The organism is Bifidobacterium cebidarum, from assembly GCF_009193305.1.
Classification (GTDB): domain Bacteria; phylum Actinomycetota; class Actinomycetes; order Actinomycetales; family Bifidobacteriaceae; genus Bifidobacterium; species Bifidobacterium cebidarum.
In genome coordinates this window covers 57,672-138,610 of record NZ_WBVS01000007.1, presented here as the reverse complement: position 1 = coordinate 138,610, position 80,939 = coordinate 57,672, and the positions used below count along the sequence as shown (strand labels likewise).

Here is an 80,939-nt window from a genome sequence, read left to right as displayed (position 1 = left end):
TCAGCCTGCCATTGCTCGCCCCGGGCATCGTGACGACCGCCCTGTTCACGATCGTGGCCACGTGGAACAACTACTTCCTGCCGTTGATCATGCTGAAGGACGCCGACTGGTACCCGTTGACCATCGGTTTGAACCAGTGGAAGGACCAAGCCAGCACCGCCGGCGGCCAGGCCATCCAGAACCTGGTGATCACGGGCTCCCTGATCACGATCATCCCCTTGGTCATCGCCTTCCTGTGCCTGCAGAAGTACTGGCAATCCGGCCTCGCCGCAGGCGCCGTCAAAGAATAACCGATTCCATGATGTTCTCTATCCATAAGAACATCGTCCAAGTGCCGCCCGATTCCCTCGCCTAAACCAAGGTCGATGAATCGATATGTCGACGATTCATCGACCTTGATTCATCAATGTCGATAGAGGCAAACCATCATTAGGAACTTAAGGACGTAATAATAATGAGTGAACACAGAGCGTTCAACTGGCCGCAGCCTCTTGCCGGCAACAGCCCGCGCATCTGGTACGGCGGCGACTATAACCCCGACCAGTGGCCCGAAGAAGTCTGGGATGAAGACATCGAGCTGATGAAAAAAGCCGGTGTGAACCTGGTCTCCGTAGCCATCTTTTCCTGGGCCAAGCTTGAGCCGGAAGAAGGCGTCTACGACTTCGATTGGCTCGACCGAGTCATCGACAAGCTCGGCAAAGCCGGCATCGCCGTCGATCTTGCCACCGGCACTGCATCCCCGCCGATGTGGCTTACCCAGGCTCATCCGGAAATTCTGTGGGTCGACTACCGCGGCGATGTCTGCCAGCCTGGCGCCCGTCAGCATTGGCGTGCCACCAGTCCGGTCTTCCTGGAGTACGCGCTGAACCTGTGTCGCAAAATGGCCGAGCACTACAAAGACAATCCTTACGTAGTTTCTTGGCATGTGAGCAATGAATATGGTTGCCATAACCGCTTCGACTATTCCGAAGACGCCGAGCGCGCCTTCCGCAAGTGGTGCGAGAAGCGCTACGGTACCATCGATGCCGTCAATGACGCGTGGGGCACCGCTTTCTGGGCGCAGCGCATGAACAACTTCTCCGAGATCATTCCGCCGCGCTTCATCGGCGACGGCAACTTCATGAACCCGGGCAAGCTGCTCGACTGGAAGCGTTTCAGCAATGACGCGCTCCTCGACTTCTACCGCGCCGAACGTGATGCTTTGCTCGAAATCACCCCTGGCAAGCCGCAGACCACCAACTTCATGGTGTCCGCCGGCGGCACCGGCTTGGATTATGACAAGTGGGGCTATGACGTCGATTTCGTCTCCAACGACCACTACTTCACTCCGGGCGAGGCGCACTTCGACGAGCTGGCCTACTCGGCCTCCCTGTGCGACGGCATCGCCCGCAAGAAGCCATGGTTCCTGATGGAGCACTCCACCTCGGCCGTGAACTGGCGTCCTATCAACTACCGTGTGGAGCCCGGCGAACTGGTGCGCGACTCCCTGGCTCATCTGGCCATGGGTGCCGACGCCATCTGCTACTTCCAGTGGCGCCAATCCAAGGCCGGTGCCGAGAAGTGGCACTCCTCGATGGTGCCGCATGCGGGCCCGGATTCGCAGATCTTCCGTGATGTATGCGAACTGGGCGCCGATTTGAACAAGCTCGCCGACGAGGGTCTGCTCGATACCACGTTGGTCAAGTCGAAGGTCGCTGTGGTCTTCGATTATGAGTCCCAGTGGGCTACGGAACATACCGCCACGCCTACTCAGGAGGTACGCCATTGGACCGAGCCGCTCGCGTGGTTCCGCGCGTTGGCGGACAACGGTCTCACCGCTGACGTGGTGCCGGTTCGTGGCCCCTGGGATGAGTATGAGGCTGTGGTGTTGCCGAGCCTGGCCATCCTTTCCGAGGAAACCTCTCGCCGCGTGCGCGAGTATGTGGCGAACGGCGGCAAACTGTTCGTCACCTACTACACCGGCCTGGTCGACGAAAAGGATCACGTCTGGCTAGGCGGATACCCCGGCTCCATTCGAGACGTTGTGGGTGTGCGCGTGGAGGAATTCGCCGCCATGGGAAGCGACTTCCCCGGCACCATGGACCATCTGGATCTGACCAACGGCACGGTGGCGCACGATTTCGCCGATGTGATCACCTCCGTCGCTCCGACCGCTCATGTCGTGGCCTCCTTCAAGGCTGACAAATGGACCGGCTTTGAAGGTGCTCCCGCCATCACCGTCAATGAATACGGCGACGGCAAGGCCGCATACATCGGTGCTCGACTGGGGCGCGAAGGCTTGGCCAAGTCCTTGCCGGCGTTGCTTGAGGAATTCGGCATCGATACACCCGCCGAAGACGATCGTGGCGAAGTGCTGCGCGTCGAACGCGCTGACGCCGCCGACGAGAACCACTTCGTGTTCCTGTTCAACCGCACGCATGATGTTGCCGTGGTGGATGTGGAAGGCGAACCGCTGGTCGCGTCACTGGCTCAGGTCAACGAATCCGAGCATACGGCCGCCATTCAGCCAAACGGTGTGCTGGTGGTGAAACTGTAAACCCATCTTCTGGGGTAAAGGCTGGGACGGTCGGAATTTTCCGATGATCCCAGCCTTTTCCGTACGGTCCTGTATTCGCTTGAGCGGATGCTATGCAAGTGCCGTAATGGCGCAATATACCTGCAATGGGCCAGTACGGAAATAGTTGCTTGGAATGATTGTAATGTTTACGATAACACGCCGAGCGTAATCGTTTGCCAATACGCGATGCGTGTGTATACTAATAAATGTTATCGCAATCATAGTTTTTGGAAATGGCGAGAGGAGCCACTTCTCGAGGTTGAGGAGAATTCCAAGGAATTTGAGTCAATCGCAAGCAATGATTGCGAACGACATACATATTTGAATCGTTCTGGACGATTCGAGGAAGGAGAACAGAACGATGAAGTTCACTACCGCCAAGAAGGCCATCGCTCTTACCGGTGCGGTTGCCATGCTGGTGTCCGTCGCTGCTTGCGGTTCCGACAGCGCTGGCTCTCAGCCGGAACAGGAAAAGGACGTTCAGGAAATCACCGTGTGGGCTTGGGAGCCTACGCTGACCCAGGTTGCCAAGGACTTCACCAAGAAGACCGGCATCAAGGTCGACCTGAAGAACGTCGGTACCAACACCAAGGAATACACTCAGCTCGATAACGCCATCGAGGCCGGCAACGGCGCTCCGGACGTGGCTCAGGTCGAGTACTACGCCATCCCGCAGTACGCCATCAAGGGCAACTTGCTGGACATCACCGACAAGACCTCCGGCTTCAAGGACTTCTACACCCCTGGCCCGTGGGCTTCCGTGCAGTTCGCCGGCAAGGTCTACGGCCTGCCGATGGATTCCGGCCCAATGGCCTTCTTCTACAACAAGGAAGTCTTCGACAAGGCCGGCGTGGACGCCGAGCAGATCAAGACCTGGGACGACTACTACGAGGCCGCCAAGAAGATTCACGCTCTCGGCGACAACTACTACATCACTTCCGATACCGGTGACGCCGGCTTCTACGACTCCATGACTTGGCTCGCTGGCGGTCAGCCGTTCAAGACCTCCTCCGACGGCTCCGAAGTCACCATCAACCTGACTGGTGATGAGAACGTACAGAAGTTCAACGAGTTCTGGCAGAAGATGCTGGACGAAGGCCTGCTTGACACCAAGACCGCCGGCTGGTCCGAGGATTGGTTCAAGGGCATGGTCGACGGCACCATCGCCTCCCTGCTCACCGGTGCTTGGATGCCTGCCAACCTTGCTAACTCCGCTGCCGGTGGCGCTGGCAAGTGGCGTGTGACCCAGATGCCGACCGCTGACGGTTCCGCAACCAACTCCGAGAACGGTGGTTCTTCGCTGGCTGTGCTGTCCAGCTCCAAGAAGGCCGACGCTGCCTACAAGTTCATCGAGTACGCCAACCACGGCGATGGCGTGGCCACCCGTGTGGCCGGCGGCGCATTCCCGGCTGACAAGGCTTCCATGGAATCCGACTCCTTCAAGAACGCCACCACGGTGAAGAACTCCGATGGCCAGGATGTCGACTACTTCGGTGGTCAGAAGTACAACGAGGTCCTTGCTCAGGCTGCTGAGAACGTCTCCTCCGACTACCAGTTCCTGCCGTTCGAGGTCAAGGCTCGTACCATCTTCGGTGATTACGTCGGCAAGTCCTACACCGGCGACCAGAAGCTGTCCGACGGTGTGGCCGCTTGGCAGAAGGCCCTGCAGGATTACGGCAAGGATCAGGGCTTCACTGTGAAGTAAGCTCCGCATCTGAGCCTTAGATAACTGACTGCAAAAGCTCCGGGTGCATTATGCACCCGGGGCTTTATTCGTTCATACGCTGTTGCGCACTCCTGCCGGGGAATGCGATGCGGCACGATTCGCGCGCAGACATGCTAGTAGACTCGGCACTATGAGTTTGATCGACCGGCGAATCAGAAGAATGGCAACCGCAGCGGTGGCAGCTGTTCTATCCGTATCTCTGGCCTCATGCGGGCAAGCCACTCAAGATAATCGCACCCAGATCACGGTGTGGAGCTGGGAACCCAGCATGGGCAAGGTCATCAGCCGATTCGAGAAGGCCAACCCGGACATCAAAGTCAACTGGACGAATATCTCCGGCTACAACAACCTCAACACCGCCATCCAGGACGGCTACGGCACTCCGGACGTGGCACAGATCGAATACTATGCACTGCCGCAGTATGAGGTTTCCGGCCAGTTGCTGGACCTGACCGACCGCATCGGTTCCGATTATGCGAACTTCTTTACCCTCGGCACATGGTCATCCGTGCAATTGGCCGGCCGTACATACGGTTTGCCGATGGATTCCGGTCCGATGGGCTTTTTCTATAACCAGGATGTGTTCGAACAGGCCGGTGTGGATGCCACGCAGATCAAAACCTGGAATGACTATTATGAGGCCGCCAAGAAGCTGAAATCCATAGGCGCCTATATCGCCGCGGACTCCGGCGACGGCAGCTTCTATGACGCGATGGTTTGGCTTGCCGGCGGCCAGCCGTTCCATACGTCGGCGGACGGCAGAACCGTGACCATCGACCTCGATCATGATGAAGGCACGCAGCGATTCACCGAATTCTGGCAGAAGATGATTGATGAAGGATTGGTGGACACCACATCGGCCACATGGTCCGGACGATGGAAGAACCGTGTAGGCAACGGCACCATAGCCTCGGTGTTCATGGGCGCATGGATGCCATCCTTATTGCTCGCCAATGTGCCGGGGGCGGCCGGTTTGTGGCGTGTGACCACGATGCCCACCTATGACGGCAATCCTGCCAATGCGGAAAGCGGCGGATCCGCGCTCGCGGTACTGCAGCTCACCCGCAAACCCGATGCCGCATATCGATTCGTGGACTTCGTCACCCATGACGCGCAAGGCATCAGTGCGCGTGTGGCCGGTGGCGCCTTCCCCGCCGACTACACCACGCTCAATTCCAAGGAATTCCTGGATAAGACCACCATCACCAACGAAAGCGGCATTGAAATCCCGTATTTCGGTGGTCAGAAGTTCAACCGAGTGCTTTCCGAAGCGGCGGAGGACGTATCCGTGGGATACCAGTACCTGCCATTCGAGGTGTATGCGCGCAGTGATTTTGAGTCGACGGTGGGCAAAGCCTACAGTTGGGCCAGTAGCTTCCAGGCCTATCAGCGCAGGCAATCCGCCATCGACATGGGCGAGAAGGACGAGAACGGCAACCCGCTGCAACCGCTGGAAGATCCGGGTAAAAAAGTCAGTCTGACCAATGGGCTGACCCAATGGCAGAAGGATCTGAAGGAATACGGCTCTAATCAGGGCTTCACCATCAAATAGCGAGAGCTAACGCACGTTGCGCGCGTAGATGTGAGCCATGCCCTTGAAAATCAGATCAGGATCATACACGTCGATCAGATCGGTGTCATCGGAGAACACCCGGCCCAGTCCGCCGGTGGCGATGACCTGGAAGTCCTCACCTCCGAGCTCTTTGCGGAACTGATTGATGGTGCGCTCCACGCCACCCAGGAAGGTGTAATACAAACCGGCCTGCATGCACGTCTTGGTATTGGTGCCCAAAATTGTGGACGGTCGGGTGATCTCCACCTCCGGCAGCTGCGCGGTATCGCCCCACAATGCCGCAGCGCCGGTGCGAATGCCGGTGGTGATTACGCCGGAATCAATCACACCATGCGCATCCACATGGGTGAATGTGGTGGCCGTGCCGAAATCGGCTACCAATACCGGGCCGCCGTACTCGTTGTATGCGCCCGCGCAATCGGCCAGAATGTCCGCGCCAAGCGACTTCGGATCGTCCACGCGCACATTCATACCGGTTTTGATGCCCGGTCCAATCACCATCGGTTCGATATCAAGGAATTTGATGATCGAGGAACGGAAGGAATGCATCACCTTCGGCACCACTGAGCAGATCACCACATCATCCACATCACGCGGTGTGAAACCGCTCATCCTCAGGAATTCGGTCAGGAACAGGCCATATTCGTCAGACGTATGGTTCGCCTTGGACGTGATGCGGTACGTGCCCACATTGGTGCGGCCCGTCTCGCCATCCAAAAAACCGATGACAATATTCGTATTGCCGATATCAACGGCGACCAGCATGATAACCCTCCAGCGTTGAGATGGATTTCATCGCATAATTCTACGCACCTTCTACGCACCCGCGCCTATGATTGAGCATCGGTGGTCGACCCGGTTTGGGCGGCCAACCGATTTCAGCGAATAATTGCATAAGGATTACAGAGGAAGAACTATGTCTCAAGACAATGGTGTGCACGCAGGAAGCGGCGCAACCACGGACGCGAGCCTGGCTTCGCGCGCCAAGAATCCCAAGAAGAACGGCCCGAAGTGGTGGCTGATTTCCCTGATTGCCGTGATTGTGGCATGTGCTGTGGTCATCGGCGTCACGGTTGCCTATGGCAAGAAGAACGACTCCGCAGACGCATCCGCCAAGAATATGGTTGCTGACACCGTGACCATCGGTCTGAAGCTCGCTCCCACAAACCTTGACATCCGCAATACCGCCGGTTCCGCCCTGGACCAGGTGCTCATCGGCAATGTGTACGAAGGCATCGTGGCCCGCGATTCCAAGAATCAGGTGGCCCCGGGCCTCGCCTCCAGCTGGGAGGAATCCAAGGACGGCCTGACCTACACCTTCCATCTCAACAAGAACATGACCTTCTCCAACGGCGACAAGCTGGACGCCGAGGACGTGGCATGGTCCATCAACGAACTCATCGCCAAGCAGTACCATGACGCCGACGCGATCACCGCGGTGAGCAAGGTGGAGGCCAAGGATGCCGATACGGTGGCCATGACGCTCAAGACCCCGAACTCGAACCTCCTGTGGACGCTGACCGGCCGCGCCGGCCTGGTATTCGACAAGGACGCCAAGTACGACCTGAAGACCCAGGCTGTGGGCTCCGGTCCGTACACCGTGGCCAAGTTCGTCGAAAACACGTCGATCACGCTGAAGGCCAACAGCGAATACTGGGGCAAGAACAAGGCCAAGACCCCAACCATCGTGATCAAGTATCTGGCCGACGACAATGCTGCGGTGAACGCGCTGAAGTCCGGTGACGTGCAGGTGCTCGCCCCGATCACCGAAAGCCTGGCGGGTCCGTTCAAGTCCGACTCGGATAAGTACACGGTGAAGGCCGGCAACGGCACGGATAAGTATGTGCTCGGTTTCAACAACGCCTCCGGCTCCAAACTTGCCGACAAGCGCATCCGCCAAGCTATCCGCTACGCCATCAACCATAAGGAGATCATCGCTTCCCGCGGCGGTGCGGATAAGGCCCTTGGTGGCCCGATCCCATCCCTCGACCCCGGTTATGAGGATCTGACCAAGCTCTATCCGTATGATCAGGCCAAGGCCAAGTTGCTGATGGCCGAGGCCGGCTATTCCGAAAGCAATCCGCTGGAGCTGAGCCTCACCTACGCCAACATCTACGGCACTGAGCTTGGCGACCAGCTGCGCTCGCAGCTGAAGCCGATCGGCATCGATCTGAAGGTCAATGTGGTGGAATTCTCCACATGGCTGCAGGACGTGTACACCAACCATGACTTCGACATCTCGCTGGTGGACCACAACGAAAGCCACGACTTCTACTCCTGGGCCGACCCGACCTATTACTTCGGCTACGACAACGCCGAGGTGCAGAAGCTCTACAACGAAGGCGTGGCCGCCACCACGGACAAGGAACGTGACGCCAAGTTCGCCGAAGCCGCCAAGCTCATCTCCGAGGACGCGCCGGCCGACTGGCTGTTCAACTACCGCATCACCACGGTGACGGCCAAGGGCGTGAAGGGCTTCCCGTTCGATTTGAACCAGACGGTTCTGCCGCTCTACAACGTGACCTATTCGCTCGCCGAATTCAGCCAGCAGTAATGTCTAACTATGTGGTCGGACCGTGTGGTTGAAAGATGTTCTATTTCCGACACGCTCCGGGCCGCCGAGCCGTGAAATGGGCAACCCTGTGGGTTGCCCATAGGCGAGGGGAGCAGCTGGACTGCGACAGCTACGCGGCAGCGTAGCAGCCAAGTCTTTACGGTCTGAAATAGAACATCTTTCAACCACACTCTGTTTCAGGAAACGTGACATGTATGAGTCGGCCTCTTTGGGCTGAACGAGTGCTTGTCCTTTACATGAAGGAGCCGCACATGCGATTTGTGATTCGCCGACTATTGCTGTTCATAGCGGCGTTGTTCGGCATCTCGGTAGTGGTGTTTGCGGCTTTGCGCATTCTGCCTGGCGATGTGGCCTCCATCATGGCCGGCATCAATGCGCCCGCCAGCCGCGTGGCACAGCTGCGTGAGCAGCTCGGATTGAATCGGCCGCTGATTGCGCAGTATTTTGATTGGATGGGCGCACTGATCACCGGCGATTTCGGCACCTCGATTCTGACCGGACGCTCGGTGACCGCGTTGATCGGTACGCGTGCATCCATTACTTTTCCTTTGATTATTCTGGGACTGCTGATTGCGATGGCCATTGGCTTGCCTTTAGGTTGCGCTGCGGTATTGGCCCGCTCGCCTCGTGTGCGCGCGGCATTTCATGTGCTCGCCATCATCGGCGGTTCTGTGCCCGCATTGTGGGGCGGACTGCTGCTGATTCTGCTGTTCGGCAAAGGTGTGGGGCTCATCGGTGTTCTTCCCTCGCAGGGCTTCCCTCTCGACGGCTGGGGCAAGCCGGGCAGCGCAGTATTGTCGCTGATTCTTCCGGCGTTGACAGTCGGCATCATCGTCGGCGCCTCACTGATGCGCTACACGCGCGCGGCACTCGGCGATTTGGCCGGTTCCGGATACATCGACATGGCACGCTCCTGCGGTATGACCCGCACCCAAGCAGTACTCTACGTTGGTCTGCGTCTTGCTATGCCGCAACTGGTTTCGGTGATCGGCCTGACCTTCGCCTCGATGATTACCGGCGTGATGGTCATCGAAAACCTCTTCGCCTTGCCGGGCATCGGCAACGGACTCGTCATCGATGTAGGCAATCGCGACCTCATCGCCGTGCAAAGCGAGCTGTTCCTGCTTGCTGCATTCTTCCTGGGCGTTGGCCTCGTGGTGGATGTCTTGCATCGTATGCTTGACCCGCGTTTGAAAAGCGTCAGCGCTGTTATGGAGGTGGACGCATGAGTGGCAACAGTAACAATCATCGCGGCACGGCGGATCGCTTGGCGTTTGCGTCAGCGGCATTGCGCTCCATGTGGCGTCGCGCGGAAGGCAAGTTCGCGCTGATCGTGCTCGCGCTCTGGCTGGCCATAGCATTGGTTTCCCTGATCTGGACACCACAATCGCTGTGGGCCACGGACGGCTACCATGTGTGGGCTGCACCATCCGCCGCGCACTGGCTTGGCACGGATGGTACGGGTGCCGATGTCTTCAGCTGGCTGATGGCCGGCTCTCGCACCAATCTGCTCATCGTGCTGCTGACGGTCATCGTTTCCGCCGTATGGGGATTGCTGCTCATCGCCGCGATGGTGACACGTAATTCCGCGCTCGCCAATACATCTGTTGTGGTGATTGATGCGCTGATTTCCATACCAACGGTGCTGATTGCGTTGATTCTCGCCGTGCCGCTGGGTGCATCCGTTGCCGTGATCGTGATCGCCTGCGGTTTCGGCTATGGCCTCAACCTCGCCCGTGTGGCTCGGCCGGCCGCGTTGTTGGCCTCTCGCTCAGCCTATGTGGAATCAGCTCTGGCCAATGGAGCAAGCGGCTGGCAGGTGCTCGTCAGTCACATCATTCCTAATATCGTGCCGGTACTGGCTGTGCAGCTTTCTCTGTCTGCGGGCACTGCGGTATTGGCCGAATCCGGACTCACCTACCTTGGCATCGGCGTGCCTTCCGGCGTACCCAGCTGGGGGCATTCGCTGGCCACCTCGGTCAAGCTCATCAATGTGTTCCCGCTGACCGTGCTGTGGCCAGGTTTGATGGTTACGGTGGTGGTTGTGGCATTGAATGTGTTCGGGGACGTGTTACGCGACGCCATCGACCCGGTGGCCAACCCGGCATTGCGGCAAACGGTTGTCGCTGCAGAGAAAGAAGACGAGCGATGAGCGTTACCGTAGAAGGTCTGAGCGTTGTCATCGCCGACAAGCCGATTGTTTCCGGTATAGATCTGAACATTGCGGACGGTGAGCGAGTCGGGCTCATCGGCTCCTCCGGCTCTGGAAAATCGATGATTTCCAAAGCGATGCTGGGACTCTTGCCGCTGAACGCTTCCGTTTCCGGATCGGTTGCCTTAGGCGAGACACAAGTGATCGGTGCGCCCGAACGTGAGCTTGCGGCATTGCGAGGCAGCTATGTGGGCACGGTGTTCCAGAATCCGGCCGCCTCGCTGAACCCGGTGATGACGGTCGCCCAGCAGATCGGATTGCCGCTCAAGCTGCACTATGACCTCACCACAACCGAACGCGCCGAGCGTGTGGCAGCAATGTTAGGCAAAGTCGGTCTTGCCGAAGAGACGGCCAACAAGTATCCGCATGAGCTTTCCGGAGGCCAACAGCAGCGCGTGGGCATCGCCACGGCATTGATCACCTCGCCGCGATTCATCATCGCCGACGAGCCGACCACCGCACTCGATTCGATTACGCAGCGCCAGATCGTGGATCTGCTGACTGCTCTGGTGGATGATGCCGGTGCCTCGATGCTGTTCATCACCCATGATTTCTCGGTGCTCGCGCGCGCCACCACGCGCTGCTATGTGCTGGAATCCGGGCGTATCGTGGATTCCGGGGCGACTGCCGAAGTGTTGGCGGACCCGAAGACGTCTGAATCCAAGCGCCTGGTGTCCGCCGCCCGCATCCTCACCCTCCACAGTGCTGACCTCCGCAATATCAAGGAGGATTCCCATGAGTGATGAACTCCTGCTCGCCGCGCGCAATATCAACGCATCCTTCGCCGACCGTGCCATGCATCGCGGACTGTTCGACTTCGGCCGCGCCCCGCGCCGCCAAGTGCTGTTCGACGTGTCCACGGAAGTCAAAGCGGGGGAGTGCCTGGCCGTCATCGGCGCATCCGGCTCTGGCAAAACCACGCTGACCCGCATCATGTTGGGGCTTGCCGCCGCCGATTCGGGCAGCATCGAATACCGTAGTGCGGAAGTCCGGCATGGGTCGGAAGGCATGCGCACGTTGCGTGCCGAATCCTCCATCGTGTTCCAAGACCCGTTCTCCTCGCTCGACCCGCGTTGGACGATCGAACGTTCGGTCTCCGAACCATTATGGTTGCGTCGTCGCACGCTGGGATTCGCGGCGGATGAGGTCGAAGGCAAAACCGCACAGGCACTGGCCCGAGTCGGCCTCGAACCAAGAATCTTCATGGGCCGTTACCCCTGCGACCTGTCCGGTGGCCAGGCCCAGCGTGTAGCCATCGCCAGGGCCATTGTCAACGAGCCGTGCCTGATTCTGGCCGACGAGCCGATGAGCGCCATCGATGTGGCCGCCCGCGTGCAGATTCTCGAGACTTTCCAATCGATTCTCTCCGGCGAAGGCTCGCGGGCCATTGATCCAGCCACCGGCCAGCCCATCAAACCGGCCATTATCATGGTTTCTCACGACCTTGGCGTGGTGCAGCATATCGCCGACCGCATTCTCGTACTGCATGAAGGCGCAGTAGTCGAATCCGGCACTACCGAAGCCGTGCTCGGCCATCCCCAGTCCGACTATACGCGCCAGCTCATCGCCGCCGCCTCGCTCTAGTCAGTGCTGTAGTTTGTAGGAAGCAACGCCAGCGAACGGCAAGGGTAATAGGGGAGTGTGCGGATGAGTGAACAGTCGGCTGCCCAAACAGATGCCCAGAAAGATCTGGCGAGCAAGCCGATTATTCCCTTGGTGTTCTCACTAGCTGGCCCGGCGATTGTGGCCCAAGCCGCGAACGCGCTGTATACGATTATCGACCGCCTGTTCATCGCGCATATTCCCGAAGTCGGTGATCTGGCCATCGCAGGCATCGGCATCTGCTTCCCGGTGACTATCGCGGTGGCTGCCTTCGCGCTGTTGATTGGCTCGGGTGGCGCGCCGCTGGCCTCCATAGCGCTCGGCAAAGGCGATGTGCGTGGCGCCGAACGAATCCTCGGCGCCAGCACCGCCATGCTGATCGCCATATCGCTCACGCTGACCGTACTGCTGGAACTTACCAAAGAGCCGGTGTTGCGAGCGTTCGGCGCCAGTGATCATACGTTGCCGTATGCCTCGGATTTCCTGAGCGTCTACCTGCTGGGAACATTGTTCGTGCAAGTGACGCTTGGCCTCAATGCTTTCATCTCCGCACAGGGCAAGGCGATAGTGGCAATGGTGTCGGTGCTGATCGGTGCCGGAGCCAGTGTGATTCTTGACCCGATGTTCATTTTCTGGCTTGACATGGGCGTGCGTGGCGCCGCCATGGCCAATGTGATATCGCAATTCCTATCCGCAGCGTGGATCATTGCATTCCTGGCTTCGCCTCGCAGCGCCATACGGTATCGGTCAGCGCGGCTGAGGATTGACCGGACCGTACTGCCGGTACTGGCACTGGGCGCCTCGCCATTTGTGATGCAGCTGACCGAATGCGCGATCAACGTGGTGTTCAACAGTCAGCTTTCCCGACTTGGCGGCGATGAGTACGTGGCGGCCATGACCATCATCACCAGCACCATGCAGCTGATCTACGTGGTGAACAACGGGTTGCAACAAGGTCTGCAGCCCATTATCAGCTGCAACTATGGGGCGCGAAACTATGCTCGCGTGCGGTACGCGTATCGGCTGGGAATCGGATTGCTGCTGGTCGTGATGTCCGCCATGGTGACGGTGATTGCGATAGTTCCCGAATCGTTCGCACGGCTGTTCACCGCCGATGCCGGCATCATCGCCATTGTCGGCTCCATGATGCCACTGTTCGTCTGCGGTTGGGGCATCTTCGGCATCCAATGCGGCGTGCAATGCACGTTGGTCGGATTGGGATTGGCGAAACCATCGCTGTTCCTGGCTATTCTGCGCAAAATCATTCTCTTGATTCCTTTGGCATTCATCCTGCCGCAATTCATCGGCGTGGTGGGCGTGTTCGCCGCCGAGCCCATCTCGGACATCGCTTCAGCGCTGGTGTCGGTGTTTGTGTTCCGGCATGCGGTGTCGCAGGTGGTGCCGCGTGCTGAGGCTCCTGCTCAAGCCGCATAGATGGCAAAGTATTGCGGATTGGACAGGAGCCTCAGCTTGGCTGCATGTGGGGTTGAACTGTGGCCGATTGCCGATTTGACTGCTGCCTGATTAGGTTATATGGTTAGTTACATGAGTAACTAACCAATGAAGTGGCTGGTTATGCTGCTCCTCTACTTGCATAAGGCCGTCCGAGCCATATCGGTCAGGCTGTCCCAACCATCGTTGATTCCAATGTCGCACCACAGCCGCAGGAGGTGAACCAAACCTTGCGTTTCGATGATTCCAGTGGCGAACCACTGTTCCGGCAGGTGGCCGACCAGCTGAACGAGGCTATTGTGCTGGGGCTCTACAAGGAAGGTGACCAAGTGCCGAGCACCACCGAGATATCCACCACCTACCGCATCAACCCTGCCACCGTGCTCAAAGGCATGAACCTGCTGGTGGAACGCGGGCTGCTGGAAAAGCGCCGCGGTCTGGGTATGTTCGTTGCTCCCGGCGCGGTGAATCGCGCTCGCAACGCCAAGCGCGAGGAGTTCCTTTCCAGCCAACTGCCTCAATTCATCGCCGAGGCACAGCGCCTGGGCTTCGGCCTCAAAGAACTGACCGAGCTGATTGAGAAGGAGTATGCATCATGAGCGCAACGGATTATGTTGCAGCTGCTGAGGATGCGGCAACCGATGCGACGCTCACCATTACCGATTTGCGCAAACGCTACGGTTCAACCGTGGCGTTGAACGGCGTGAACCTTACGCTGCGGCCGGCCATCTACGGTCTGTTCGGGCGCAACGGGGCCGGCAAATCCACGCTGATGGGCGTGATTGCCAATCGTCTGCTGCCGAGCAGCGGCTCAATTGAACTTGATGGCACGAGCGTGTTCGAGAACGAAGCCGCACAATCACGCATCTGTCTGCTCAACGAAACCGTGCCATTCATGGTCGGCGTTCGACTCAACACGATCTTCAAGCGCGAAGAACGCTATTACGGCGGCTTCGACTGGGCGTTCAGTGCTCGCATGCTCGCTGAATTCGGCATTATACCAGGCAGTTTGTATGGTCAGCTCTCGCTCGGCCAACGCATGATCGTGCGATTGGTGGCGGCCCTGTGCGTACCGGTGGACGTGCTGCTGTTGGACGAGCCGGTACTTGGCCTCGATGCCACCAATCGTGAATCGTTCTACAGGTTCCTGCTCGAATCGTTCAGCGAACATCCGCGCATCATCGTGCTCTCGACCCATATCATCAATGAAATCGCGCATGTGGTGGAACGGGTGGCCATTCTCGACCAAGGCAGAATCATCGACGAATTCGATGCCGAATCGGCGAGCTCGCGAGCAACCGTTTTGGTCGGTGAGGCTGATCGGGTAACCACATTCGCTGCCAGTAGCCAGCTGCAAATCATTTCCCGCGAGGAGATGGGAAAGCTGCTTTCCGTGGTAGTGCGCGGGCAGATTGACCCTTCTGAATTGCCGGTGGGAGTATCCGCTAACCGGCTTGGGCTGCAGGAGTATGTCATATGTGCCACGTCATCTCCGGAAACATCGCAATCCGTCAACGTTGCAAACATTGCAGATGCAATGCTGCCATCCCAGAAAGGCCAATGACATGACTGGCAAAACCTACGGATTGAGCAGGCAATTCCTCCTGACGTTGCGCCGCTGCCTCACGGTGTATGGCGTGGTGCTTGCGGTAGGGCTGCTGCTGTTCGTGCCGCTGTGCTATCAGTCGGTAATGCTCGGATACACCGGTTCAAGCGCGATAGTGTTTCCCGGAATCAACGATGTTGAGTATTACTTTCGAATCCTACTAATATTCACGGCGATGGCATGGCAATGGTTTTTCTTCGGCACAGCGCTCTGCCATGGGGTTTCGCGCAAGTCATACATGAAGGCCACCGCGATAAGCGCTGCGGTGGTGCCACTGGCGATGTCGGTGTTGTATCTGGCGGCACGATTCATCGTCATCGCCACGGGAACGGCGATGTGCTATGAGAAATCGGATGGATGCAGGCTCTCCGGTCCGTTCTATGCGCATCTATCCGAGCAGTTCCTGTATGCGTGGGAGCGATTGCCCTCGGATGCCTTCTCGGCGTGGGGTGCGACCTATTCGAAGGCGCTCGCAGCCGGTCCGCTGTTTGTGGGGTTGAAGTTCTTCTCGCTGATGCTCGCGTATGCGGCGATTGGTACGCTGGTTGGTGCCGTGTTGGCTTGGCTGGCGAACAAAGGAATCTGGGCGGCTGCAATTGCCATTGTTGCGTTCTGGTATGCGGCTCAGCAGCTGAGCTCCTCGATGTCGATGTTGCTGTATGTGCCCAAGATGCAGATGGTAGGCGCGTTCTTTAAACGTGGAACCGCGCAGAATCGATTGGTGCAGGCCATGTCTGGGCGAGTGGTCAGCTACACCGCAGATGGCGTGGAAATTGGCACCTATGTGGTGTGGATTCCACTGGCTGAATCGCTGGTGCTGTTCGCGCTATGTATGTGGATTGTCTGGATGCTTACCAAACGCCGAGAAATCCACCCAGCCCGCCAGCGCGGTTGATGAGAAAGTAAGGCTTTCCTCTTGGCGACGAGGAGAGCCTTATTTCGTAATATGAACGCCCGCGACACACACATGTCTCAACCTGTGCTATGGTGTGAGGCATGCGGATTTTCTCATGTTGTTGTCGCTAACCGACGCCCCCGGGCGCACGGTCAGTGACGCATAACTTGAGAACGAGCATTCATATCGCAGCAAGTTGGCTGCGAATCTTTCCATGAATAACAACCGCGGAAGTTGGCGCGGTGTGATGGGTCGCATCACATCATCGGAAAACAGAGGATCGCAGCAGAACTCTTCACGTGAGCGAAGGGGTGTGGATGCTCCAATCAACATGAAGTCAATGTCCGCTCGTCCGGGAACGTCGGTTCACGAAAGCAACAGAACCGAATCGCTTACACCACAAACCCAGAGCAAAACCCAACAACCCCGGACCAAAGGACTTCACATGACCATCCACAACAGCCTCGCGGAACTCATCGGCAACACCCCGCTCGTCAAGCTGAACCACATTCCCCAGGCGGCCGGAGTCAAGGCCACCATCGCCGTCAAAGTCGAATATTTCAACCCCGGCGGTTCCTCCAAGGACCGCATCGCCGAGCGCATCATCGATGCCGCCGAGCGTTCCGGCCAGTTGAAGCCCGGCGGCGTCATCGTGGAACCCACCTCCGGCAACACCGGCGTCGGCCTGGCCCTTGTGGCCCAGCAGCGTGGCTACCGCACCATCTTCACCCTGCCGGACAAGGTCTCCGAATCCAAGCGTGCGGTGCTGCGCGCCTACGGTGCCGAAGTCATCGTGACCCCCACCGATGCCGGCCCGGACGACCCGCGTTCCTACTACCAAGTGGCCGAACGCCTCGCCAACGAAATCCCCGGTGGCTTCCGCCCGAACCAGTACGACAACCCGAACGGCCCGGAAAGCCATTACTACACCACCGGACCTGAAATCTGGGAGGCCACCGACCATAAAATCACCCACTTCGTTGCCGGCATCGGCACCGGTGGCACCATTTCCGGCACCGGCAAGTACCTGAAGGAAGCCTCGAACGGAGCGGTCAAGGTCATCGGCTCCGACCCGGAAGGCTCCATCTACTCCGCCGACTCGCTCGCCGACGTGCACCAGTACGACATCGAGGGCGTGGGAGAGGACTTCTACCCCAAGGCCTTCGACCGCAACATCACCGACGACATCGTCAAGGTGGGTGACGCCGAAGCCTTCGAAATGACCCGCCGCCTAGCCGGCGAAGAAGCGCTGCTCGTGGGCGGCTCCTCCGGCATGGCCGTGGCCAGCGCCATCAAGTACGCACTCGCCAACGATCTGGACGAAAACCAGCTCGTCGTGGTGCTCGCCCCGGATTCCGGCCGCAGCTATATGGAGAAGATCTTCAACGACGATTGGATGCGCGCCAACGGCTATGGCGATGTGGTGGACCGCACCACCAAGCCCTCCCTCGCCGAGCAATACCTCTGAATGATGCTGCAATAACCCGATATCAATAACACCAATACCAACACGCGCCGCACATGTCGGCAGCTGCCGTACTCTCGAAGGCAGCGCATAGGAAAGGAACACAACATATGTCCGCTGAATACAACGCAAAGTTCGCCCAGAACGCTCTCGCCACCCGCGCCATCCACGCCGGCCAGGAGCCCGACCCCACCACCGGTGCCGTGGTGACCCCGATCTTCGCCACCTCCACCTTCAAGCAGGATGGTGTGCTGGGCTTGCGCGGCGGCCATGACTACTCCCGCTCCATCAACCCCACCCGCACCAGCTTCGACGAGCAGCTGGCTTCCGTGGAAGGCGCCAAGTACGCGCTGAGCTTCTCCTCCGGCCTCGCCTCCATCGACGTGCTGCTGCGCTCCACCATCAAGCCCGGCGACAACATCCTGCTTGGCAACGACGTATATGGCGGCACCTACCGTCTGCTTGCCAAGGTGTTCGTGCCGTGGGGCGTGGGTCTCGACGTGATGGACATCACCGATCTGAAGGCCGTGGAAGCCGCCCTGTCCTCCAAGCATTATGAGTACGTGTGGGTTGAAACCCCATCCAACCCGTTGCTCAACATCACCGACATCGCCGCCACCGTTGAGGTTGCACACAAGTACGGCACCAAGGTAGCCGTGGATAACACCTTCGCGTCCCCGGCCCTGCAGCATCCGCTGGATGAGGGCGCCGACGTGGTGGTCTACTCCACCACCAAGTACATTGGCGGCCACTCCGATGTGGTCGGCGGCGCCGTGGTGCTGAACGACGAAGAGACCCGCGAAAAGGTGGCGTTCCTGCAGAATGCCGCCGGCGCCGTGCCTTCCCCGTTCGATTCCTGGCTGGATATTCGCGGCCTGAAGACCCTGGACCTGCGCGTCAAGCGCCACAGCGCCAACGCGCTGAAGGTGGCCGAATGGCTGGAATCCCAGCCGGCCGATGTGATTGAGCGCGTCTGGTACCCGGGCCTGGAATCCCACCCGGGCCACGAAATCGCCGCACACCAGATGCATGGCGGCTTCGGTGGCATCGTCTCCGTGCAGCTTGCCGCCGGTGCCGAAGCGGCCAAGCGTTTTGTGGACCACACGCAGATCTTCACGCTGGCCGAGTCCCTGGGCGGCGTGGAAAGCCTCATCGAGGTTCCGGCCGCCATGACCCACGCTTCCGTGGCCGGTACCACCCTGCAGGTGCCCGCCAACTTGGTGCGTATCTCCGTGGGCATCGAAAACGCGGACGACCTCATCGCCGACCTCAAGCAGGCCCTCGAGCGTCTGTAAATGTGCTAACTGCTTTGCAAGGGGTACATTCCGCTGACTTAAAACGTCTATCTGGGTTGTGAGGGGTACCGATTCACTGAAATGGCATCTATCATCACCGCCATTGCGCCGATGATAGATGCCATTTTGCGTGAAAGATACCCCTTACAGAGCAGATAGATGTCAGAATATACGGGAATGTACCCCTTGTAAGCGAGATAGTGTTTTTATAGCACTGTCCAAACGCTTCTTGACAGCATCGATGCGCTATGGTGGGAGCCATGACGGCACAGAATGCGGCACTTGCTGCGCTTAGGCAGTATTACGGTTATGACTCATTCCGGCCCGGCCAGCAGGGTATTGTTGAGGCCCTGCTCGCCGGCCGTGATGTTTTGGGCGTCATGCCTACGGGCGCCGGCAAATCCGTGTGTTATCAGATTCCAGCTGCACTGCTGCCAGGCGTTACGCTCGTGATTTCTCCCTTGATTTCCTTGATGCGCGATCAGGTCGATGCAGTGAACGATATTGGTCTGCCGGCCGCATTCGTCAACACCACGCAAGACATGGATGAGCAGGCCATGGTGCTTGCCCAGGCTGCCGCCGGGCAAATCAAACTGTTGTATGTGGCTCCGGAACGTCTGGAAACCAGCCGATTCCGCGATTTCGCCGCCCGAACGCCGATTTCTTTGATTGCAGTGGACGAAGCCCACTGCGTCTCCCAATGGGGGCAGGATTTCCGCTCCTCATATCTTGGCATCGGCGAATTCATCGCCGGTCTGCCGCAGCGCCCACCAATCGGAGCATTCACCGCCACCGCCACCGAACGGGTGCGGCAGGATATCATAGGGTTGCTTGGCCTTTGCGATCCAGCCATTACCGTGACCGGTTTCGATCGGCCGAACCTGTATTTCGATGTGGTCAAGCTTGAAACCAAATACAAGGTGGCATGGGTGGCCTCCTATATTGCCGAGCATGCGGATGAATCCGGCATTGTGTACTGCGCCACTCGAAAAAATACGGAAGATATTGCGGCAACGCTGAATGATATGGGCCATACCGCGGTCGCCTACCACGGCGGTATGAACGCAGATGTGCGAGAAAAAGCGCAACGTGATTTCATCACCGATAAAGTGCCGGTGGTGGTGGCTACCAACGCATTCGGCATGGGCATCGATAAATCCGATGTGCGCTTCGTGATCCACTACAACATGCCGGAATCCATCGAGGCTTACTATCAGGAGGCCGGTCGCGCCGGGCGAGACGGCGAACCGAGTCGTTGCACGCTGCTGTGGAATGAGTCGGATATTGTGACCCGACGCCGTTTACTTGACAGCGATTACGAAAACGACCGCATGACACCCGAGCAGCAGGAGATCGTGCGCCAATCCAAACGCCGCCTGCTCGATGGCATGATCGGCTACTGCCGTACCACGGACTGCCTGCATCGGTACATGACGCGGTATTTCGGCCAGGAACTGGCGGCCGCGGCTGGCGGAACCGATACGGCTGGCGAAGTCAACGGTAAATGCGGTGCATGCTCCAATTGCGAAAGCACGTTCGCCACCACTGACGTGACTCAGGTGGCGCGTGCCATCAGCCGTTGCGTGCACGATGTGAACCAGCGTGTCGGCTCAGGCAAGATCGTCAAGATTCTGCGCGGCTCCCAAGCTCAGGATCTGGCATGGCTGAATCCCGAGCAGTTGCCCACATTCGGCATGCTCAAAGATGTGAACACCGCATTGATTCGCGATGTGCTGAATCAGATGGCCACTGATGGGTACCTTTCCATCGCTGAAGGGCGGTTGCCCATCGTGCAGTTCGGCGTGCGTGCCGCGGAAACCGTTGCGCCTGGTTTCCATTACGAAATCAAGAAGGTGGAACGTAAGTCGGCATCTCGTGCGGTGCAGCGTGATATGCGTGCCGGGGGAGCGACTGGCGCAGAAGCTGCAGGTTCTGGTGCGCCGTTCAGCTCCTATGTGCCAGATGATGATGCCGAAGCCTTGTTCCAAAAGCTACGTGAGCTCCGTCGAACGATTGCACAGGAGATCGGCAAGCCGCCATACATCGTGTTCTCGGATAAAACACTGCGCGATATGGCAGTGATTCGGCCGGTCACTAACGCACAGTTCCTCGCCGTCAACGGTGTGGGTGAGCACAAGCTCGAGCTCTATGGCAAGTGTTTCATGGAAGCCGTGGCTGCCTTCAATGCAGGCAAGACGCAATAAGTCCGTGATAAGCCCCGATAACAAACGTCTATAGCGGGCATGCCCGTTGTGTGCACATGAACCAATATCGCTGACTACGATGGTTCTATAGAACAAGTCGTGCCTTTGTAACACACAAGAGAAAGGGAATCATGGCAGAAGAAACTCAGGAAAAGCCTGTTGTCGAATCGTTCCAGCTTGATCACACCAAGGTTAAGGCCCCATATGTGCGCTATATCGATATCGAAAAAGGCCCGCATGGCGATGTGATCTCCAATTACGATCTGCGCCTGACCCAGCCGAACAAGCAGGCCATTCCGACTGGTGGCCTGCACACCATCGAGCACACCATCGCCGTGCTGCTGCGCGAACGCATTCCGGGCTACATTGACTGCTCGCCGTTCGGTTGCCGTACCGGCTTCCATCTGTTGACCTGGGGCGAACACCCGACCGAAGAGGTGGCCAAGGCGCTGAAGGAATCCCTGGAATTCATCGCCTACAAGGCCACGTGGGATGATGTGCCGGCCACCACGGAGAAGAGTTGCGGCAACTATCGTGATCACAGCCTGTTCACCGCCAAGGAATGGGCAAAGCAGATTCTTGAAGAGGGCATCAGCTCCGATCCGTTCGAACGCAAGGTCGTTTGATTCCTGGCTGCGTTGAGATAACCCCGTCCACGCTATGACGTGGGCGGGGTTTCTTATGCGCGTGGCATGGTAGGTTTACCGTCAGTTCATACTTCGCATTGCGTTATGGCATTGCGCTGTCGTCGAGGGAAAGAGCACGGAAAGAGGTAAGAGGTGACTCAGCCGGACGCCACGGATAAAACGACGGGACGTTGTTTTCGCCATGCTACGATGCATGATTTGCCGCAGATGCAGAAGATTTATGCTCGTGCTCGTGCCCTGATGGCAGCCAATGGCAACCCGACTCAGTGGGGGACCGAATTCCCGCGTGAATCTGTGATTATCGACGACATCGCGAATCAACGCATGATGCTGCTGGTGGATGTAAAGGACGACCGAGAGAGGATTCTGGCTCAGTTTGCGCTGTGCCCGGGGGAGGATCCGACCTATGCCTCCATCGATGGCGCTTGGTTGGATAACGATGCTTATGTGACTATTCATCGTATCGCCTCATCCGGTTTGGTGCGTCATGCTGCCCGTGACTGCATTGCCTGGGCGTTGAAGCATTATGGCAATGTGCGTGCCGACACGCATCCGAATAACAAAGCCATGCAGCATGTGTTTGAAAGCGTTGGTTTCGCCCGTTGCGGACTGATCCAGCTGTTGGATAGGCCCACTGACACTACTCGTATTGCCTATCAGCGTCATGAGTGGTGAGATTTTTCCTCTGGCTCCCCATCGCTGATGGGAGCTGTCAGCGAATAAGTTATAGGCGTTGCAGGTATAGGAAAGGTCCGCTCAATCGAGTGGACCTTTCCAATGGTCAACGACCTGATCAGGCTTCAGTCTGCTTGACCTCAGCGGTTTCGGCCTTGGCCGCTTCAAGCTTGGAACGCTTGCGGCTGTAGCCGAAGTACACAATCAGGCCCAAGCCGAACCAGATGGCGAATCGCACCCAAGTCTCCCAATTCAGGCCCGCGATCAGCACGAAGCAGAACACGATGGAGACAATCGGAGTGAACGGCACCAGCGGAGCCTTGAAACCGCGATGCGCATCCGGCTGCGTCTTGCGCATCCACAGAATACCTGCGGACACGATGATGAATGCGGACAGCGTACCGATGTTCACCAGCTCGAACAGCACGTTGATGTTGATGAAACCACCGGCGATGGCGGTCAGGATGCCGAAGAACCAGGTGCCCTTGAACGGGGTGCGGTACTTCTCATGCACATGGCCGAAGAACTCCGGGAACAGACCGTCGCGGCTCATCGCATAGCAGATGCGGGACTGGCCGTAGAGCTGCACGAGCATCACCGTGGTCATACCGATCAGAGCGCCGAGGTTCACAATCACTGCCAGCCAGTTGAGACCGGTGGCCAGGATCACGCCGGCGACCGGGGCGTCGATGAAGTTGGCGAACTCCTTGTATGGCACCACGCCGGTCATGATGAACGTCATCACGATGTAGAGCACTGTGGAGATGGCCAGGGAGAGCAGGATGCCCTTCGGCAGTGTCTTGTTCGGATTCACGGTCTCCTCGGCGGAGGAGGAGACGGCGTCGAAGCCGATGAAGCTGAAGAACACAATGGAGGCGGCCGGCACAATGCCATACGGTTGCGTGGAGCCGGGCTGGAAGGTGTAGATGCCGTACGGGGAGAACGGATGCCAGTTGGCCGGGTTCACGAACCACACCGTGCAGACGATGAACAGCACGATGATAATGAGCTTGATCATCACCATGATGTCGTTGGTGCGCTTGGTCTGGTTGATGCCGATGGACAGCACCCAAGTGATCAGCAGCACAATCACGAAGCCGGGCAGGTTGAAATAGGTGGTGACGCCAGGAGTCGTGCCATAAGCGGCGGTCAATTCAACCGGCAGATGCAGGCCGAAGCCCTCGAGCAGTTTGTTGAAATAGCCTGACCAGCCGGCGGACACGGTGGCCGCCTGCAGCGCGTACTCCAGAATAAGGTCCCAGCCGATGATGAAGGCAATCAACTCACCGAATGCCAGATAGGCGTAGGAATAGGCGGAACCGGAAACCGGTGCCATGGAAGCGAATTCGGCGTAGCACAGGCCTGCGAAACCACAGCAGATGGCGGCGAGCAGGAACGAGACGGACAGTGCCGGGCCGGCGGTAAGCGCACCCTTGCCGGTAAGCACGAAGATACCGGTACCGATGATCGCGCCGATGCCGAGCATCGTCAGATCGAACGTGTGCATGGTGCGCTTTAGAGGGGTGGATTCAGATACAAGCTGATCCACGCTTTTCTTTCGGAAGAGATCCATGTTCTTCTCTCATGAACTTGGTTTATGGGGCTAAACCGGACGGATTTCCGGGATCCCGGCACGCCTCAACGCCGGGAATCAACAACGGTTCGCGTAATTGTTGTGAATCATGCGGAGAACCGTATAGTTTGCACAGTGTACGCCGTCCGCGCGGACAATAGTGTTACGCGTTCGTGATAACGGTCCCTCATGTGTAACTTTTGGGTTACTTTTCGTTCAAAGTTTGATGAAACGTGGTTTCAACGCCCGCACGTCATATTGTCGCGCAAGAATAGGGACTCATGAGCATGAATGCAGCACCTGACATTGATTTTTCCGGCGAGCAGGGCAAGGCCAACTATGCGGCCGCCCGTCGCCAATACCCCGCACAGGCCATCGTGGATCTGAAGGCCTTGCGGGACAATATGGCCCACTTGGTCTCCGTGGTGGGCGGCCCGAACTCAGGCACTGCCGTGATGGGCGTGGTAAAGGCCGACGCATACGGCCACGGTCTGTTGCCGGCCGCTTTGGCCGCTTTGGCAGGTGGCGCCACCTGGCTCGGCACCGCGCAATCGCATGAGGCGTTGCTGCTGCGCAAGCTCGGCATCGGCCCCGACCGCTGCCATATTCTGACTTGGGTGTACAACGGCACCGAAGTTCCGTTCGACGAGCTGATTGCCGCCGATATCGATGTGTCCGTTGGCTCGCTGCCCGGTATCGATGCCGTGGCCGCAGCCGCGCGCAAGCTCGGCAAGCCGGCTCGCGTGCATGTGAAGGTTGACTCCGGATTTGGCCGCAATGGTTTTACCCCGGCTGGTTTTGGTGCGGCGCTCGCCAAACTGGTGCCGCTCGCGCACGAAGGCGTGATCGAAATTATCGGCCAGTGGAGCCATTTGGCTGTGGCCGATTCTCCGGATGTGCCGGAATTCGTGGCCTCCACCGACCGTCAGATCGAAACGTTCAAGGACTTCACTCGCCGTATGGAAGCCGCTGGCATTCCGCCTCGGATTCGCCATCTGGCCAACACCGCGGCCACGCTGGATCGGCCGGAGATTCATTTCGAGCTGACCCGCCCGGGTATCGGCCTGTACGGTTACGAGCCTGACCCGGCCATGGGCACCCCACGCGACTGGCATCTGACCCCGGCCATGCGCCTGCAGGCCCAGCTCGGCACGGTAAAGGATGTGGAGGCCGGCCACGGCATCTCCTACGGCCGCACCTATCTGACTCCGGACAACACATCCACCGCCATTGTGCCGCTCGGCTACGCGGACGGCATTCACCGCTCCGCTTCCGGCTTCGATATGCAAGGCGCCAAGCACGTGGAGAAGGAAGGCGGCCCGGTGCGCATCATGACCACACAAGGTCCGCGTTTGCTGCGCGTGTGCGGCCGTGTGTGCATGGACCAGTTCATCGTGGACCTGCACGGTTCGGCAGCCGAGCTCGGCGTGCACGAGGGCGACACGGTGGAGCTGTTCGGCCCCGGTCGCGGCGAGGACTTCGCCGAGCCGACCGCCGATGATTGGGCTCGTGCCGCCGACACCATCAGCTACGAGATTTTCACCTGCCTGAGGAACCGCATTCCGCGCCTTTACGAGCACGCCGCCGAAGTGCTGCCGCCGGAGGATCTGGCTAAGCTCGATGCCTCGACGCTGTTGTAAATCATATTTCGTACCATGAAGCTATGGAAACAACGAGGGATGGGGAAACGGTACTGGTGAATGAGGGCTACAGCGCCTTTGATGAGGAGCGCTGGGCCCCCGAGCCACCGAAATCCAAATCGCGCACGGCTTTTGAACGTGATCGCGCGCGACTGATCCATTCCTCGGCGCTTCGCCGCCTTGGTGCCAAGAGTCAGATTCTGATTGCCGGAACTGATGATTTCGCCAGAACCCGTTTGACGCACACGTTGGAAGTAGCCCAGATCGGCCGTCAAATCGGTGCTCTTCTTGGATGCGACCCGGATGTGGTCGATTGCGCATGTCTCGCTCATGATCTTGGGCATCCGCCATTTGGGCACAACGGTGAGCGTGCGCTTGCCGATATTGCCAAAAACATCGGTGGATTCGAGGGCAATGCCCAAACCTTGCGTATTTTGACCCGTTTGGAACCCAAAGTGTTCCATCCTGACGGGCGCTCCGCTGGCGTGAATCTGACCCGTGCGGCTCTGGACGCCGCCGTCAAATACCCCTGGACGCTGGCGGAAGCCGACCAGCATCCGAAAGGGGAGCGGTCCAAGAAATTCTGCGTCTACCCGGACGATGAGCCCGTATTCCGTTGGTTGAAGCAACACGCTCCTGAAGCCACCAAGCCAATGGAATGCCAGATCATGGATCTTTCCGATGACATCGCCTATTCAGTGCATGATGTGGAGGATTCCATCGCCACCGGGGCGTTCGATCCGATCGTGCTGGCCGACCCGCAGATCTTGGACCACATCATCGAACAGACGCGTGCATGGTATGGCGCGAAGTGGGATGCCGACAAGCTGCTCGCCGCATTCATGAGATTCCGCCGTGAGCATGTATTCCCCGCGCATTTCAACGGATCCCGACAGGCGTTGGCACAGCTGAAAAACATCACGTCCGATCTGATCGGGCGGTTCTGCTGGTCGGTGGAAACCGCCACCAGAGATACCTATGGCGAAGGGCCTTTGACCCGGTACTCCGCCAACATCGTGATTCCCGAGGAAACCAACTACGAGATCGTGGCGCTCAAGGGCATTGCCGTGTACTTCGTCATGGCGCCGCGTGAACGTGAACCATTCCATCAGGAAGAGCTGAAGATCGTCGAGGATCTGATTGATGTGCTGATGGCTGATTCTCCGGCTCCTTCGGATGCATTGGAAAGCCAATTCCTGGCTGACTGGAATGAATGCACCAACGATGATGAGCGCTTGCGCGTGGCCATCGATCAGGTGGCATCCCTGACCGATGGCTCCGCACTGGCATTGCACTCGATTCTGTGCTGAGCCGCGTTCTTTTCGCCGGGGCTGAAAGGGGAGGGCAAAAATTTACCCTGTCCGCAATCAGGCGGTAGTCTAGAGAACTATGGTCGGGATGATTAAGAAAGAAGACGTTGAGAAGGTGCGCGCTGCCGCGGACCTGTATGACATCGTATCCGCGACCGTAACGTTAAAGCCTTCCGGCACCGGTACCTATGTGGGCCTGTGCCCCTTCCATGACGAGAAAACCGGCAGCTTCAACGTGCGTCCGTCGCTCGGCGTCTGGCATTGCTTCGGTTGTGGTCTGGGCGGCGACGTGTTCAAATACGTGGAGCAGTCGGAGAACATCGACTTCCGCGAGGCCGTGGAGCTGCTTGCGGACAAGTACCACATCGAACTGCATTACGAGAACAGCGGCAATGGTGCAGGTCGTCCGGACGGTACGGGCTCCAAGCGTACGCGGCTGCTGGAGGCCTGTGAGGAAGCGCAGCGATTCTTCGTTTCGCAGATTCTGACCCAGGAAGCACTGCCCGCGCGCAAACTGCTGGGAGGCCGCAACTTCTCGCAAGCCGACTGCGAACGCTTCGGCTGTGGATACGCACCACAGGGTTGGGATAATCTCGTACGCCATCTGGCGTCCAAAGGCTTTACGCAACAGGAGATTCTTGACGCCGGCTTGGCCCGTCAAGGCCAGCGCGGCATCTACGATTATTTCCGTGGCCGTGTGACTTGGCCCATCCGCGATTCGACCGGTCGCACGCTTGGCTTTGGCGCTCGCAAGCTGTATGAGGACGATCAGATTGCGGCGAAATACATCAATACGCCGGATACGCAGCTCTATCGCAAGACCCAAGTGCTCTATGGCATCGATTTGGCCAAGTCCGCCATTGTTAAGAAACGTCAAGTGGTGATCGTCGAAGGTTATACCGATGTGATGGCCATGCATTTGGCCGGCATCGATACCGCCATCGCCACCTGCGGCACCGCATTCGGTGCCGAGCATGCGAAAATCGTACGCAGGCTTATCGCCGACGATTCGCTGGGGGCTGTGCAATTGGTCGGCCCGCTTAAGGTCAAGGATCAGCCGTTGAGCTCGCGCATCGTGTTCACGTTTGACGGTGATGCGGCCGGTCAGAAAGCCGCGTTGCATGCGTTCGGGCTGGATTCGGCCTTCCTCTCCCAGACCTTCGTAGCCGTGGCGGAGAACAATCTCGACCCCTGTGACTTGAGAATCGAGCGAGGTAATGAGGCGGTACGATCGTTGATCGCCCATGCCAAGCCACTTTATGATTTTGTCATTGATACCGCCATCGCGCGTTTCGACCTGACCTACACACCAGGCCAGGTGGGGGCCATGAAAGCCGTGGCACCGCTCGTGGCGCAAATTCGAGACCGCTCCCTGTGGGATGCCTACGCGCGTAAGGCGGCAGGGCGCATCGGCGTGGATTTGGAGGTGATGCGCCGCGAAGTGATGAGCGCACGCCGTCAGTTGCATGTGCGTGATGAAGATGCATACGCCGCTAAACGTCGCTTCCAGAATGAATCGCCGCGTGTGGAGCCAGGCACCAATCCATACGACAACCCGGCTGCGCGCAAAGCGTTGGAACGCCAGGACGCCAAGGAACAGGCGTACTTCAAAATCGACGATGCCGTATTCATCGCCGAGCAGCAGTTCATGGCCACATTGATACAGGTGCCGCGTGCCATTGATCGTACGATGTTCAGTCAGTTGACGCTTGACCATTTCATGAGCCCAGTGTTCCGCACGTTGTTCCAGGCAATCGCTGCGGCTGGTGGATTGCCGAACGATGATACGCCGCAAGGCCTGTGGATGCATAACCTCACCAAGGCCGGCGGGCCTATGCTCAATCAGGTCATTAACGAGCTTGCCGTTATGCCGTTGCCGTTGCCGGGAGACGATACCGGCAACGGGGCGCAACCTCCACAGCCTATTGTTCCGGGCAATGCAGCTGCTGTGCAGTTACGTCCCGCCACCAAGGAAGAGCAGCGGTATGCCTCCGAACTGCTCACCAGGTTGTTGGATATGGGTTTCATGCGTCAGATCGGCTTGGCCAAACGCCGTATGGCACAATTGCCGGATGGTGAGGAGAAGATCGCGCTCCTCGGTCAGATCACCCGAATGGAAACCGCGCGCAAGGATCTGCAGGCACAGGTCTACGGCAATACGATTGGCTAGCCAACTGCGTTTGCTGTCCATGGCATTGCCCGCGCCGTGGTGCCATCAAGGATGTGATGCCACGGAGCATGCGCTCGCAGCTGGTAGGGGGTGTTGAGTCCAGTCCATCAGTGCTAAGCTCATGTTCAAACGTGAGATGAGTCACGTTGCGGATGCCAATGAAGGGGTCTCCGAACGTATGGTTTCGGAGTGATGAGAAGGGCGAGTCATCGTGGAATCGCAGCAGCCAGGCAACGACAATAACCAACATGCCCAGCCGCAATCAGAGCAATGGCAGCAGGGAAACGGGCAGAACACTGGTGCGAGCCCATGGCCGTCACAAGGCCAATACGGTCAGTACGGTCAATACAACCAGTATGGTCAGCAGTCGCCTCAGTCTGTGCAACCGCAGTATCAGCCGGGCCAATACGCCCAGCCGCAAGGGCAATGGCCGCAGCCTGGCCAATACCCCCAGCAGCCCCAATACGCACAAGGCCAGCCACAGTTCCAGCCGCAATACGCCCAGCCGTATCCGCAATCCAACCAGCCTTATCAACCAGCGGCATCGGCACAACAGCCTGGCTACCCTGTACAGCAGCCCTATCAACCGCAGAACCAGCAGCAGATTTACCCAGGTCAGCCGCAGCCCAATGGTCAAAACACATCGCACAAGGCCAAACGAGGCAAGCAGCCCAAGGTCAAAGGCCAGAAGCGCAAGCCAAAATGGTGGATCATTCTCATAGCCATCGTGGCGGTACTGGCACTGGTGTTCGGTGCCGTGAGCATTGGCGGCTATTACATGATGAAAGCGGACGGTGCCATCGACGGCATCATGGCCGACTCCACCATGCCCACCAAAGAGCAGGCCTATGCCGGCATGCCGAGCGACAAATACCAGTTCAAAGACCCCATTGCCGTGGATACCTATTATGAGTTCGAACTCATCATGAAGGATCCGGTCAAGATCAAAGACAGTGTCAAGTGGGGCGAGGCCCAGATGACGGGTGTTGACTTGAGCCTTGACGATTGCGTGCGCGTCTACCAGGATTCCTCATTCGGCGTACCGGTGCCCACAACGACGATCGCCACCGAACCATTCGACGACAAAGAAGGCACCGGCACCATCACCCTGTCCGGCAGCATGGATTTGCCGAAAGATATGCAGCACGGCGACTCCATCGGCAAGGAGCGCGGTTTCCTGCCGTCGGACGGTTATTACTACGTGCAATACGTGGGCGCGAACGGCAAGAAACTCGCCAAGCCCATCGTGCAATTCTTCCGCGTCAAGGAACATACGGACATCACCCGTCTGCCGCAGGTGAACAACGTGACGCCCGTTGTCAACAAGGATGGCGGTGTCGACATCTCATGGGACAAGGTCGATGGTGCGAAGTCGTACAACGTGTACGTGTACATCACACGTAAGGCAATCGGCAAAGATGGCGACGAAAATTACATGCCAGCAACGCGATCCATCAAGAAAATCGGATCCAGTACCAAGACCGAACTCCTTTCCGCCGACTATGACAAGCCGAAGGAATACAAGGACGATACGCTCGGCACCAGTGTGCTGAAGCAGAACATGGCATTCCAGTCGCTAGCCGTGGAGAGCCAGGACACCATCGAGCAGTGCCAGAAATCCACGCAGGAATACTGTGCTGAAATCCTGCAGGATGCCGGCGGTTCGTGGGATGCCGATTCGGCGGGCAAACTGTACATCGTGGTGACCGCCGTCGATAAGGACGGTCATGAAGGCCGCTGGCATGCGGTCGATGCCAATAGTTTGGTGCCCACCATTCCCATCGGTCAGGCAACGCAGGCGCAGACCAATCAGTGGAGTTACGGCTTGAAGGGCGTCTTCGGTGAAGGCAACACCACCGAAGAAGATATGCAGGCCTACGTGTACACGTTCGTGGAAATGGCGAATGGCGCCACGGTGGCAGTGCCCAGCGAATTCAGCGATCTGACCAGCAACGGCAGGAATGGTTGGAAATTCACTTACAGTGCGCCTGGAACCAAGATCAAAAACACCGGAAGCGTGTATTACGAAGGTGATTTGACCCAGACCTTCGGCCAAATCACCAAGGCCGCCACCGATGCACTGCCCAAGGCTGGCGGTGTGCTTGACCGACTCAATTCGGTTGGTAAGGCGGACTGGACCGGATACGACAAGAAGAAGATTGATTCCGACACCAAGGAATCCCCGCTCTTCAACTTCGCATCCACTGATTTCGGCAAGTACCTGGCCAACAACATCCTCAACGGCCACGAGGTGATTGACATCACCAAGTATGCGAACGATCAGTACCAGACCAGTACGCAGGATGTAATGGCCGAGGTGACATATCAGAACCCGTATATTGCCATGGTGTCCGATCGCGTGAACTACACGGTTCGTAAGAACGGCAACAAGACGGTGATGTGGGTCAAGTATCCGGATGACTACCAGCAACGCCAGCAGGAAGTCGAGAATCTGGTGAACTCCGCCAAGGGGCAATTCCAGGGATCCGACAGCGATAAGGCCATTGCCATCGACCAATTCCTTGCCGGCAAGATGGAATACGACTTTGATGCGTCCAATGCCGTAGGTGGCCGAGACAACAGCAGTAATGCGTTCGAAAGCGATAGTGCCATGAAGCAGTATCCGGATGCATGGAGCGTGTATGGCATGGTCAGCGGCAAGGGCGTGTGCCTGTCGTACGCCTACGCATATCAGGCTCTGGCCAAGGCCGCAGGTTTGGATTCGCGTGTGGTGGTCGGTTCCGTGTCCGGTACGAGTGTTCCTCACGCATGGAACTACGTGCACATCAACGGCGAATGGTTGCTCATGGATTCCACATGGGACGATGATGGCAGCACGGCGATTGACAAGTACCAGCTCAAGAAGCCGGCTGAAGTAACCGATCACTTCGCCTTCGACCAAGAATGGACTCTGGCCTCCGAAGCTGGTGACTACAAGTAAACAGGCAAGCAATAGACGGCCATGACGTAGTTATGCCGTCATAATCTCGGCCAATGTGCCTCCTTTGTGCTTTACGCGTACAGAGGAGGCACATTTGTTTTTGAGAAAATGTTCAGACCTGAAACATTTCCGCAATTATCATGTGCCCGAATGTTTTGTGCATCGATGGTGCACAACGAATCGCTAAGAGTCGCACATGAGAGGGAAGACATGACAACATTGCGCAATGCTGCTGCATGCGGCATAAGCATCGCACTTGCAGCCGGCTTATGCCTAGCCGGTGTGTCAAGCGCACAAGCAGACACAGCCTCCACCGTCGTATCACCGGCTGCCCAAGAGGATGGTGTGCGCAATTATGTGCTGAACTTGCCGGAAAGCACTTCGGCAACCCAGCTTGACGCGGTTGTTAACGCGGCTGAACAGCTGGGCGCCAAACCATTGATGAAGTATCCGCAGCTGCATGCCGTATTTGTGCAGGCACAGGCCAAGGATTTCGCGCAGCAGGTTGCCGTTGCCTCGCAGAAGGCCGGCGTCACCTTGGATTCCGTTGGTGCCACACGTACCGCTGTGGTCACCGGTCAAGAGGATCTGTTCAGTGGCGATGGTAGCGATGCCGATTCGAGCGCGGACAGTGAGGCCAGCAAGCCGGCGGAGGCAAAGTTGGAAAGCGAAGAATCGCAATCCTATAAGACCTCCAAGGATTCCGCACAAGCTGCTGCTGATGCTACTGATGCTGACAGCACGAATGCTGCCGGTCCTACGGCTTCAAGCGAATCCGATCCGGATGTGACCGAAGACAAGGCATGGGGTATTATCGCCACCGGCGCCAGCCAGGCGTTGCCGGTCATCGAACATAACGTGAAGCTCGCCAAAACTGTGGTCGGCATCCTCGACTCCGGCGTGGACGACACCCACCCGGATATCGCTCCGAACTTCGATGCAGCCGATTCCGCCAACTGCAATGTGAACGGTATTCCGGACAACTCATTCGGTGCATGGCGCCCAACTTCGAACGCGCACGGTACGCACACCGCGGGTACGGTGGCCGCCGCGCACAACGGCATCGGTGTGGACGGCGTCGACCCGCAGGCCACCATCGCTGCAGTCAAGACCGGCAACGACGATGGTTTGCTGTACCCCGAATACGTGACCTGTGCCATGGTCTGGGCCGCCGATCATCATTTTGCTGCCACCAACAACAGCTACAGCGTTGACCCGTGGCTGTACTGGGTGCCGAGCGACCCGACGCAGACCGCCGGTTACGAGATTATCCGCCGTGCCGTGGCATACGCCACCTCGCAGAACGTGGTGACCGTGGTGGCCGCAGGCAACGAAGACTCCGATCTGGACCATCCGACCACCGATTCCGAAAGCCCGTATGATGGCACGGCAATCCCGAACCGTGATGTGAGCAACGGCGTTCAGCTGCCCTCCATGCTGCCTGGAACGGTAATCGTTTCCTCCAGCCGCAAGGCTTCCGTGACCAATCCAGGAGCCGGCATATTCCCGCTGACCCGACCGGATGACCCATACGGTTCCAACTATGGCGAGAAGACCATTACCGTGAACGCTCCTGGCGACCGCATTTACTCCACTACGCCGGTCACACCAGTGGATTGGAACAAGGCCGAGTACGACACCTTCAGCGGCACCTCAATGGCCACGCCACATGCCACCGGTGTGGTGGCGTTGATTCGCGGCATCCACCCGGACTTTACCGCCGCGCAGACCGTTGCATTGCTCAAGAAGCAGGCCGGATACGATTACGATCTCATCGCTGCTCCTACGGATGGCGCCGAATTCCGCGGCGCTGGTCTGGCCAACGCGTATGCTGCCGTAACCAAGGACCAGCCGCAGCCCAAGGTGCAAAGCGTGGAATACTCCACGGATGGCAATACATGGGCTCCGCTCGCGGATGGCGCTCGCCTGACCGGTGCCGTTGAGATTCGTGCCACGGTGGGTGGTTCGGTCTCCGCCGTTACGCTCAGCAGCGGTGATGCCAAGGCGCGAGGCGCTGCGGATGCCGGCAAGCCGGTTACCGTGACGCTGAAGCTCGACTATTCGAAGTTGGCGAAGGATACTGACAGCGAGCTCTCCATCGCCGCTGACGGTCTGAATTCCGCGCCGGATGCGGATGATGACATCAGCCAGTCCGTGCATTTCGTGGCTGCGGCTGCTGATAAGGGCAACAGCGAGAACAAGCCGGGTACTGGCACTGGAGACGCGAATAAGGATCATGCCAATGCGGCGAAGCCCTCCACTAAGAAGCCGGGTATGCCGCTAACTGGTAGCGATATCGCCGCCATTGCCGCGGTGATCGCCGTGCTGCTGGTTGCCGGTGGCGTGGTGCTGTTTGTTCGCCGGCGTGCGTGATATGTCTGAGCGAATGCTGATGCCCGACTGCTTCTGCTAGTGGTTGGTGATCGCAATACGCGGGGATGTGCTGAGAGATTGGCGCATCCCCGCTTTTGCGTGTGCTGGTTCATCCAATTGGATGGGTGAAGAGCTTGCCGATTGGCCCCATCCAAATTGGACTGTCTTGGTGGTATGCGAGTCCGTGCGTTTGATAATGAGCGGGACAACAACGTTCGCTATCAAACGAAGGGGATAATCAATGGCAGGTAATCGCGCGGAACTGAATCGTAATCTGGCCCAAATGCTCAAGGGTGGCGTGATCATGGACGTTACCACGCCTGAGCAGGCGAAGATCGCCCAGGATGCTGGTGCTTGCGCGGTGATGGCGTTGGAGCGCATTCCCGCCGATATTCGTGCGGCTGGCGGTGTCTCCCGTATGAGCGACCCAGCCATGATCAAGGGCATCCAGGAAGCCGTATCCATTCCGGTCATGGCCAAGGTGCGTATCGGTCACATTGCCGAAGCCCGTATTCTGCAGGCCATCGACATCGACTACATCGACGAATCCGAAGTGCTGTCTCCAGCTGATGATGTCTACCATATCGACAAGAACCAGTTCGATGTGCCGTTCGTGTGCGGCGCGAAGAACCTGGGCGAGGCGCTGCGCCGCATTGCCGAAGGTGCGGCAATGATTCGTACCAAGGGCGAGCCCGGCACCGGTGATGTGATTCAGGCCGTGCGCCATATGCGCACGATGAACAAGCAGATTCACGAGCTCGTCTCCCTGCGCGACGATGAGGTGTACGAGGCTGCCAAGCAGCTGGCTGTGCCTTACGATCTGGCCAAGTACGTACATGACAACGGCCGTCTGCCCGTCGTGAACTTCGCCGCTGGCGGTGTGGCCACCCCAGCTGATGCCGCGCTGATGATGGAACTCGGTGCCGAAGGCGTGTTCGTTGGCTCCGGCATCTTCAAGTCCGGCGATCCGGCCAAGCGTGCCGCCGCCATCGTCAAGGCCACCGCCAACTGGCAGGATGCTGATCTGCTCGCCAAGCTGTCCGAGAACCTCGGCGAGGCCATGGTCGGCATCAACGAAGACGAGATTCAGACCATCATGGCCGCCCGCGGAGAGTGACATGGTTGTAGCTGTCGAATACATCTCCAAAGAGGAATCAGATGACGCCGAATCCGCGGTCCATGGCGTAACCGGCATTCTGGCCGTGCAGGGCGCGTTCGCCGAGCATGCCGCCGTGCTGGATAAGCTGGGGGCTCCGTGGAAGCTGCTGCGTGCGGCCGAGGATTTCGACGATTCGATTGATCGTGTGATTCTGCCTGGCGGCGAATCCACCACGCAAGGCAAGCTCCTGCACTCGACTGGCCTGTTCGAGAAGATCGACGCGCATGTCAAAGCCGGCAAGCCGGTATTCGGTACATGCGCCGGCATGATTCTTTTGGCCAAGAAACTTGATAACGACCCGAATGTGTATTTCGGCGCATTGGATGCCGTAGTGCGCCGCAATGCGTATGGCCGCCAGCTGGGCAGCTTCGCCGTCACCGCCAATTTCGGGCGGCCGGGTTTTCCTGACTATATTGCCGATTTCCCGCTGGTGTTCATTCGTGGACCATATGTGGCGTCGGTGGGCCCGGAGGCCACCGTGGAGACCGAAGTGGATGGTCATGCCGTGGCATTGCGCCAAGGCAAGATTCTGGCCACCGCGTTCCACCCCGAACTGACGGACGATGCGCGCATCCACGAGTTGTTCCTGACGCTGTAATCTCCCATGATGGGATAATTACAGCACGGCAGGGAAGGGGAGACGATTATGCAGTTGCAACTCAAGCGGCGCAGCAGCGTGCCGTTGTACCGGCAGCTGGCCGGTGAGTTGCGCGAGCAGATCGTCTCCGGCGCGCTCGCCGAGGGGTACCGGCTTCCTCCCGAACGCGAGCTCGCCAAACGGTTGGAAGTCAATCGCACTACGGTATTGCAGGCATACCAGCAGCTCAAGGATGAAGGACTGATTGCGTCCAAAGTCGGCAAAGGCACCTTTGTGTTGCCGCAGCCTGCGCCCGTGGTCGCTCAGACAATCGCGAGCCAGGCATCGCAGCAACCTGTGCCCGCGGATGTGGATTTTGGGCAGGAGCGGTCGCGCTCGTCGGTGCAGGTTATACGGCGCATGCCGCCCTCGAATACTGCTGAGCCGACGGTCGTTCGCCCGCCGTGGTCCGTACTGTTCAGCGATTATTCCAACCGTTTTACGTACCATGACATCGCCGCCGCCAATCGTGCGCAAAATGGCAAGGCGGTTATCGATTTCGCCACCGGTTCGCCGAACCCGGCTGATATTCCCGATGATCTGTTGCGCGCGGTGAGTCTGGAAGCCTTCGCCTCGCATGAATTCGATGGTCAACCCGAGTCGCCTATTGAAGGATTCCCGGAACTGCGCGAATTATTGGCCGAACATATGCGGGCCCGTGGTGCACATTGCAACGCGCGCGATGTGATGGTGCTGTCTGGCTCGGAGCAGGGCATTGATCTATGTGTTCGCGCGTTCATCAACCCAGGAGACTGCGTGCTCGTGGAACAATCCACATTCTTCCCGGCATTGCAGGCCTTTCGGTCCGCTGATGCTCGCATTGTGGGCGTGCCCATGGATGAATACGGCATGCGAACCGACTTGCTGGAAGGGTACTGCGCCCGATTCCATCCAAAATTTATCTATACGATTCCGACTTTCCAGAATCCAACCGGCTCGACGATGCCTGCCGAACGCCGTAGCGAGCTTATTGACGTGGCGCGCAAGTATCAGTGCCTCGTCATTGAGGATGATGCCTATGGCGAGCTATGGTATGGACCGGCAAATCGCAAGGCGGATGATAATGAACGGCCCATTCCGCTGAAAGGCATGGAGAATGGAGGCTACGTCATATATCTCTCCACGTTTTCCAAGACCGTGACTTCGGGATTGAGAACCGGTTGGATTGTGGCTGACCCGCATGTGATCGGGCGGCTGGCCGCTTTGCGTCGCATGGTCGATCAGCATACGAGCACATCATCGCAGCGTATTTGCTTGGAATTGCTCAAGGAAGGGCGTATTGCCGAGCATGTACGAACATTGACCGATACGTACCGCAAACGCAGGGATTTGACGGATAGAGCCTTGCGGCGTCATGCTCCACAAGGCATGCACTGGAATGTGCCGGAAGGCGGCTATTACATCTGGGCGACGCTGCCTGAAGGCGTGCGCTCGCTCGATGTGCTCGACCGCTGCCGTGCCCAAGGTGTTACGTTCATGCCGGGCAGTGTGTTTGATGTCGATGAAACGGATGATTCGCATATTCGTCTGAATATAGTGCATCCGGATACCGCCGACATTGAACGCGGCATCCGGATGATTTGCGAGTCGATAGCTCAGGCGAGTTGAGCAAGCAGCGTAGGCAGCTCGGCCATCGTGTCGATGACGGCATCGGCGCCGGCATTCACGAATGCTTCGCGAGCCGCAGCACGAGCCTTGGCCTTATCGGCATCAGACAGGGCGTTGAACTCATCTTCGGAAAGCGCCATCTGAGAGCTGCCTTCCGTGACGCCAATCGTAAAGACGCCGGCGTTCTTGCCTTCGCGAATATCGGAAAGCGTGTCTCCCACCTTGGCGGCCTTACGCACATCGGTGACGCCCAGCTTCTCAAGGTTTCTGAACACCATGTATGGGTAGGGGCGGCCGAATCCGTTGGTACCGTCCGGGCTGATCCAGAAGTCCGGCGCATAGCCGTTTTCGGCGGCCTTCGGCACCACGATCTCCATCATCTTATCCGTGTAGCCGGTGGTGGAACCGATCTTGATGCCCGCTTCGCGCAGTGCGGCGACTGCATCCACTACGCCCGGCTTCGGATCGGCGAAACCATCGAGAATGGAAAGCAGCTTCGGTTCAAAGTGGCTGTAAACGGCATCCACATCAGCGTCGGTAGGAGCGGCACCATGCTTATCCTCCCAAGCGCGGGCGATGCGGTTCATGTGCAGCATCGTATTGATGTGGTCATGCTTGAGCATGCCCATCGGCTTGCGGGTCTCGGCCATCGTAGGCTCGATGCCGAACTCCTTAAACGCCTCCTGGAAGGCGCGGACCGGTGCGAAGCAGCCATAATCCACAGTAGTGCCGGCCCAATCAAAAATAACAGCTTCAAAACGGTTGGTCATAGTGTTTGTACTTTCATTGCGTGCTGTTGGCAGGAAGTCTGGCATATGTTGTTCGACACACTCAAGGCCGTTTGGCCTCGCTCCGGTGTGCGCTCGCGGAGCTTAGCACACACCTGCGCTGCTTATAGTCTCTCAACACATGCCAGACTTCCTGCCAACCGTATTGTCAAAATATGTACTGATGGCAGTCTGGCTTATTGAGATCAGGCGGTGAGCTTGACGTTGGCGGGGGCGGCGGCCTTGATCGGTTCGCCGGCCTTATCCATGGCGGCGATGGCTTCCGGCACAGAGTCGGTGCCGATCGCGGCTTCGAGCAGACCGCGCTCGCCCATGTACAGGGCCAGCAGCTCGGTCACCTTTTCAATGTCGTCGGTGTAGATCTCGCCGATGTTGCCCAGGCGGAAGGTGTCTTCGTTGGTGAGCTTGCCCGGGTAGATGGCGTAGCCGCGTTCCTTGATGAACTCGTACATGTCATGGAAGTCGAACTGGGTGCCTTCCGGGTAGAGGAAGGTGGTGATGATCGGGCCCTGGTGGTCCTTGAGGAACACATGGAAGCCGAGCGCCTTCATGCGGGCGATGAGCAGGTGGTTGTTCAGGGCGTAACGGGCTGAGCGGGCCGGAATGCCACCTTCGGCGAACATCTCATCGAGCGCCTTGGAGAAGGCGAGCACCACATGGGTGGGGGAGGTGTAACGCCACTTGCCGTTGGCCTTCTCGAGGGTGTTCCACTGATCCCACAGGTCGAGGGAGAGGGAGCGGGCCTTGCCCTTGGAGGCTTCCAGCTTGGCCTTGTTGCAGATGATGAAGCTGAAGCCCGGCACGCCCTGAATGCACTTGTTGGCGGAGGAGACGAGGAAGTCGATGCCCCAGTCGGCAACCGGGATGTCCACGCCGCCGAAGGAGCTCATGGCGTCCACCATGAAGGTGCAGCCGTGCTTCTTGGCCACGGCGGCCACGGCCTGAATGTCGTTGAGCAGGCCGGAGGTGGTCTCGGAGTGGATCATCGAAACGTGGGTGATGGACGGGTCGGCGGCGAGGTATTCCTCGACCTTGGCGGCATCCGGGATGCGGTCGTACGGCTCGGCGTACTGGGTGTAGGCGATGCCGGCGTGGTCGCAGATCTTGGCCTGGCGGTCGCCGTAGGCGCCGTTGGTGCACAGCAGCACCTTCTCGTCCTTGCCGATCACGGAGGTCAGCACGCTTTCCACGCCGAAGGTGCCGGAGCCCTGCATCAGCACGGCGGTGTAGTCGTCGGCGTTCACGTGGGCGAGCTCAAGCAGCTGGCGGCGAATCTTCTGGGTGATCTGCTGATAATCCTCGTCCCAAGTGCAGTGGTCGAAGAGCATCTCTTCCTTGACCGTGCGGGTGGTGGTCAGCGGGCCAGGGGTCAGCAGCTTGTATTCGTTTGCCATTGGTGGATTTCCTTTCTTGGATTCTGCGGCTGAGTCTAATCAGCCGCGTAGTATCTGTAATCTTCTACGTAGTTTGTAAGGCACAATCGGAGTGTCGTATGTAGTTCTGTATGTGATAAGTGTTGACGCGTTTGGTCGGCATGTGTGATGCCCGACACGCTCAAGGCCGCTCGGCCTCGCTCCGGTGTGCGCTCGCGGAGCGTAGCGCACACCTTCGCTGCTTACGGTCGGGCATCACACATGCCGACCAAACGCTGCGGTGAATAACTCAGGCAGAGAGGACTGTCTTATTCGCCTTGGGCGGCAATTATGGACTCGCCTACGGCGAGGCTCAGTATTACCTTCGTTCGGCTTTCGCCTCGCTCAGGCCTCGCCGATGAACAGTCCGCTGGACTGTTCATTCTTCGGCTCGGCGCTTGCATTCGGACGAGAAGTCCTGATGCTCCTGAAGCAGATCCACGGTCAGGGGCTTCGGGAAGGTTTTGGAACGCTTGGATGCGTTGGCGGGAGCCTTCTCGCCCTGATAGAGCGGCGTCGGATAGGTCTGCAGAAGTTCCTTGCGGCCCTTGTCGATGATCACGCCGGCCATCTGCTGTGCCTTCGGGTTGGTCTTGGCGCCCTTGTCGAGCACGGCCACCGACTCGGTCAGCGAATAATTGCCTTCCTCCGGGTCCACGTAATCAATCGGCAGACCCTTCTTCTTATCCGCCACGGCCTGGTGACGCAGGCCGAAGCCGATTGCCACTTCGCCGGAACGCACGGCCTTCAACGGGCCGGAACCGGACTGCTCAAGGTGCGGGCCAGCATTGCGGTAGATGGCGGTCAAGATTTGCTTGCCTTCATCGCCCGTGCCATAGGCGTCGGCGATGGCCTGAATCATCAGCCAGCCAGTCGAGGAGCCTTCCATATCCGGCACGGAAATCAGACCCTTGTATTGCGGGTCGGCCAGATCCTTGAAGCTCTTCGGTTCAGGTACGCCGGCTTCCTTCAACGCGGTGGTGTTCACGATGATTGCACCTTCCTGCGCGGTGGTGGGGGAGCGGTATGCGGGTGCCTTGGAGTTCTCGGAGGTGCCGAGCAGCTTGGAGTGCACGTCGGTCAGATCGGCGAACATGTGGTTGCGTTCCTGGGCGGAATCCACATAGTAGGAGCTCATCGTGAGCATATCCGCCTCCAGAGCCTTGCCTTCGGCGAGCATTTTGCCGCCGAGCTCGGAGGTACCGAAGCTTTGGATGATGTACTGGTTCTTGAACCCGTTGTTATCCAAAGCGTGCTGGAAAGCTACCACGGCTTCGTCATCGGCGTTCGTATAGATCACCACCTGACCATTAGTGCTCGCGGTGGCCGTGGAGCCGAATCCGAAACCGACCAAGAGCACGGCGAGTACGGCGGAAAGCCCTGCAGTGAAGGCGTTGCGAGCCTTGAGGTTGCCGGAAGTCGGCAGCGGAAAGTCCGGCGTGCCGTTGTGTGCGGCCTGCGCGGCGGCAGTCAGTCGCGCATCAGCGGCGACCGTGGAACGAGCAGCGGCCAGCTGCGGGGTCTTCACCGTGGCGCGGGCGGCGGCGCGAGCGCGCTCAGCCGAGCGGTCGCGCGTAGCGAAGGCAATCACGCCCTTGACCACGAGGTTCGTGACCAGAATCAGCAGCGAGAGCACGAACACGTCATCGAACTTGGCGATATGCTGCAGCGCGGAGATCTTCGTGGTGATCACCTGCGTGCGGGCTCCGGTCAGGAAGACCACCGCGGAAATGGTCACCATCGCGTTGACGAAGTAGTAGCCGAAGACCTGCAGGATCGTAGGCCATGCGTTTGGCGTCACCACGCGCACGATCGTCTTGATCCAGTTATCGCCCATGAGCTTGGCCGTGGTTTCCCAACCGGCGTTCATCTTGGACAGGGAATCCTTGATCATCTGGTATGGGGTGGCGAAGTAGTGGATGATGTTCGCAATGATCAGAATCCAGAACGTATTCTGCAACGAGGAGCCGGAGAAAGCGAACAGGAAGGCGATGCCGAGCACCATGCCAGGTACGGTGTTGATGATTGCAGAGATGGCGTCCACCGAGCGCTTCGCCCAGTTCGGCAGCTTGGAGCGGGAGGTCACGAGGCCCGCGGCGTAGGCGAACAGGCAGCCCACGATGGCGGTCATCACGGCCACATACAGCGAGTTGGTGAACACCTGCGTCAGTTCGGAGTCAGTGAACATGTTCGCGATGTGCGAGAAGGTCGGTGTCACGTTGAATGGCCATTCGGTGACGAACGGAATCAGGAGAATCACGGCGAACACCGACAGCGTGCACACCAGCACCACCACGGACGCGATGCCGCAGAACCAGTCGCGGCGTTTGCCTTTCGGCAGTTCGACCTGGCTGATCTGCTTGTAGCGGATGGCGAAACGTTCCAGCACGGTCATCAGAATGATGGAGATGATCGAGGGGATGAGCATGAACACTGCGATTACGGCACCACGGTTGAAGTTCGGGATGGAGCCGAGCATCTGGTTGAACAGGGTCATGGCCAGCACGTCGTATTCGCCACCCACCGAAGTCGGAATGCCGTAGTCGGTGAACGCGAGGAAGAACGACTGGATGAACGCCACCGCCATTGTACCGATGAGCGGGCGCAGCACGGTGTTCAAGAATGTGGTCAGAGGTTTGTCTCCCATGATGTGCGAGACAATGATGAACTTCTTGTCCACGAACTGGAAGCTGTTGTTGATCAGCAGGAAGCAGGTGGGCAGCGTGTAGATCACGTAGCCCATCAGCAGGCCGTTGAAGCCGTAGATGTCGAACAGCTGATGGCCGAACAGGCGGGTGATGAGACCTTGCTTGCCGAAGGAATAGATGATGGCGAAGCCGTAGGTGATGGTTGGCAGCAGCATCGGCAGCTGGGCGAGCAGCGCCACGGCCTTCTTGAATCCGGCCGGCACATTCGTGCAGTTGATGGTGTAGGCCAGCAGGAATGCCAGCAGTACGGCCACGAGTGCGGAGGTGGCGGACACGGCCAGCGAGTTGGTGATCGAGCGTGTGAACTCCGGGCGGGAGAGCACGGCCGCATAGTTGGAGAGCGTTGCCGAGCCGGAGGCAGTGGTGAAAGAGCGGATGATGACCAGCACCATCGGCACCACGAGGAACGCGGCGAAGCAGACGGCTACGATGGCCAACAGCGTCCACAGCTCGGTCTGCTTCGGCGCGCGCGGGCGACGCTCATAGTTGACGATTTCGGGACGGATGTTGGGCAGTTGCTTGCCCGCCTGGATGGATTCGACGGACATGACTCAGGCCTCCTGCCCGGCGAGAGCGTGTGCCTTTTCGTCGGCTTCGGCCTCATTGAACAGCGAGTAGATGTTATTGCGCTTCACCTCAAGCTGATGCAGGATGAACTTCTTGACGAAGTCGCTTGCCGGGTGCTCGATGATGTTCTCCGGCGTATCGAACTGGGCAATTTTGCCATGGTTGATAATGAGCACCTTGTCGCTCATCGTGCAGGCTTCCTCAGGGTCGTGGGTGACCATGATGGTGGTGAGCTTGTACTGGTCCACAATCTGCTTGATCTTGGCCTTGATGGATTCCTTGATCACACCATCCAATGCGGAAAGCGGCTCATCAAGCAACAGCAGCTTCGGCTTCATCACCAGCGTGCGGGCCAACGCCACGCGTTGCTTCTGGCCGCCGGAAAGCTCGTCGATGTGCTTGTTCAGGTGTTCTTCCAAGCCGAGCAGCTTGATGAGTTCCTTGATTTCCGCTTCGGAGGAGATGCCGGGGTTATTGCGAAGACCATAGGTGATGTTCTCGTAGGCGGTGAGGTTCGGGAACAGGGCGTAATCCTGGAACACGATGTTGAAGCCGCGCTTCTCCATCGGTACCTGGGTCAAATCCTCGCCATTGTACAAGATCTGACCGCTGGTGGCATCGGTGATGCCAAGGATGATGTTGAGCAGTGTGGTCTTACCGCCGCCGGAGGGGCCGAGGATGGACATGATTTGGCCGTCGCCCAGCGTGAGGCTAATACCGTTCAACACATGAGTGTCACCGAACGATTTGGTGATGTTTTTCAGTTCGAGCATATTTCCCAACTTGCCTTCCGCGCATATTGCATGCGCGAAATATCATTGCGGACATTCATCATTCAGTTATCGCGGCTATAACCGCAGGCCGTAATTCCATAGTCCAGCAAGTGCGGGTGGCGTGAATCTTACATTGGGGAAAGCTCAAGGAAGCAATGGTGAACAGTAAGTAAAACTACCTGCTTAACGCGTAGTCGGCGTAGTTTTGCCGATGAAAACCACAGAGGATGTCGAATGATAGGGGAGTAACAGAGTGTTCCGGCTATGCTGTTCTCTTGCCAAGCAACGCGCGCATATTTGCAATTTACTGTCTATTAACTATGTCGTAAATAACAATTACATAAAAAAGTCGGGAGCGTAGCCCAATAACCAGTAAGGATTACAGCCAATTACCGTAGAAAAAGTCGGAAAACAGCACGCCGAAACTACGTACTCGGCAAGGCGTTCCGATACTATGGTCCACGTCAGAATGGCTTGAACACGGAGGATTCATGCGGCGTTGGCTGATCAACCTGCTGAAGAATGAGACGATTCTGGTGGTCGCCGCACTCCTCGCACTGATATCCTGTTTCATCGTCCCGCCGGATGCCGATTACAAAGGCTATATTCACGCCAGTACCATCAGCCAGCTCATCTGCCTGATGATTGTGGTTTGCGGGTTCCAGCGCATCGGCGTCTTCCGCATCATCGGTTCGCGCCTGTTGGAGAAAACCAGTACGATGCGCGGCCTTGTCATCACACTGGTCTCGCTCACCTTCTTCTCCGCGATGCTCATCACCAATGATGTGGCACTGGTCACGTTCGTACCGTTCGCGGTGGCCGTGCTCATCATGGCCGGCCAGCAGGAGAAGACGATTCTGGTGGCCACACTGATGACCATCGGCGCGAACGTGGGTAGCATGCTCACCCCTATCGGCAACGCGCATAACCTGTATCTGAAAGCGCTCACTGGCATGCCGACGATGGAATTCATCGGCATTATGGCGCCGTATTCCATCACCGCCGCCGTACTGTTGGTCATCGTGGCCTGCGTGGTATTCGGCAAACAGCCGGTCGGCAACCTCGGCAATCTCGAAACCGGCGTGCTGGCCCCCGAGCGCAACAAACACCAGCCCGATGAGATTCGTATCACCGGTTATGGTGCCGGCTACGGCGGCTGGCGAACCGTGGTCTACTCGCTGCTGTTCGTAGTCTGTCTGCTCGCGGTCTCCGACGTGATTCCACTGTGGGCCATGTGTGTGATCGTTGTGGTTGTATTTCTGTTCACCGATCGCCGTGTCTTCCGCTACGTGGATTGGGGCCTGCCGCTCACCTTCTGCATGTTCTTCATCTTCATCGGCAACATGAAGCGTGTGCCGGAGTTTTATGAACTCGCGCGCTCGCTGGTCGGCGGTCATCCGCTCGAAGTGGCCGTGGCCTCCAGTCAGGTGATCAGCAACGTGCCGACTACCATCCTGCTGTCCGGCTTCTCCGACCAGTGGCGTGAGCTCATCATCGGCACCAATTTGGGCGGCATGGGCACGCTGATCGCTTCGATGGCCTCGCTCATCTCCTATAAGAACGTGGTACGCCAGTACCCGCATCAGAAGGGCCGTTATCTAGCCATCTACTCGGCGGTCAACGTACTATTCCTCGTTGTGCTCGTAGGCCTGAGCTGGATCATTGAGTAGTACCCGCATGCCTGCGACTTGTTACCAGCGTGCGGTGACCAGAGTCAAGCTGTACGGTTTGATTTTCATCGCCAATAGTGAGTTCTGCGCAGGCAATGATACTGTTCGACGTTCGGGAATAATGGCACCTTGCGCCTCACCGCGATAGCCGATGATGGTCTTCGCCTCAGGCGCGGCGCACAGCGTCTCGATTTCCAATCGGATGGTGCGATGGCGAATCATGGCATTGTTGGCTGCATTGTTGCCCGTATTGATGCCTGTATCGCCTGTGCCTTTGCCCAGGGCAGCCAGCCCACGCTCGATTTCCAACGTCACATCCACAGCACTGCCACCGGTATTGACGATTTTGATGATACGGCATGCCTGTTTTCCGCTGTTGACGCCGCTGCTGTCGTCGGGCGTGCTGCCGGCGCTGCTATCGGTTCCGGTGGCGCTCACATACACATGCCGTGCTGCCGTGGATTGCTCCACATCCACCTGATAAGTCCACTCGCCTACATGGGCGGAAAACAGGAGCTCCGCCTCATAATTCAATGTGGGATTCACCTGTGCCGGATTGAACTCGATAAGATTCTGCGCCCAACCCTTTGCCGGGATATGAGCCAGCAATGGGGCATAGGAGGTCATCCTCACCACATCGGAATTGCGCTCGCAGCCGGTCAAAAACGCCGCCTCGCCAAGCGCGGACTTCCATGTGTTCGCGCCCTGCTCGGTTTGTGGCTGGCCGGCGAAATAGCCGTTCGCCGAATATTCACCGAAATAGACACCGGCACCACAGCGCGGGTAATCATCGAACCGGGTGGCCTGCGATTCGAACCATGCCGCCGAATGATAGGAATGTTCGTCCACGATGATTGCATCGCCAGTAGCGGAATCCTTGGCTCCGGTGCCGGTGTTCGCGGCATTGCGCGCATAGTCCCATGTGCGCTTCATCGGCAGTCGGAACGGGAACAGTCCCGCGCTCATGATGCAGAGCATCTGCGGGTATCGCTCATGAATCGCATCGCTGATACGCGTGAACTTCGCTACATAGTCGGCGCCGAAATTCTCATTGCCCACGCCGATCATGTCGAGTCCAAACGGCTCCGGATGCCCCATGTCACGTCGAACCGCAGCCCAAGGGCTCGTTTCCGGATCTCCATTGGCGAACTCAATCAAATCCAAATAATCCTGTACCACATTGCGTTGGAACGCATCGGAATCAATATCCATATGCCGTGGGTCTCGGCCGGGAGACTGACAGGCGATGCCGGCGAACAAGGTCGGCAGCGGCTTGGCACCGAGGTCTTCGCATAAGCAGAAGTACTCATAGAAGCCAATCTGATAGCTCTGGCAATAGCTGGAACCGTCCGGCATCTTAAACGACCAGATGGAATATTGCGGTCGGCGGGCGGCCAACGAGCCGATTGTATCCTTCCAGCGATATTCGTTGCCGGGTGTCACGCCTTCCACAATGCAGCCGCCGGGGAATCGCATGAACGTAGGATGCAGGGCTTTGATGGTTTCCACCAAATCGCGACGAAGCTTGCCATAGCGCCATTTCGGGTCACCGGCACCCCAATAATCGGCATCCATGAACTGCACGAGGTCCAGGTCGAACATAATATCGGTGCGGGCTGCCTTACCGGTGGACGCCGTCGTATCTGAATCGGATGTTGCTGGCTCAATGGCGATGTGCAATTTGCCGTAATCGGTTGCCAATCCGCGTACCTGCGCCGTGCAGTGCCGCCAACCATTATCGCGGTCGGCAGACGACTTGGCCTCTAAAGCGGTGGCGGAACAATCGAATCGTGCGGTTTCGGTCAGTGGATCGCCATTGGCACCAATCACACTGATGGCGAGCGTCGCATTGCCGTTTACCGGTCGCATCTCGAAGTTCAAGTCATAATCATGCCCAGCAACAATGGAAAATGCAGGCTCGTCGGCGTTATCGCCACCGCCGTTGTACCCGAGGTTTTCGATGAACACCGGGCTATCGGACAGATGAGATTCAGCGGGTGCAGCATCTGCGGAAACCGTGCTGTAGCTAGGCATCGAAGCGGTGATACGCGCGTATCTGCTGTGCGCGTGAACCGGTGCGGCAGGGCAGTCGGTGGCGATGATCTGTCCATGTTCGCCGCGGATTTCAGTGCCGCAGCTTTCGGCCGAGCAGTTGATGAACCGCCAGAATCGTAGAGGGTCGGCTTCGGTGCTCCAACGGTCGGCGCCGGAAATTCTCCAAGTGTGGTGGTTGAGATAGACGCCGTCAAAACTGTAGTTGTTCACCATATTGGCGTTCAGGCCACCGTCGGCACTGTGATTGATGTCTTCGAAAAAGACGCCGTACAGCCGCTCACTCGTTCGATGAGTAGGGTCTGAGATCGTAATCCGCACCATAATGCCAATTGTAGGTGTCTGCCGCTGGATTGTGCAGCGAAAGTGAACGGAAGAGTTCTCTCACAGTTCATATTGTTGTTAATGCATTGTGCTTATTTTCCGATTTCAAGCCGGTACGCTCGGTAATCAGAAAGTAAATGTTGAAGGCGATGAGCAGGAGCGTGTCTGTGCAATCCTCGGTGGGAATACGAGAGCGTATCGACCACGTATATCCAACATTACGTCCGGCCGAGCGGGCTGTGGCGCAGTATATTCGCGATCACACGGAAGAGGCAGCTGAGCTTACGGTTGGTCAGCTTGCGGATGTGGCACATGTCAGCCAGCCCACTGTGATTCGTTTCTCGCGCAAGCTTGGTTTCGGCGGGTACCGCGAACTGCGCTATGTGCTGCGGCACCCGGCCGCCGCGCACAAGGTGACGTTCGACCCGCTGTCCGGATTCGATCTGAATCCTTGGGATAGCGTGGATGAGATCCCTGCGAAGGCCGCCGATGGCGCCAAGGCCCTGATCGACGAGATGCGTGGGGCCTTGGACGCCAAGGCCTATCGCAAGGCGATTGATATCATCGCCGAAGCTGGATTGATTGATATTTTCGGCGTGGAGAATTCGCTGACGCCGGCCATGGATCTGTTCACGAAGTTCGAGTATCTGGGGCTCACATGCCGTCTCAATACGGATGCTTACCTGCAGCAGATCGGTGCCGGGCACCTGACTCATGGCGATGTTGCCATCGCGTTCTCCCACTCCGGAAGCTCGGCTGATACGGTCAAGGCGCTGAGGCTGGCAAAGTCGCGTGGGGCGAGAACCATCGCGATCACCAATGCCATTGGCGCTCCCTTGGCTAGCTGGGCTGATGTAGTGCTTGTGACCGGGCGCGACTCGCATGCCATCTACGGCAATGCGATTTTCTCGCGCGTGGCCGATACCGCCCTCGTGGACATGATCTACATGGGTGTGATTCTCTCCGACTACGGCCGCTTCTCCACCGCGCTCGACGAATCCGGCCGCATGATTCGCGATCGCGTGTTCGAGGGATGATTGCTGCGTCTCGGCTGGATAGTATGTTTATCCGCTGATGCCCCTGTAGCTCAATGGATAGAGCCACGGCCTTCTAATCCGTCGGTTGCCCGTTCGAGTCGGGTCGGGGGCACGTCTGAAGACTGTCTTCCCGTTGACTGGCTGCAATGGGGAGGCGGTCTTCTTCGTATGTGCGGCCTATCCGGGAACACCCCTAGGGGGTGCGGGGTCGGCGTTGCCGCTATAGACTTGCTGAAAGTCATCTGAAAAAGAAAAGTCTGACAACAGTGGTTCAGCAGCCCGCTCGCCAATGGCGACGAACGAGAGAAGAAGGTGCCTATGGCACAGTCCGATGCACGCCCCATCATCGAAGTGCGCAACCTGCGTAAGGAATATCCGGTGGAAGATGAGACGGTGGTGGCTCTTGAGCGGGTGGATCTCTCCATTCCTCAAGGGCAGATCTGTTGTATCTTCGGTGAATCAGGTTCCGGCAAATCCACATTATTGAACCAGCTCGCTGGTATGGAAAAGCCCACCAGAGGTGGCGTCAGGATTGGTGGTGTGCCGGTCAGCAGACTCGACGAACGCGAACTGGCCGCCTTCCGGCAGAAGCATATCGGCTTCGTGTTCCAGTCCTACAACCTGCTGCCGAACCTCACCGCCCTCGAGAACGTGGCCATGCCATTGATGTTCCGCGGTGTTCCCAAAGACCAACGCGAACGCACGGCGCGTGCCGTGCTCAAACGCGTCGGCCTCGGGCACCGCCTTACGCATTACCCGCGGCAGATGTCTGGCGGCCAACAGCAGCGCGTCGGCATCGCCCGCGCGTTCGTCACCAAACCGGAGGTGGTGTTCGCCGACGAGCCAACCGGCAACCTCGACTCCAAAACCAAGGCTGAGGTCATGGCAATGATCTGCTCATTCGCACGCGATTTCAACCAAACCATCGTGCTCGTCACCCATGACCCGCAGATGGCCTCCTACGCCGATCGCATCGTCACGTTACTGGATGGCCGCATCGTCAGCGATCGGATAAACCAGGCGGAGGCAAACCGGCCAGCCGCTTCGTCTCAGGTCTCTTGCGATGAATCGACGATTCCCATATCGTCGCCGAATCTCATGCCCGGCACACAATCATCCATTCAATCGATCGTACCGACCCATTTCGCCAGCCAAGGAGCCTCGCGATGAACATCCACACCAACCAATCCGGCACCCACGCAGGCCACCTTGCCGCACAATCCATGACGGAATCAGCTATGGTATCGGCCGTACGCCGCATGTGCACGGCCGCGCTCGCCATGCTAGTGCCTATCGCGTTCCTATGCTCATTCGCTTTCGTTCCAACCCATGCATTCGCCGTTGAAGGCGACGATCCCTCAAGCAGCAGCGCGGTAGCCGCTCCCATCGCCGGCCCGGTGCCGAACATCATCGTCACCAACTTCACCTATGGCGGCGATTCCGTGGCCGCCGGCGCCAAATTCGATCTGGCATTCACCTTCCAAAACAAAGGCCAGGTGGCGGTGACCAACATGGTGGTCACCGTGGACGGCGGCGAAAGCTTCGCCATCGCAGGCGGCACGAACACCTTCTACGTGGATGCGTTGTGGGCCGGCTATTCACTGACCCAAACCGTGCCGATGCAGGCGCTCTCCTCCGCGAAAAGCGGTGCGCAGCCGGTGAGCATCAGCTTCAAGTACGAGTACCTTGACTCCGGTTCTCGTTCCTCCACACAATCCGACATCAAGATCTCCGTTCCGATCAGCCAGCCCGACCGATTCGAGGTAAGCAATCCGGTGCTTCCCGACCAGTCCATCGCCGGGCAGGAAACCACCATCACGATGGAATACGTGAACAAAGGCAAGGGCGATATCTCCAACGTGGAAGCCACTATGGAGGGCGAAGGCTTCGACGCCACGATGAAGAACCAATACGTCGGCAATGTGGCATCCGGTGCCACCGGCTCCATCGGCTACGCATTCACGCCGCAGGCCGCCGGAGAGCTCAGCGCCACCGTCAAGGTCACCTATGAGGATTCCGATGGGCAAAGTAAAACCAAGGAATTCCCGGTCAAAGTCAACGTGGAAGATGCTCCGGTGATGGACGGCACTGCTACGGATGACATGGTTGTGGAGCCGGCTGGCCCGGTAGTTCCTGTGTGGGCATGGGTGGCAGGTGGCGTGGCCGTGGTTGTGCTCATCGTAGTGATTGTGCTGCTCGTGCGCCGCCATCGCAGGAAAAAGGCGAAGAGCAAGATCGACGAGGAATGGGACGACTGGGCGGAAGGCGCAGCGAATAAGGGTGATGCCGCCGCTGCATCGCCAAATGATTCCTCTCCGACCACCGTACTCGGGCCAATCGCCGCGGCCGATTCGCCGGCTCCGACTGCCGCTGATTCCGCGTCTCACCACAAGTAGGGGAGCCGATCATGCGATTCGGCGACATCTTAAGACTCTGCCGCCAGAACCTATGGCGGCGCAAATCCCGCACAATCTTGACCGTACTCGGTGTGATTGTGGGCTGCTGCTCCATCGTGCTCATGATCTCCCTCGGCCAAGGCATCAACGAGCAGAACGAGAAAATGCTCAAATCCATGGGCGACCTGTCCATCGTGACCGTATACACCAGCGGTGGCTACGGTGGCATGATGATGGGCAGCGGCGCGTCATCCTCGTCTGCTTCCTCTGATGTGAAGCTTACTGACGAATCAGTGGAATCATTCCGCGCTATGCCGGGCGTCTCCGGCGTGACCCCGGTGATGAACTACAACTACAATTCCAGCGTCAGAACCGGTGCCGGCGGACGATACCTGTACGACTATGTGCAGATTATGGGCATCGATATGTCGCAGTTCGACCAGATGGGTTTCAAACTCAAAGACGGTGCGCTGCCGATGCGCGAAGGCGAGGTGCTCGCCGGCGAATGGTTGGCCTACGATTTCATGGATACGTTGAAAAACGGTGAGATGCGTAGCTCTTCGCGTGGCGACGGCTGCGTGTGGAACGATGACACCGCCCAATGCGAGCCGGACGAGGACTCATACTTCAGGCCTGTTGGCGCGCAGCTCACCTTGACCACTGGTGCGAACTATCAAGGCGACCCGTATACGCAGAACCTGTACGGTACTGGCTCTGGCGGCGGTTCGGTGGGCGGTGCCGGCGAATCGCAGAACGTCACCGCCGATATGCGCATCACGGGCGTGACAGTCTCCGACTACAACAAGGGCTTCGCCACCTCAGACGGCATCGTCATGGATTTGAAATCGCTGAAGGAACTCATCGCCAAAGTTGATCCGTCTGCGGCGAAGCAACGAACCACGAATTACGATCAGGTGCTGGTCAAGGCGCAAGACATGGCCTCGGTGCCGGAAGTCGAATCGCAGATCAAGGCGCTCGGTTATGAAACCTCGTCCTATGAGGACATGCGCAAGTCGCTGGAAGAGCAATCCCGTGCGATCCAGCTGATTCTGGGCGGCATTGGTGCAGTGTCGCTTTTGGTGGCGGCTATCGGCATCGCCAATACGATGGTGATGTCCGTAACCGAGCGCACGCGCGAAATCGGCATTATGAAGGCGCTCGGCTGCTACGTGCGTGATATTCGCGTGATGTTCCTGACCGAAGCCGGGGCGATTGGTTTCCTGGGCGGACTGATCGGCTGCGCGATCAGCGCGATGCTTTCGCTGGGCATCAACATAGCTGGCATGTCATATCTTGGCGGCAGTATGTCATCCGGTTCAGGCGGTGATGGTTCTGGTTCCGGTGACTCCGTATGGACGATGTTGTGGCATGCAATAGCCGGTGGCGATGATGTGACGCGCTACTCGGTGATTCCGTGGTGGTTGTATTTGTTTGCCATCCTGTTCGCCACGCTGATCGGTCTGTTGTTCGGCTTCGGGCCGGCCAACAAGGCCGTGAAGATTCCGGCGCTCGACGCCATTAAAAACAGCGAGTGACCGCAGCCATAATGCTGTTTACCGTCAAGCCGTAACGGTCGTTCAGCTCGGCCAGTGGCACGCGGTCGGTGAACTCCTTGGTGGCGCCGAAGTTCAGCACACGTGGATTGCGGGCGGTGGGCTTATCCTGTGCGCTGCGCTGCCAATGATTCGCGTAATAAGCGGTGATTTTCTCACCCCAGCCGCCCTCAAGCTGGCCATCTTCCAGGGTGATGATCAAGGGGTGTCGTTTACGCAAAGATTCGAGCGCCTCAGTATCCAACGACGTGCACTGCTTCGGATCAATCACTGTTGCGGTAATGCCATGACGTTCGGCCAACGCTGCCGCGGCACGTTCCGCCAGCGGATACGTATTGCCCAAGCCGAGCAGCGCCACCTGCGAGCCCTGTTGGTTCACTCGCCAAGCCAGCATGCCGTCAAGTGTGCAATCGGAGCGAACCGTGCCATGCTTGCCGGTAATCGGCAACAGGCTCGAATCACGCTCGGCAGCCAAAATGCCCTCGCCGGGTACGCGAATCACCACAGCGCCATCGGGCGCGCCGGCAGCTCCGGCCGGCAACGTGGCCCATGCCAAATCATCCAAGAAATCACGGCCGGATGTCGGCGCCAGCATCGTCACCTGAGGAATATTGGCGAACATCGCCAAATCGTAAGCGCCGGAATGGGTGTTATCCGAACCGGAAAGCCCGCCCAGGAAATCCAGCACCGTTACACGCGAACGGTTGAGGCTCATCTCCTGGAAGAACTGGTCATAGGCGCGCTGGAAGAACGAAGCGGTGGTCGCAACCACCGGAGTGCCACCCGCACGTGCAATGCCTGCCGCAAACGCCACGGCATGCGATTCGGTAATGCCGGTATCCACATAGTGCGCGCCCGCGCGTTCGCGGAACTCATGCGTGATGCCATTGGAGCCGGGAGTGGCCGGAGAAATCACCACCAAACCAGGCTCTGATGCAAAGCGTGGCTCAAGCGCAGCCATAGCCATCTTGCCGTAATACTTACGTGGATCTTCCGGCCTGCCGAGCGAAGCATCCGGATTCTGCCAATGGGAAGCCTCACACTGACCCTCATGCGGCTCATGGTCGGATAGGTTGCAATGATCGGAATGCCACGGTTCACTGTGCAGCACATTGTTGGTGGAGACAATGCCTTCGGCCTCGTCCGTGGTGGAAGTGTGCTGGAACGGCCGCGAGGCATTGCCGTTGACGGGTTCGCCTTCGTATCCAGCGCCCTTCAAGGTATGGATGTGCACCACCACAGGATGGTTGATGTCGCGCACTTCCTCGAATGCGGCGATCAAAGCATCCACATCATTGCCGGCCTCGACGTAGCGGTAATCCAGACCGAACGCGTTGAAGATATTCGGCTGGGCAGTGCCGCCGGATGCGCGCAGTTTGGCGAGCGGCCCATACATACCGCCAAAGTCGCCGGCAATGGACATCTCATTGTCGTTGAAGATGATGATGAGGTTGCCGCCTTGTTCCGCGGCATTGTTGAGACCTTCGAAGGCCACGCCGGAGCTGAGCGACCCATCGCCGATTACGGCCACCACATTGCCGATGCCGCTGGTGCCGTTACTTGCCGTTTCGGCGTTACGAGTTTTCGCGATGCCACAGGCCAATGAGATCGAAGTGCCGGTATGACCAAGCACGAACTGATCATGTTCGCTTTCGTCCGGATTGGTGAATCCGGTCACCTCATTGAAATGTTCCGGTTCTAGGTAGGCAAGCGCGCGTCCGGTCAGCATCTTATGCACATAACTCTGATGAGAGACGTCGAACACGATACGGTCATGCGGGGAATCAAACACACGATGCAAAGCCACCGTGGCCTCCACCATGCCGAGATTGGAACCAATATGGCCGCCATGTTCGTGGCCATACTTGAGCAGTGTGATGCGAATCTCGCGGCATAGTTCCTTGAGCTGAGAGGAGGGCAGTGTCTTGACATCGGCGGGGGAGGTGATACTGCGCAGGAGCGGAGTGCTGTTCATAGCGTTGGAATCGACGATATCAAGCTCTTTACCCAGCGCGTCGCTCATACTTTCGTTGCTCCCCTTCTCATAATCTTTCCGAATTCGACATGCTAGTGCCATGTGTAGCCGGACAAGCGAGCCACGCTGCAATACCCCCAACATCTCCGTATATTCATCAAATGAGCGGCTATCTGCGTTACGAGGGGTTGATTTCATGATTCTGAAAGGTCTATCTGCTGTACAAGGGGTTGCCTGCCGAGTGGACCATGCTCCACAATGGCGGAATATCGTAGGCTCGATGCCGTTTATGGATGCGATTCGACGGGTGAGGAACCCCTTGTACAGCAGATAGATGTTCCGAACTTCGTCAATCAACCCCTTGTAACGCAGATATCGTGCGAGTGCTTCCATACAAACCGTTGCGGTATGGAAGAATGAGAGCTAGCTGTTGTCATATATCACGCATATACAAAGGAGCGAAGCCAATGAAGGCCGTATACGCATCCACCATTAATAATGACGATCCACTTGCTGAGCTCGCGGTCGGAGACCAGCTCGAACCGGTATCTCGGCCCTATTGGTCCACGATTTCGGTGCGCGCTGTGAGCGTGAATCATCATGATCTGTGGTCTTTGCGAGGTGTGGGACTCGCTGCCGAACAAACGCCAATGATTTTGGGCACCGATGCCGTTGGCATCCTTGATGAAGACATTCCTGGTAAGCATGGGCTTCAAGCAGGCAGCGAGGTGGTGCTGTATACCTTTGTCGGCACGGATGGCAACGGTGTGGCACCGGGGGAGCGCCGGTCGATTCTTTCCGAACGCTACCCGGGCACCATGGCGAGTAAGACGTCGGTGCCTTCGGTCAACGTGTTCGCCAAACCGTCCAACCTGAGTGTTGTGGAAACTGCCGCATTGGGAACCAGCTGGCTGACCGCCTATTCGATGCTGTTCAACGCAGCCGGAGTCAAGCCCGGCGATACGGTGCTGGTCCAGGGTGCTGGCGGTGGCGTTTCCACTGCGGCCATTCAGCTTGCCCACGCGGCGGGACTTGAGGTGTTCGTGACTTCGCGCTCGGAGGAGAAGCGTGCCAAGGCGATGGAGTTGGGCGCGGATGCCGCATTCGAGGCCGGAGCGCGTTTGCCTCGCAAGGTGGATGCGGTCATCGAATCCGTGGGGGCGGCCACGTGGAGCCATTCGGTCAAATCCGTACGCCCCGGCGGCACAATCGCCATCTGCGGTGCCACCACCGGCGACCAACCAGGTGCCGAACTGACGCGCATTTTCTTCCAAGACATTCGTGTGCAAGGCAATACCATGGGTTCGCGCGAAGACTTCGCCCGCCTGTTGCGCTTTGTGGAGCATGCCGATATTCATCCGGTAGTCGATAGCGTCTTCGCTGGGCTTGACGCCGCGCCCGAGGCGTTTGCCAAGCTCAACAGTGGCGACGTATTCGGCAAAGTGGTGATAGAGCTGTAGGCGCATTGAGTGACGGGAGACCTTAGCTGAGTGGCTGTGCGGTGCGGCTATTTGTCGAAGTCAGGAGGGCGATCACGAGAACTAGCCGCCCTCGACAGATGCGGCGACGGATTGCGTGGCCGAACAGGATGCCGGTCGGTAATGTTAGACCGTTTACCGTCTTTCGCTCGCATGCGCCTACCATCTAGCGCAAGAAATTCAGGTAGAAAGTCGCATCATCCTGAAATCTTTGCACTGACAACTCCTGAGTGCAAAGATTTCGGGCAGCCGGCCCTAATATCCCGAAATCTTGGTGCTGAGCGTACCTCAGTGCAAGAAATTCTGGAGGTATGGGTTTTCTGCCGGAATTTCTTGCGCAAGGATGGGCGTCGACTCATTGGAATGGGCGTTCGGTCATGACGGATGGGCGCCAACGGGATGGCCGCCAGCTGTTAGCAGGCATGCCGCTAACTGGACGATAGCGAATATCGGCTCATCGAATTTGAGGTACTTTGGCTTCCCGAAGAAGAATATTCAAACGTTGGAGATCGGCGACGTCCTCATAAAATAGATGATTGATGCTGGTCACTCCTGCTTCCTTGAGGTGCTGGTCGCGTCGCCTTTCATATTCGAGTTTTGCTTTGAGACTGGCTCTATGGGGATTACTGGCGTCTTTGTATTTGGCGACGCCATCGTATTCGACAACGATGATTTGTCCATCGTGGAGCTTCCAACAGAAATCGACACGATAAGGGATGCCAGGATTGTCTGGATTATCGAAATTGACTTGGAATAAGGGCTCGGCATACCCCAGTTGCATCATGTGGACATACGTCCATGACTCTCCGCCGTTTTCGCGTAAGGGATTTGCATGTTGAAGGAGAGCCGTTACTGCTTGTTCGTTGCAAACGGTCTGAATCATCATGGTTTCGACCTCAAGCTTAGTGGTGTGGTTACGGCGCAACGCTGAATCATAGATGGACAAAGCTTTATCGAATGGCAGAGAGGCGCAATTAATGAGCGTATGAGCCGGAGAGGTTACTGGCACGCCGCGATACCGGTATCGTTTCGTACTTGGATGTGCATATATACGGTGCAAGTTTTTGTTGTCGTGTTTATTGGATTCTTTGGTTGAAGCGATGCTTACAGTTCCGTTATGCAAGGCGTGGGAGTGCTCATACTGATAGATGCAGGCGGCACTGAGGCCTGTGAATGTCCATTGGGGATGAAGCTTCGACAGCGCACGAATCATATGCATGGATTGTTGTTCAGGATTGAGCATTGCCTAATACGAAGCCGAGGCAAATATGTTCGGATATGGTGAGACGACTTCGTCGCATTGGACTCGTCTTCTTAAGGCATGGTACAGTTTTCCGCCGTCGCCGATGGCGCATCGTTGCTCCTGCTCGGCGGTTCGCAGTAGCTCATTCACTTCTTTGTGCGTTTTCATATCTTGACGCTAAAACGGTTTTCTTGGTTTGGGCAAGCTGAATCGACGTATGTGGTTCGAGCTTGCCGAGTTATCCACACTGATAGTTGGGCCGGACCGAAAAATCTGGTGAATTATGTATTGGATGTTTTTTCTGACGTTTGCAAAACGGACTTTGAAGGAACAACTAATTGGATGCGTCTATGGCGATGGCAATCCGCGCAAGAAATTCGGGTACAGAATCCATATCTCCCGAATTCCTTGCACTGACGATGTCGCAGTGCAAGGAATTCGGGAAGTTAGCCTTTATTTCCTGAATAACTGGCGCTGAGAGGTGCTCATTGCAAGGATTTCAGGAGATAGGGGGACTCTTCCGGAATTTCTTGCGCTGAGGAGGACACTCGACGGGGTGAAGAAGGACGATTGGTGGTGTGAGGAAGAATCCTCGATGAAGGAAGCAGGGGTGAAAGGGAAGGAGGAAAGAACGTCAACGGAGCAGGAAGGAGGAAGGAAGGTGAGGAAAGAGCGTCAACGGAGTGAGGAAGGAGGGGTGAGGGGATCGGAAGGAAGGAGAAGTGGCGGGATCGTATAAGTTCGCAACAGGGGAGTACAGTGAGGGCATATTCTCAATAACTAGGGAGTAAATGATAATGGCAAATGAAACCAAGCCCCAGGTCGCCGTGGTGATGGGCTCCTCCAGCGACTGGGAAACCATGAAGCGCGCCTGCGACATCCTCGACCAGTTCGGTGTGGCCTACCACAAGCAGGTCATCTCAGCGCACCGCACGCCGGAACTCATGGCGGACTTCGCCCACAACGCTCGCAAGAATGGTCTCAAGGTCATCATCGCTGGCGCTGGCGGCGCCGCCCATCTGCCAGGCATGATTGCCGCGCAGACCACGCTGCCTGTGATCGGTGTGCCGGTACGCTCCCATGCCCTTTCCGGCTGGGACTCCCTGCTCTCCATCGTGCAGATGCCAGGCGGCATCCCGGTGGCCACCACCGCCGTCGGCAACTCCGGTGCGACGAACGCCGGCCTGCTCGCCGTGCAGATGCTCTCCGCATTCGACGAGACGCTGGCGCAAAAGCTCGAAGACTACCGCAACGAATTGAAGGAAAAGGTGGCCGAATCCAATGCCCAGCTTGTCTGAGGAAACCAACGGTCGCGTCTCCATGCTGATGCCGGGCTCGACCATCGGCATCATCGGCGGCGGGCAGCTTGGCCGCATGATGGCCTTGTCCGCACGCTACATGGGTTTCCGCGTCGGTGTGCTTGATCCCACGCCGAACTGCCCGACCGCTCAGGTGGCCGATTTCCAGATCACCGCCGAGTACGACGACAAAACCGCCATCCATGATCTCGCCGTCCAGTCCGACGTGCTCACCTACGAGTTCGAGAACGTGGACGCCGACGCCATCGATGAGGTTCGCGGCATCGCAGCGGCTCCGCAAGGCACCGATCTGTTGCGCGTTACCCAGCATCGCGTGCATGAGAAGCAGTTCATCAACGATCATGGCACCGCCACCGCTCCGTGGCGTGCGGTCAACAACTTCGACGAGCTCGATGCCGCATTGGATGAGATTCACTACCCGGCAGTGCTGAAGACCGTCTCCGGTGGCTACGACGGCCACGGCCAGATGGTATTGCGCTCCGACGCTGATTTGGAGAAGATTCGCGCCCGCGGCGATCGTGGCGGCGGCTTCCCGCCGAGCATCCTGGAAGGCTTCGTGGACTTCGCGTTCGAGGCCTCGATTCTGGTTTCCGGCAACGGTAAGGACTTCGTGACCTTCCCGATCGTGCGCAACGAACACCGCAACAATATTCTGCACATGACCATCGCCCCAGCCAAGGTGAGCGAACATGTGGCCCGCGAGGCCCACGAACTGGCCATCCGTCTGGCCAAGGGCTTCGAACTCGCCGGCACGCTCGCCATCGAGCTGTTCATCACCAAGGACGATCAGGTCATCGTCAACGAGCTCGCCCCGCGCCCGCACAATTCCGGTCACTACACCATCGAGGCCTGCTCGATGGATCAGTTCGACGCGCATATCCGCGGCATCGCCGGCTGGCCCATGCCCGAGCCCAAGCTGCTCAGCCCGGCCGTCATGGTCAATGTGCTTGGCCAGCATGTGGAGCCGACGCGCGCGTTGATCAAGGATCATCCGGAGTGGAACGTGCACGATTACGGCAAGGCCGAGGTGCGTCACGACCGCAAGATGGGCCATATCACCGTGCTCACCGACGATCCGGAGCGCACGGTCGCCGATCTTGAAGCCACCGGCTGCTGGGATGACCTGAAGAAGAAGGCGTGACCTTATCGCATGGTTGAACATATCGAACGTCAGACCAAGCAGAAGGACGCCATTCGCGCGGCGTTGGCCGATTGCGAGGAGTTCATTTCCGCTCAGGACCTGCACCGCAGGCTTGAGGATGAGGGCTCACGCATCGGGCTGGCGACTGTATACCGCCAGTTGAACGCATTGGCGGATGCGGGCGCGGCGGACACCATCAGGCTCGACGGTCAGCAGCTGTTCCGTTTGTGCGGCGATGATGGGCATCACCACCATCTGGTGTGCAAGCGGTGCGGCAAAACTGTGGAAATCGATCCGCCCAGCGAATCATGGCTGCGCAAAGTAGCCGAGGGGCACGGGTTCACCGTGGAATCCCATACGCTGGAAGTCTTCGGCCTATGCCCGGATTGCCAAAAGCATTGATTCAATGATTGCTTGATTCAAACCGGACTCTGTATATGCAGGGTCCGGTTTGTTGTATCGACACGCCAAAAGAACTGAAAATGATAATGGTTCTCAATAGATGCTATAGTGCAGTATGTCAACCGCAGTAATCACAAGGTAGAAGAGGAAACAACGGTATGACTGCATGGAAGAAGATCACGGCTTTGGCGGCTACGGCATTGATGATGGTCGGGCTCGCTGCGTGCGGTTCGGGCGAGGGCGGTGCAAACGTCGCCGATTCCGGCAATGCCGGCGGCAAGCTCGAGGTCGTGGCGTCCATCAACCAGTGGGGTTCTCTGGCCGAAGATCTTGGTGGCGAACATGTTGAAGTCACCAATATCATGAACAAAACCAACGTGGAGGCTCACGACTATGAGCCCACAAGCCAGGATGTGGCCCGATTCCATTCGGCCGAAGTCGCCATCGTGAACGGTGCCGATTATGATTCCTGGGCCGCCAAGGCCGTGCAAGGCACCAAGGCCACATTGGTCACTGCCGCCGAAACCGCTGGAATCAAGGACGGCGATAATCCACATGTCTGGTTCTCCGCCAAGGTGCGTTCCAGCACTGCGGATGCCATCACCGCCGCCTATCAGAGGGCTGACCCCGAGCATAAGGGCGATTACGCCAAACTCAATAAGGACTGGCATGCCAAGGCAGACAAATTGGAATCGAAAATCAAGGAAACGGTGGCATTGACCAAGAACCTGCCTTATGCGGCCACCGAATCCGTAGCCGCATATCTGGCTGAGGACCTCGAAATGAAGGACAGCACACCCAAGGGGTATGCGCAAGCCTCCGCCAACGAGAGTGAGCCGACGCCAACCGATATCAAGAAATTCCAGGACGCGCTGAAGTCCGGCGGCATCAAGATGCTGGTACTCAACACCCAGGAATCCAACTCCACCACCGAACAGATCACGGCTGCAGCGAAAGATGCCGATGTGCCGATTGTGGAGCTCACTGAACAGATGCCTGCCGAATACGCTGATCTGCTCGACTGGATGAGCGCGCTGGTCGATCAGTTCGCAGCCGCCGCGTAGCGGGACACTGCAGCGTATAAAGTGCAGCTTCGTCATTCGGCAATATTGTTGAACCAATCGTGCACTACGTACCTCGGGTGTCTTGGATAAGAATCCAAGGCACCCTTTGCGTTAGGGTGAATAGTTAGGAAACGGTAAGAGAAACTTTGGCAATATGGATTTTCCAAGGTTGAGCGGTAACAATATGCCATTGGATAAAATCGAGACACGATACGACTGTTAGAGACTGTAGGCGAATGAGCGAAAACACCAGTAACACCACATCGAAGTTCCGTTGGCGGCTCTGGGAAAACCGGGCCGAGGCGGACGAAGTCACCCCGAAGCACCCGCATAAGTCTTTCCCCGGCTGGCTCTACGGCATATTGTTCGTCATTTTCGACATCATTGCCGTCGCCGCGCTTGAAATTGGCGTGTCCTCCAGCTCCACCCGTGTGCAGGTTTCCAGCCCCACGGTAGGCTTCGGATTCGTGAGCAAGATGTGGACCGAAAGCAATTTCGTATTCCTGCTCAACGTGCTGTTGGTTGGTCTCCTCTACCTTATGCTGCTGATGCTGTTCAACCGATTCTGGACGGCAAGCATCGTGATCATGGGAGCCGGCATTTTCGTCGCGGCCATCGAACACTTCAAAGTGGAGATTCGGTATGAAGCCATTCTGCCTGCCGATCTTGGCTTCCTTGGCTCCAATACCGGCAACATGCTCACGTTCATTCCGGCCGGAGCGCATGTGACGATTCTTGTGGCGCTCGGCGCGTTCGCCGCATTGCTGGCACTGGTGTTGGTGCTACGTCATATCGATGGGCGCAAGGGCCGCATGATCCGGTCCAAAAACCTCGGCCTCAATCTCGCGTCCCGAATGATTCTGGTACTGCTGTCGCTGCTGGGCTTCTCCCTGTATTGCATGCAGGTGAGCACCACCGACTCCTGGGCCAACAAGCTTTCCCAAAGTATGGGAGATATGCCGTCCATGTGGGATTCGGTGTATGACGCGCAGCGCAACGGCCCGCTCGTGGCCTTCACCCGCCAGCTCAACCCGAAGGTCATGGACAAGCCGGACAACTATTCCGAAGAGACCATGCAAGAGGTCGCCGCTCGCTACACCAAGGCGGCCAAGCAGATCAACGCTTCCCGTTCCCAGAACCTCACCGACTCGACCGTGGTGTACGTGCTTTCCGAATCCTTCTCCGACCCGAGCCGTGTGCCGGGCCTCAAAGTGAACAAGGATTCGATGCCGAATATCCGCAAGATCAAGGAAGGCACAACCTCCGGCCTGATGCTTTCCTCCGGTTATGGCGGTGGCACGGCGAACCTCGAATACATGGGGCTTTCAGGGCTGAGCATGGCCAATTTCGATTCCTCTCTGACCAGCCCGTACCAGCAGCTGGTGCCGAGCGCGCATTGGGCGCCCACCATCAACCAGATGTGGGGTGCGCCCGCCAATTCGCTCGGTTATCATCCGTATGAGTCCAGCATGTATTCGCGCGCCACGAACTACAAGAAGTTCGGTTTCTCGCACTTCTACACGCTCACCGGCCCGGATGTGATCAAGTATCAGGACAAAATCGACGATTCGCCATACGTCTCGGATAAGTCCTCGTATGATTCGGCGCTGGAAGGCATTAAGTCCGGCAAGTCGAACAAGTTCATCCAGATCATCACGATGCAGAATCACATGCCCTACCACGAGTGGTACAAGAACAACGACTACACCGCCGAATCCACCACGGGCACGCCGTTGGAGAAGGATGAGCAGGAGTCCATCGAGACTTATCAGAAAGGTGTGGAAATTACCGATCAGGCCACACAGGAATTCTTGGACGAGCTCGATGCGCTCGACAAGCCGGTCACCGTGGTGTTCTATGGCGATCACCTGCCTGGTATTTACTCCTCCGCCAGCCAGGACGATAACAATTCCTTGGCACTGCACCTGACCGATTACTTCATCTGGTCGAACAAGGCCTCCAGCTCACAAGGCAACAAGACGAACGATGCCGCCTACTCATCGCCGAACTTCTTCGTGGCGCAAGCCGCCGAGCATATGGATGCCAAGGTGTCGCCGTATCTCGCCTTCCTGACCGAAATGCACTCGAAGATCGCGGCCATGGAGCCGCCGGTGGTCAATAAGATTCAAGGCTGGGACCGTATTCCGGAAGGCCAGAGCATCTACTTGGACCAGAACGGTAATCCGATGAGCGAGGATGATTTCGACGAGGAGACCAAGCAGCTGCTCGCCGACTACAAGCTCATTCAGTACGACATCACTGCAGGCAAGAACTACCTCAAAGACACGGATTTCATGACATTGCCGTAAAGCAAGCAACCCAGTGGGTTGTTTGTAGGCAGTGTGGCGAGCCGTCAGGCGAGTCAGCAAAATGCGAGCGTAGATCGTCCAAAATTGCAGTACCGTTGCCGTAAAGCGGCCCAGCCTAAGTATGGCAAAACACGGGCTCAAATTGACATTCTGGTGTATTCGAAGCGCCAAATAGGACGGATTGAGCTTTCCAAACGTCCATTTTGTGCTGTGAATTGTCGGAAACGTCTACTTCAGTCTGTAATTTGAAGCCTGCATACCTACAATAAAGCCATGAAGCGCGTCAATATCAACTCTGGTTGGCAGTTCCGTTCCATAGGCGGCGGCAAGGGGGCATGGCAGCCCGTCACACTTCCGCATGACGCGATGATTCACGAGCCGCGCACCCCGCGCACCGGCAATGGCTACAATACGGGCTACTATCCGGGCGGTACCTACGAATATCGCACCACGCTGGACTTAGCAGACCCTCCGGCCGCATGTCTCCTCGAATTCGAAGGCGTCTACCCAGGCGCCACGGTACTGGTCAACAACGAACCAGCCGGCGAACTCACCTATGGGTACGGCGACTACTACCTCGATATCGCAGACCTGTTGCACGCTGGTGCCAACACAGTAACCGTGCTTGTCGATAACTCCCATGTGCCGAACTCCCGTTGGTATTCAGGCTCGGGCATCTATCGGCCGGTCTGGCTGTGGACTGCTGATTCAACCGATGTGATTCGCCCGGATGGTGTGCGTATCGACACGACTGTTGCCGATGCGCATGGTCAGGATGTTGCCGCAGCGGTGTCGATCGCGCTCGACAATCCGCTGATCCTTGGCCAGTACATCAATGTGGTCATCACTGATGCGGCAGGCGGCGCCGTGACTGAATTCCAGGATAACGACGGCACCATTGATCACGCGCAGCTTTGGTCGCCTGATTCGCCCACACTCTACACCGCGCATATCACCTTGCATGATGCTGATGGCATCGCGCTTGATACGCACGAGGAGCGATTCGGCATCCGTACGTTGACCTGCGATGCCCAGCACGGATTACGCATCAATGGCGAGCGTGTGATTCTCAACGGCGGTTGCGTGCACCACGACAATGGCATTCTTGGTGCGGCAACCCTGCCGCAAGCTGAATATCGCCGCGCCCGTATCATGAAAACCCAAGGATTCAACGCCATCCGCTCCGCCCACAATCCACTGTCAAAAGCGTTCCTCGACGCCTGCGACGAGCTTGGGCTGCTGGTTATGGATGAGGCGTTCGACATGTGGTGGATGCATAAGACCAGCTATGATTACGCCGGTTCCTTCCGTGAACATTACGCCGACGATTTGGCTTCGATGGTCGCTAAGGACCGTAATCACCCCAGCGTGGTGCTGTATTCCATCGGCAATGAGATTGCGGACACCAAGTCGCCACGTGCCGCCGAGGCCGCGCGCTCGATGCGTTCGATTATTCGCGGGATCGACCCTAACCGGCCGGTGATCGACTGCGTGAATCCGATCTCGTTGACGATGGCGGCGAAAACCCAAGCCGACATGGACCAGCATGACGCCAAAGTGGAAGGGGAGCCCGGGCTCAACACCACGCTGGAACATGCGTCAGGCCCGGCGCTGCTCACGGCCATCGACAAGCTGATGCCTGCCGCGCTCGCCACCGGCATCATGCAGCGGCAAACCAATGACGTATTCGATGAAGTGGATGTGGCCGGGCTGAACTACTGCCGTCAAGGGCCGGAACGATTCCACCGCAAGCACCCCGATCGCGTATTCTGCGCCAGCGAAACCTACCCGCAGGAGATTGCCTACACATGGCCGGATGCCAAGCGATTGCCATATTTCATCGGTGATTTTGTGTGGACCGGTTGGGATTACATTGGTGAGGCGTCGGTAAGTGCGTGGGCGTATTCGAATCCCGAACCGTATGGATGGATGCGCGAATATGGCAATCGCATGGCCATTCGTGGCCGAGCCACCGGGCCGTACCGCCGATATCCAGGCTTGCTTGGAGGTTCGGGTCTCATCGACATCACCGGCATGCCCACCGGTCAGATGCTGTATCGGCAAGTTGTGACGGGCATTCGCCGCACGCCCGCGATCACCGTACGCCCGATGCAATTGCTGTATGGTGATGGTTCCACTCGCGCTGGCCGTACTTCACGATTCATTGAGCGCGGGCATGACGGCGTGGAGAGCTGGTCATGGGCCGGCTATGAAGGTCGCGAGGCCATCGTACAGGTGTTTTCGGGCGGTAAAACCGTGCAGTTGACACTGAACGGCAATGTGGTGGGCACGGCTCCGGTCCGTCAATGCATGGCTGAATTCCGTGTGCCGTATGCACCGGGAGAACTTGTCGCCACGGCATATGATGCTCGTGATCGTGCGATTTCCAGTAGCGCTCTTGCCTCAGCGGGGCGAGAGCTGCAAGTCACCACGCGATTCGAGCATGTGATCAATCCCTATCCCCATGATGATTCACGCTGGGATTCCAGCGAACTCATCTTTGAGTCTATTGCCTTGACTGATGCCAAGGGCGTTATCCATGTGACTGATGACCGCCATATCATTGTGCTGCCAGGTGGCAGCGTGGCGGTTGGAGCGGCATTATCGGAAAACGATGCTGCTGCGAGCCGTCGCCCAGCAAATGTTTCACGCGATGTTTCACCCAGTGGAGCGCTGATGAAACGTGCTGCGCATGATAAGAGTGGTGCCGCCACGCAAGGCGGCATACTGGCGCACGCCGCAAATAACGATGACGGATTGCCGGAATTACTCGGTCGTGCCGAACTTCTTGGCGTGGCCGGAGCCAATCCCATCACCTATGACGAACTATCCGGCGACTCCTGCACCACGTACTTCGGCCGGGCCCAAGCCGTCTGGCGCATACGTCCGTAACGCGAAAGGCATACCTTATGGTTTCAGAATCCTTCACCCAGCTCAAGCGCGCCTATGCTTCCGGGCGCACCAGACCGTTGGCATGGCGCCGCGCGCAGTTGGACGCCCTTCGCCGCATGATTGCTGACCATCGTCAGGATTTCATCGAGGCCGAAACCGCCGACCTCGGCAAACCGGCTGCCGAAACCGTGCTGATGGAATTGAATTTGATTGCCGCCGAAGCCAGATTCGTGCGTAATCGTTTGGGGCTGTGGACGAGGCGGCAATACAAGCCGATGCCGTGGTCCTTGCAGCCGGCTCAAGGTTGGACCATCGCCGAGCCGAAAGGCGTGGTGCTGGTTATCGCGCCGTGGAACTATCCGGTGCTGCTGGCTCTGGAGCCGCTCGCCGATGCGATAGCGGCCGGCAATGCGGTCTGTGTGAAGCCTTCCGAGCTTTCGCCGCACACGTCGACACTGATTGCCGAGCTCATTGCGCAATATTTGGATCAGGAAGCAATAGCGGTGGTGGAAGGCGGTCCGAAGGAAACCGGCGAGCTGCTGGACTGCGATTTCGACCATATTTTCTATACAGGCGGGGAGCGCGTCGGCAAGATTGTGATGGCCGCTGCGGCCAGGCACTTGACGCCGGTTACGCTGGAACTGGGCGGCAAGTCGCCGTGCTTCGTGGACAGTACGGTGAACTTGCATACCGCAGCGCGCCGCATTGCGTGGGGCAAGTTCTCCAATGCCGGCCAGACCTGCGTGGCCCCTGATTATGTGCTTGCCACACCGGATATCGCCGAGGCATTGGCCAAGCGTATTGCCGTAGCCGTGACCGAGTTCTACGGTGAAAATCCGGAAGCGTCAAAGGATTACGGTCGCATCATCAATGATCGCCATTTTGAGCGCCTGCTCAAGCTGCTGCCTGCCGGAACCGTACCGCCGCAAGAGCCCAGCTCACCGCTTATCAAGGCCGCATCCGCCGTTGGCGCCGCTGCGGAGATGGTTGGACGGCGCATCAATGCGGGAATTGACGCCATCGGTTCACATAATGCTCAACCATCCGTTGCCGAGAAGCAACAGCAGCAGACTGAGATCATGCCTATTCCAGGTGTGATTGATTCCGCAGGGCGAGTGGTATGTGGCGGCAAAGTCGACCGCGAAACTCGGTATATCGCTCCCACCGTGCTGTTCGGCACGCAGCCGGACGCGCCGGTGATGGGGGAGGAGATATTCGGCCCGATTCTGCCGATTGTGGTGGTCAAGGACGCCGATGCCGCCATTCGGTTCATCAACAGCCGCCCTCGCCCGCTTGCCGCATACGTGTTTTCGAATCGTAGGGCGGTACGCCTGGCATTCGAGCGACGGACCTCTTCCGGCTCACTGGGCTATTCGTTGACGTTGGCGCAACTGCTATCCAGTCGATTGCCCTTCGGCGGCGTGGGTGCCTCGGGCATGGGCGCCTATCATGGCAAGGCAGGCTTCGAAACCTTCAGCCATATCAAAACCGTGGTTTCCAAGCCGCAATTCCCGGATACGCTGCAGCTGGTTTACCCGCCGTTGGATGAACTCCGCACGGGACTCGTCAATGCCATGACCAAGATGAGCTGATAAGAACTTCATATGCAAAAGGCTGGTCTTGATTGAATCAAGACCAGCCTTCTTAATGCCTAATAAAGCTTACTGCAGCACACGGTAATAAGTCATGCCGCTCATCACCGGGGTGACCTGCGTGCCCTGAGCCGGGTTCATGGCGTGAATCATCATGCCGTTGCCGATGTAGATGCCAGTATGAGTGGCGCTGACCATCAAATCGCCAATTTGAGGAGTCGAAACTCGTGTACCGGCTGAACCCTGATTGGCGGCGATGCGCGGCAGGGTGATGCCGAAGTGAGCGAATACATAGGAGGTGAAGCCGGAGCAATCCCAACCGCTGGGCGTGGTGCCACCGTACACATAAGGAGCACCCTGGAACTGCAGCGCATAAGCCACCAAATCGGAAGCGCTGCCGGAAACCGGAGCGTCTGCCGTAGCGGAGGAGGAGGTGCCGGTGCTGATAGAGCTACGTGCGGCGTTACGGCTTGCAGCTGCAGATGCCGCAGCCTGAGCTTCAGACTCGGCCTTTGCCTTGGCTTCCGCATCCTTTTCCGCTTGGGACTTGGTTTGCGGTACGTTCAGGGATTCAACGTCACCCCAATCGCCAGAGGCGTCAGTGGAAGTGGATTCCACGCCGACGGCGATGTGGCGAGTGGTCTTGACCGCAGGAAATGCGCGGGAGGAAGCCACGGGACCGGAAGCGGCTTCCGCAGCGGTGGCCATGGGGACAATGCCCATCGGAAGAGCGAGAGCCGCGATGCAGGCGGCAGCAGCGGCAAACTTGCCGGCGTGATTGTTATTCAACATAAAGTACGGTGATTCCTTCCGGACAAACTGTCACTAACTATAGCTTTGCCCCTGTACCTAACTTATTTACAGGTACAGGGGCAAAGCATATATTGCCGCGCCGCGGGAGGTGTGCGAAAGCACGTCGACGAGACTGCAACGCAGCAGATGTGCTGCTTTTGCTACTTCAAGGCTTTGAAGCCGATATCGTGGCGATAGAACAAGCCGCGAAGTTCGAGCTTGTCGATGATTGCGTACACCTTGTCCTGCGCGGACTTGATGTCCGGGGCGGAGGTTTCGACGAGCAGCACACGGCCGGAGTTGGCCACGAGACCGCCCTTGCCATCGGAGACGACACCAGCGTAATAGACGTGGGAATCCTCGTCGACTTCGATCTCGGGCACGCGGGCACCCTTGATGACGTTCTCCGGATAGCCCTTGGAGGCGAGTACCACGCCGAGGGTGGCATTGGACTCGTCCCACGTGAATTCCGGGGTGCCGTTGTTCAAAATGGTGCTGATGCCGGCACCGAAGTCGGACGTGAGCTTCGGAAGCACCACCTCGGTTTCCGGGTCGCCGAAGCGGGCGTTGAACTCGATGACTTTCGGGCCGTCGGCGGTGGCGATCAGACCGGCATAGAGGATGCCGGTGAACGGGGTGCCTTCCTCGGCCATACCTTCGACGGTGGGGCGCACGATCTTTTCGATGGCTTCCTCGACCACGGACTGCGGAATCTGGGGGACCGGGCTGTAGGCGCCCATACCGCCGGTGTTCGGGCCTTCGTCACCGTCGTAGGCGCGCTTGTGATCCTGGGAGATGGGCATCGGCCAGAATTCGGTGCCGTTGACGAAGCTCATCAGGGAGAATTCCTGGCCCTCGAGGAAGTCCTCGATAACGACCTTGGCGCCGGCGGAACCGAAACGGTGGTCTACGAAGATGTCTTCGAGCGCACGGATGGCGATGTGCAGGTCCATGGCCACGGTCACGCCCTTGCCGGCGGCCAGACCGTCAGCCTTGATGACAATCGGAGCGCCATGCTCGTTCACATAGTCCTTGGCGAGTTCCAGATCGCTGAAGGTCTGGTACTTGGCGGTGGGGATGTTGTGGCGCTCCATGAGCTGCTTGGCGAAGTCCTTGGAGCCCTCGATTTGGGCAGCGGCCTTGTTTGGGCCGAACGCCTTGATGCCGGCAGCGGCGAAATCATCCACAATGCCTTCGATCAGCGGCACTTCCGGACCGACGAAAACCCAGTCGTAACCGTTCTGCTGCACGAAATCGATGAGTGCGGCATGGTTGGACTGGCTCAGCTGCGTGATGTGGATGCCGTCCTTGGCCATGCCGGGGTTGCCCGGAGCCACGGTGACTTCGTCAACGCTGGGGGACTTGAGCAGCGTGTACGCAATGGTGTGCTCGCGTGCACCGGAGCCGATGACGAGAACTTTCTGACTCATGATTGTCCTTTCCAATGAGTTGGCTCCCCTTCAACAAGGGGAGCCAAGATACGACTTGCTAAACGTTACTTAAGCGTGATCTGAGATCCGTCGGTGTCCTTGGTGATCTGGCCGATCACATAGCCGGTTTCACCGTTGGATTCAAGCAGCTTCAGGGTCTCTTCGGCGCGCTCTGCCGGAACGGCCAGCACCATGCCGATGCCCATGTTGAAGATGTTGTACATCTCCTTGTGGTCGATCTCGCCGGCCTTCTCCAGCACGTTGAAGATCGGCAGCACAGGCCAGGAGCCGAGGTTGATTTCAGCGGCAAGACCGTCCGGAATCATGCGCGGCACGTTCTCGATGAAGCCACCGCCGGTGATGTGGGCGACGCCCTTGACCACTCCTGCCTTGAACAGCGGGGAGAGCGCCTTGACGTAGATCTTGGTCGGGGTCAGCAGTACGTCGCCGAGCTTGGCGCCGCCGAGCTCATCCAGTTCGGTATCCACGGTGTAGCCGGCCTGCTCGAAGAGGGCCTTGCGCACCAGGGAGAAGCCGTTGGAGTGCACGCCGGTGGAAGGAAGACCGATCAGCGTGTCGCCTTCGGTGATGGTGGAGCCGTCTACGATGGCGGACTTTTCGGCCACGCCCACGGAGAAGCCAGCCAGATCGTACTCGTCTTCGTCATACATGCCCGGCATTTCGGCGGTTTCGCCGCCAACCAGCGCGGATCCTGCTTCGACGCAGCCGTCGGCCACGCCGGCCACGACCTGCTCGAGCAGAGCCGGATCGTTCTTACCGCAGGCGATGTAATCGAGGAAGAACAGTGGTTCGGCGCCCTGGGCGGCGATGTCGTTGACGCACATCGCCACGCAGTCGATGCCGATGGTGTTGTGCTTGCCGACCATCTTGGCCACCATAAGCTTGGTGCCCACGCCGTCGGTGCCGGAGATCAGCACCGGTTCCTTATAACCCAGGGAAGCCAGGTCGAACAGACCGCCGAAGCCGCCGATGCCGCCCACCACGCCGGGACGGTTGGTGCGCGCCACGTGGGACTTGATGCGCTTGACGACTTCGTATCCGGCTTCGACGCTTACGCCGGCGTTCTCATATGCTTTTGGCATGAAATGGCCTTTCTTATTTACGTATTTGGGCTTGGGCTTGTATTGCTTCAGTCGTTTTCCGGCTGCACGGTGTTGTATTCGTTGCCGATGTACTTGCTCTTGTACAGTGCGAATTCGGGCAGGCGGACACGGTCCTCGGGGGTGAGGGACTTCAGGAAGTCGGCCTCGTAGTCATCGAGGGCGGTGGGGTAGTCGCCGTTGAAGTAGGCCACGCACAGACCACCGTATGGGGCATCGGCGTTCAGACCGATGGATTCCACCAGGCCGTCGAGGGAGAGGTAGGCCAGGGAGTCGGCGCCGATGTAGTCGCGGATTTCATCCACGCTCATCTTGGCGGCGATCAGCTCCTTAGTGGTGGAGATATCGATGCCGTAGAAGCAGGGGTACTTGAGTGGCGGGGAGCTGATGCGCATATGCACTTCGGCGGCGCCGGCTTCCTTGAGCAGCTGCACGATGCGCTTGGAGGTGGTGCCTCGCACGATGGAATCGTCGATGACGATGACGCGCTTGCCTTTGACCACACCGCGCACGGCGGAAAGCTTCATGCGTACGCCCTGCTCGCGCAGCTCCTGCGTGGGCTGGATGAAGGTGCGGGCCACGTACTGGTTCTTGATCAGACCCATCTCGTTGGGCAGGCCGGCGGCCTCCGCATAGCCGGATGCTGCGGAAAGCGAGGAGTTCGGCACGCCGATGACCATATCGGCATCCACCGGGGACTCCGCGGCAAGGCGAGCGCCCATGCGCTTGCGGGCGGAATGCACGTTGACACCGTAGATATCGGAGTCCGGGCGTGCGAAGTAGATGTATTCCATCGAGCAGATGGCCAGCTGGGTGTTGTTGGTGTACTGGATGATCTTGTAGCCGTGGTCGCTGACCACCACGATTTCACCCGGGCGGATGTTGCGCACCAGTTCGGCACCGACCACGTCCAGGGCGCAGGTTTCGGAGGCGAGCACATAGGCGCCGTTCTTCATCTTGCCGAGGGAGAGCGGGCGGAAGCCGTTCGGGTCGAGGGCGCCGATCATGGCGTCTTCGGTCATGAGCAGGTAGGCGAAGCCGCCGTGCACCGTGTTCAGGGCTTCCTTGAGCTTGTCCATGAAGGTGCGCTGCAGGGAGCGGCGGATCAGGTGCATGAGCACTTCGGTGTCGGAGTTCGAGTGGAAGATCGCGCCTTCGTCTTCCAGCTTGCGGCGCAGCGACGGGCAATTCGTCAGATTGCCATTGTGGCACAGCGCCACATCGCCGTCATGGAAACGGAAGATGAACGGCTGGATGTTGTCCGTGGTGCCGGAACCGGCCGTGGCGTAGCGTACATGTCCGATGGCGCGGTTGCCCTTCAGCCGTTCGATTTCACGCTCGTCGCTGAACACTTGGGTGAGCAGACCGAGTCCGCGGTGGCCGATGAGATGGCCGTTGTCGTTGGAGACGATGCCGGCGCCTTCCTGGCCGCGATGTTGCAGCGCGTGCAGACCGAAATAGGTGAGTCGGGCGGCGTCGGGATGGCCCCATACGCCGAAGATGCCACATTCCTCATGAATGTCTTCGAGTTCAGCCGACAAGCCAAAGCTCCTTTTCAAGCAGGGGGATTCACTACCTGTTAACCCTACCAATCGGCGGCTACATCATCGTGTTTCCGCGCACGTTTCTTATTGGGGGCCATTCATTGCAGGTTCTCGAACAAATGTTCGATTATTTTGCTATAATGGGTAATGTTATTGCCGAAGGGAGGTATTGATTGGATAATCAGCGTGGCCGCGTGTATCTGGCCATTGATTTGAAATCCTTTTACGCCTCCGTGGAATGCGCGGCGCGAAAGCTTGACCCGTTGACCACTCATCTAGTGGTGGCGGACGAGACTCGCACGGATAAGACCATTTGCCTGGCTGTGTCTCCATCGCTGAAAGCGTACGGCATTCCCGGCAGGCCTCGTTTATTTGAGGCGAGGCAGCGGCTGGCTCAGGTCAATATGGAGCGCGCGGTTCATGCTCCGGGCGGACGGCTGATGGGTGAGTCCTATTATGCCCGCGAACTGGCCGCGGATCCGAGGCTTAAGGCCACTATGGTGATTGCGCCGCCGCGCATGGCGCATTATCTGGAGGTGAGTGGGCGCATTTACGGCATCTACCTGAAATATGCCGCGCCTGAGGACATTCACGTCTACTCGATAGATGAGGTGTTCATCGATGCCACGTCATATCTGCGTGCGCTGCGTATGACGCCGCATGAGATGGCCATGACCATCGTGCGGGACATTCTCGCTGAAACCGGCATCACGGCCACGGCTGGCATCGGCACCAATATGTACTTGGCCAAAGTGGCGATGGACATCGTTGCCAAGCATATGCCCGCCGATAAGGACGGTGTGCGTGTGGCCGAGCTCGATGAAATGTCATACCGGAGATTGCTGTGGGGGCATAGGCCGTTGAAGGATTTTTGGCGAGTGGGTCGTGGCTATGCGCGCAAACTCGAAAAAATCGGGCTGCTGACTATGGGCGATATTGCTCGATGTTCGTTGGGGCGTGCTTCGGATTATTACAACGAGGATCTGCTGTACCGCATGTTCGGTGTGAACGCGGAGCTGCTCATCGATCATGCGTGGGGTTGGGAGCCGTGCACGATTGCGGATATCAAGGACTATGAGCCGGAGGCGCACAGCACTAGCATCGGTCAGGTGCTCACCGGTCCGGCGGTGTGGCATACGGCAAGATTGATCACCAAGGAGATGGCGGACGCGCTCGCGCTTGATTTGGTGGATAAAGGTGTGAAGACGAATCGTCTCACACTGGTTGTGGGGTATGACATCGGCAGCCTTGACGCTTCGAAGCTTGATGATTGTGAAGATTGTGTTATGCGTGTATTGGCGAAGCGGGCTGCGAAGGAATATCGAGGGCCGGTGGCCTATGACCATTACGGGCGTAAAGTGCCTAAGCCCGCGGTGGGCTCTATCGGATTAGGCGATTACACCGCATCCGCCGAACGTATTCGAAAAGCAATGGCGATGCTGTTCGAGCGCATTGCGGATCGACGGCTATTGGTACGGCGTTTGACGGTGGTTGCCGATGACATAGCCACGCCGGCAGAACTAGCGGCGGGCAAGCGGTACGAGCAGCTTGATTTGTTCGAACAAATGGGATTGGGTGTTGGAACCAATGCGGAGTCGGGGCATTGCCGAGGAATCGATGCCATAATGTCGGCGCGGGTCGGTGCTGATGCGGATGATCGGACTGAGGCTGACGAGACCATTGAGCAAACGCTGCTCAATATCAAACAACGATTCGGCAAGAACGCGGTCGTCAAGGCCATGAATATGGAAAAAGGGGCCACTGGTTTGGAGCGTAATGCTCAGATAGGAGGGCATAGGGCATGACGTTGCGGGAAGCCCATGAATATGACGACATCATTGGTTTGCCGCGCCATGTGTCACACAAGCATCCGCGAATGCCGCGGAGCAAGCGTGCCGCCCAGTTCATGCCGTTCGCCGCATTGACCGGCTATGAGCAGGTGCTTGAGCGCACAGCAAAAAACGCCGAAATCGCCATCGCCAAGGCGGAGGCCCAAGGCGACAGCGATTTCGGCGCGTAATGCATGCAGGCTATCAGCCCACGTGACGCTCGAAGCGGTGGAAGCCAGTGATCTTGTCGATTTCAGCCATGGCATCAGCCGGAATCTCGAAGCCGGAAGCCTTGATGTTGTTCTCCAGCTGGCTCGGCTTGGAGGCGCCGGCGATGACGCAGCTGATTTCCGGATGCTGCAGAATCCAGGCCATCGACAGAATCGGCAGGTTCGTGCCGAGCTCGTCGGCGACCTTGCGCAGCTGCTCGACCTTGTCGAGGTTCTCGTCGGTCAGCAGGTCGTTGATCTGATGGTCGGACTGCCAGGTGGCGCGGGATCCTGCCGGCAGCGGCTGGCCCTTGCGGTACTTGCCGGTCAGCAGGCCCTGGGCCAGCGGGGAGAACGTGGTGATGCCGATGCCGAGCTTACGGCAGGTACCCATGATTTCATGCTCGATGTAGCGGTCGTTCAGGTTGTACTGCGGCTGCACCACGGTGATCGGGTACAGGTTGTAGCGGTCGATGATGCGCTGGGCTTCTTCCAGACGGGCGGAGCCCCATTCCTCGGAAACGCCATAGTAGAGAACCTTGCCCTGGCCCACCAGATCGCTCATGGCGCGCAGGGTCTCGGTCAGGTCGGTGGTCTCGTCAAAACGATGGCAGAAGTACATGTCCAGATAGTCAAGCTGCATGTTCTTCAGCGTCTGGTCGATGCTCTCGAAGATGTGCTTGCGGGACAGGCCGCGATCGTTCACGCCTTCGCCGGTGGGGAAGAAGACCTTGCTGGAGATCACCAGTTCCTTGCGCGGGTACTCCTTCAGCACTTCGCCGAGGAAGCGCTCCGCTGCACCGCCTGAGTAAGCGTCGGCGCAATCGTAGAAGTTGATGCCGTTGTCGTACGCCAGTTTCACGGTTTGCTTGGCCACATCCTCGGCTGCGGTGCCCTTGAGATCGGTGACCCAGCTGCCCAAGGCGACTTCGCTGATCTTCAGACCGGACTTGCCAACGCTGCGATACTTCATTGTTGCTCCTTCGTGTTCGCATGTCGTGCGCCGCGGGGACACCGTGCATGGTTTCCGTAACACACAAGCTGTTTATCGATAACATCACGGTATGTCCGTGAGCGCTAACAATTCTTAGTAAAGCGCCTCAACCATACTTGAACGCAAATCGTGCGGCGCTGCCGTGTCGCGTTTCCGGAATTATGTTGCGGTCCACGGAAACACGACGATGATGAGGCGTATTGCCATGGCTATAGCAGCGTGAACACGGTGGGGGGAGCCGGACGGGAGATTGGCGGCTACTGTGGGTTCGCCATTGGATGCAAGCACGAACGCCGTCACATTGTTGGATACCTCGTTGGCCACGAGCAACAGGTTGCCGATTGGCAGAATATGGCGTGGTCGGCTGCCGCCGCAGTCGATGCCATGACCTTGCCAACCGGGTTCGCTGGTCGCGGCCATCCGTTGCAACTGCTCACCGTTCCAGCTCAGTGCCATGATGCGTTCGGAACCGCGCAAACCAACGTATGCAATACCGGACGTGTCTGTGGCGGAATCTCCAGCTCGTAGCGCCTTCCATGGCACGAAAGCCAGCGATGCGGCTTGATCGAGTGGATCGCCGCCGAGCTCCACGGTTTGCAGTGCATGGATGCCGTCAGCGCTGTTCGAGTCTGCCACAGGTCCAAGCAGCGTTACCGTGTTGCCCCATTCACCGACTACGGCCACGCGCCAATTGTGCGCCGCAGTGCCGCCAACTACCGGCAGAAGATGCATATCGCGGGGGCCAGTGCCGGGTGCAAGCTGCACCGCGCCATCGCGCACCAGCTTGCCGGAGTCCCAATGATGCACATAAATACGATCGGCACCTAAATCAGTGGAAAGTATACGGCCGTCCGGCAGCGGGAGAATCCAATGCGCGTGCGGGCCTTCCTGGGCAGGCAGCGGACCGCGGCCTTTTCCGGCCAGCACCTGTGCTGCATCGTGTACCGCTCCATCGGCGGCGATGGGATACACGCAGACATGTCCATCCGCATAATTGGCCACAATCAGATGCTTCGCGCCGCGATCATCGACGGCAACCGCTGCATGAGTAGGACTTTCACCTTGAGCGGCCACGCGAGACAGCTCAATCAGGCGAGGCTCCACGGCGTTATGGTTTGCCTCATTCGTGTGCTCGATACGAAACGCGGCAACCTCGTTGGTATCTTCAAGCACGGCATAAAGCAGATTGCCGTCACGCTCAATCCAAGTGGGGGAGGGCACGTCAGCGAGCACACCTGCCTTGGCCAAGGTAATTGTGCTGGAATTGCTTGAGAGATTACCATTCGCTCCGGCGGCCGTGTTGGTCGTCTCTGTGAACACTTCCAACGCTTCTATGCCTGGGCAATGTGAGCCACGGATACTGCCAAATCCACCAGTAAGTACTGTTGCATACACGTCATTGTTCATCGCATTTGAGTCAGCCATGATGCCCAATCTACTCCTGAGCTATTCCGGTGAGCAGAGGTTTGCGATTATTTGCCAAACTTTGGCCAGCTGCATGTGCGTGAGCTGCGGCCAGCAATCTACACAAACGCGTACTTACAGAATCAGTTATGCGTTCACCGATATGCCTGCAGCGCGGAAGGCATTGCGGTAATCGTCGATAAGGTCAGACAAATGCTTGGCAGCATTGGCTGGACTGGTGGATGGTAATGGTGTCATGTCGATATCGAATCCGGCTGCGGCTAGTTCTGGCGCGATGAACTTGCGGTACAGCTGTGCGGCTTTCGCGCCGGTGGTGAAGATATGCGATATTGGTGCGCCGCGCAGAATCGGCGTGAGATCATTGGGAACCGTGTTGCGGATGCTGGCATCACTGGCCCCGGTGATATCGCACGAAGCAATCACGTCCCACAGCGCTATCCCGTGGCGCAAAGCGAAGACGCGACGTGACTCAGGGGAGCCGCCGGTATGGTCAAGTGAATTGGCGGGGTCGGCGAACAACGCTTCCATGACCGGCCAGAACCGATTGCGCAGATGCATGTAATAGAACGCTGCTTCGCGGGACTTCGGGCTCGGCATCGAACCCAAAATCAGCATGCGCGATTGACTATCCCATACCGGTCCGAACTCATGTTCTACGTGAGTGAGCTGCCTGGCTGTTGCTGCATTCATGTTTTCCATCTTATGGCCGAACGAAAGATACAGGCATAACTGCGGGACTACGCAACCACACGAAAAAAGGGAGGCCCGAAGACCTCCCTTGAATTATGTGGCAATACCTAGTGAGTCAGGAACTCAGGCGGCGAAGTATTCCACGCCGGCCTCGAAGATCGGCTGGTACTTATCGCCGGGCACGTTCACATACAGGCCGTTGCCGGAACGCTCGGAGTGACCCATCTTGCCGAACACGCGACCATCCGGGCTGGTGATGCCCTCGATGGCCAGGAGGGAACCGTTCGGGTTCACATCGAGGTCCATGCCGGGCACGCCCGCCTCGTTCACGTACTGGGTGGCGATCTGACCGTTGGCCTTGAGCTGAGCCAGCACCTCGTCGGAGGCCACGAAACGGCCTTCGCCGTGGGAGATGGCCACGGTGTGCACGTCACCCACAGAGGTCTTGGACAGCCATGGAGACAGGTTGGAGGCCACGCGCGTACGCACCAGGCGGCTCTGGTGGCGGCCGATGGTGTTGAACGTCAGCGTCGGGCATTCGGCGGTCATCGGCACGATATCGCCGAACGGCACCAGACCCAGCTTGATCAGCGCCTGGAAGCCGTTGCAGATGCCGAGCATCAGGCCATCGCGGTTCTTCAGCAGGTCGCGCACCGCTTCGGTGACGGCCGGAGCACGGAAGAACGCGGTGATGAACTTGGCGGAGCCATCCGGCTCGTCGCCACCGGAGAAGCCACCGGGGATCATCACGATCTGGCTCTTGTTGATTTCCTCAACCAGAGCGGCGGTGGATTCGGCCACGGCAGCCGGGGTCAGGTTGTTGATCACCAGCGTGTGCGCTTCGGCGCCGGCGCGCTCGAAGGCGGCTGCGGAATCATACTCGCAGTTGTTGCCCGGGAACACCGGGATGATGACGCGCGGCTTGGCCACGCCAGAACCCGTGTACACGGTCTTCTTCATGCCGGCGGCCTCGGTGTGGAAGTCGATGGTCTCTACCGTCTGACCCTTTTCGGCGCCCTTGGAACGGTACGGGAACACGGACTCGATGCCGCCTTCCCAAGCGTTCTGCAGTTCGGCCAAGTCGATGGTTTCGCCGGCGGCGCTGAATGCGTAGGCCTCGGTGGTCACACCGATTTCGCCCACCTCAACCAGGTTGGAGACGGCCGGGATCTTCTCGTTGTCCTTGAGCTCCACAATGAACGAGCCGTAAGCCGGAGCGAACAGATCGTCGGCGGTGATGCCATCGTTCAGCTCCACGCCGATGCCGTTGCCCACGGTCATCTTGAACAGAGCCTCGGCGGTGCCGCCATAGCCCGGAGTGGACACGGCCAGAGCGGTGTGGAAGTCGGTGAGTTCCTCGACCAGTGCGAAGGCATCGAGCAGCGCATCCTTATCCGGAGTCAGGCCATCGGCCAGGTAACGCGGTGCGATACGCACGATGCGGTGGCCGGCGCCCTTGAACTCAGGGGAGGTGGCGCGCTTCATATTGCCCACGGCCACGGCGAAGGAGATCAGGGTCGGCGGCACATCCAGATCCTCGAAGGAGCCGGACATGGAATCCTTACCGCCGATGGCGCCGGCGCCCAGATCGACCTGGGCCATCAGGGCACCAAGCACGGCGGCGGTCGGCTTGCCCCAGCGTTCCGGCTCGTCGCGCAGCTTCTCGAAGTATTCCTGGAAGCTCAGGTAGGCCTTCTCATGTTCGAAGCCTGCGGCCACCAGCTTGGCCAGCGACTCGACCACGGACAGGTAGGCGCCGGTGAACTGGTTCTTCTCCATGATGTACGGGTTGAAGCCCCAAGCCATCGCGGAAGCGGTGGTGGTCTCGCCGAACACCGGGAACTTGGCCACCATGGCCTCGTTCGGGGTGAGCTGCTTGACGCCGCCGAACGGCATCAGCACGGTGCCAGCGCCGATAGTGGAATCGAAGCGCTCGGACAGGCCTTTGTTGGAAGCCACGTTGAGGTTGGTCACCAACGCGTGGAAGCGATCGGAGAGGGAACCAGTGGTCCACTCGGACGGCACGGCGTAGGCCTGCTGGGCTTCGACGTGCACGATCTGATGCTTGGAAGCACCGTTGGATGCTAGGAACTCACGGGAGAGGTTCACGATCTCGTCGCCGTTCCAGGTCATCACCATGCGCGGGTCCTCGGTCACAGTGGCGATCACCGTGGCCTCGAGGTTCTCCTCGCGGGCGTAGCCGAGGAACTCGTCCACATCCTCAGCGGCCACGTCCACGGCCATACGCTCCTGGGATTCGGAAATGGCCAGTTCGGTGCCATCCAGGCCTTCGTACTTCTTCGGCACGGTGTTCA

57 protein-coding genes, 1 tRNA gene and 1 pseudogene (1 of these 59 only partly in view) are annotated in these 80,939 nt (G+C 58.2%); 42 read left to right on the top strand and 17 right to left on the bottom strand.

Features of this window, described 5'->3' with window-relative positions:
* The 4 genes and pseudogenes from F7D08_RS07735 to F7D08_RS07720 all read left to right on the top strand — a co-directional run.
* Window positions 1–290, top strand: a pseudogene (locus F7D08_RS07735) (carbohydrate ABC transporter permease); the annotation flags it as partial.
* Window positions 291–454: 164 nt separating this feature from the next.
* Window positions 455–2,536, top strand: coding sequence for a beta-galactosidase (locus tag F7D08_RS07730; protein WP_152210064.1), 2,082 nt, complete (start codon window positions 455–457; stop codon window positions 2,534–2,536).
* Window positions 2,537–2,918: 382 nt separating this feature from the next.
* On the top strand, window positions 2,919–4,262 hold the full coding sequence (locus F7D08_RS07725; RefSeq protein WP_152210063.1) for an ABC transporter substrate-binding protein: 1,344 nt from the start codon (window positions 2,919–2,921) through the stop codon (window positions 4,260–4,262).
* A gap of 151 nt (window positions 4,263–4,413) precedes the next feature.
* Entirely contained in the window at window positions 4,414–5,835 is a 1,422-nt protein-coding gene (locus tag F7D08_RS07720; RefSeq protein WP_193316243.1) for an ABC transporter substrate-binding protein, read from the top strand.
* Window positions 5,836–5,841: 6 nt separating this feature from the next.
* Here the strand turns inward: F7D08_RS07720 and F7D08_RS07715 are convergent, their stop codons facing one another.
* Complete coding sequence (locus F7D08_RS07715; protein ID WP_152210061.1) at window positions 5,842–6,621, bottom strand: type III pantothenate kinase; 780 nt, start codon at window positions 6,619–6,621, stop codon at window positions 5,842–5,844.
* A gap of 151 nt (window positions 6,622–6,772) precedes the next feature.
* On the opposite strand from F7D08_RS07715, the gene F7D08_RS07710 reads away from it, so the two are divergent.
* The 14 genes from F7D08_RS07710 to F7D08_RS07645 all read left to right on the top strand — a co-directional run bounded on the left by F7D08_RS07710 (window position 6,773) and on the right by F7D08_RS07645 (window position 22,484).
* Window positions 6,773–8,410: an ABC transporter substrate-binding protein gene (locus F7D08_RS07710; RefSeq protein WP_152210060.1), complete on the top strand. Its 1,638-nt coding sequence runs from the start codon at window positions 6,773–6,775 to the stop codon at window positions 8,408–8,410.
* A 272-nt stretch (window positions 8,411–8,682) separates the two neighbouring features.
* On the top strand, window positions 8,683–9,660 hold the full coding sequence (locus F7D08_RS07705; protein ID WP_152210059.1) for an ABC transporter permease: 978 nt from the start codon (window positions 8,683–8,685) through the stop codon (window positions 9,658–9,660).
* A 68-nt stretch (window positions 9,661–9,728) separates the two neighbouring features.
* A complete protein-coding gene (locus F7D08_RS07700) occupies window positions 9,729–10,583 on the top strand; it encodes an ABC transporter permease (protein WP_152210073.1) in 855 nt (284 codons plus the stop codon).
* Window positions 10,580–11,386, top strand: a complete 807-nt coding sequence (locus tag F7D08_RS07695; protein ID WP_152210058.1) for an ABC transporter ATP-binding protein — start codon at window positions 10,580–10,582, stop codon at window positions 11,384–11,386. Before F7D08_RS07700 ends, F7D08_RS07695 begins: the two co-directional genes overlap by 4 nt.
* Window positions 11,379–12,227: an ABC transporter ATP-binding protein gene (locus F7D08_RS07690; RefSeq protein ID WP_152210057.1), complete on the top strand. Its 849-nt coding sequence runs from the start codon at window positions 11,379–11,381 to the stop codon at window positions 12,225–12,227. The genes F7D08_RS07695 and F7D08_RS07690 overlap by 8 nt, the downstream gene beginning before the upstream one ends.
* Window positions 12,228–12,290: 63 nt before the next feature.
* Window positions 12,291–13,679: an MATE family efflux transporter gene (locus tag F7D08_RS07685; RefSeq protein ID WP_152210056.1), complete on the top strand. Its 1,389-nt coding sequence runs from the start codon at window positions 12,291–12,293 to the stop codon at window positions 13,677–13,679.
* Window positions 13,680–13,915: 236 nt separating this feature from the next.
* Entirely contained in the window at window positions 13,916–14,296 is a 381-nt protein-coding gene (locus F7D08_RS07680) for a GntR family transcriptional regulator (RefSeq protein ID WP_226803435.1), read from the top strand.
* Window positions 14,293–15,261, top strand: coding sequence for an ATP-binding cassette domain-containing protein (locus F7D08_RS07675; RefSeq protein ID WP_152210055.1), 969 nt, complete (start codon window positions 14,293–14,295; stop codon window positions 15,259–15,261). The genes F7D08_RS07680 and F7D08_RS07675 overlap by 4 nt, the downstream gene beginning before the upstream one ends.
* Before the next feature lies 1 nt (window position 15,262).
* On the top strand, window positions 15,263–16,198 hold the full coding sequence (locus F7D08_RS07670) for a hypothetical protein (protein WP_152210054.1): 936 nt from the start codon (window positions 15,263–15,265) through the stop codon (window positions 16,196–16,198).
* Between the two features lie 445 nt (window positions 16,199–16,643).
* Entirely contained in the window at window positions 16,644–17,666 is a 1,023-nt protein-coding gene (locus F7D08_RS07665; protein ID WP_152210053.1) for a pyridoxal-phosphate dependent enzyme, read from the top strand.
* A gap of 107 nt (window positions 17,667–17,773) precedes the next feature.
* Entirely contained in the window at window positions 17,774–18,958 is a 1,185-nt protein-coding gene (locus tag F7D08_RS07660) for a cystathionine gamma-synthase (RefSeq protein WP_152210052.1), read from the top strand.
* 260 nt (window positions 18,959–19,218) lie between these two features.
* Window positions 19,219–21,162, top strand: a complete 1,944-nt coding sequence (gene recQ, locus F7D08_RS07655) for a DNA helicase RecQ (RefSeq protein ID WP_152210051.1) — start codon at window positions 19,219–19,221, stop codon at window positions 21,160–21,162.
* Window positions 21,163–21,293: 131 nt separating this feature from the next.
* The gene (locus F7D08_RS07650; RefSeq protein ID WP_152210050.1) at window positions 21,294–21,788 is read left to right on the top strand and encodes an S-ribosylhomocysteine lyase; all 495 of its coding nucleotides are present in this window, start codon (window positions 21,294–21,296) and stop codon (window positions 21,786–21,788) included.
* Between the two features lie 210 nt (window positions 21,789–21,998).
* On the top strand, window positions 21,999–22,484 hold the full coding sequence (locus tag F7D08_RS07645; protein ID WP_226803434.1) for a GNAT family N-acetyltransferase: 486 nt from the start codon (window positions 21,999–22,001) through the stop codon (window positions 22,482–22,484).
* Between the two features lie 118 nt (window positions 22,485–22,602).
* Here F7D08_RS07645 and F7D08_RS07640 read toward each other — a convergent pair whose 3' ends face one another.
* A complete protein-coding gene (locus tag F7D08_RS07640) occupies window positions 22,603–24,057 on the bottom strand; it encodes an APC family permease (protein WP_152210048.1) in 1,455 nt (484 codons plus the stop codon).
* A gap of 281 nt (window positions 24,058–24,338) precedes the next feature.
* Here F7D08_RS07640 and alr point away from each other — a divergent pair, with 281 nt between their 5' ends.
* The 8 genes from alr to F7D08_RS07600 all read left to right on the top strand — a co-directional run bounded on the left by alr (window position 24,339) and on the right by F7D08_RS07600 (window position 37,895).
* Window positions 24,339–25,697, top strand: coding sequence for an alanine racemase (alr, locus tag F7D08_RS07635; protein ID WP_152210047.1), 1,359 nt, complete (start codon window positions 24,339–24,341; stop codon window positions 25,695–25,697).
* 23 nt (window positions 25,698–25,720) lie between these two features.
* Window positions 25,721–27,007, top strand: a complete 1,287-nt coding sequence (locus F7D08_RS07630) for a deoxyguanosinetriphosphate triphosphohydrolase (protein ID WP_152210046.1) — start codon at window positions 25,721–25,723, stop codon at window positions 27,005–27,007.
* Between the two features lie 79 nt (window positions 27,008–27,086).
* Complete coding sequence (gene dnaG / locus F7D08_RS07625; RefSeq protein WP_152210045.1) at window positions 27,087–29,177, top strand: DNA primase; 2,091 nt, start codon at window positions 27,087–27,089, stop codon at window positions 29,175–29,177.
* Window positions 29,178–29,388: 211 nt separating this feature from the next.
* A complete protein-coding gene (locus F7D08_RS07620; RefSeq protein ID WP_152210044.1) occupies window positions 29,389–32,118 on the top strand; it encodes a transglutaminase domain-containing protein in 2,730 nt (909 codons plus the stop codon).
* A gap of 210 nt (window positions 32,119–32,328) precedes the next feature.
* Window positions 32,329–34,491 carry a S8 family peptidase gene (locus F7D08_RS07615; protein WP_193316242.1) on the top strand — a complete coding sequence of 721 codons (2,163 nt, stop codon included), beginning with the start codon at window positions 32,329–32,331 and terminating at the stop codon, window positions 34,489–34,491.
* Window positions 34,492–34,732: 241 nt separating this feature from the next.
* Window positions 34,733–35,608: a pyridoxal 5'-phosphate synthase lyase subunit PdxS gene (gene pdxS / locus F7D08_RS07610; RefSeq protein WP_033889567.1), complete on the top strand. Its 876-nt coding sequence runs from the start codon at window positions 34,733–34,735 to the stop codon at window positions 35,606–35,608.
* A gap of 1 nt (window position 35,609) precedes the next feature.
* On the top strand, window positions 35,610–36,248 hold the full coding sequence (gene pdxT / locus F7D08_RS07605) for a pyridoxal 5'-phosphate synthase glutaminase subunit PdxT (protein ID WP_152210042.1): 639 nt from the start codon (window positions 35,610–35,612) through the stop codon (window positions 36,246–36,248).
* 48 nt (window positions 36,249–36,296) lie between these two features.
* Complete coding sequence (locus F7D08_RS07600; RefSeq protein ID WP_152210041.1) at window positions 36,297–37,895, top strand: aminotransferase-like domain-containing protein; 1,599 nt, start codon at window positions 36,297–36,299, stop codon at window positions 37,893–37,895.
* On the opposite strand, the gene phnX is transcribed toward F7D08_RS07600, so the two are convergent.
* From phnX to F7D08_RS07580, 4 genes are all read right to left on the bottom strand, one after another.
* Window positions 37,883–38,665: a phosphonoacetaldehyde hydrolase gene (gene phnX, locus F7D08_RS07595; RefSeq protein ID WP_152210040.1), complete on the bottom strand. Its 783-nt coding sequence runs from the start codon at window positions 38,663–38,665 to the stop codon at window positions 37,883–37,885. The genes F7D08_RS07600 and phnX overlap by 13 nt on opposite strands.
* 203 nt (window positions 38,666–38,868) lie before the next feature.
* A complete protein-coding gene (locus F7D08_RS07590) occupies window positions 38,869–40,077 on the bottom strand; it encodes a 2-aminoethylphosphonate--pyruvate transaminase (RefSeq protein ID WP_152210039.1) in 1,209 nt (402 codons plus the stop codon).
* Window positions 40,078–40,474: 397 nt separating this feature from the next.
* Window positions 40,475–43,351, bottom strand: a complete 2,877-nt coding sequence (locus tag F7D08_RS09840) for an extracellular solute-binding protein (protein WP_226803433.1) — start codon at window positions 43,349–43,351, stop codon at window positions 40,475–40,477.
* Between the two features lie 3 nt (window positions 43,352–43,354).
* Complete coding sequence (locus tag F7D08_RS07580; RefSeq protein ID WP_051917237.1) at window positions 43,355–44,143, bottom strand: ABC transporter ATP-binding protein; 789 nt, start codon at window positions 44,141–44,143, stop codon at window positions 43,355–43,357.
* 491 nt (window positions 44,144–44,634) lie between these two features.
* On the opposite strand from F7D08_RS07580, the gene F7D08_RS07575 reads away from it, so the two are divergent.
* Window positions 44,635–45,813 (top strand): anion transporter, encoded by a 1,179-nt coding sequence (locus F7D08_RS07575; RefSeq protein WP_152210038.1) that lies wholly within the window; start codon window positions 44,635–44,637, stop codon window positions 45,811–45,813.
* A gap of 21 nt (window positions 45,814–45,834) precedes the next feature.
* On the opposite strand, the gene F7D08_RS07570 is transcribed toward F7D08_RS07575, so the two are convergent.
* Window positions 45,835–48,189: an alpha-L-arabinofuranosidase C-terminal domain-containing protein gene (locus tag F7D08_RS07570; RefSeq protein WP_152210037.1), complete on the bottom strand. Its 2,355-nt coding sequence runs from the start codon at window positions 48,187–48,189 to the stop codon at window positions 45,835–45,837.
* 167 nt (window positions 48,190–48,356) lie between these two features.
* Between F7D08_RS07570 and F7D08_RS07565 the strand changes: the two genes are divergently transcribed.
* The 5 genes from F7D08_RS07565 to F7D08_RS07545 all read left to right on the top strand — a co-directional run bounded on the left by F7D08_RS07565 (window position 48,357) and on the right by F7D08_RS07545 (window position 53,157).
* Window positions 48,357–49,226 carry a MurR/RpiR family transcriptional regulator gene (locus tag F7D08_RS07565; protein WP_152210071.1) on the top strand — a complete coding sequence of 290 codons (870 nt, stop codon included), beginning with the start codon at window positions 48,357–48,359 and terminating at the stop codon, window positions 49,224–49,226.
* Window positions 49,227–49,265: 39 nt separating this feature from the next.
* A tRNA-Arg gene (locus tag F7D08_RS07560) sits at window positions 49,266–49,338 on the top strand.
* Between the two features lie 206 nt (window positions 49,339–49,544).
* Window positions 49,545–50,396, top strand: coding sequence for an ABC transporter ATP-binding protein (locus F7D08_RS07555; protein WP_226803432.1), 852 nt, complete (start codon window positions 49,545–49,547; stop codon window positions 50,394–50,396).
* 68 nt (window positions 50,397–50,464) lie between these two features.
* Entirely contained in the window at window positions 50,465–51,622 is a 1,158-nt protein-coding gene (locus F7D08_RS07550) for a COG1361 S-layer family protein (protein WP_152210070.1), read from the top strand.
* 11 nt (window positions 51,623–51,633) lie between these two features.
* Window positions 51,634–53,157 carry an ABC transporter permease gene (locus F7D08_RS07545; protein ID WP_152210036.1) on the top strand — a complete coding sequence of 508 codons (1,524 nt, stop codon included), beginning with the start codon at window positions 51,634–51,636 and terminating at the stop codon, window positions 53,155–53,157.
* Here F7D08_RS07545 and F7D08_RS07540 read toward each other — a convergent pair.
* The gene (locus F7D08_RS07540; protein ID WP_226803436.1) at window positions 53,141–55,150 is read right to left on the bottom strand and encodes a 1-deoxy-D-xylulose-5-phosphate synthase; all 2,010 of its coding nucleotides are present in this window, start codon (window positions 55,148–55,150) and stop codon (window positions 53,141–53,143) included. The two genes, F7D08_RS07545 and F7D08_RS07540, sit on opposite strands and share 17 nt — an antisense overlap.
* Before the next feature lie 467 nt (window positions 55,151–55,617).
* Here F7D08_RS07540 and F7D08_RS07535 point away from each other — a divergent pair, with 467 nt between their 5' ends.
* A complete protein-coding gene (locus F7D08_RS07535; protein WP_152210034.1) occupies window positions 55,618–56,610 on the top strand; it encodes a zinc-binding dehydrogenase in 993 nt (330 codons plus the stop codon).
* A 472-nt stretch (window positions 56,611–57,082) separates the two neighbouring features.
* Here the strand turns inward: F7D08_RS07535 and F7D08_RS07530 are convergent, their stop codons facing one another.
* On the bottom strand, window positions 57,083–57,841 hold the full coding sequence (locus F7D08_RS07530; RefSeq protein WP_226803431.1) for a hypothetical protein: 759 nt from the start codon (window positions 57,839–57,841) through the stop codon (window positions 57,083–57,085).
* Window positions 57,842–58,668: 827 nt separating this feature from the next.
* Here F7D08_RS07530 and purE point away from each other — a divergent pair.
* The 7 genes from purE (at window position 58,669) to F7D08_RS07495 (ending at window position 68,590) form a co-directional block, all read left to right on the top strand.
* The gene (gene purE / locus F7D08_RS07525) at window positions 58,669–59,169 is read left to right on the top strand and encodes a 5-(carboxyamino)imidazole ribonucleotide mutase (protein ID WP_033889581.1); all 501 of its coding nucleotides are present in this window, start codon (window positions 58,669–58,671) and stop codon (window positions 59,167–59,169) included.
* Window positions 59,153–60,331: a 5-(carboxyamino)imidazole ribonucleotide synthase gene (purK, locus tag F7D08_RS07520; RefSeq protein WP_152210033.1), complete on the top strand. Its 1,179-nt coding sequence runs from the start codon at window positions 59,153–59,155 to the stop codon at window positions 60,329–60,331. The genes purE and purK overlap by 17 nt, the downstream gene beginning before the upstream one ends.
* 9 nt (window positions 60,332–60,340) lie before the next feature.
* Window positions 60,341–60,733: a Fur family transcriptional regulator gene (locus F7D08_RS07515; protein ID WP_152210032.1), complete on the top strand. Its 393-nt coding sequence runs from the start codon at window positions 60,341–60,343 to the stop codon at window positions 60,731–60,733.
* A 158-nt stretch (window positions 60,734–60,891) separates the two neighbouring features.
* Window positions 60,892–61,797 (top strand): metal ABC transporter solute-binding protein, Zn/Mn family, encoded by a 906-nt coding sequence (locus tag F7D08_RS07510; protein WP_152210031.1) that lies wholly within the window; start codon window positions 60,892–60,894, stop codon window positions 61,795–61,797.
* A 236-nt stretch (window positions 61,798–62,033) separates the two neighbouring features.
* Window positions 62,034–64,106, top strand: a complete 2,073-nt coding sequence (locus F7D08_RS07505; RefSeq protein ID WP_152210030.1) for an LTA synthase family protein — start codon at window positions 62,034–62,036, stop codon at window positions 64,104–64,106.
* Window positions 64,107–64,379: 273 nt separating this feature from the next.
* Window positions 64,380–66,998, top strand: coding sequence for a glycoside hydrolase family 2 protein (locus F7D08_RS07500; protein WP_152210029.1), 2,619 nt, complete (start codon window positions 64,380–64,382; stop codon window positions 66,996–66,998).
* Between the two features lie 17 nt (window positions 66,999–67,015).
* On the top strand, window positions 67,016–68,590 hold the full coding sequence (locus F7D08_RS07495) for an aldehyde dehydrogenase family protein (RefSeq protein WP_152210028.1): 1,575 nt from the start codon (window positions 67,016–67,018) through the stop codon (window positions 68,588–68,590).
* Window positions 68,591–68,659: 69 nt separating this feature from the next.
* Here the strand turns inward: F7D08_RS07495 and F7D08_RS07490 are convergent, their stop codons facing one another.
* From F7D08_RS07490 to purF, 4 genes are all read right to left on the bottom strand, one after another.
* Window positions 68,660–69,382 carry a C40 family peptidase gene (locus F7D08_RS07490; protein WP_152210027.1) on the bottom strand — a complete coding sequence of 241 codons (723 nt, stop codon included), beginning with the start codon at window positions 69,380–69,382 and terminating at the stop codon, window positions 68,660–68,662.
* 161 nt (window positions 69,383–69,543) lie between these two features.
* The gene (gene purD, locus F7D08_RS07485) at window positions 69,544–70,812 is read right to left on the bottom strand and encodes a phosphoribosylamine--glycine ligase (RefSeq protein WP_152210026.1); all 1,269 of its coding nucleotides are present in this window, start codon (window positions 70,810–70,812) and stop codon (window positions 69,544–69,546) included.
* Between the two features lie 65 nt (window positions 70,813–70,877).
* Window positions 70,878–71,915: a phosphoribosylformylglycinamidine cyclo-ligase gene (gene purM, locus F7D08_RS07480; RefSeq protein ID WP_152210025.1), complete on the bottom strand. Its 1,038-nt coding sequence runs from the start codon at window positions 71,913–71,915 to the stop codon at window positions 70,878–70,880.
* Window positions 71,916–71,962: 47 nt separating this feature from the next.
* Complete coding sequence (gene purF, locus F7D08_RS07475; RefSeq protein ID WP_152210024.1) at window positions 71,963–73,474, bottom strand: amidophosphoribosyltransferase; 1,512 nt, start codon at window positions 73,472–73,474, stop codon at window positions 71,963–71,965.
* A gap of 176 nt (window positions 73,475–73,650) precedes the next feature.
* On the opposite strand from purF, the gene F7D08_RS07470 reads away from it, so the two are divergent.
* Both F7D08_RS07470 and F7D08_RS07465 read left to right on the top strand, forming a co-directional pair.
* Complete coding sequence (locus F7D08_RS07470; protein WP_152210023.1) at window positions 73,651–75,282, top strand: Y-family DNA polymerase; 1,632 nt, start codon at window positions 73,651–73,653, stop codon at window positions 75,280–75,282.
* On the top strand, window positions 75,279–75,497 hold the full coding sequence (locus tag F7D08_RS07465; protein WP_152210022.1) for a hypothetical protein: 219 nt from the start codon (window positions 75,279–75,281) through the stop codon (window positions 75,495–75,497). Before F7D08_RS07470 ends, F7D08_RS07465 begins: the two co-directional genes overlap by 4 nt.
* A gap of 13 nt (window positions 75,498–75,510) precedes the next feature.
* On the opposite strand, the gene F7D08_RS07460 is transcribed toward F7D08_RS07465, so the two are convergent.
* The 4 genes from F7D08_RS07460 to F7D08_RS07445 all read right to left on the bottom strand — a co-directional run.
* Entirely contained in the window at window positions 75,511–76,488 is a 978-nt protein-coding gene (locus F7D08_RS07460) for an aldo/keto reductase family protein (RefSeq protein ID WP_152210021.1), read from the bottom strand.
* A gap of 180 nt (window positions 76,489–76,668) precedes the next feature.
* The gene (locus tag F7D08_RS07455) at window positions 76,669–77,934 is read right to left on the bottom strand and encodes a lactonase family protein (RefSeq protein ID WP_226803430.1); all 1,266 of its coding nucleotides are present in this window, start codon (window positions 77,932–77,934) and stop codon (window positions 76,669–76,671) included.
* A gap of 126 nt (window positions 77,935–78,060) precedes the next feature.
* Window positions 78,061–78,624, bottom strand: a complete 564-nt coding sequence (locus tag F7D08_RS07450) for a DNA-deoxyinosine glycosylase (RefSeq protein ID WP_152210020.1) — start codon at window positions 78,622–78,624, stop codon at window positions 78,061–78,063.
* Window positions 78,625–78,747: 123 nt separating this feature from the next.
* On the bottom strand, window positions 78,748–80,939 hold the 3' portion of the coding sequence (locus F7D08_RS07445; protein ID WP_152210019.1) for a phosphoribosylformylglycinamidine synthase. 1,561 nt of this gene lie beyond the right edge of the window; only the last 2,192 of its 3,753 coding nucleotides appear in the window; its start codon lies off the right edge, out of view; its stop codon occupies window positions 78,748–78,750.

What these genes read in the sequence shown, in the direction of transcription:
- F7D08_RS07730 (WP_152210064.1), top strand. Translation starts at nt 455, where the DNA reads ATGAGTGAACACAGAGCGTTCAACTGGCCGCAGCCTCTTGCCGGCAAC.
- F7D08_RS07725 (WP_152210063.1), top strand. Translation starts at nt 2,919, where the DNA reads ATGAAGTTCACTACCGCCAAGAAGGCCATCGCTCTTACCGGTGCGGTT.
- F7D08_RS07720 (WP_193316243.1), top strand. Translation starts at nt 4,414, where the DNA reads ATGAGTTTGATCGACCGGCGAATCAGAAGAATGGCAACCGCAGCGGTG.
- F7D08_RS07715 (WP_152210061.1), bottom strand. Translation starts at nt 6,621, where the DNA reads ATGCTGGTCGCCGTTGATATCGGCAATACGAATATTGTCATCGGTTTT.
- F7D08_RS07710 (WP_152210060.1), top strand. Translation starts at nt 6,773, where the DNA reads ATGTCTCAAGACAATGGTGTGCACGCAGGAAGCGGCGCAACCACGGAC.
- F7D08_RS07705 (WP_152210059.1), top strand. Translation starts at nt 8,683, where the DNA reads ATGCGATTTGTGATTCGCCGACTATTGCTGTTCATAGCGGCGTTGTTC.
- F7D08_RS07700 (WP_152210073.1), top strand. Translation starts at nt 9,729, where the DNA reads ATGTGGCGTCGCGCGGAAGGCAAGTTCGCGCTGATCGTGCTCGCGCTC.
- F7D08_RS07695 (WP_152210058.1), top strand. Translation starts at nt 10,580, where the DNA reads ATGAGCGTTACCGTAGAAGGTCTGAGCGTTGTCATCGCCGACAAGCCG.
- F7D08_RS07690 (WP_152210057.1), top strand. Translation starts at nt 11,379, where the DNA reads ATGAGTGATGAACTCCTGCTCGCCGCGCGCAATATCAACGCATCCTTC.
- F7D08_RS07685 (WP_152210056.1), top strand. Translation starts at nt 12,291, where the DNA reads ATGAGTGAACAGTCGGCTGCCCAAACAGATGCCCAGAAAGATCTGGCG.
- F7D08_RS07675 (WP_152210055.1), top strand. Translation starts at nt 14,293, where the DNA reads ATGAGCGCAACGGATTATGTTGCAGCTGCTGAGGATGCGGCAACCGAT.
- F7D08_RS07670 (WP_152210054.1), top strand. Translation starts at nt 15,263, where the DNA reads ATGACTGGCAAAACCTACGGATTGAGCAGGCAATTCCTCCTGACGTTG.
- F7D08_RS07665 (WP_152210053.1), top strand. Translation starts at nt 16,644, where the DNA reads ATGACCATCCACAACAGCCTCGCGGAACTCATCGGCAACACCCCGCTC.
- F7D08_RS07660 (WP_152210052.1), top strand. Translation starts at nt 17,774, where the DNA reads ATGTCCGCTGAATACAACGCAAAGTTCGCCCAGAACGCTCTCGCCACC.
- recQ (WP_152210051.1), top strand. Translation starts at nt 19,219, where the DNA reads ATGACGGCACAGAATGCGGCACTTGCTGCGCTTAGGCAGTATTACGGT.
- F7D08_RS07650 (WP_152210050.1), top strand. Translation starts at nt 21,294, where the DNA reads ATGGCAGAAGAAACTCAGGAAAAGCCTGTTGTCGAATCGTTCCAGCTT.
- F7D08_RS07645 (WP_226803434.1), top strand. Translation starts at nt 21,999, where the DNA reads ATGCATGATTTGCCGCAGATGCAGAAGATTTATGCTCGTGCTCGTGCC.
- F7D08_RS07640 (WP_152210048.1), bottom strand. Translation starts at nt 24,057, where the DNA reads ATGGATCTCTTCCGAAAGAAAAGCGTGGATCAGCTTGTATCTGAATCC.
- alr (WP_152210047.1), top strand. Translation starts at nt 24,339, where the DNA reads ATGAGCATGAATGCAGCACCTGACATTGATTTTTCCGGCGAGCAGGGC.
- F7D08_RS07630 (WP_152210046.1), top strand. Translation starts at nt 25,721, where the DNA reads ATGGAAACAACGAGGGATGGGGAAACGGTACTGGTGAATGAGGGCTAC.
- dnaG (WP_152210045.1), top strand. Translation starts at nt 27,087, where the DNA reads ATGGTCGGGATGATTAAGAAAGAAGACGTTGAGAAGGTGCGCGCTGCC.
- F7D08_RS07615 (WP_193316242.1), top strand. Translation starts at nt 32,329, where the DNA reads ATGACAACATTGCGCAATGCTGCTGCATGCGGCATAAGCATCGCACTT.
- pdxS (WP_033889567.1), top strand. Translation starts at nt 34,733, where the DNA reads ATGGCAGGTAATCGCGCGGAACTGAATCGTAATCTGGCCCAAATGCTC.
- pdxT (WP_152210042.1), top strand. Translation starts at nt 35,610, where the DNA reads ATGGTTGTAGCTGTCGAATACATCTCCAAAGAGGAATCAGATGACGCC.
- F7D08_RS07600 (WP_152210041.1), top strand. Translation starts at nt 36,297, where the DNA reads ATGCAGTTGCAACTCAAGCGGCGCAGCAGCGTGCCGTTGTACCGGCAG.
- phnX (WP_152210040.1), bottom strand. Translation starts at nt 38,665, where the DNA reads ATGACCAACCGTTTTGAAGCTGTTATTTTTGATTGGGCCGGCACTACT.
- F7D08_RS07590 (WP_152210039.1), bottom strand. Translation starts at nt 40,077, where the DNA reads ATGGCAAACGAATACAAGCTGCTGACCCCTGGCCCGCTGACCACCACC.
- F7D08_RS09840 (WP_226803433.1), bottom strand. Translation starts at nt 43,351, where the DNA reads ATGTCCGTCGAATCCATCCAGGCGGGCAAGCAACTGCCCAACATCCGT.
- F7D08_RS07580 (WP_051917237.1), bottom strand. Translation starts at nt 44,143, where the DNA reads ATGCTCGAACTGAAAAACATCACCAAATCGTTCGGTGACACTCATGTG.
- F7D08_RS07575 (WP_152210038.1), top strand. Translation starts at nt 44,635, where the DNA reads ATGCGGCGTTGGCTGATCAACCTGCTGAAGAATGAGACGATTCTGGTG.
- F7D08_RS07570 (WP_152210037.1), bottom strand. Translation starts at nt 48,189, where the DNA reads ATGGTGCGGATTACGATCTCAGACCCTACTCATCGAACGAGTGAGCGG.
- F7D08_RS07555 (WP_226803432.1), top strand. Translation starts at nt 49,545, where the DNA reads ATGGCACAGTCCGATGCACGCCCCATCATCGAAGTGCGCAACCTGCGT.
- F7D08_RS07550 (WP_152210070.1), top strand. Translation starts at nt 50,465, where the DNA reads ATGGTATCGGCCGTACGCCGCATGTGCACGGCCGCGCTCGCCATGCTA.
- F7D08_RS07545 (WP_152210036.1), top strand. Translation starts at nt 51,634, where the DNA reads ATGCGATTCGGCGACATCTTAAGACTCTGCCGCCAGAACCTATGGCGG.
- F7D08_RS07540 (WP_226803436.1), bottom strand. Translation starts at nt 55,150, where the DNA reads ATGAACAGCACTCCGCTCCTGCGCAGTATCACCTCCCCCGCCGATGTC.
- F7D08_RS07535 (WP_152210034.1), top strand. Translation starts at nt 55,618, where the DNA reads ATGAAGGCCGTATACGCATCCACCATTAATAATGACGATCCACTTGCT.
- F7D08_RS07530 (WP_226803431.1), bottom strand. Translation starts at nt 57,841, where the DNA reads ATGATTCGTGCGCTGTCGAAGCTTCATCCCCAATGGACATTCACAGGC.
- purE (WP_033889581.1), top strand. Translation starts at nt 58,669, where the DNA reads ATGGCAAATGAAACCAAGCCCCAGGTCGCCGTGGTGATGGGCTCCTCC.
- purK (WP_152210033.1), top strand. Translation starts at nt 59,153, where the DNA reads ATGCCCAGCTTGTCTGAGGAAACCAACGGTCGCGTCTCCATGCTGATG.
- F7D08_RS07515 (WP_152210032.1), top strand. Translation starts at nt 60,341, where the DNA reads ATGGTTGAACATATCGAACGTCAGACCAAGCAGAAGGACGCCATTCGC.
- F7D08_RS07510 (WP_152210031.1), top strand. Translation starts at nt 60,892, where the DNA reads ATGACTGCATGGAAGAAGATCACGGCTTTGGCGGCTACGGCATTGATG.
- F7D08_RS07505 (WP_152210030.1), top strand. Translation starts at nt 62,034, where the DNA reads ATGAGCGAAAACACCAGTAACACCACATCGAAGTTCCGTTGGCGGCTC.
- F7D08_RS07500 (WP_152210029.1), top strand. Translation starts at nt 64,380, where the DNA reads ATGAAGCGCGTCAATATCAACTCTGGTTGGCAGTTCCGTTCCATAGGC.
- F7D08_RS07495 (WP_152210028.1), top strand. Translation starts at nt 67,016, where the DNA reads ATGGTTTCAGAATCCTTCACCCAGCTCAAGCGCGCCTATGCTTCCGGG.
- F7D08_RS07490 (WP_152210027.1), bottom strand. Translation starts at nt 69,382, where the DNA reads ATGTTGAATAACAATCACGCCGGCAAGTTTGCCGCTGCTGCCGCCTGC.
- purD (WP_152210026.1), bottom strand. Translation starts at nt 70,812, where the DNA reads ATGAGTCAGAAAGTTCTCGTCATCGGCTCCGGTGCACGCGAGCACACC.
- purM (WP_152210025.1), bottom strand. Translation starts at nt 71,915, where the DNA reads ATGCCAAAAGCATATGAGAACGCCGGCGTAAGCGTCGAAGCCGGATAC.
- F7D08_RS07465 (WP_152210022.1), top strand. Translation starts at nt 75,279, where the DNA reads ATGACGTTGCGGGAAGCCCATGAATATGACGACATCATTGGTTTGCCG.
- F7D08_RS07460 (WP_152210021.1), bottom strand. Translation starts at nt 76,488, where the DNA reads ATGAAGTATCGCAGCGTTGGCAAGTCCGGTCTGAAGATCAGCGAAGTC.
- F7D08_RS07455 (WP_226803430.1), bottom strand. Translation starts at nt 77,934, where the DNA reads ATGGCTGACTCAAATGCGATGAACAATGACGTGTATGCAACAGTACTT.
- F7D08_RS07450 (WP_152210020.1), bottom strand. Translation starts at nt 78,624, where the DNA reads ATGAATGCAGCAACAGCCAGGCAGCTCACTCACGTAGAACATGAGTTC.